The organism is Streptomyces sp. NWU339 (assembly GCF_003143855.1).
Taxonomy (GTDB): domain Bacteria; phylum Actinomycetota; class Actinomycetes; order Streptomycetales; family Streptomycetaceae; genus Streptomyces.
In genome coordinates this window covers 56,473-170,746 of sequence record NZ_QFRK01000009.1, presented here as the reverse complement: position 1 = coordinate 170,746, position 114,274 = coordinate 56,473, and the positions used below count along the sequence as shown (strand labels likewise).

The following is a 114,274-nucleotide window of genomic DNA, read 5'->3' as shown; positions in this document are numbered from 1 at the left end:
AGGTCGACACATGGGCGAAGAGGGCACCGCGGGTTCGGGGCTGGACCGACTGGCATCGGTCAACCTCAACCTGTTGGTGCCCCTCCTCGCGCTCCTCGAGGAGCGTTCGGTGACCAGGGCCGCGGAGCGGGTCGGTCTGTCACAGCCGGCGATGAGCCACGCCCTCACGAGAATGCGACGGCTGCTGGGTGACGACCTCGTCGTCCGGCAAGGCGCAAGCCTCACGCTGACCCCGCGCGCGCTGGAGCTGATCGCGCCACTGCGCAGTGCCCTGGAGCAGACGGCGCACATCGTGAACTTCCCCTGCTTCGATCCCGCCACGGACCGGCGCGTCATCACGATCGCCATGACGACCAGCACGGCGTTCGTCGTCGGTCCCCGACTGGCGCGGCTCATCGCCGAGCGTGCGCCCCACGCCACGTTGCGTCTGCGGACGATCACGGTGCCGACGGAGGCCACCTTCACCGACAAGGGCGTCGACGTCGTGCTGCTCTCCGAGGGGCACTTCTCGCCGTACCCGCGCGAGCGGCTGTACGACGACCGCTGTGTGGTGGTGGCCTCACCGGACACGCCACCGGAAGCGAGCGCGCTCGACCTCCTGACCACTCAGCCGCACGTCGTCGTCGACACCGACCGGCGCGTCTTCCCGTATTCGGTGCTCGACGAGAAGGGCATCACCTACCACGTCGGCCAGTTGAGCTCCGACTTCCTGTTGGTGCCCTTCCTGGTGGCGCGCGCAGGCGGCGTCGCTCTCCTCCGGTACCGGGTCGCCGCCGCCATGCAGGCGCTCGCCGATCTGCGGATCGAGGAGTTCCCGTTCCCGCTCCCCGGGCTCGGGATGGACATGGTCTGGAACCCCCGACTGGCCGATCAGTACTTCATGGAATGGCTCCGGGCGCTGCTGTTCGACGTCGCGACCAACCTCTGACGCCGCCAACGCTCTCCTTCACATCCTCTGCATCCGTCATATCTGCCATATCCGCGATGTCCGCGACGGCGTCGACGGCGAGGCCGGCGCCCCCCGAACGGCCTTGACGTGCGGCGCCGGGCGGGGAGTCCCGGTTTGTCCGTCCTGTTCCCCGCACATCGTTTTACGTGTCGTTCATTTCATTGACGCTATGTAAACCGAATCGATACTGTGCCAGCAGCCACAGGGTGCTGTGCACCCCACCTGAACACGTGAGGGCAGGCATGAGCGTCAAGAGCAACACCGTCAACACCGTTCTGGGCCCGGTGCCGACCGAGCAGCTGGGCGTCGTCGCGGTCCACGAGGCCCTGCTCTCCGTGGTCCCGGGTGCCGAGCACGCGTACGACATCACCATCGACCGCGCCGAGATCTTCGAGACCCTCGCCGCGAAGCTGAAGGACTTCCGCGCCCACGGCGGCGGCACGATCGTCGACAGCACCGGCATGTTCCACGGCCGGGACGTCCGGCTGTACGAGGCCCTCTCCCGCACGACCGGCGTGCACATCGTCGCCTCTACGGGGCAGGGCCCGGAGGAACTGCTCGGCGGCTACTTCCTCACGCCGCAGACCAACCCGCCGACACCGTGGTCGGCCGAGAAGTTCGCCGACCTCTTCGCCAAGGAGGTCACCGAGGGCATGGTGGTCCCCCGCGTGGAGCGCCGCGGCGCCGCCGGCCTGGTGGCCACCACCGCGACCCTCGAGGGCATGACCGCGACCGACGAGAGCCTGTTCCGCGGCGCGGCGCGGGCCGCCCTGAGCACCGGCGTCGCGGTCTCCGTCCGCTACGGGAGCGACGCCGTCCACGACCTCGACGTCGTCCTGGACGAGAAGCTTCCGGCCGACCGCGTCGTCGTCGGCGGACTCGACCGCAAGGACGCCGTCGCCACCGACGCCCCCCTCGAGATCGCCCGCCGCGGCGCCCACGTCGCGCTCGACCACGTCGGTGTGGAGGACGAGGCCCACATCACCGACGCCGAGCGCGCCGACCTGGTCGCCGACCTGGTGCGGGCCGGCTTCGGCAACCGGGTCCTGCTCTCGAGCAACGCGACCGGCGTGGCGAAGGGCCACCCCGGCAACGACCTCCCGTACAGCTACGTCCTGACCACCTTCGTCCCGCTCCTGAAGGCACGGGGTCTCAGCGACGAGGACACGCAGCGGATCCTCGTGGAGAACCCGCGCGACCTGCTGTCGACGCGCTGAGCGCGCCGGCACGAACGACCATCGAGTTTCTTCAGCAAAGGTGAGTGTTGTGTCGAGAGTGAACACTGTCCTGGGGCCGATCCCGGCAGAGGAACTGGGTCTCGTGGCCATCCACGAGCACATTGGCTACGGCATGCCCGGCTCCGAGCTGGACACGAAGTGGTGGAAGACCCCCGAGCAGCGGTACGAGGAGACCGTCCCGAAGCTGCGCAGGTTCCACGAGCTGGGCGGCGGCACCTTCGTCGACGCGACCGGGATCTGCAACGGCCGCGACGTCGACTACTACAAGTCGCTGTCCGCGAAGACCGGCGTCCACATCGTCGCCTGCACCGGCTTCGTCGGCGGTGACACCGCCCTGCCGCACTTCGCCCGGGCCGACGTGGACTACCTGACCCGCCAGTTCGTCCACGAGATCACCGTCGGTATCGGCGACACCGGCAGCCTCGCCGGTGTCATCAAGGTCGGGGTGAGCCGTGGCGGCCGCATGACGGACCTGGACAAGCGCATCTACCGGGCCGCGGCCCGCGCCTCGCTCACCACGGGCGTGCCGATCCTGACCCACCTCGCGATCGACGCCGAGAACGCGGTCGCGATCTTCAACGAAGAGGGCCTTCCCCTGGACCGCGTCCTGTTCGGGCACGTCGACGACGGCGTGAACGCCGACAAGACGCGCGACGTCTGGATCGCGGAGCAGGGCGGGCGCATCGGCTTCGACACCTTCGGCTACGAGACCGAGCTGCCGGACCCGCCGTTCTGGGCCCGCCCCCGCCAGGAGCGGCTGGACCACTTCCTCCGGTTCATCGGCGACGGCCGGCTGCACCAGGTCCTCGCCTCCGCCGACGCCAACTGCAGCCCCCTGGGCTGGCCGGGCGTGAAGGGCCACACCGTCAACTACATCTTCGAGGACCTCATCCCGGACCTCCGCACCGCCGGTCTCGACGAGGCCGCGATCAAGACGATCTTCGTCGACAACCCGGCCGACTTCCTCACCCTCCGGAAGTCCTCCTGATCCTTCAGCGCTTTTCTGCCCCTCCAGAATCAGAGAGAACCACCATGCAGACCTCAGAACTGAAGAACCTGAAGATCGCCATCGTCGGAGCGGGCTACGGCGGCGCGGCGGCGGCCAAGGCCCTCAGCCTGCTCGGTGCCGACGTCGACGTCTACGAGCAGGCGACCCAGATCCGGGAGGTCGGCGCCGGCATCGGTCTGCGGCCCTCCACCATGAACCGTTTCCGCGAGTGGGGGATCTTCGACGCGATCGCGAAGGTGAGCTCGCCGAGCGAGTACTTCGAGATCCTCACGGCCACCGGTGACCCGATCATGAAAGAGGCGTGGCCGGCCTCCGGCGAGCAGACCCACACCCATCTGATCCACCGCGGTGACTTCATCGAAGCCCTCCTGGGCGTGCTGCCCGAGGGCATGGTGCACCTCGGGCACAAGCTGGAGAGCATCCAGGACGACGGCGACCGCTCCGTCCTCACCTTCGCGAACGGCAAGACCATCGAGGCCGACCTGGTCGTCGGTGCCGACGGCATCAAGTCGGTGGTGCGCCACCAGCTGTTCAGCGACAAGGGCCCGGTGTTCTCGGGCGAGCACGCCTACCGCGCCGTCATCTCCGTCGACGACGCCCACGGGATGGTCACCGACGACAACCTGCGGATGTACATCGGCAGGGGCACGAAGATCTACCTGCTGCCGCTGCGCCACCGCGGCCAGGTGTCGTTCGACATCACCGCCCTGTGCCCGGACAGCACCTGGAACCCGCAGAACACGAAGGAGGACATGCTGGCGACGGTGGAGGGCTTCGACGAGCGCCTCGTCAGCATCACGCGTGACCTCGACATGAAGACCGTGAACATCCGAGCGGTCTACGACATCGACCCGGTCGACACGTGGCACTCGGACTCCGTCGTCCTGGTGGGCGACGCCGCCCACTCGATGCTGCACCACCAGGGCCAGGGCGCGAACTCCGCCATCGAGGACGCCGGCGCGCTCGCCGACGCCCTGCGGGACGCGGACTCCCTGAAGGAAGCGCTGGCCCAGTACCAGGCCACCCGCAAGCCGGAGACCGACAAGCTGCAGGCCATCTCGCGTCAGGGGTGGAGCGCCGAAGAGATCGACGACGTCTTCCCCGGCCAGAAGCCTGCGGCCGCCGCCCCGAAGGAGTAACACCATGCCCCTGCATCCTGAGATCGCCAAGTTCCTCGCCGGTCTGCCGACCCCGCCCGAGGGCCCGCTCGACCCGGTCGCCATGCGCGCCGGGGACGAGGCGCACGTCGCTCCGCCCGAGGAGCGCCTGCCGCTCCACGCGGTCGAGGACGTGACCGCGCGGACGGCGTCGGGCGAGGTACCGGTGCGGATCTACACGCCGGCCGAGGCCGACCGCCACGGCGTGCTGGTCTACTTCCACGGTGGCGCGTTCTTCCTCGGCAGCCTGGAGACGCACGACCACGTCGCGCGCTCGCTGGCGAAGGAGACCGGGCTCAAGGTCGTCTCCGTCGGCTTCCGCCTGGCGCCCGAGGCCGCCTTCCCCGCCGGTCTCGACGACTGCTACGCGGTCGTGCGGTGGGTCGCCGAGGAGGGTGAGAGCCTGGCTTGGGACGGCACGACGCTCGCCGTCGCCGGCGACAGCTCCGGCGGCAACTTCGTCGCCGCGGTCGCGGCCAGGGCACACGACGACGGCTTCGACCGGATCACGCACCAGATCCTCTACTACCCCTCGCTGGACCTGGACTTCGACGTCGACCGCTATGCCTCGCTGCGGGAGAACGCCGTGGGCTACGGCCTGGAGACGGCGGGGCTGAAGCCCTTCAACGCCTTCTACATCGACAGCGGCGCCGATCCCGCGGATCCGCTCGTCTCGCCGATCAAGCGGGCGGACCTCACCGGGCTGCCGCCGGCCCTCGTGGTCACCGCGGAGTACGACCCGATGCGCGACGAGGGCGAACTCTACGGCCGGCGGCTGCGGGAGGCCGGCGTGGAGGCGACGGTGAGCCGGTACGAGGGAGCGGGCCACGGATTCGTCCAGCACTTCTCCTGGATCCCGGAATACCACAGGGTCTTCGCCGAGACGCGCGACTTCCTCGGCCGGAGCTGACCCGGCGACCGCGTACGAGCACAGAAAGAGGGCCATGACGCACGCAGCCACCGTCCATCCCCTGGTTTCCCCGTGGGGCCGGTTCGGTCTCTACAGCTTCTTCATCGACGCACCCGAGCCGGCCGTCGTCGACACCGGGATCGCCTCCTCGCCCGCCGAAGGGATGGTTCCCGCGCTCGAGGCGATCGGGCGCCGCATCGAGGACGTGCGCTGGATCCTGCTGACCCACGGTCACATCGACCACGTCGGCGGGGCGCACGCCCTGTGGGAGCTCACCGGCCGGCGCGCACAGGTGGTGATCCACGAGGCCGACGCCCCGATGCTCCGCTCGCGGCGGGCCCACGTGGAGGAGTACCTCGCGGGACGGGGCCGGTACCTGGGCGACCCGGAGGGAGAGGCGAAGGTGACGGCCGCCGCGCAGGCCGTCATCTCCGGCGAGATGGAGCCCACCCTGCTCCTCAAGGGCGGCGAGACCATCTCGCTGGGCGGCGGCGTCACCGTCTCGGCGCACTCGATCCCGGGCCACACGCCCGGATCGGTCGCCTACGTCGTCGACGGACAGCGCTCGGTGTTCGTCGGCGACTCCGTGCAGGTCCACGGGGCCGCCAACGGCTTCCCGGGCTACACGGACCCGGTCGCCTACCGCACCAGTCTCGAGTACCTGCGGGACGAGATCCGTCCGCAGCGGCTGTACCTCGGGCACCCCTACCGCCGCGCGGACGGCACGCCGTACGGCGTCGAGCTCGACGCCGTACAGGCCCGGGAGGCCATCGACCAGAGCCTCGCTGTCGAGGGCCGGGTCGCCGACGCCGCCTGCGGCTGCCTGCGGGCCGGCCTGGAGGAGACGGATTCGCCGTACTCCCCGTTCGCCCGCGCCGCCGAGGAGCTCGGCTACACCGGCGACCCCACGCTCGAGCCGTCGCCGTTCTTCACGTCGATGCACGGCTACCGCACGCACCTCGACCAGAACTTGTACCGCACTGTCCTGGGGGACGCCCCCCAGGCCCCCGGAGGAGCTTCACACTCATGACTGACTTCCAGACGATCCAGGCGGGCGGGCAGAAGATCGCCGTCCGCAAGGATCTCCGGATCCCGATGCGCGACGGTGCCATGCTGGCGGCCGACACCTACAGCGGCGTCGAGGACAAGCCGCGTCCGGCGCTCGTGGCGCTCAGCCCGTACGGCAAGGAGCTGCAGGCCCTCGCCCTCACCACGCCACCGCAGCGGCGCCCCAGCCCGATGTGGGACGGCTGCATCGAGGCCGGTGACATCGCGCGCGTCGTCCAGGAGGACTACGTCCACGTCATCGGCGACCTGCGCGGCTCCGGCGCCTCCGAGGGCGAGCACATCGGCAACTACAACGCCGGTGGCGTCCCGCTCGGCCAGGACGCGTACGACTTCATCGAGTGGGTCGCCCGGCAGCCGTGGTGCGACGGAAACGTCGGCATGATCGGCATCTCCTACTTCGGCTCGATGCAGGTGCTGGCGGCGGCCGAGCGGCCGCCGAGCCTCAAGGCGATCTTCGTCAGCGGCGGCCACTACGACTTCTACGAGACCACCTACCACGGTGGCGTCATGTGGTTCATGCCGCGCGCCGCCCGTGAGGGGCGCGGTGGCGACTCCGGCTGGGCCTTCACCGACGGCGTCAAGTCCCGCATGCTGGAGACCTTCTCCCCCGAGGAGATCAAGGAGCGCGTCGCCGAGCGACTGAAGGACCCGGACGTGGCCGCCTGGCCGAACCTGGTCCACGTGCTGAACTACCCGAAGAACCACGAGGCCTGGTTCGACATCGTGATGAACGAGGTCGACGGCGAGTGGTACGAGGAGCGCAACCCGGTCACCCTCGCACCGAACATCGACATCCCCGTCTGGCTCCAGATCGACCAGGGCCGCGGCTGGACGGTGGACGGCACCATCGAGGTCTTCAACCGCCTCAAGGGTCCCAAGAAGCTGGACATCGGCCCCTACCCGCCCATGCAGTCGCGCCCCTTCATCGAAGAGCACGACAAGATGTTCCGCTGGTACGACTACTGGATCAAGGGCATCGACAACGGCGTCATGGACGAGCCCGCCGTCACCGTCCACGTCGAGGGCTCGCGCGAGTACGTCACCGGGGCGCAGTGGCCGCCGAAGGAGGTGGAGCACAAGGCGCTCTACCTCCGCCCGCGCCGCAAGCTCTCCTTCGAGCCCGAGCCGATGGGCGCCGAGTACGCCGCCCCCGACGGCTTCTACCAGGCGCCGCTGACGGTGACCGACAAGGTGGAGATGCTCAGCTGGAGCACCGAGCCGTTCACCGAGCCCACCGAGATGATCGGTCAGGGCGCGGCGCACCTCTTCGCGGAGATCGACCAGCCCGACACGAACTTCATCCTGCGCATGTGGGACGAGGCCCCGAACGGCAAGCGCCAGCTCATCACGACCGCCTACCTCAAGGCATCGCACCGCGAACTCGACGAGGAGCGCACCACGGAGGGCGACCCCTACCACCCGCACACGCGTGCGGTGCCGGTCGAGCCGGGGAAGATCGAGGAGTACGTGCTGCGCGTCTACCCGTTCGCGGCGACGTTCCTGCCCGGCCACAAGCTGGTCGTGGAGCTCTCCAACGCCGAGCCGCTGGCCGACGAGCACAACGCCCTGCTGCCGCCGGACGCCTTCCACCTGCCGGTGGGCCGCCCCGTCACCCACAAGATCTACCGTGACGCCGCGCACCCCTCCCGGCTCGTGCTGCCGTTCACGACGGTCACGGCGGCAGACGCGCGCTGACCCCGCCCGCGCGGACGGGCGCGTACCACCGATCCGCTCCCGGCGCGGCCCGCGCCGTCGGCCGCGCCGGGAGCAGAGGTCCCTCACGGGAACGGCGGGCGGTTTCAGTGGGCTTCCACGACCTCCTGGAACGACTGCATGCAGGGAAAGCAGTGGCGGTCCGTCGCGTGGCGCCGACGGGACTCCTCCTCCTTCTCCACCCCGCACAACGTGGCCCTCTTGTCCGTGGTCAGGACATGCCACACAGGCTCCCCCGAAGTGTCTGCACCGCACCACATCTCGTGCATTCCCAGCTCCCTCCGGGTAGGCAGGCCGCTTCCATCCGAGCACGGCGCGGGCCGAACCGACTCCCGGAGAGAGCCATGCGGGTGAAGCGCGGGCAAGTGCGCTCGGGTTCCCGCACGGCGGTCCCCGCCGCCCGGTGGGCCGCCGACGGAGGGGGCTGACGGGCCTGGGGAGCGGCGCGACGAGGCGGCGGAACGAGACCGGTGAGATTGCCGGTCCGCGCCGGCCCCCTCCGCACCGACAGTGGCAACCGCCAGCCCCAGAGGCGGCGCCCACGGTCGGAGCACGGTCACTCCCACGTCGTACCCCGTGCACCGGCCGCCGGGCGGCTCGCCGCGACAGAGAGGACCACTCGTCGTGCAGCAGCACCCCCACACCAGCACCTTGGCCGTGACCACGCACCCGGGCCGCACCCGGCGTGGCAGAACCGGACGGCTCGCCGGACTGGCCGCAGCCGTCGCCGCCGTCGTCGGCCTCACCACCCTCACCGGTCCCGGCGCCCACGCCGCGGACAACCCCTACGAGCGCGGTCCGGCGCCGACCGAATCCAGCATCGAGGCGCTGCGCGGCCCGTACTCCGTCTCCGACGTATCCGTCTCCTCGCTCTCCGTGAGGGGATTCGGCGGAGGCACCATCTACTATCCGAACAGCACCGCTGACGGAACGTTCGGCGCGATCGCCATCTCGCCCGGCTACACCGCCTACCAGTCCTCCATCGCCTGGCTGGGCCCGCGCCTGGCCTCGCAGGGCTTCGTGGTGTTCACCATCGACACGAACACCACGCTCGACCAGCCCGCCTCCCGCGGTGACCAGCTGCTGGCCGCGCTGGACTACCTGACCCGGAGCAGTGCGGTCCGCAGCCGTATCGACAGCAGCCGCCTCGGCGTCATGGGCCACTCGATGGGCGGCGGCGGCACCCTCGAAGCCGCGAAGGACCGCCCCTCACTGCAGGCGGCGATCCCGTTGACGCCCTGGAACCTCGACAAGACCTGGCCCGAGGTCCGCACCCCGACCCTGATCTTCGGGGCCGACGGCGACACGATCGCCCCGGTCTCCACCCACGCCGAGCCCCTCTACACCGGTCTGCCGTCCTCCCTCGACCGGGCCTACCTGGAACTGAACAACGCCACCCACTTCACGCCCAACTCGAACAACACCACGATCGCGAAGTACAGCATCTCGTGGCTGAAGCGGTTCATCGACAACGACACCCGCTACGAGCGGTTCCTGTGCCCGCTGCCGCAGCGGAGCCTGACGATCGAGGAGGCACGGGGCAACTGCCCGCACACGTCCTGAGGTTCCGCTGAGCCTCGACCCGGTGGCGGCCCGCACGCGGTGCGCGGGCCGCCACCGGCGTTGTGCGTGTGCACCACCGGGGGCCGCTCAACTTGGTCCGCAGCACACTCCGTTCCCCGCTTCCGTGACGAAAAGCCGCTGGTAGAAAGGCGGTTGGGCCGGTTGGTGCGTGCGGACGGACGTCTTCCGCCGTTTCTTACGCGTGAGTAACGTCACGGAGATGACCGGACAGACGACCCCCGGACCCGCTCCGCTCCGGTACCGCCCGGGACCCCGGCGGCAGGCGCTCGCCGCGCTGCTGGACGGGCTGCGCACCGACGGCGGTGCCCATGTGGTGACCGGTGAACCCGGTGGCGGACGTACGGCCTTCCTGGAGTTCGCCGCACGCTCCTTCCATGCCGGACCGGTGTGGCACGTCCGAGCCGATCCGGCCCGGACCCCGCGGCCGCACAGCGGTCTGCGCACCCTGCTGCGTGCCGCCGGCCGCTCCGTGCGCCTGTCCGACGACGGTACGGCGGACAAGGTGTTCCTGGACGTCCTGCGCGAGGCGTCGGCCCGTTCGGCCCTGCTGGTGTGCGTGGACGACGCACACCTGTGGGACCCCGCCTCGCGCGCCGTGCTGGGCCGGGCGGCGGCACGCGTGCACACGGCGGACGGCGCCCACCGGGTCGGGCTGCTCTTCACCGTACCGGGACACCGGCCCGTGGCCCCGGAGTTGGCCGGGCTGCCGGTGCTGGACCTCGCCCCGCTCACGCCCGGGGACGCGGCGGGACTCCTGCACGACCTGACGGACGGTGCCGTCGACCCCGCCGTCCGCGACGAACTGGTGATTGAGGCGCAGGGCAATCCCGCACTGCTGGTGGCCCTGATCCACCGTCTCTCGCCCGCCCAACTCCGCGGCCGGCGCGCGCTGCCCCGCCCACCGGCCGACGCCGGGACACTGGCCGCCGTCGCCGGCGGGTGCCTGACCGGTGTGCGGCCCGACCACGCCGGCCTGCTGCTGTCGGTCGCGGCGGCGACACGTGTCACGGGCGAGCCGGACGCCGAGGCGTCGCTCGTACGGCGGGCGGCGGCCGTACTCGAAGGGCGGGGGGAGGTACCGGGCGTGGGAGTGACCGCCGCCTGCTCCGTACCGGTACCGCATGCCGAACCACCGTTTGACGGAGAGGAGTTGCCCGACCTGCTCGTGCTCTTCGAGGGCCGGATCCGGTTCCGCAGCGCGCTGCTCGGCAGGGCGGTGTACGCCGGTGCGCCGCCCGAACGCCGCCACGCCGCGCACCGCGCGCTGGCCGGGGCGCTCCCGGCACCGCACGGCGTGCTCGCTCTGCTGCACCGCTCGTGGACCGTCCCGGGCCCCGACGCCGGCCTCGCCGCGGAACTGGCCGCTGCCGCAGCCGACGTGACGTCCGGGCTGCCGCCCGGTCCGCGCCGTACGGCCCAGGTGCGTGCCGCCGAACTGACACCGGACGGCGCGGAGCGCGCACACCGGTACACGGCCGCCGCGGAACAGGCCCTGCTCGCCGGGCATCCGCCCGAGGCCCTGCGACTGCTCGACGCCGCCGTGACCTGTCCGGCACCCGCCCCGGTGCGGGGCCGTGCCGAACTGCTCCGTGCCAGGGTGCTCCTGGCCGACGGCCCGGTGGACGACGCCCGCGAGTCCTTCCTGCTCGCCGCCTCCCTCCTCGCGGACCCGAGCCCCGCGGAGTCCGGCGCGGCCGTCCTCGGCGCGGCGGACGCGGCGTGGGCCGCGGGCGACCCGGCGGCCTGCCTCCGCGCCCTCGCCCACGAGGCCCCGCCCGGAACCGGAGACGCGACCGCCCTGCCCCGGACCGAGAACCACGGCCCGGTCGCCCTGCTCCGCGACCACCGGGACGGTATGCGGGCGGTCCTCCAGGGGCGGTTCGACCTTGCCGCCGCCCCGTTGACCCGGGTGGTGGAGCGGGGCCGTCCCGCCGCCGAGCCCGAGCGGCTGCTGCGTTCGGCCGCCGCGGCACTCATGCTCGGCGACGTGACCGCCGCCCGCCGGGCCGGGGCCCGGGCACTGGCCGCGGCACGCACCCTGAGGGCCGCAGCCCTCGAACCGAGGGCCCTGGAATACCTGGCCTACGCCGAACTGCGCGCCGGCCGCCACCAACTCGCCCGGACCCACGCGGAGGAGGGGCTGCGCGCCGCACGCCGGACCGGGCAGCGGAACACGGCCGCCCACCACCACGCGGTGCTGGCCCTCGCCGCATCGATCGAGGGGGCGCAGGAACGCGTCGCCGAGCACACGGCGACCGCGCTCGCCACGGCCCGGCGGCACGGGCTGGCGCAGGCCGCCATGCTCGCCCAGTGGGCGGCGGCCCGTGCCGACCTGGGTGCGGGCCGCCCCCGCGAGGCCGCCGACCGGCTCGGCCCCCTGGTGCGCCCCGGTGCGCGGCGCGGGCACTTCGCGGTGTGGATGCTCGCCGTCCCCTGCTTCGTGGAGGCCACCGCACTGGCCGGGCAGCCCGAGCGCGCCCGCGCGGTGGTCGAGGACTTCGCGCTGTGGGCCGGGTGCGGCGCCGACCCACAGGCTCCCGCCCAACTCCTGCGCTGCCGCGCCCTGCTGGCCGCACCGGAGGCGGCCGACGAGCTGTACCTGCGGGCCCTGGACCGGCACGACGAGACGTCCGGCGACTTCGAACGGGCCCGCACCGAACTGCTGCACGGCAAGTGGCTGCGCCGTCGGCGCCGGCTGCGTGAGGCACGGGCGCGGCTCGGGGAGGCGCTGGTGGACTTCGAGCGCTGCGGCGCGTACCTGTGGGCGCGCCAGGCGGGCGCGGAACTGCGCGCGGGCGGCGCGGCGCCGGGCGGGGCCGGCAGCGGCGAGCCGCCCCGGCACGACGGGCGGGGCCTGTCCCAACTGACCCCGCAGCAACTGCGGATCGCACGGTGTGTCGCCGAAGGCGCCACCAACCGGGAAGTGGCCCTGAGCCTGTCCGTCAGCACCCGCACCGTCGACTACCACCTGCGCAACGTCTTCGCGACGCTCGGTGTCCGCTCCCGGGTCGAGCTCGTCCGGCTGGTCGAACAGGCGGAAAAGGCCAGTGCACACCTCTAGGGACCGACCGGACGGTATGCGATCCTTCGGGGCAGGACGAGTCAGGTGGCGGCCGCCCACGGGCTCCGCGGCCGGCCGGTGGCCGGTACGCGGACCGCCACGCGGGCGCCGCCGGGAAGCCGACCCTGGGGGAGATGCGCGATGCGACACGCTGTACGGCCACGTGGCCTGCCCCGCCCCGGACCCGTGCCCGCACCCGCACCGCGGCCACGGACCCCGCGTGTGCGGTCACTGATCGACGCCGACGCGCTCCGCGTGCTGCACCGCGCCGCCCGGGTCCTGCTGGACGACCTGCCCCGGCTCACCGACCAACTGATAGCCGTGCTCCAGGACCAGGAGCCCGCCTACCGAGCGGCGATCGAGCACGATGCCACCGAGATCTGGCAGGAGGTGCACCGCTCACTGCGGCACAGCGTCTCCTCGCTGCTGGACCCGCGCGGCGCCCGCGACGCCGCGCGCCGCTGTTCCTGGAAGATCGGCGTCACGCGCGCCGAGCAGGGGCTGCCGCTGGACGCGGTGCTGCACGCCTTCCGCCTCGGCGGCTCCCTGGTGTGGCAGGGCCTGGTCGACGAGACCTCCCGGGCGGCCCCCGAAGACGTACGGCTGCTGGTGCACGTGGCGTCGGACGTGTGGCACTTCGTCGACGAGCACTGCACCGTCGTGGCGGACGCCTACCGGCAGACCGAGCGGCAGCTGGCCTGGCGGCGGGAGAACAGGGTGCGGCTGCTGACCGCGGCGCTGCTGGACGGAACCAGCAGGATCGCCGACCTGCCCGAGGCCGCGCTCGCGTTGGAGCTGCCGGAGCAGGGCCGGTACGTGGTCGTCGCGGTCGGCGGTGGCGGACTCACCGCCTGTCCCGGTGCCCAAGCGGTCCTCGCTCCGGGTGTGCGTGTGCACTGGCACACGGGTGTGGACGCGGACCACGGCATCGTACGGGTCGACGACGACACGGAGCCGGTGGTGGCGGACGAGCAGCCGCCGGGCGTACGGGTGGGGGTCAGCAGCGCCGTCGAAGGGCTCGCGGCGGTGGGAGAGGCACGCAGGCTGGCGGACACCGCGCTGAGCCTGTGCCCGGAGACCGGCGGCACGGTCCGGCTGACGGAACACCTGCCGGCGGCGCTGGTGGTGTCGTCCCCCGACCTCGGCACCGCGCTGGCCGACCGGCTGTTCGGTCCGCTGGCGCACCTCGAGCCCGCCGACGCGGAGATCCTGCTGGACACCCTGGCCACCTGGCTGGCCTGCGACGGCTCGGCCCAGCGGGCGAGCAGACGGCTGTACTGCCACCGCAACACCGTCCTCAACCGCCTGCGCCGCTACGAACAACTGACGGGGCGCTCCCTGTCCCGCCCCTTCGACCTGGTCGAGGTCACCCTCGCCCTGACCGCCCGCAGACTCCTCCCGCGCTGACCGCTCACCGGACCTGCGGGACGTCCTTGACGAACACCACCCCGTCGATCCCGGTCAGGTGGGCCGGGTCGAGCGGCATGTAGCCGAACCAGGGGGACTTCCGGGGGACGGGCGGTCGGTCGCCGAGGAGGCCGGCCAGCAGGGTGCCGTCGACGACGCAGCGGTCCTCCGGAAGCGCGTACAGGAATCCTTCGAGGCTGTCCGCCGGCGGGGTGTCCACTCCCCGGTGGCGGATCGTGCCCAGGGCCGTGGCCAGGAAGGCGTACTCCTCGCCCAGCCGGGCGCTCACCAGCGCACCGGCGCTCCACCACTCCAGCAGCGGCTGGTCCCACATGCGCATCGTGCTCTTGTCCCGCTGGAGATGGGCGTTGTGCGCGAAGACCAGGGTCGGGCCCCGTTCGGCGAGGGCGAGGAGGTTGTCGGCCATCATCCGGTCCCGCTGGCCCAGCAGCCGTGTCATGCGGCCCGGTGAGGTGTCGGCCAGCCAGTAGTGGTAGCGCAGCAGGCCGGTGGCGGTGCGCCCGTACAGGCGCGCCCTCTCCCAGTCGTCCCGCGAGGTCGCCGCGATCAGGTGCGGCGTCTCGGCCTCGAGCAGCGCCACCAGGTCGTCGGCGAGCAGCAGCAGTTCCCCGGCCTCAGCCGACCGCCCCACGGACCGGGCCGGGTCCGTCATGACGGCGGGGTGGGTCCACCGGTCGTCGGCGCCGAGCAGACGGTCCAGCGTTTCCGCGGTGCAGGGAAGCAGGTCCGAGGCGAGTCGGGCGGCGAGGAAGCCGTGGAGTGCGGTGAGGGCCTGCCGGGGGCTCGCGGCGCCGGTGATCTCCAGCGGGCCGTCGAAACCGGCGAAGCGGAGCCGCTCGGACGCGGGCCGGCCCTCGTTGTACTCCCGCATCCAGCGCACGAGTTCGCGGTTGGCCGCGGACGCGCCGAACCCGTGGCTGAACCCGCGCTCCATGACCTCGTCGAGGGTGCCCGTGCCCGAGGTGACGTACTCGTCCACGACCAGGCCCATCAGACAGTCGCTCTCGATCGCCACGGTCCGGTAGTCCTCCTGCTCGACGAGCTGCCGGAAGACGTCGTTGCGCAGGTCGAGCAGCGTGTCCTCGCCGTGGGTGGGCTCGCCGAGGGCGAGGAGTCGCGGCCGGGCCCCGAGCAGCTCCATGGCGGCGGCGGCCGTCACGGCACGGGTGATGTCCTTGATGCCAGTAGTCATGCCCTCAACGCTATCGTTGAACTCACGGTGGAGACTTTCCCGCGATACCATCGGACCCGTGGGACGAAACCTTCAAAACGGGGAACGGCTCAGGCCGATCGACCTGGCACGCGGGCACGGTCTGTCCACGCAGGCCGTCCGGAACTACGAGGAGGCCGGCATCCTCCCGCCCGCCGACCGCACCCCCCACGGCTACCGCACTTACACCCCGCTGCACGCGCGTGCCCTGCGCGCCTTCCTCGCCCTGGTGCCCGGCCACGGCCACGCGGTGGCGACGTCGATCATGCGGGCCGTGAACCGGGGCGCGGTCGACGAGGCCCTGCGGACCGTCGACGAGAGCCACGCCCAACTGCTCGACGACCGGCGGACCCTGCAGACGGTGGAGCGAGCCCTCGGCGACCTGGCCTCCACCGCGGCGCCCGGACCCGGCACGGCGGTGTCCGGGACCGGCGGACGGTTCATCGGGCCGCTGGCGGGGGAACTCGACATCCGGCCCGCGACACTGCGCAAGTGGGAGCGCGCCGGGCTGGTGAACCCGCGCCGCGACCCGGTGACCGGCTACCGCGTCTACGAGGAGGCCGACGTACGGGACGCCCGGCTGACCCACCAACTCAGGCGGGGCGGCTACCTGCTGGAGCAGATCGCCCCGCTCATCGCGCAGGTGCGGTCGGCAGGCGGGCCGGAGCCGCTGGAGGCGACACTGCACGACTGGCACGGCCGGCTGTCCGCCCGCGGGCGGGCCATGCTGACCGGGGCGGCCGAACTGGAGGCCTACCTCCGCGCCCGCGGCTGAACCCGGTCCTGGGCAGCCGCACAACCCGTGGCAGCCCCGGTTGGGACGGCGCAGCGAGCGGGGCCCGGAGCCTGTACCGGCCGTTCGCGCCCGTGGTGTCGTGAGCTCCCTTGCCGTCCAAGCCGTTGCCGCCGTGCGGCACGGCCCCGAGGAGCCGTGATGCCCCAAGCACCACCGGACGACCGGCCCGCGCTGTGCGTCGAGAACGTCGACGTGACGTACGGGCGAGCCCTGTCCGCCCTCCGCTCCGTCTCCCTGACCGTGCCGCACGGCGGCGTCGTCACCCTGCTCGGCGCCAACGGCGCGGGCAAGACGACCCTGCTGCGCGCCGTCTCCGGCACGCTGCGTCTGCACCGTGGCGCGATCACGGCCGGCCGCATCCGCTACGGCGAAACCGTGCTCGACGGCAGGGACCCGGTGACGGCGGTACGCGCCGGCGTCGTCCAAGTCCCCGAGGGACGGCGGGTGTTCGCCGGACTCACGGTCGACGAGAACCTCCGCAGCGGCGGTCTGGGACTCGGCCGGCGCGGCCGGGACCAGGTCCACGAGGCGCGGGAGCGCGTGTTCGCGCTCTTCCCCCGGCTCGCCGAACGCACCCACCAGGCCGCGGGCCTGCTGTCCGGGGGCGAGCAGCAGATGCTCGCCATCGGCCGCGCCCTGATGGCCGCCCCCCGGCTGCTGCTCCTCGACGAGCCCTCCCTCGGCCTCGCGCCGCAGATGGTGCAGCGGATCACCGAAGTGATCCGCGAGATCAACACCCAGGGCACCGCCGTGCTCCTGGTCGAGCAGAACGCGGGCATGGCACTCTCCCTCGCCGAGCACGCCCATGTCCTCGAGGTCGGCGAGACCCGCCTGTCCGGCCCCGCCGACGAACTCGCCTGCACCGACGCCGTACGCCGCCTCTACCTGGGCGAGGCGGTCGAGGACCAGGGGGCCGCGTGAACGACCGCACCACCACGGCACCGCCCGCGCCCCCCGTGCTCGACGTACGGGGCGTCACCGTGCGCTTCGCCGGACTCACCGCGCTCGACGACGTCTCCTTCACCGTCGCCCCGGGATCGGTGCACGCGCTCATCGGCCCCAACGGCGCCGGCAAGTCGACCTGCTTCAACGTACTGTCCGGGCTGTGCCGTCCGGCCGCCGGCACGGTGACACTCGGCGACACCGAGCTGACCCGGCTCGCCCCGCACCGCATCGCCGCGCTCGGGGTGGCCCGCACCTTCCAGAACATCGTCACCACCCACGGCACGGTCGCCGACAACCTGATGCTCGGCCGCCACGCCCTGTCCCGATCCGGCTTCGCCGCCAGTGCGCTGCGTCTGCCGCGAGCCGTACGGGAACAGCGCGAGCACCTCGCCCGGGCCCGCGAGATCGCCGAACTGACCGGCCTCGGCGCCCACTTCGACAACCCCGTGGCGCTGCTGTCGTACGGCGACCGCAAGCGCGTGGAACTCGCCCGCGCCCTCTGCCTGGAACCACGTGTGCTGCTGCTCGACGAACCGGTGGCGGGCATGAACTCCGCCGAACGCACCCGCATGGCCGAGGTCGTGGGCGAACTGCGGTCCGAACTCGGCCTGTCCGTCCTCCTGGTGGAGCACGACATGGGACTGGTCATGCGCCTCGCCGACGACGTCACCGTGCTCGACTTCGGCCGCCCCATCGCCCACGGCACCCCCGACGAGGTCCGTCAGGACCCCGAGGTGCTGCGCGCCTACCTCGGCACCGACACCCAGGGGGAGGACGCGGCATGACCGGCTTCCTGGACAACGTCCTCGGCGGCGTCGCGCTCGGCGCGGTCTACGCGCTGGTCGCCCTCGGCTTCGTCGTCATCTTCAAGGCGTCCGGCGTCCTCAACTTCGCCCACGGCTCCCTGCTCCTGTTCGGCGGGTACCTCACCGCCGTCCTGCACGACGACCTCGGCTTCGCCGGCGCGCTGGCGCTGGCGGTCCTCACCACCGCGGCCCTCGCGGGCGCACTCGACCGGTTCCTGCTGCAACGCGGCGGACAGGACGCGCACTCCGCCCATGTGCAGACCATCGTCACCATCGGCGTCGACATCGTCCTGCTGACCGACCTGGCCCGGCGCATCGGCGGTGACCTGCTGTCCCTGGGTGACCCGTGGGGCGACGCGGTGACCGAACTGGGGCCGGTGACCGTCGCCGACAGCCGGCTCGCGGCGATCATGGTGTCCGCGGTGGTCATCGGCGCCGTGTTCGCGCTCTTCCGGTTCACCTCGTGGGGGCTGTCCCTGCGGGCGGCGACGGAGGACCTGGAGGCCGCCGCCCTGATGGGCGTACGGCTCAGCCGGGTGCGGGCAGGCGCCTGGTGCCTGGCGGGCGCGCTCGCCGCGCTGGCCGCGGTGTTCCTCGCCGCGTTCCCGGCACCGGGCCTGGAGCGCACCACCGGCCAGATCGCCCTCAACGCGTTCCCGGCCGCGATCCTCGGCGGGCTGGCCTCCCCGACCGGCGCCCTCGCGGGCAGCCTGCTCATCGGCCTGACCGAGGCGCTGGTCGTCGGCTACCAGTCCGACCTGCACGTCCTCGGTGAGGGCTTCGGCGACGTCGCCCCGTACGCCGTGATGCTGCTGGTGCTCCTGGTACGGCCCGCCGGGCTGTTCGGCGCGAAGGGAGCGGCCCGTGTCTGACCGTCTCCTCGGTGTCCTGACCCACCGCCCGGCCCGCATCCTGCTCCTCGCCGCCGTCCTGTGCCTCCCGCCGTTCTACCTGGACGCCTTCTGGCTCCGCATCGGCCTGTTCTCCATGGCGGCGGCCATCGGCGCCGTCGGCCTCGCCCTGCTCACCGGAACGGCGGGACAACTCTCCCTCGGCCACGCCTTCTTCCTCGCCGTCGGCGCCTACGGCTACGCCTATCTGGCGGGCGAGCCCGGACCGGGACTGCCCCCGGCCCTCGCCGCGCTCCTCGCCGTGGTGCTCACCGGAGCGGCGGGCGGGCTGTTCAGCCCCGTCGCCGCCCGGGTGAAGGGCATCTACCTGGGCATCGCCACCCTCGCCCTGGTCTTCCTCGGCCATCACGTCCTGCTGACCGCCGACTCCGTCACCGGCGGATTCAACGGCCGCTCCGTGCCCCCGCTCACCCTCGGCGGCTTCACCTTCGCGGAGAGCGACCCCGAACTGACCGTGCTCGGGGTGCCGTTCGGCGCGGAGGAGCGGTTGTGGTTCCTGGGCCTGGCGCTGTTCGGGTTCACCTGGTTCACCGCCCGCGGCCTGCTGCGCGGCCGTTCCGGGCGGGCACTGGCCGCCCTGCGCGACAGCGAGACCGCGGCGGCGGTGATGGGCGTCGACATCGCCCGCCACCGCTCGGCGGCCTTCGTGGTGTCGTCCATGTACGCGGGCCTGGCGGGCGTGCTCCTCGCACTCTCCTTCCGCCGGGTCGTCCCGGACTACTTCTCCCTGGTCCTCTCCGTCGACTACCTCGCCATGATCGTCATCGGCGGGCTCGGCTCCGTCGCCGGAGCCACCGCCGGCGCCGTGTTCGTCACCGCGCTCCCGCTGCTGATGACCCGCTACGCCGACCAGCTCCCGCTGGTGGCCGCCCCGGGATCGGGGGAGGGCTCCGTGGGCCCCACCGAGGCCGCCCGCTATCTCTACGGCGCCGCGATCGTCCTCGTCCTGCTGTACGCGCCCGACGGGCTGCACGGCCTGGCCCGTCGGGCCCGCGACCGCGTAGGACGCAGCCGCCCCCGCGCCCCCGCCACGGGCTCAGCCGACTCAGCTTTCTCACCCCCGCAACCGGCCGCAGCCGCACGATCCAAGGAGCACACCCCGTGAACACCACGCGTCACCGGCCCCGCGACCGGCGCCGCACCGCCCCCGCCGCGCTCGCCGGCGCCCTCGCCCTGCTGCTCGCGGCCACCGGATGCAGCTCCAAGGCGGACGACGGCAACGGGGGCGGCGCCTCCGCCGACGGCGTCCGCACCGGCCCCGGCGTCAGCGCCGAGACCATCAGGCTGGGCGCCCTCACCGACCTGACCGGCCCCTACGCCACGCTCGGCAAGAGCATCGTGCAGGCCCAGCAGATGTGGGCCGAGGAGACCAACGCCGACGGCGGCATCTGCGACCGCGAGGTGGAGATCGTCGTCAAGGACCACGGCTACGACGTGCAGAAGGCGGTCACCGCCTACGCCGACATCGCCCCGGACGTCGTCGCCCTGCCGCAGGTCATCGGCTCGCCGGTGGTCGCCGCCCTGCTCGACGACATCGAGCGCGACAGGATGCTCACCTTCCCGCAGGCCTGGGCGGCCTCCCTGCTCGGCAAGGAGGCCATCCAGGTCCTCGGTACCACCTACGACGTCGACATGATCGCCGCGGTCGACTTCCTCACCCGCACCAAGGGGCTGAAGAAGGGCGACACCATCGGCCACGTCTACTTCGAGGGCGACTACGGCGCCAACGCGCTGGAAGGTTCCACCTGGGCGGCGGAGCAGGCCGGACTGAAGGTGGCCGGCCAGAAGATCCAGGCCACGGACACCGACCTGTCCGCGCAGGTCTCGGCCCTGCGCAAGGAGGGCGTGAAGGCCGTCCTGATCAGCGCGGGACCCGCCCAGACGGCCTCCCTCGTCGGCGTCGCCGCCTCCCGCGGCCTGCGCGTCCCCGTCGTCAGCAGCGCGCCGGGCTACGCGCCCCAGCTGATGGAGACCCCCGCCGCACCGGCGCTGGCGGCCATGCTGCACATCGTGAGCGCCGCGCCCGCCGTCAGCTCCGAACTGCCGGGCGTGCAGCGCATGGTGGCGTCGTACAAGAAGAAGTACCCGGACTCGCCGGTCGACTCCGGAGTGCTCTCCGGCTACAACGCCGCGCAGCTCATGGGCGCCGACCTGAAGGCGGCCTGCGAGGCGGGCGGCCTCAGCCGCGAGGACGTGGTCAAGGCGCACCGCTCCCAGAAGAACGCCGACACCGGCCTCGGCACCGCGCAGGACTTCTCCGAGGTCGACCGTCCGGCGAGCATCGAGACGTATGTGCTCAAGCCCGACGCGAAGGCGGTCGGCAGCGTGGTGAACGCCGAGGAGGCGCACACGGCCCCGGGCGTCGAGAAGTACCTCTCCTCGCGTTAGGCGCGCCGAACACCCGGAGGGCCCCGGCGGTCCCGGAGAGGGAGGCGCCGGGGCCGCCGAGAACGACCCCGGCCGGGGTCGTCCCGCGCGAGGACGAGCCGGTGCTCCGGCTCAGCCCATGGTGCCGAGACGGGCCTCGCGCCACAGGTCGACGCCGCCGTCGGTGGCGTACTTGTCGATCTCGGCCAGCTCCTCGTCGCCGAAGTCCAGGTTCTCCAGCGCGGCGACGTTCTGCTCCAGCTGCTCGGTGCGGGACGCGCCGATGACCAGCGAGGTGACACGCCGGTCCCGCAGGGCCCAGGCCAGCGCCATCTGGGCGAGCGTCTGCCCGCGGCGGGCCGCGATGTCGTTGAGGGCGCGCAGTCGGTGCAGCATGTCGTCCGTGAGCCATGAGGCGTCGAACGACTTGCCCTGCGTCGCCCGCGACCCCTCCGGCACACCGTCCAGATACCGTCCGGTCAGCAGGCCCTGCGCCAGCGCGGTGAACCCGATGATTCCGAAGCCCTCCTCCTGGGCCACGTCCAGCAGTCCCTCCGTCTCGATCCAGCGGTTCAGCATGCTGTACGACGGCTGGTGGATCAGCAGCGGAGTTCCCAGGTCCCGGAGGATGGCGACCGCCTGCCGGGTGCGCTCGGCGTCGTAGGAGGAGATACCGACGTACAGGGCCTTGCCCTGGCGGACCGCGGTGTCGAGCGCGCCCATGGTCTCCTCGAGGGGAGTGGTGGCGTCGAGCCGGTGGGAGTAGAAGATGTCCACGTAGTCCAGGCCCATGCGCTTCAGCGACTGGTCCAGGGAGGCGAGCAGGTACTTGCGCGAGCCGCCGCCCTGGCCGTAGGGGCCCGGCCACATGTCCCAGCCGGCCTTGGTGGAGATCACCAGCTCGTCCCGGTACGGGGCCAGGTCCTGCTTCATCAGCCGGCCGAAGTTGATCTCCGCGGCCCCGTAGGGCGGACCGTAGTTGTTCGCCAGGTCGTGGTGGGTGATGCCGAGGTCGAAGGCGCGCAGGGCGATCTCACGCTGGGTCTCGAAGGCCCGGTCGTCGCCGAAGTTGTGCCAGTAGCCCAGGGACAGCAGGGGGAGGTCGAGTCCCGAACGCCCGGTGCGCCGGTAGCGCATGGTGCCGTCGTAGCGCTCGGGATTGATGACGTGGTTCATCTGGTGTTCTCCGGGTGCGATGCAGGGATGTCCCGTGGGACGTGGGAGCCCTGTCCACACTGCCCCCGCGTGATCCGGAAGTCCAACCGATCCTTCGCACAGGACTCAGCGACACGGCTTCTGAATCCCGGGGGGCGTTGCCGGACGGGCGGGGCCGATTGACGGATTGCCGCCCTCGCCCGACGGGCAGGGAGGCCCTGAGTGTCATGAGCACGACTGTCCTTCCCCCACAAGGAGGTCGACCATGCGCATCCGTACGCTGACCGGAGGCCTGGCCACGGTTCTGGTGATGTCCTTCCCCCTGCTGTCGAGTGGCCAGGCCGTGGCCGCCCCGCCCGGTGTGCCCGAGCAGCCCCTGGCCGCCCGCGTGCTCACCTACGACGCGAGCGGCTCCGCGGAGTTCAGGTCCGCCGTCGACCGCGGCGCGGCGGTCTGGAACGAGAGCGTCGACGCCGTGGAACTCCGCCCGGCCGCGCCCGGGCAGCGCGCCGACGTCCGGGTCCTGGCGGACAACGGCTGGCCCCGCGCCCTGCCCACCGGTCTGGGCAGCGGCACCGTCTACATCGGCCGTCAGGCCGTGAACCAGGGGTACGACACGATCCGCATCTCGGCGCACGAGCTCGGGCACATCCTGGGCCTGCCGGACCGCAAGCCGGGCCCCTGCTCCAGCCTGATGTCCGGCTCCAGCGCGGGAACCGCGTGCACCAACCGTTACCCGAACGCGGCGGAGAAGGCGGAGGTCGAGAAGAACTTCGCGGGCGCCCGCTCCGGCACGGGCGAGGCGGAACGGACGGGCTCGGCAGGGCAGCCGGGTTCGATGCCGCGGGCCGTGCTGATCAGGGACTGACCGGCGGCGCCACCGCACCCACCGGACCACCTCCCGCGCTGCTCACCCGCCCGATGTGACTGTCCGAGGCGAGTGTGGTTATGATTGACGCACGTCAAGGCGCCGGAACTCCCGGATCCAGGCCGTGCGTTGGTGGTCCAAGGAAAGACGCCCCGCTTCCTGCGGGGAGATGCAGGTGCAAGGCCTGCCCAGCGCTCCACCGCAAGCCCGGTTCCCGAACGATGTGTTCGGGAACCGGGCTTGCTTCGTCGGTGCCACGTGCCGTTGGGGGACGGTCAGGCCGTGTGCAGGGTCAGGCCGTAGCGGTTCAGGATCTCGTTGATCGGCTGGAACCAGGTCTCGCCCCCGCCGGAACAGTTGCCCCAGCCGCCGGAGGTGACGCCCTGCGCCTGGTCACCGCTGATGAACGAGCCGCCCGAGTCGCCGGGTTCGGCGCAGACGCTCGTCTTCGTCATCTGATGCACCGAGCCCTGGCTGTAGTTGACGGTCTCGTTCTTGGCCAGGACCCTGCCGCAGTGCCAGCGGGTCGTCGAGCCGGAGCGGCAGATCGAGGCGCCGACGGGAGCCTCGTTCGAGCCGCGCACCAGCTGGTCGGAGACCGTGCCCCAGCCGAGCACCACCGGAACCGTCCACCAGCCGCTGCCCACGTTGACCCACGCGTAGTCGTCGCCCGGGAACGAGGAACCCTGGAAGTTGCCGATGTACGAGCCGTCCCAGCCCCGCACCTGGCCGCCCACGCCACCGCAGTGCCCGGCGGTCACGAAGCCGCCGTGCACCGAGAAGCCGATGGAACAACGGACGTTGCCCGTGTAGTAGGGGTCGCCGCCCACCGTCCCCGCGGCGAAGGTTTCCGCGGCGGCCTCCACGGTGCGCACGGTGACCGGTCCGGCCTCGCGGGCCTCGGAGAGGAACCGACGGACATCGTTGTCGTCCCGTTCGCCCTCGACGACGTTCACCACCACCGTGTTGGCGGTCGGGTCGACGGACCAACTGCTCACACCCGAAGGCGCGTCGAGGCGATCCAGCCGGGACATGGCCGCGTCGAGTTGCCGTGCGCTGTGCTCGACGACGCGGACGGCCGCGCCGGAGGAGCGGAGGTCACGGACCGTAGACGCGTCCGCGTCCGACGTGACCGCGACGGTCAGTTTCTCGCTCTTCGCGTCGAACCAGGCGCCGCCGTAGGCGGATCCGGCGGTCTTGACGGCCTCGGGTTCGAGATCGGTGGCCCGTCGTTCGGCGGCCAGCCGCGCCTCGGCCTGGGCGGGGGACAGGCCGAAGTCCCGCTGCATCGCCTGCAACAGGGCCTCGGATGCCGACGCGGAATCGGCCCGGGCGGCGGATTCGGCGGAGTCGGGAGTGTCACTCGCCGAGGCGGGCAGGGTGCCGGCCGCGGTCCAGCTGCCGAGCATGAGCAGGGCGGCCACGCAGGCATGCGTGAATCGGGTGCGTCTCATGGGAAGTTGCCCTTCGTCGTTCCAGCAAGGTGGGGGTGGAACAACCGCATCTGAGAGCGCTCTCATCGGATTTGGGCAGAGCTTAGCGGGCCCGGAGTATCAGGTCCATGCCAATGCGGGAAATCCGGTCGGCTCCGAGCGGGCGACGAAGCCGGACGGCGCCGACGCGGCCCGTGCCGTCGCCCGGCACCTGGTGGTCTTCCTCGCCCGGCCGGGCGGGCAGTCCCAGTTCAGTGTCCGCGCCCGGATCGGCCGGCCCGGCACCCCGGCGCTGCGCACGGTGCTGGACCTCCTCCCCGAGAATCCGGCGGCCGAGCACACCCTCGGCTCCCTGGCCCGCCAGGTCGGGCTCAGCCCCAGGCACCTCACCCGGCTCTTCCGGGCGGAGACCGACACCTCGCCCGCGCGGTTCGTGGAACAGGTGCGCCTGGAAGCGGCCTGCACCTTGCTGGTGACCGGGACCGACCCACTGGACGCCGTCGCCCGGCCCGCCGGATTCGGCAGTCCGGAAACCATGCGCCGGGTCTTCCAACGCGAACTCGGCGTCACCCCCGGCGCCTACCGCACCCGCTTCAGCACCACCGCGGGCTCGGCCCACCGGCACATACCGAACGCCTGAGCCGTAGATCCCCCGGGGACACCTGGCGGTGTCCGACGGCGTTCGACGACGTGACCGGTGATGCGGCAGTGGAGCGCTGCGGCCGGGGCGCGCAGAGTGCGCCCCGTTGCGGTGCCGGGGGCTTGACGAGGCAGGACGCGCTCGGCGCTACTGGAAGGCGTCCCGGGCGGACGTTCCGGGGGGGACGCCCGGTACCGGCCCGGTATGCCAGCCCCCGCCGGGATGCACGTCGGGAGGTGACCGGGTGCGGCCTCGATGGGCGGCGGCGATCGTTCTGCTGACGTCGGTACTCCTCGCGCACCTGTGCTCGCCGGTGGTCGCCGACGTGGCGGACCGGCGCACGGCGCCGGACCGGCACACGGTGACCCACCCCACGGCCGCCCAGGACCCCGCGCCCCAACGCGTCCGCGAGCCCTCGCCCGGCACGCAGGACGCCTGCCTGCACCGCCCCCTGGCACGCTCGCCGAGGACCGCGGGCGCGACCGGAGCGGCGCACCAGGCGGCGACGGACGGCCGGATGAACGCGGTTCCCTCCGAGCGAGGCGTCCTCGCCCCGTACCCGCCGGGTGCTCCACGCGGCGCGGAACCGGCGGGCCCGGCCCGCGACGCAGCCGCATCACAGACTCTTCGCTGCTGAGCGACCGCAGTACCGCCCGAGGCCTGCACCGCGCGGCCCGCGTACTTTCCGGTGGCCGCTCGCGCGCCGCACGCCGATGCAACGCGGCAGGCCTTCGCGTGTCCCCGAAACCGTGACGACACAGGAGACCCCATGTCCCGAAAGCGCGTTCTCGTTCTGCGACCGGACGAACTGGGCCCCACCGAGTACAAGACGTGGAGACATCTGCGCAGCGAATCCGGCGCACCGGAGAACCCGTTCCTCGACCCGGCGTTCACCGCGGCCGTCGGGCAGGGCAGGCCGGGAGCCAGGGTCGCCGTACTCGAGGAGGACGGCACACCCGTCGGCTTCTTTCCGTACGAGAGGGGGGCATGGGGACAGGGAAGGGCCATCGGCCTCGGCGTGTCGGACAGCCAGGGCGCCGTCCTGCGCCCCGGCCTCCGGCTCGACCCCCGCCGCCTCCTGGCCGCCTGCGCCCTCTCCTCATGGGAGTTCGACAATCTGGAGGCCGGTCAGCACCTCTTCGTACCGCATGCCACCGAGGAACTCGCCAGCCCCGTCGTCGACATCGGCGAGGGATTCGAGTCCTACACCCGACGGCTGCGCGCGACCGCCCCCGGATTCCTCCGGCAGACCCTGGCCAAGGAGCGCAGGCTCGCCCGGCAGGTCGGCGAGGTGCGGTTCGTGTACGACACGCATGACCCGGACGCGTTACGGGCGCTGATGCGCTGGAAGTCCGCCCAGTACCGGCGCACCGGCCGCCGGGACCGGTTCGCACAGCAGTGGATCACCGCTCTGGTGGAACGGCTCGCGGGCGGCGACGAGCCCGAGTGCCGTGGACTGCTCTCCGTGCTGTACGCCGCCGGCCGCCCCGTGGCCGCCCACTTCGGGCTGCGCTCGCCCACGGTGCTCTCCTGGTGGTTCCCCGCCTACGACCGCGACTACGGCAAGTACTCCCCGGGGCTGGTGCTGCACCTGCGGATGCTGGAGGCGGCGGCGGCCGACGGGGTCCACCTGGTCGACCTGGGCAGCGGGCCGGCCCGTTACAAGGACTCGTTCAAGACCCGTGAACTGCCGGTCTACGAGGGCGCCGTGGTGCGCCCGGTGCCGGGCGGGGCCGTGTACCGGCTGAGCCGCGAACCGGCACGGGCCGCCCGCCGCTTCGTACGCGACCGCCCCCGGCTGGCCGGCGCGGTCAGGCGCACGCTGGAGGAGTCGGGACGGCTGCGCGACCGGTGAGGGCCCTCGCGTACGCCGAGGCCAGTAGCCGGGGCACTCCCGCTGTGGGACGCCCGCGGCGACCGGGCCCGGCACCGTGGGGCAGGTGGAACTCAGCCGTCCCGCACGCCGGGCCTTCCTCGTCGTCCACGTCGTCTCCTCCGCGAGTCGGCTCGGGTTCGCCCCCGGGCTGCTCGCACCCGGTGTCACCGCGAACACCACCGGGTCCGCGGCCGCCGTGGAGGCATCCGTCCGGGCCATGCAACTCTTCGCCGACCGGTTCCTGATTCCGCTCGCCCTGCTGACCCCGGCCACGACCACCGCGACGGTCCTCGCGCTGCGACCAAGGGTGACGCGGCGGTGACCGCCGTGGCCGCAGGGCAGCCCCTGCCCGATGGAGGCGATGTCCTCTTCGGACCGATCGTGTCCCTGTCCGCCTGGTCCGTCCTTGTCCTCATGACGGTGATCTCGCTCCTCAAGCCCCGGGGCCCGGCCCCGAAACCGGCCGAACCGGTGGGCGCCCTGGCACCGGGCGGCCGGAACCCCCTATGACGCGCCCGACACAATTCACCGAACGAGCGGTGAGCGACCGTCCGGCCCGGCATGGTGGGCCGAAGAGTGCGGCCGGGCATTTCGGGTAGTCGCGCGGTGTGATCGGTGAGTGAAGGCGGACCGAATGGAACCAGTTCCGGTGGACGAAGGAGGCACGCTGCCGGGAGCACCGCGACGGGTGACGTACGCCCTGGACGGTGACGGCGCGTGGATAGCGAAGGCCCGGCAGCTGGCCGCCGCGTTCCTGACGCGGGCCCGGACGGAGGACGGGCTGCCCGTCTCGGCGCGCGCGGTGGAGATCACCCAGCTCGTGGTCAGCGAGCTGGTCACCAACGCCCGCAAGTACGCCCCCGGCCCCGTCCGGCTGGACCTGTGCATCACCGGTGACGCCCTCGAGGTGATGGTCCGGGACGGCAGCGGCGTGCTGCCCGTGGCCAGGGTCGCGAACCCGGACCGGGTGGGACAGCACGGCCTGGAGATCGTGATGGCCGTCGCCCACGGACTGGAGGTGCAGCCGGAGCCGACCGGCAAACGCATCACGGCCCGCATCTCCCTCGTGGAGACGACCGGCCGCTGACGACCGGCCGCCTCCACGAGGGTGTCGCTCCTCTCAGGCGCCGACGTACGACGCGAGGTGCTCGCCGGTCAGGGTGGAGCGGGCGGCGACGAGGTCGGCGGGGGTGCCCTCGAAGACGATCCGGCCGCCGTCGTGCCCGGCGCCCGGCCCGAGGTCGATGATCCAGTCGGCGTGCGCCATGACCGCCTGGTGATGCTCGACGACCACGACCGACTTGCCGGAGTCGACGAGCCGGTCCAGCAGGCCGAGCAGTTGCTCGACGTCGGCGAGGTGCAGGCCGGTGGTCGGCTCGTCGAGGAGGTAGACGCCGCCCTTCTCCGCCATGTGGGTGGCCAGCTTGAGCCGCTGCCGCTCGCCACCGGAGAGCGTGGTCAGCGGCTGGCCGAGGGTGAGGTAGCCGAGCCCCACGTCGGCGAGCCGGCCGAGGATCCGGTGCGCCGCCGGCGTGCGCGCCTCACCGGCACCGAAGAACTCCTCGGCCCGCGCCACCGACATCGCGAGCACCTCGCTGATGTCGCGGCCACCGAGGTGGTACTCCAGCACCGACGCCTGGAACCGCTTGCCCTCGCAGTCCTCGCAGGTGCTGGCGACCCCGGCCATCATCGCCAGGTCGGTGAAGACGACACCGGCGCCGTTGCAGGTGGGGCAGGCACCCTCCGAGTTGGCGCTGAACAGCGCCGGCTTGACGCCGTTGGCCTTCGCGAACGCCTTGCGGATCGGGTCGAGCAGCCCCGTGTACGTCGCCGGGTTGCTCCGCCGCGAGCCGCGGATCGGGCTCTGGTCGACCGAGACCACGCCCTCGCCGTCCTCCCCCTTCAGCCTGCACAGCGACCCCTGCACGAGCGAACTCTTGCCGGAGCCGGCGACGCCGGTCACGACGGTGAGCACCCCGAGCGGGACGTCGACGTCGACGCCGCGCAGGTTGTGCGTCGTCGCGCCGCGGATCTCCAGTGCCCCGGTGGGTTTGCGCACCGACTCCTTGAGGGCGGCCCGGTCGTCCAGATGACGGCCGGTGACGGTGTCACTGCCCCGCAGCCCCTCGACGGTGCCCTCGAAACAGACGGTGCCGCCCGCCGTGCCGGCGCCGGGACCGAGGTCGACGACATGGTCGGCGATCGCGATCGTCTCCGGCTTGTGCTCCACGACCAGCACCGTGTTGCCCTTGTCCCGCAGCCGCAGCAGCAGGTCGTTCATCCGCTGGATGTCATGGGGGTGCAGGCCGATGGTGGGCTCGTCGAAGACATAGGTGATGTCGGTGAGCGGGGAGCCGAGATGGCGGACCATCTTCACGCGCTGCGCCTCGCCGCCCGACAGTGTGCCCGACGGCCGCTCCAGCGAGAGGTAGCCCAGCCCGATCTCCACGAACGAGTCGAGGCTGTCGCTCAGGGCGGTGAGCAGCGGGGCCACCGAGGGCTCGGACAGGCCGCGGACCCACTCGGCCAGGTCCCGGATCTCCATCGCGCAGGCGTCCGCGATGGAGATGCCCTTGATCTTCGACGACCTGGCCCCCTCGCTGAGCCGGGTGCCGTCGCACTCGGGGCAGGTGGTGAAGGCGACGGCCCGCTCCACGAACGCCCGGATGTGCGGCTGCATCGACTCCTTGTCCTTCGACAGGAACGACTTCTGGATCTTGGGGATCAGTCCCTCGTAGGTGAGGTTGACTCCCTTGACCTTCACCTTGACCGGCTCCCGGTACAGGAAGTCCTGCCTCTCCTGCTCGGTGAACTCCCGGATCGGCTTGTCCGGGTCGACGAAGCCCGACGCGGCGTAGACCCCGACGGTCCAGAAGCTGTCCGACTTCCAGCCCGGGATGGTGAACGCGCCCTCGGCCAGCGACTTGGAGTCGTCGTAGAGCTGGGTGAGGTCGATGTCGGAGACGGTGCCCCGGCCCTCGCAGCGCGTACACATGCCGCCGGTGCGCTGGTAGGTCGCCTTCACCGCCTTCTTGTCGCCGCGCTCGACGGTGATCGCCCCGCTCGCCCGGACCGAGGCGGTGTTGAAGGAGTACGCGCTGGGCGGGCCGATGTGCGGCGTGCCGAGCCGGCTGAAGAGGATGCGCAGCATCGCGTTGACGTCGGTGGCGGTGCCGACCGTGGAACGGGGGTCCGACCCCATCCGCTGCTGGTCGACGATGATCGCGGTGGTCAGACCCTCGAGGACGTCGACCTCGGGCCGGGCCAGGGTCGGCATGAACCCCTGAACGAAGGCGCTGTAGGTCTCGTTGATCAGCCGCTGCGACTCCGCGGCGACCGTGTCGAACACCAGCGAGCTCTTGCCCGAGCCGGAGACGCCGGTGAACACGGTCAGCCGGCGCTTGGGGATCTCGACGCTGACATCCTTGAGGTTGTTCACGCGCGCGCCGTGCACGCGGATCAGTTCGTGGCTGTCGGCACCGTGCGGCGCGGCCGGCCGCGCCTTCGTCCTCATGGCCATGCTGGTGGTGTCTTCCTCTCGTGGGTGATTCCCGGGTCGGGTGCGACCGCCGAGCCGGGGCCGGGCGGTGACTGCGGTGACCGGGCGGCTCAACGCAGCTGCTGGATGCGGATCAGGTTGCCCGAAGGGTCGCGGAAGGCACAGTCACGAACGCCGTACGGCTGCTCGGTCGGCTCCTGGACCACCTCGGCGCTGTCGGCCGACTGCAGCCGCGCGAAGGTGGCGTCCAGGTCGTCGGTGGCCAGCAGGAGACCGGCGTACGTGCCCTTGGCCATCATTTCGGCGATGGTGCGGCGCTCGTCGTCGGTGACACCGGGGTCGGCGGCCGGCGGGGTCAGGACGATGGAGGTGCCGGGCCGGCCGACGGGACCGACCGTGATCCACCGCATCCTGCCGTGTCCGACGTCGCCCCGGACTTCGAAGCCGAGGGTGTCGCGGTAGAAGGCCAGGGAGGCGTCAGGGTCGTCGTGCGGGAGGAAACTCGCGTGAATGGTGATGTCCATGGCCGTCACGCTAGAGGGGGGCCGGGCGCGGGCGCTTCTCGATTTCTGACCGGTCTGGTCACCTGCTTCGCCACGCACGGCGGCAGCCCCGCCGTCATGCTCGCCGCGCGGCGCCGATAGGCACTGGGCGGCATGCCGACGAGCTCGGTGAAGCGCGTGCTGAACGTGCCCAGCGACGAGCAGCCGACCGCGAAACAGACCTCGGTGACACTGAGGTCCCCGCGGCGCAGCAACGTCATCGCACGCTCGATGCGCCGCGTCATCAGATAGCTGTACGGCGACTCGCCGTACGCCGCCCGGAACTCCCGGCTCAGATGCCCGGCCGACATGTGCGCGCCACGGGCGAGTGCCTCGACGTCCAGCGGCTGCGCGTACTCCCGGTCGATCCGGTCGCGGACCCGGCGCAGCCGCGCGAGGTCGCGCAGGCGCTGCGTCGAGGCCGGTGTGTCGGTCATATGTGAAATCGTACCCACGGTCGCCGCCCGACCTGGGCGGAATCCTCCGGGCCGGACGGTCATGGGCGGAACAACAGGGCTCCCGGCATGGTTGAGACTGCTGTACGTACGGCTGCGACGGTGCGGGACCATGAAGACGAGACGGGACCGGCCGTCCAGGACGCGGGAGAAGGGCGAGAGCAGATGACGAGGACCGAGGCAACCGTGGAAACAGCGCTGCTGGCGGGCGGCTGTTTCTGGGGCATGGAGGAACTGATCCGCACGTTCCCGGGCGTCCTCAGCACGCGGGTGGGCTACAGCGGCGGTGACGTCCCCAACGCCACGTACCGCAACCACGGCACCCACGCCGAGTCGATCGAGATCACCTACGACCCCGCCGTCACGGACTACCGCACGATCCTGGAGTACTTCTTCCAGATCCACGACCCGAGCACGAAGAACCGGCAGGGCAACGACATCGGGCTGAGCTACCGCTCCGCCATCTTCTACCTCGACGACGAGCAGAAGCGCGTCGCCGAGGAGACGATCGCCGACGTCGACGCGTCGGGTCTGTGGCCGGGTCCGGTGGTGACCGAGGTCGCGCCGGCCGGCCCGTTCTGGGAGGCCGAGCCCGAGCACCAGGACTATCTGCAGCGGTACCCGGACGGCTACACCTGTCACTTCGTCCGCCCCGGCTGGCGTCTGCCGAAGCGCGCGGAGTCCTGAGCTTCTGAGTACCTGAACTCCATGGGCACCTGAGCTCCATGGCACCTGAGGCCGCACCACAGGGGGCGCGCACGCGAGGCGGCGTGCCCCCTGTGCCGTCCGTCAGCCGAACTGACCGGGCTGGTAGTCGCCGGCGGGCTGCTGGTTGATGACGTTGATGCGGTTGTAGGTGTTGATGACGGCGATGAGGGAGATGAGGGCGACCAGCTGGTCCTCGTCGTAGTACTTGGTGGCGTTGGTCCAGGCCTCGTCGGTGACCCCGCCGGCGGCGTCGGCGATGCGGGTGCCCTGTTCGGCCAGTTCGAGGGCGGCGCGCTCGGCGTCGGTGAAGACGGTGGCCTCGCGCCAGGCGGCGACGAGGTGGAGGCGCTGGGCGGTCTCTCCGGCGTGGGCGGCGTCCTTGGTGTGCATGTCGGTGCAGAAGCCGCAGCCGTTGATCTGGCTGGCGCGGATCTTCACCAGTTCCTGCGTGGCGTGCGGCAGACCCGAGTCGGACACCGCCTTGCCCGCCGAGTTGATGTGCTTCAGCACCTTGGTCGCGAGCGCGTTGCCGAAGAGGTTGATACGGGCATCCATGGTGATCTCCTGGTTCGCGTGTGCGGTTACGTACTTCTGACGAGGCAGCCCGCCGAGATGTGACAGGTTCCCGGGGTGTGACGTACGTCTCCCGACTGGAGACGGCCCGCGGGGTGCGGCGGGTCGGACCACGGCGGGCTCGCGGAGGCGTCGTCCACGGAGCGGCGAACGGGCGATAGCCTGACGGCATGCAGGACCACCCCTCCGCACCCGCCGAGAGCGGCACCGCCCTGCCGCGCGTTCAGGGCCGCGGCCAGGACTGACACCCCGGCCCGGTACGGGAACAGTGAGGGGACGGGAAGGCCGGACGGGGAGCGGAGCGTCGGTGAGCGAGCGTCAGGAACGCGACTGGACGGACATGACGCCGGGAGATTTCGACCGGGACGCCCCGCTGCGGCTGAACGTGGGCACCGGACCCGTCGTGGTGCCGGCCGAGCCGGACGAGTATGGCACGGTGCCTCTGTTCGGCGAGGAGCCCCCGGCCCGACGCCCCGTCCCGCGCCGTCTTCCGCGCGGCGGCGCACCCGCCGAGCAGGAGCACCTGTTCTGACTTCGGTTCAGGCGCACGCGTCCGGGGCGGGAATGCCGTACGGGGGACGAAAAGGGTGACCGGCCCGCGTCGAATGCCGCCGGGCCGCATCCTCCGTGCCTCGGTTTCCGGGAGCGGGGTACGCGGACGGGGCGGCCGGTCCGACGCGGTGGGAAAGCGCGATGGGAAAGAAGGAGCAAGCACGGGCGCTTCGGGGTGGAGGGTTCACCCCATCGGAGCGTGCTCGCTGCGTGGGGCTCCTCGTCGTGAGAGGTTGACGACCTGAGCCCCTTTTCCGGCGCTTTGTCAGCGATCGGATCGCCCGCAGCCGGCAATTGAGCATCCGGTCACCCCATCCGTGGCCGCTAAGAAGCGGAGGAGTGTCACCCCATGAGCGAGGCCAACCCCGTCAAACGGGCTGCCCAGAAGATCACCGAAAGTCTGCAGGGCGACGGCGCGGGCCCGGAGGAGGGAATTCCCGGCAAGCCGGGCTCCGAGTCGCCGACCGTGGCCGAGCCGACCGAGCCCCGTGAGCCGCTGCCGCCCAAGCCGGACCAGAGCGGGCCGGCCACCGTGTCGCCCACCGGCCAGGCGACCGGAGACGACCAGGCCCGGGTGGCGCAGTCCGGGAGCCGGCTGACGAACGCGCAGGGCACCCGACTGTACGACACCGACCACTCGCTGAAGGCGGGCCCGCGCGGTCCCGTCCTGCTGCAGGACCACCATCTGCGCGAGAAGGTCATGCACTTCGACCACGAGCGCATCCCGGAGCGTGTGGTGCACGCCCGGGGCGCGGGCGCGCACGGGGTCTTCCGGAGCTACGGCACGGCGGCCTCGGTGACCAAGGCCGGGTTCCTCGCGGCGGACGTGGAGACGCCGGTGTTCACGCGGTTCTCCACGGTGGTCGGCTCGCGGGGGTCCTCGGACACCGTGCGGGACACCCGCGGTTTCGCGACGAAGTTCTACACCAGCGAGGGCGTCTTCGACCTGGTCGGCAACAACATCCCGGTCTTCTTCATCCAGGACGCCATCAAGTTCCCGGACGTCATCCACGCCGCGAAACCGCACCCCGATCGGGAGATTCCGCAGGCGCAGAGCGCGCACGACACCTTCTGGGACTTCGTCTCGCTGCACACCGAGGCGACCCACCACACCATCTTCTTCATGGGCGACCGCGGCATCCCACGCTCCTTCCGGATGATGGAGGGCTTCGGCGTCCACACCTTCCGGCTGGTGAACGCCGAGGGTGCCACGACGCTGGTGAAGTTCCACTGGAAGCCCAAGCTGGGCGTGCACTCCCTGGTGTGGGACGAGGCGCAGATGATCAACGGCATCGACCCGGACTTCCACCGCCGGGATCTCGCCGACGCCATCGAGGCCGGTGCCCACCCGCAGTGGGAGCTGGGCATCCAGACGTTCCCCGACACCCCGGACCAGACCTTCGAGGGCATCGACCTTCTGGACTCCACGAACCTCGTCCCCGAGGAACTCGCCCCCGTGCAGCCGATCGGGCTCCTCACGCTCAACCGCAACCCCTCGAACTTCTTCGCCGAGACGGAGCAGGTCGCCTTCCACGTCGGTCACCTGGTCCCCGGCATCGACATCACCGACGACCCGCTGCTCGCCGGGCGTCTTTTCTCCTACCTCGACACCCAGATCACCCGGCTCGGCGGCCCCAACTTCCCGCAGCTGCCCGTCAACCGCCCCCACGCCCCGGTCAACGACATGCTCCGGGACGGCATGCATCAGACCGTCGTGCACCGGGGCGTGGCCCCCTACCGGCCCAACTCCCTCGACGGCGGCTGCCCGTTCACCGCGGGAGCGGACACCGGGGCGTTCGTCGAAACTCCCGTACGGGTACCCGAGGCGACGAAGGTGCGAGACGCCCCGAAATCGTTCGCCGACCACTTCAGCCAGCCCCGGCGCTTCTGGCTGAGCATGAGCCCGGTGGAGCGGGAGCACATCATCGGCGCCTACACCTTCGAACTCGGCAAGTGCTATGAGCAGGCCGTCAAGGAACGCACCCTGCAGGTCCTGGCCAACATCGACCCGGAGCTGTGCTCCCAGGTCGCCGAGGGCCTCGGCCTGCCCGCGCCGGAGCCCACCATTCCGCTCGCCGACGTCGCACCGAGCCCGGCGCTGTCCCAGGTCGGGCGGACCTGGCCCACGGACGGACGCGTCATCGGGATCCTCACGAGCCCGGACGGCGACCTCGAGGGGGTCCGTTCCGTGCGCGAGGCGGTGCTCGAGGCCGGCATGGTTCCCCTCGTCGTCGCGCCGACCGGCGGCACACTCGGCACGGGCGGGAACACACTGACGGTACAGCGCAGCTACGTCACCGCCCGTTCCGTCGAGTTCGACGCCGTACTGCTGGCCGGCGCGCCCGCCGTGGGCGACGACGCGAACCGCGCCCGCGACGCCAAGGGCCTCTCCGCCGCCGCGCAGCGGACGGCGGCCGATCCGCGGGTCGGCCTGCTCCTGTCCGAGGCCTTCCGGCACGGCAAGGCGATCGGCGCGTGGGCGGGCGGCGAGACGGCCCTCGAGGCGGCAGGCGTACCCGCCGACGCACCCGGGATCGTCGTCGCCGACTCCGGTTCCGCCGCACTCGAGCAGGTCAGGGAACTCCTGGGCTCGCACCGGGTCTGGGAGCGTTTCGTCACCCAGGTCTGACACCTCCCCTCCCCGGGATTCCGGCGGCCGGGGCCTGCCCGCGGGGCAGGACGCGGCCGCCGTCGCCGGCCGCGTCCTGCTGCTCGAGCGGGGACGGATCGTCGCCGGTCGAGCTGCCGGAGTTGTCAGCCGAAGGCCCTGACCGCCTGGTAGTAGGTCCACGCAGTGCTGTTGCAAGCGGTCTTCGTGCCGCCGCTGTAGCCGGCGCAGACCCGCTTGAGGTCTTCGTAGAAGGCGCTGTCGAGGCGTGCCTTGTTGGCGTCGAAGGAACCGGCCGCCTTGTAGTTGCGGTAACCGAAGTCGTGGCGCGCGCAGGAGGTGGCGAAGGGGAAGCCGAACGGGTTGTCGGGGGAGGTGGAGCAGTAATCGGTGCTCCAGTCGAACTGGTAGGCGGACCAGGCGGCTTGGTTGGAGCGCGCCGTGACCCACTGGTTGTAGCTCGAGGCACTGGTCTGGGTCCAGTTCGAGAGGACCTGGGCCTTGTCGGCGGGAACGGCGTCGGCGGCTGTGGCGGTGCCCAGCACGCTGACGGCGGCAAGGGCCGAGGTGGCCAGTGCGGTGGCGAGTCTACGGTGCATCCCGAACCTCCATGAGGCTGCGACCCGGCCATCGGGTCGCAGGTTCATGACAAGAGATGCCCATGCTGCCGACGTTCTTACACCACGTCCGACTTGACGGCCCGTCGACATCAGGATTCGCCAGGCGTCATCAGCGCACATCACGGATGAACGGCGCATCCGGAACCGACTCTGCCGTGCGGACCGGCTCAAGTGGTGGCCGTCGCCGAGGCTCCCGGCAGTCGGTGAACCGATTCCCGACATCAACCGAGGGGCCTGCGGCCGTCCTCACCGCCGGCCGGGCCGTACTCGTCCCGTGGCCGCGTCCCCGCGCCCCGAACCCACCGACCGGTGGTCCGGGGTACGGGGCGGGGAGCGGGGCGGCCCTCCGTCCCTTGATTCAACTGTCCCTGTATGAAGGTGCGTTGATGTGCGAGACTCGGTGATCGTCAGCAGCCGTGATCCATCGTGGGACGGAGTCCTCCATGTCGGCCGGCAGGTCAGATCCTCCGCAGATCGACACCAGCAAGGCGCACCCCGCGCGGGTCTACGACTGGTTGCTCGGCGGCAAGGACAACTATCCCGTGGACGAGGCCGTCGGCGAGAAGCTGCCGCCCGAGGCGCGGGACGGCGCCCGGCAGAACCGTCAGTTCATGCACCGGGCGGCGGCCTGGCTCGCCGGGCAGGGCGTCGACCAGTTCCTCGACATCGGCACGGGCATTCCCACCGAGCCGAACCTGCACCAGATCGTGCAGTCCGTCGTCCCGGCCGCGAGGGTCGTCTACATCGACAACGACCCCATCGTCCTGCGTCACGCGGAGACCCTGCTGATCAGCGATCCCGAGGGCGTCACCGACTACATCCAGGCCGATGTGCGCAGTCCGGGGGAGATCATCGAACACGCCCGGACCGTCCTCGACTTCGGGCGTCCGGTCGCACTGTCCCTGATCGCCCTCCTGCACTTCATCCCCGACGACCAGGAACCCCTCGCCATCGTCGGCGAGTTGCTCTCCGGGCTCCCGCCGGGCAGCCACCTCGTGCTGTCGCACGCCGCGTCCGACCGGCACGCGGAACTGGCCGCGCAGGTCACCGCCGAGTACGCCAGAGCCGGCATCCGCCTCGGCCTCCGCACCCGCGACGAGGTCGCCCGCTTCTTCGACGGCCTGGACATGGTGGAACCGGGCCTGGTGACCGCACCGGAATGGTTCCGGACGATCCCGGCCCCCGCACCCGAGGACAGCGGCATCTACGCGGGCGTCGCACGGCTCCGCTGACGCGGCACCGCTCCCGCCCCGGCCGCCGTCGCGCCCGTCATCCCAGCGGCACCGTCACCGCACCCGCTCCCCGGGCCTCCGCCCCGCCCGCGACACGCACCGTGAACGGCCGGTCGGTCCCCGACGCGGTGACCCGCAGGACGCCGCCGTCGCGCAGGATCCGGAAGGCCGCGGCCCGCGCGCCCGTGGTGTCGGGCACGGTGATCTCGGCCGTGTAGCCGGGCGAGGCCGTCGGGTGGACGAGGAGGACCGGCGCGTCCAGCCAGTCGCCGTCCGGCCGCGAGTCGTCGCCGGCCAGGGGCAGGACGGCGCCCTCACGGACGTACAGCGGGAGGCTGGAGTAGCCGTGCCGTTCGGTGCGCCAGCCCGGGCCGGTGACCTTCTGGCCGCTCAGCAGGTGGGTCCAGGTGCCCTCCGGCAGGTAGACCTCGACCTCGCCGTCCGGGCTGAACACGGGCGCCACCAGGAGGTCGGGGCCCAGCATGTACTGGCGGTCGAGCGGACGGCACGTCGGGTCGCCGGGGAACTCCAGCACCATCGGCCGCATCATCGGCACGCCGGTGGCGTGCGTCTCGACGGCCGCGCCGTACAAGTACGGCATCAGGCGGTGCTTGAGCAGGGTGAACCGCCGGGCGACGCCGACCGCCTCGTCGCCGAACTCCCACGGCACCCGGTACGACGAGGAGCCGTGCAGTCGGCTGTGCGAGGAGAGCAGGCCGAAGGCGAGCCAGCGCTTGAACACTTCGGGGTCGGGCGTGCCCTCGAAACCGCCGATGTCGTGGCTCCAGAAGCCGAACCCGCTCAGCGACAGCGACAGACCGCCCCGCAGCGACTCGGCCATGGCCTCGAAGGACGACCAGCAGTCGCCGCCCCAGTGCACGGGGTACTGCTGCCCGCCGGCCGTCGCGGACCGGGCGAACAGCACGGCCTCACCCTGCCCGCGCTCCTTCTCGAGGAGCTCGAACACCGTGCGGTTGTACAGCTGCGTGTAGTAGTTGTGCATCCGCTCGGGGTCCGAGCCGTCGTGCCAGACCACGTCGGTGGGGATGCGCTCGCCGAAGTCCGTCTTGAAGCAGTCCACGCCCTGGTCGAGCAGGGCCTTGAGCTTCGACTGGAACCAGGCGCGCGCCTCGGGGCCGGTGAAGTCGACCAGGCCCATGCCGGCCTGCCACAGGTCCCACTGCCACACGTCGCCGCCGGGCCTGCACACCAGGTGCCCGAGGGCGGCGGCCTCGTCGAAGAGTGGGGACTTCTGGGCGATGTACGGGTTGATCCAGGCGCTGATGCGCAGGCCCTTCTCCTTGAGCCGGGCCAGCATGCCGTCCGGGTCGGGGAAGACGTCGGGGTCCCACCGGAAGTCGCACCACTGGTACTCGCGCATCCAGAAGCAGTCGAAGTGGAAGACGGACAGCGGGATGCCGCGTTCGGTCATGCCGTCCACGAACGACGTGACGGTCCGTTCGTCGTAGGACGTGGTGAACGAGGTGCTGAGCCACAGGCCGAACGACCAGGCCGGGGGCAGGGCGGGGCGGCCGGTGAGGGCCGTGTAGCGGCTGAGTACGTCCTTCGGGGTGGGACCGGCGACGACGTAGTACTCCAGCGACTGGTCCTCGACGCTGAACTGCACCTGGCCCACGGACTCCGAGCCGATCTCGTAGGAGACCGCTCCGGGGTGGTTGACGAAGACGCCGTAGCCGCGGGAGGAGACGTAGAACGGGATGTTCTTGTAGGACTGCTCGCTGCTCGTGCCGCCGTCGGCCTGCCAGACGTCGACGGTCTGACCGTTCTTGACGAACGGGGTGAAGCGCTCACCGAGGCCGTAGATCTGTTCCCCGACGCCGAGCGCCAGCCGGGTCAGCATGTGGTGGGCTCCGTCGCCGGTGGTGGCGAAGGCGGTGCCCTTGGCGTCCGCGCGGGTCAGCTCGCGTCCGTCCGCGTCGTGGAAGCCGAGCGAGAAGGGACCGGACCCGTCGAGGCGGAGGGTCAGCGGGCCGCTGGTCAGCTCGGTGACCCGGCCGTCCGTGCGCACCGTCCCGGCGCCGTCCGGATCACCGGTGAGGGAGAAGTCGGGGCCGGGGCGCCGCTTGCCCGCGTGGTGGGTGACGCGGATGCCGATGACGCCCTCGGCGGGGGAGAAGCACTCGACCGTGACGAGAGGAGCGTTGAGGGTGTCGCCTCGATGCCTCACTCTCTTGACGGCGGCATAGCTGGTGAAGCGCTTCGACTCCGTGCGCACATCGCGCAACTCGGTGGCGTACGAGATCTGGACGCCCTCGCGGATGCGCCAGAAGCCGTCGGTGAACTTCATGATCTTCCTCGGAGGGGGAGGGGCGATGGCGAGAAGAAAGTCGTACCTGGCCAGGAACTATGACAGGTCCGGGAGTTCCTGTCACGCCCTGGAACGAGGAGATCCCGCCGTCGGGGGCCGATGCGGCCGGCCCCCGCCGACGTGTTGGTGATCAGGCCGGACACATGCACCTGATCGCAGTGCCGGGTGAAGCGAGAGCGGCACGCGTCAGAAGGATCGACTGTCAGTCGAAGCGCTTCACCACCTCGGATGAGCCGTCGGCCCGGTGAAGCACCGGACGGATGGCGGGCGACACGCACCGGGGCCGTCCCGCCCGGCGACGGCCCCGGTCCGGGACCCGCGGCGCGCGGTCAGCCCGTCGGCGCCGGGCCGTCGGTCCCGGAGTCGGGCACCGCACGGAACTCCACGTCGACGACGCCGTCGACGTTGCGGCACAGTTCCTCGAGCTCCTGAGCCGTCGCCGGTGAGGACAACTGCCCGCTGAGCCTGACATGGCCGTGTGTCACCGTCACCTCCACCGCGGAGGGCGCCTCGCCGAGCGCCCTGACCAGCACGTCCTCGACGATCTCCGTGCGGATCGCCCGGTCCGCGCGCACGAAGACGCGGAGCAGGTCGCTCCTGCTCACCACGCCCCTCAGCCGCCCGGTCCCGTCGATCACCAGCAGCCGCTTGATGCCGTGCCGGGCCATCACCCGGGCGGCGTCCACCACGCTCCAGTCCTCGGCGGCACAGAGCGGGGGCGACGTCATCAGCCCGGCGGCGTCGGTGGCCCAGGCCTTCTCCGGCCGGGGCGCCACTCCCGGCCCACCGGCCTCGCCCTCCTGACGCCCCCACATCTTGTGCAGCAGATCCGCCTCGGACACCACGCCCACCGGACGGTCCTCGGCGTCGACCACGGGGACGGCGGTGATGTCGTACTCGAGCAGCAGGTGCGCGATCTCCTTGAACGGTGTCCCGCCCTGGATCCGGACGACGGCGTCGCTCATCACGTCGCGCACCTTCTGGTGGCTCATCGTGGTGCTTCCTCTCTGCTCCTGGCACACGTCCGACGGACGGACGACCACAGTGCGCACGCGGCCGCCACTGCCATCATCGCCGGTCGGAGGGGTCGAACGAGAACCGGAGGAGTGCGTTCCGACCCCGTTCGCGCGGGCTGGGCCGGAAGGGCGGGTGGCCCGCCTTGTAGAGTTCGGTGATCCGGGTCCACGCAGTGCCCGACACCGTCAGGAGAGCGCCATGGCCGAGGTCACCGTCACACTCGACGCCGAACTGGTCGTGGAAGTCATGGTCCTGGCCGGAGTCGGGTCGCCGCAGGACGCCGTCGAGCTCGTGGTGCGGGACTACATCGCCCGCGGCCACCGTACGGAGACACGCACCGAACTCACCGACCGGAACCTGCGCGAGGTGGACCCCAAGCCGCAGGAGCCGCAGGGCTGAGCCCGGGGCGTCAAGGGGTGCGGATGCCCGCAGGGCGGGCGGGTCGGCCGAAGCGGGCGGGGACGCCCGGCGAGTAGAGGACGCTCACAGGGTCTTTCGCGGGCTTCGGCAGTCCCGCCGCCGCCAGCAGGTCCTCCGCGCAGTCGAGTACCTCGGCGCGGTGCAGGGACCAGCGCGGATGGGTGTTGGGCAGGTACATCGACCGGCCGAAGAAGGAGCCGTGCATGCCCCAGCGGGCGGTCAGGAAGTGTTCCAGCCCGGTGGGCTCCTCGACCCGCTCGCCCACCCGCACGGTGATGCGGCTGTGGGCGCCGCAGGGTCCGGGCCACCGCCGGGAGCTGGTGTACGTGACGGTGTCGCCGCTGTGCCGGACGGCCATCCGGGACCAGAGATAGGGCATCCGGAAACCGATCCGGCCGATCGCCACGGGCAGCAGCCGGGAGGCGTCCAGGGAGAGGAACACCACGCCGCGGCGTCCGTGCGTGTCCACCGAGTAGAGGCGGACGTTGGTCTCGGGGAAGGAGCCGAGGTAGGGGAGCCCCGGGAGGCGCAGCCAGCCGACCCGGTGCATCCGGAAGGCGACGAGTCCGACGTAGGTGACCCCGTCCAGTGTGTCGGGCACCGTTCCGGTCGGCAGCAGAGGGGCCACGTCGGCCGGGTCCGCGGCCCAGTGCAGAAAGGTCAGGTCGAGCCAGGACTGGGTGAGCAGCGGGCGCGCGATGGTCGCCGGCGCCTCGGCCGTGAGGGGTTCCGGGGGCCTCGGAGGTGTCGGGCGCGGATGTGACCGCGGAGTCGGCGGCATCGCACCAGTGTCTCAGAGGAGCGGCGTGGGAGCGGCGGCCGCGGCTGGGACCGCCGCTCCCGGAACTCACCCGGAGTGGGCCGAGGTCACCGCTCGACGCCGAGACCCGCGTCGTCCACCTCGTCCTTGCCCTCGGCTTTGAGCACCTTGTTCAGCGGTGCGAGGTCGTAGATGCCGTCCAGGGCGGGCTGCTCCAGCAGGCCGGCCTTCACCGCGTGCTTCGCCTGCGAGTCGAGGGTGGCGGCCAGCGGGTCGTCCAGGAAGGTGATGGACTCCCAGGCCGGGTCGAGGACGTCCTCGGGCAGGGCCTTGCCGGACAGTTCCTCGAGGGCCTTGTTCGCGGACTCCTTGGCCTGTCGGGGTTGGCCCTGATCCAGTCGTTGGTCTTCACCGAGCCGCGCAGCACGGCCTCGACGACGTCCGGGTGCTCCTCGAGGAACTTCTGCGACACGATGATGTTCGTGATCACGAACTTCTTGTCGGGCCACAGGTCGGCCTCGTCCAGCAGCACCTCGGCGCCCTCCGCGACCAGCTTGGACGCGGTCGGCTCCGGCACCCAGGCACCGTCGATCGAGCCGGACGTGAAGGCGTCGGGTGCCACCTTGTTGTCGGTGCGGACGACGGAGACGTCGCCCTTGCCGCTCTGCGCGTCGACCTTCCAGCCCTTCTCCGCGATCCAGTTGAGGAACGCGACGTCCTGGGTGTTGCCGAGCTGCGGGGTCGCGATCCTCTTGCCCTTGAGGTCGTCCTCGGACTTGATCTTCTTCGGGTTGACGACCAGCTTCACGCCGCCGGAGGCGGAGCCGCCGATGATGCGCAGGTTCTTGCCCCGGGACTTGGTGTATCCGTTGATGGAGGGGGAGGGGCCGATCCAGCCGATGTCGATGGAACCGGCGTTCAGCGCCTCGATCTCGGACGGCCCGGCGTTGAAGGTCGCGGACTTGATCCGGGTGCCGCCGAGCTCCTTCTGCAGCAGGCCCTCCTGGACGCCCACCAGGGCGTTGGCATGGGTGAGGTTCGGGAAGTAGCCGAGCTTCACCTCGTCGACGGACAGCTTCTCGGCGTCCGCCGCGACCTCGGACTGCTTGCCGTCGTCGGTGGACTCGGAGCCGTAGCCGCACGCGGTGAGCAGGAGGGGCAGCGTCGCGGTGACGGCGATGGCGCGCAGGAGAGCGAGAGGCCTTGCGGCAGACACGGAGGTGTCCTTTCGGGGTGGGCGGCGCGGAGAAGGTCGATACGCCGACATAGCCATGCAGAGATGCAGCGATGCGGAGATAAAGAGACACAGAGATACGGCCGGGAGGCCGGGGGAGGGGCGCCGCGTCGTCCTGGGCGTGCCGGAAAGCGGACTACCTGGAGACGGGCGGCCGGGGCGCGGAACGGCGACAGATGGCACTCGACGCGCGGCCGAAGTCGATGTGACGGCGCGAGGTCAGGTGGGGCAGCAAGCGGGCCGTGCGGTCCAGTGCACGCATGACCGGCCCCCGATCCCTGGTTTTCCTACCCGGTTGCTAGGGATCGTGGCAGACCGGGGCCCTCCCTCCAAGAGGGTTTCCATATCCTGGCCGAGCTCATCTCATGATCTGAGATATGAAATCCGGGCGCCGTTCCGCTTGCTCAGGGGTTGACCCAGGCGTCCGGAGCATCGGTCAACGCGGCGACCTCGGCGGGGAGTTCGGCCGCGGCGACATCGGCCAGCGACACACCTTCCAGGATCTCGCGCACATGGGACCGCAGCGCGATCCACAGCGGGAGCAGCGACTGCGCGGGGCCGGAGTAGGACAGGTCCGGCGGGCGGACCCCACGCACCGAGACCAGCGGCCCGTCCACGACGCGGATGACGTCGGCGATGCTGATGGTGTCGGCGGGCCGGGCCAGTCGGTACCCGCCGTTGCCGCCGCGCCGGCTGAGGGCGAGACCGCCCCGACGCATGTCGTTCAGGATGCCTTCGAGGAACTTGTGCGGAATGTCCTGGGCGTCGGCGATGGCCTCGGCCTTGAGGGGGGGCGTCGTCCCGTGCCGCGGCGAGCTGCAGCGCGGCCCGTACCGCATAGTCCGCCCTGGCTGAGATCCGCATGCCCGTAGTATCCCGCACGCTCCGGCCGGTGTCCGGTGCGGGTCCGCGGCCGACCTGCCGGGCACCCGGCATCGGTCAGGCGGCGTTCCTCCGGTCGACGGACCCGGTACCGAGGGCCGACGCCGGGCCCGCTGTCGCTGCCGGTCCGGCTGCCGGCGCCGGGGCGGCGGACTCGGGGGCGGCGGGTTCGCGGAGCAGGAGGAGTGCGGCGTCGTCGTGCAACCGGCCGCCCGCGTGCGACAGCAGTTCCTCGTGCAGCGCGGCGGCCGTGCGGGCCGGATCGTCGTACAGGTGCCGGGCCAGGCCTTCGGCGAGAGGACCGGACGCACGGTCGGCGCGCTGCACGGAGGAGATGGGTGTGGGGCCCGTGCCCATGGCACCGGCGTGCGCCCCACACGTGTCCCGGGCAAGGCGGAACAGGGCACCGCGGGGAGCTATGGGGGCCTACGACGTGACACACCTCCGGTACCGGGCGGTCCGGTCGGTGGCCTCAGTCGAGGGTGATGCGCGCGGCCACCGGCAGATGGTCGCTGCCGGTGGCGGGCAGGGTGCGGATGTGACGGACGGTGGCCGAGCGGGCCATGACCTGATCTATCCGGGCCAGGGGCAGCGCGGCGGGGAAGCTCAGGGCGAAGCCGCGTTCCGCCACGTTCATCCGTGAGGTCAGCGGGGTCAGGCCCCGGTCGTCGACGGTGCTGTTGAGGTCGCCGAGAAGGATCACGGTCTCCAGTTCCTCGGCGGCGACCGCCCTGCCCAGCAGACGGGCGCTCTCGTCCCGGTGGGCGGAGGCGAGGCCGCTCGCCCCGACCCGGATCGAGGGCAGGTGCGCGACGTACGCCGCGACGTCCCCGTGCGGTGTGCGGACCACGGCCCTCAGCCCGCGGCTCCAGGGCTCGGTGATCCCCGGGGGTTTGATGTCCAGCAGCCGGGCATCGGTGAGCGGGTGCCTCGACCAGAGGCCGACGGTGCCCCGCACCGCGTGGTACGGGTAGCGTCGGGCGAGCGTCCTCTCGTAGAGCGGCAGCGCCGTCGGCACCAGCTCCTCCAGCGCGATGAGGTCGGGCCCGGCGTCGGCCAGGGCGCGGGCCGTGGCCGACGGGTCGGGGTTCTCGTCGCTGACGTTGTGCTGCACCACCACCAGTTCCCGCGGACCGGCGGGCGGTTCGGGCAGGAACAGTCCGCCGAAGAGATACGTCCAGGCCGCCACCGGCAGCAGCAGGGCCACCAGCGCGACGGCCGAACGCCGCAGCAGCGCCAGGGCGAACAGCACCAGGACCACCAGGCCCAGCCAGGGGAGGAACGACTCCAGCAGACTGCCCACCCGGCCGACGGCGTTCGGCACGGCACGGTGGAACACCAGCAGCCCCGCCGACAGCACCGCGGCCACCGCGGCCACCCGCCCGCGCGTCGCCGCCCCCGCCACCGGCATCGCACCGCTGCCCACCCGTTCCCCCACGGCTCCCCGGCTCCCCGTCCGCATGATCGACCTTGTTCTTCCCAGGACGCGCGACCGCGTGACGCGGTTGCCGGCCGGCCGGCAACCCTCGACCACCCGGTGGAGACCGAGGTCGTCGTGGTGCTCGACCGAAACGGCCCGGCCCCGGCAGAACGCACAACAAGGCCCCCGGAAGTCGGCGTGTTCCAGGGGCCGGTGACGCTGTGAGGGCGCGATCAGCGGGACGTACGCATATGGTGCACTTCGCTGGCGACCGCCGCCATCAGTTCGGGATCCAGGACCGACGCGTCGGCGAGACGGGTCGAGGCGGTCAGGGAGTTCAGCAGCGTCTTGGTGACCCGCACAGCGGGCAACGAGCGCCGCAGGAGTGGTCTGGCCCACTCGTCGACCGCGGCGTCGAGCGCCTCCTCGGGCACGACCCGTTGCAGGATCGACAGGCCGAGGGCCTCCTGGGCGGGGAGGGGGCGTCCGGTGAGGATGAGTTCACGCACGGACGCGGCTCCGACCTCGCTGACCAGCCGCGGCAGCAGGCCGCCCCACGCCGTGGGCAGACCGAGGGCGAGTTCGGGCAGCCGGAAGCTCGCGGTGTCGGCACCCACCCGCAGATCGCAGGCGAGAGCGAGGGCGAAGCCGGCCCCGATGGCCCTGCCCTGGACGCGGGCGATGGTGACGGCGGAGTGGGACGTCAGCGCGTCGCACACCCGCCGGGCCTTGACGCCGGAGACACGGATGCCGTTGCCGGTGGCGTCGTGGGCGAGGTGACCGGCGAACTCCTCGCGGTCCCCGCCGAGGCAGAAGTCCTGCCCGGCGCCGGTCATCACCAGGACGCGCACCGAGGGGTCCTGGTCGTCCAGCACGGTGAGCAGGTCGTCCAGCATGGCCTCGCTGACGACGTTGCCCTGCTCGGGAACGTTCAACTCGATGGTGAGGACAGGACCCTGCCGATGGGTGCGCAGGGTCTTCAGTATCCGGTCGTCGGGGTCATCGGGGTCGCCGGACAGGAGCGGGGAGTTCATATCGTCACTTTCAGGGAGGTGATGCGGCGGAACACGATACGGGTGGTGTCGTACGTGGGAGGTGCGGTGGGCCGCAGAGTGGGGAAACGTTCCAGTAGCTGGACGAGGAGTTCACGCGCCTCGAGTCGTCCGAGGCCCGCTCCGAGGCAGTAGTGCGCGCCGCCGCCGAAGGTGAGGTGCCCGCCGTTGCGCAGGATGTCGAAGGAACCGGGGTCCGGATTGCGGCGCGGGTCGTGGGCGGCGGATCCGTACAGGACGTGGACGGTGGTGTCCTTCGCGATCGGCACGCCTGCGAGGACGGTGTCGTCGGCGGCGATACGGGAGTTGAGGACCACGGGCGGGTCGTAGCGCAGCGTCTCCTCGATCGCGTCGTCGATGTGGTCGGGGTTCCGCCGCAGCCAGTCGGCGCGCGACGGGTCCTGGGTCAGGAACCAGACGGCGTTGGCCAGCAGGACGGAGCTGGTCTCCAGGGAGGCGATGGTGATGAACATCGTCAGGTCGTAGAGCACCTGGTCCGCCGCGGCCCGGTCGTCCGGGTACTGGGCGTCCCAGTAGTGGATCCAGCCGGTGAGGGCGTCGTCGCCCGGGTGTGCGCGCCGGTGCCGGATGAGCTCGGTGAAGTAGGCCCGCATCTCCAGGGTGGCCTGGGCCGATATCGCGAGTTCGCTCTTGCTGGGCAGCAACTCCTGTGCGTAGACCTGCCGGTGGGTGAAGTCCAGGATGTGAGCGTGGTCGGCCGGGTCGATGCCGAGCCACTGGCCGACGGTGCGGACGGGCAACTGCTCCCCGACGACGGTGTTGAAGTCCGCCTCGCCGTCGGAGCTGAGCCGGTCCGCGAGTTCGTCGAGGAGACCGGAGACGAGAGCGGCGATCCGGGGGCGCGCGCGCTCGATCGAGGAGCGGTCGAAGGGGTTGCCCAGAGCCCGCCGCTGGCGTGTGTGGGTAGGGGCGTTGAGGCGGATCAGGGTTCTGGTCATCTCACGGGTGGCGGGGTCTTCCCAGCGTTCCTGGTCCGACTGGCGCTCCTGCCAGGCGAAGTCCGGGGCGAGCCAGTTCCTGCCGCGCAGGACCTGGCTGCACGCCTCGAATCCGGTGACGAAGTAGCCGCCCCAGGGGGCGCGTACGACGTCTCCCATGGAACGCAGTTCCTCCCAGACGGGAAGCGGGTTGGTCTGTCCTTCGCTCGAACGCAGTCGACGGAGGAGGGAGATGACGGTTCGGCGGTCCGTGTTACTGGTGCCGGGGATGGTGCTGGTGTCACGTATTTCACCAACGGCGGTCACGCGAAGCTCCTTTGGCTGGGCGCTGCCGGTACCGCCGGAATCTACCCTTCCACCCTCCTCCGTCATGCGCCACAGGGTGTTGCTCCTGTCACATGCCGTGCATCAGACGCGGAAGACGTCGAGGAAACTGCTCCAGAAGCCCTTCCTCCGGCCCGACTCCCGCCGCGCCGGGGCGGCCTGGGCCACGGGCAGCGGCTGCTCCGCACCGGCCGACGCGGCCCGGTGCTGCAGAGCCGCCGCCATCCGCGTGGCCGGCGTCGGACTGAACGTCGCCGGCAGCGTCACCAGCGCGCGGTGGAACGGCCCCGGCCGCCACTGCAGTTCCTCCTGCGGTACGGCCAGCGTCAGGTCGGGCAGCGCGTTGAGTAGCCGCTCGATCGCGGTGATCGCGATGACCTGCGCCGGGTCCTTGGCGGGGCAGGCGTGCGGGCCGGCCCCCCACGCCAGGTGGGCGCCCCTGCTGCGGATGCGGCGGGCCTCAGCGAGCGCGGGGTCGCTGTTGGCGCCCGCGAAGGAGATGACGACCGGGGTGTTGGCCTCCACCACATGGCCGCCGAGGTCGACGTCCTGGACCGGGTAGTGGGTCGCGTAGTTGGCGATGGGGGTCTGGTTCCACAGCACGTGGTCGAGGGCCTCCTCGATCAGCATGCCGCTCTGCCGGCCGCCCGCGCCGGACAGCAGCAGCACCAGGGCGTTGCCGATGAGGTTGCGCTCGGGTTCCACCCCGGCGCCCATCAGCATCACCAGCTGGTCCTTGAGCTCCTCGTCGGTCAGCCCGGCCGGGTGCTGGATCAGCCAGGAGGTGATGTCCTCGCCGGGCTGGCGCCGCTTGAGGGCGATCAGCTCCATGAGGCAGGCGGTGAGGTCCTCGTTGGCACGCAGGGCGTCCTTGCCGTCGAAGATCGCCGACATCGCGGTGGTGAGGGTGTCACCGATGTTCGCGGGGCAGCCGAAGAGCTTGTTGAACAGCAGCAGCGGCAGCAGCTTGGCGTAGTCGTTGAGCAGGTCGGCGCGGCCCCGCTCGCTGAACTGGTCGAGGAGGTAGTCGGCGATCGGCTCGACGTCACGGCGGACCCGGGTGATGTTGAGCTGGGCCAGGCTGTCGGTGACCGCCTTGCGCAGCCGCAGGTGCACCGCACCGTCGGTGAACAGGCAGTTGGGCCGGTACGCCATCATCGGCAGCACCGGGTTGTCCATCCCGATGTGCCCCTCGTTCAGGGCCTTCCACCGGCGGGCGTCGCGGGCGAAGAGCTCGGTGTTCTGCAAGACGCGCAGCGCCATCTCGTGCCCGACGACCAGCGTGGCGTCCACGCCCGGCGCGAGCTCGACCGGACCGGCCGGGGCGTGGGCGCGCAGCTGGTCGTAGAGCGCCTGGGGGTCGGCGGCGAACGAGGCGTCGTGCATGGGGCATCTGCTGCCCGTGGGCGCGGCTGTCGGCTGAGGATCCATGAAGTCTTCCTTGGTGATCCGGGAACCGCTGTTCCCGGGTGGAGTGGGCGCGTGACGGTCAGGCGGCGCGCTCGAGCAGATGCCGGACCAGCGCGATCAGTGCCTTCGCGGAGGATCGCTGGTCACGGGCGTCGCAGTAGACGACGGGAGTGTCCGGCAGCAGGTCGAGCGCCTCACGCACCTCTGCTTCGCTGTACGTGGCGGACGGGTCGAAGGTGTTGACGGCGATGGCGTACTCCAGGCCGTACCCCTCGACGAGGTCGATGACGGGGAAGGTCTCCTCCAGCCGTGCGGGGTCGACCAGGAGCAGGGCTCCCAGCGCACCGCGCGCCATGTCCTCCCACAGCTGCATGAAGCGCTGCTGTCCCGGCGTGCCGAACAGGTACAGCACGAGGTCTTCGCTCAGTGTGAGACGACCGAAGTCCAGGGCGACCGTGGTGGTGGTCTTGTCCGTCACGCCCCGCAGGTCGTCGACGTGGACGGAGGCCTGGGTCATCTTCTCCTCGGTGCGCAGCGGAGTGATCTCCGACAGCGAACCGATGAGAGTCGTCTTGCCCACGGCGAAATGCCCGACGACCAGGATCTTCGCGGCGTTGGTCACCGCGTTGGAGACGTAGATGGAGCCCTGGGCCGTCTCAGCTGATGAGGGATTGGAGTCCATGCAGAACCTTCTCGAGGGTCGCTCTGTCAACGTTCTGGGCCCGCGGCGGTTCGGCGCGGTGCAGCAGGTGCCCCTGCTCGAACAGGTCGGTCAGCAGCAGGCGGGCCACTCCGACCGGCAGGCCGAGGTGGCCGGCCACCTCGGCCACCGACAGGTAGCCACCCGCGCACAGGTCCCAGATCGCCGTCACTTCGGGCCCGGCCCCGAGCGGGAGGGTCCGCTCGGGAGCCAGCGTGACGAGGGTGTGCAATGCAAGGTCGTCCGAAGACGGCAGGCTCCGGCCACCGGTGATGACGTAGGAGCGGACGAAGTCGCTGGATACGGACCCTTCTTCGCCGGGAGCCGTCATGAGCCGACACCGTGGTTCGCGCGTGGCGCCACGCTCATCGCCTTGTTCAGTGCCGTCACCGTCTTCTGCATGCGGAACGACACGGCTTCCATGTCGACGTCCGGAGCCGCCGAGACGGCCAGGTAGGCGCCCTGACCGGCGGCGCTCAGGAAGATCCAGCCGCCGTCGTACTCCAGCAGCGTCTGCTTCCAGATGCCGTTCCCGGCCCCGACGAAACCGGCGACCGCCCGGCTGAGGGACTGCATGGAACTCATGGCGGCGGCGTTCGTCTCCGCGTCGTCGCGCGAGATGTCGTCCGAACGCTGAAGCAGCAGGCCGTCACCCGAGACGAGCACGGCGTGACGGGCACCACGCACCTCGAGCACGTCGTTCAGCACCCACGACAGGTCGGTGTTCACCGCTGATCAGGTCCTTCCATGGTGTTCGTGATCCGACCGAGCTGTGTGCCACGGGCGAACGCCCCGAGGCGTGACGCGGTCACCTCGCTGGCCGGTTCGGATGTCTGCTCGTCGACACCGGCCGTGTCGTCCGGCGCGGGCACCACCGAGATGGGGCCCTGCCGCCGGCGTCGCTTGGGAAGCCCGCCGTTCGTCCGGCCCACCACATGGGAGGGGCCCACCGGGACGGGAGCCAGCCGCTGCGGGGCGGCCTCCTGGCTCACGGCCTCCTGGACGGGCTCGGCGGGTGCGGGCGCGTCGGCGGCCAGGAGACTTTCCGGTACACGGATCACTGCACGCACTCCGCCGTAGGGGGACACCGAGCCGACGGAGACGGAGAAGCCGTACCGCGTGGCGAGCATGCCGCACACCGCGAACCCGAACCGGGGCGGGTCGCCCAGACCGGTGATGTCGACCTCACTGTCGGCCGACAGCAGAGCCGCCGCCCGGTCCTTGGTCTCCTGGTCCATGCCCAGGCCGGCATCATCGACGATGAAGCACACACCCGTCGGGACGGCCTGGATGTTGACCTCGACCGGCGTGCCCGGGGCGCTGTAGGTGGTCGCGTTGTCCAGCAGCTCGGCCAGCACGACGGCCACCGGCTCCACGGCCTTGGCGGAGACGGAGACGCTGACCTGCGCATGGATGCCGACCCGGTTGAAGTCCTTGATCCGCCCCTGGGCGCTGCGCGCCACGTCGTACACGGTCGCCGCGCCGTCACGCCGGCCCAGCCAGCCACCGCACAGGACGGAGATGCCTTTGGCCCGGCGGCTGAACTGGCTGCCGGTGTGGTCCACCGACATCAGGTCGGCGAGGACCTCGGTGTCGTTGCCGTACTTCTTCAGCAGGCCGTCCAGCAGCAGCTGCTGCTCCTCGGCGAGGGACTGCAGTGTTCCCATCGCCGACTTCAGTACGGCTTTGGTCGACGACTCGGCATCCGCGCGGACGTCGGCGAGGTCGCCCTGGTGCCGTGCGTTGAGGGTGGCGATGTACCCCTGCTGCTGGGCGAGCTGGCCCTGGGCCTGACCCAGGTCCGATTCCAGGTCCTTCCTCGTTCTGCGGAGCGCCAGGTTGGTTCTCCGTGCCCTCATCACTGCGAACGCCGCAGCGATGAGTACTACCAGCAAGATCCACAACAGTGGATCCCTGATCAATGACGTCATGAGACTCTCTTCAAGTCGCATCGTGCCGGGAGCGCGGAGGGTCCACCGATCCGACTCGAGGATTCCGGCCGTCGATCGGCTCGAGCCCACGGGCGGACCACACCTCACACCTTGGCGATGGGGCCTTAGAGACTGTCCCCCGTACGCGTTCATGACGCGCCGTCAGTCTACTGAAAGTTCGATGATCTTATCAGGTGCATATGCACAAAACGCTTGCCCCGTTCCTCGCCTGACGACCCTCACCAGACCCTCACACGCCAGCCTTTTACAGGCCATTGAAGCGGCCGGCGGCGGCGCGGGACGGACCGGGCCCAGGGGTGGAACCGGCCTCCGGGAATCGGGTGGACAGCGCACGGGTTGTCGGCGCAAGTTGGCGGAATGCAGCAGGAGGAGATCTGGGACGCCGACACCGCGCAGCGCTACGACACGCCGGGCACCGGCATGTTCGCGCCCGAGACCCTGGGGCCGGCCGTCGACCGGCTCGCCGGCCTCGCCGGGGAGGGGGCCGCGCTCGAGTTCGCCATCGGGACCGGCAGGGTGGCGGTCCCCCTCGCCGAGCGGGGAGTGCCGGTCACCGGCATCGAGCTGTCCGTCCCGATGGTGGAGAGGCTGCGGACCAAGGCGGACGAGGCGACGATCCCGGTGGTCATCGGTGACATGACGACCACCGTCGCGCCGAGCGGGTACAGCCTCGTCTACCTCGTCTACAACACCATCTCCAACCTGCTCACCCAGACCGAGCAGGTCGAGTGCTTCCGCAACGCCGCCCGCCACCTCGTCCCCGGGGGCCGGTTCGTGATCGAGCTCTGGGTGCCGGAGCTGCGCAAGCTCCCGCCGGGCCAGGAGGCCACGGTCTGGCAGTCCGAGCCCGGATACATCGGCCTGGACACGTACGACGTCCTGCGCCAGCAGGTGGTGTCGCACCACTTCCGGTTCGACGGGACCCGGCAGGCGCTGCTGTTCCGCAGCCCCCACCGCTACATCTGGCCGGCCGAACTCGACCTCATGGCCCAGCTGGCCGGCTTCGAACTGGAGGCCAGGCACGCGGACTGGGTCGGAGCCCCCTTCACCGCCGAGTCGCGTTCCCACGTCTCGGTCTACCGCATCCCGCCCGTCCGGTAGAGAACGAGCACGCCGGGTCGGCCCGTACGGGCCGACCCGGCGTGTGGTCCGGCTCGGTGTCAGACGTTGACGCCGAAGTCGGCGGCGATTCCGGCGAGCCCGGAGGCGTACCCCTGGCCGACGGCGCGGAACTTCCACTCGGCACCGTGGCGGTAGAGCTCGCCGAAGACCATGGCCGTCTCGGTGGAGGCGTCCTCCGAGAGGTCGTAGCGGGCGATCTCCTGGTTGTTGGCCTGGTTGACGACGCGGATGAAGGCGTTGCGGACCTGGCCGAAGCTCTGTCCGCGGTTCTCGGCGTCGTGGATCGAGACCGGGAACACGATCTTGTCGACCTCGGCGGGTACGCCGACGAGGTTCACCTTGACGCTCTCGTCGTCGCCCTCGCCCTCGCCGGTGAGGTTGTCACCGGTGTGCTCCACCGAGCCGTCCGGGCTCTTCAGGTTGTTGTAGAAGACGAAGTGCTGGTCGGACAGGACCTTGCCGGAGCCGTCGACCAGCAGCGCGGAGGCGTCGAGGTCGTAGTCGGTGCCGGTGGTCGTGCGGACGTCCCAGCCGAGGCCGACCACGACCGCGGTCAGCCCCGGGGCCTCCTTGCTGAGAGAGACGTTGCCGCCCTTGGACAGGGAAACACCCACTGCCTACTCCTTCTTGGTTGTCCTTGCTCGTTCTCGGTGGTTCAGTCGCGCGAGTTGCCGAAGAGGAGGCGGTAGCCGATGAGGAGGACGAGCGCGCCGACGATGGCCGAGCCCCAGGTGGCGGCGTCGAAGAACTCCCGCTGCACCGGACGGCCCAGGAACTGCGCCGACAGCCAGCCGCCGAGGAAGGCCCCCGCGATGCCGATGACCGTCGTACCGATGAGCCCGCCCGGATCGCGTCCGGGCAGGACGGCCTTGGCCACCGCTCCTGCGAGCAGCCCCAGTACCAGCCATGCGATGACGCCCATGTCCACCCACTCCTCGTCTCTTCGCGTCCGTGCGTCCGCAGCCTATCTTCTACAATTATGTAGAAGACGAGGGGTGGGGGCACCGCGCGCTGATCAGTCCTCGTCCCCTCCTTCGTCTTCGTCGCCCTCGAAGAAGTCCCCGACCTCGTCGACGACCTCGGCCGCGACCATGCCGCCGACGACACCGACGGCGAGCCCGGCCGCGCCCGCCGCGACGACGGTTCCCATGCCGGGGCCGGAGCGGTGGCCGTCGTGGTGGTGCTCGTCGTGGATGTGGTGGCCGCCGTACCCGTGGCCGGCATGCGCGCCGTACGAGGCCCGGTGCTCCACGAGCCGGCGCATCCAGTCGTCGACGACGGCGTTCCAGTCCTGGTGTTCGACGCCGTCGTGGGAGACGGTGAACCGGTTGACCGCGTCGTGGCCGGAGGAGAAGAGCCCGCCGCGCTTGTCCGCCTCCAGTACGACCTCCATGCCGCCGGGACCGGCGAGGAACGTCACCTCGACCTCGTTGACCTGGTGGGCGTACTGCGGCGCCGGGGTCAGCTCGATCTCCTGATAGAAGGGGAGCTGCTGGCCGGTGCCGCCGATGCGGCCGTACTCGAGGTCGGCGGACCTGAAGCCGAAGCCCAGCCCGCCGAACGCCTCGAGGATCGCCTCCTGTACGGGCAGGGGGCCGACGTTCAGCTGGTCCAGGTCACCCTTGTCCCTGGCGCCCGCCACGGCGAGCTCGGTGCGCACGCCCAGGACGATGCCGAGGCCCTGGCCGTGCAGCTCGGTGACGGGCGTCTCCCAGGGCAGCATCACGGAGAACGGCACGCTGTGCGCCGCGCCCGCGGCGAGCCGGAAGCCGCCGCCCACGGTGAATCGCTCGAAGGCGACGACGCCTTCGCTCTCGCCCTCCCCGTGCTCGGCCTCGACCCGGGCCACCAGCTCCAGCGTGATGTGCTCGATGTCGAAGTCGGCGTCTCCGCCCTTGAGGTGAACCTGCCCGGTCAGCGCGGCTCCGGGCCGGGGCGCGCCGGGGTCGAGGACCGTGTCGACCGTGGGGCCACCCACTCCGAGCGAACCGAGCAGTCGTTTGAACACCATCGCGGCGTTCACTCCTTCACGTGCGATTGTTCCGTAGGCGCGACGCCGCACACCCTCGCGGGCATCCGGCAAGGGCCTTCTACAAGCACGTAGAAGCATAGAGGCGGTGGAGATCGAGGAGGGGTTCGCTGCGTGCCCCCACGGCGTGAATGGCCGAAAGTGGACAGCCGTGGCATGGGCGGATTCCGCAGGTCCGGGAGCGGATGGACGTACGCGCGCGCAACGGTGACACGACCACGGGCCCGGGTTTACCCCGGCGTCCGCCCCGGTTACGGTTTCCCGAGTCGTTACTCTCGTGTCGCATACGCAACTCTCGTAAGAGGTGTTCTGCTCTGTCTGGGTTCCCGAAGGAAGGAATCGTGAAAGAAACGCTGCCCGCGCGCAGCCCCGGGGAGACGGACGGGCCACCGACGACGCCCGGCGGGACGGCACCGGCCACGGGGGAGACCCGCGCCGCCACCGCACCGGCCGTCGCGCGCACCCGGTCGGCGAAACCGCGGGACGCGCTCTTCGACAACGCCAAGTACCTGGCCATCGTGCTGGTGGCGGTCGGCCACGCATGGGAACCGCTGCGCAGTGAGAGCCGCACCGTCACCGCCCTCTACACACTTGTCTACGCCTTCCACATGCCGGCGTTCATCGTCATCTCCGGCTACTTCTCGCGTGGCTTCGACTGGAGCGCTGGACGGATCAAGCGTCTGGTCACCGGGGTCGCCGTGCCCTACGTCGTCTTCGAGGTGGCGTACACCTTCTTCACCCGGTGGAGTGACAACAAGCCGGACCGTTCGATCAGCCTGCTGGACCCCCTGTACCTGACCTGGTTCCTGGCCGCGCTGTTCATCTGGCGGCTGACCACCCCGATCTGGCGGTCCGTGCGGTGGCCGCTGCCCCTCGCCCTCACCATCGCGGCACTGGCCCCCCTGGCCCCGTCCATCGGCAAGGACCTCGACCTCCACCGCACCCTGCAGTTCCTGCCCTACTTCGTACTCGGCCTGTCCCTCAAGCCGGAACACTTCGAAAGGGTGCGGCGCCGTCAGGTACGCATCCTGGCCGTACCGGTCTTCCTCAGCGCGCTGGTCATGGCGTACTGGGCCGTGACGCGGATGAACTACGCCTGGTTCTTCCACAACTCCAGTGCCGAGGATCTCGCGGCGCCCGCCTGGTACGGGCCCGTCATGACGCTGGCGATCTTCGGCTGCTCGACGGTCCTGGTCGCCTGCTTCCTCGCCCTCGTTCCGCGACGCCGGACGTGGTACACCGCGCTCGGTGCCGGCACACTGTACGGCTACCTGCTGCACGGCTTCGTCATCCAGGCCGCCAACCACTGGCACTGGTCCCACAACGACTGGTTCCACCGCCCGCTCGGCGCGATCACCGTCACCGTCGTCGCCGCCGTGGGCGTGACCGTCTTGTGCACGGCACCGGTGCGGCGGGCCTTCCGGGCCGTGTTCGAGCCGAGAATGGACTGGGCCTTCCGGCAGCGGGAACCGGCACCACCGAAATCCGGATGAAGCCCGAGGGGCGCACGAACTCGACAGCTCGTGCGCCCCTCGTATTCGTGCGTCCCGCGGGCCCCGCACCACCCGGTCCGCCGGCCGGCGCCGGGCCGGGCGTCAGTCCAACGGGGCCAGCGGTGTGATCCGGATGTCACGGAACCGGACCTTGTTCCCATGGTCCTGGAGCCGGACGGCTCCCGCGGCGGGCGTCTCGGCCCTGCCCGACGCCGTGGGCCCGTCCAGGACGACGTCGTCGTGGACCTTCTGCCCGTTCCACACCACCGTGGCCCGGGCATCAGCGATCTTGCGGCCGTCCTCGTCGAAGCGGGCCGCGCGGAAGACGATGTCGTAGGTCTGCCACGTCTCGGGCGCCGTGGCCGCGTTCGTGTCGGGCGCCCGTTTCATATAGAACGCCCCGGCCTCATCGGTGCCGAGCGTGGTGTCGCCGTAGGAGTCCAGGATCTGGAGCTCGTAGCGGTCCTGGAGGAAGATGCCGCTGTTGCCGCGGTCCTGCCCGGTGACATCGGGTGGAAGCAGCGGGACGCGGAACTCCACGTGCAGCGCGAAGTCCTGGTAGGCGTCCTTGGTGCGGAGGTCACCGCAGCACACCTCCATCGACTTCTCGTCGGAGAGCGGCCACCGCGGGGTTCTCCCGTCGGTGTGCTGCCACTGGGCCTGCGAACCGGCCGTGCCGTCGAAGAGGGTGACCGGGGCTCCGTGCGGATGGACGCTGATCATGTCGAGGTTGACATGGCCGGTGTCGCCCGGGTCGTACCGGTAGGCGACCGTGTTGTGTCCGGCGCGCAGGCCCAGCTTCTCGGTCCGGGTCGACCACGAGTCCCAGTCACCGGTGGAGGCGAGCTTCGTCTGCCGCACCTTCTTCCCGTTGACGTACAGGGAGAGGGACTTGGTGCCCTCGAACGGGTTGGGCCCGTTGGAGTAACGCAGGCCCACGTCGTAGGCGCCCGCCTTCGGGACCGTCACGTCGAAGGTGGTGCCGGCCTTGCCCTCCGTGGCGTAACGGTCGACGAAGCCGCTGCCGGAATGGCCGACGTGGTCGGTGTTGACGCCGGCCGTGCCCGTCAGGCGCGCCTCCTCGGCCTCGTACCGGGTGGCGGGCGGTGGCTGCTTGCCCGGCACCCGGTTGAGGGTGTACCAGGCCTCGGTGTTCCACAACTGCTCACCGGAGGCGGAGGCGAAGGGGCGCGGGGAGCGGACGTGCACCACGCGGCCCGGCTTCAGACCGTCCAGTCGGAGCTTGACGGTGCGGCCGTCCTTCGAGAGCGTCGCCGAGCGCACCGCGAGCCGCTCCTCGGCGATCTTCGGACCGCCGTAGTCCGCGGTCGGCGTGTAACGCCACTGCTCGGCGCGGTAGTGCGCGGCGAGTTCCCCGGCGGTGGCGGCGGACACCGGCTGGGTGTACGTCAGGTCGAAGCCTCCGGGCACGGCCCGCATGGTCCGGATGTCGAAGGTGTTCCCGCCGTTCGGGGTCAGCTTCTGCAGGCCGAACTTGAGTTTGCCCTCCTGGCCCCAGTTGCCGCCGGCGCCCAGGCCACCGGCGTAGATCGCGCCGTCGGGGCCCAGGGTGATGCGGTTGACGCCCGCTTCGAGCCCTTGGGTGTAGCGGAAGACGGCACCCTGGTACTGACCCTTCACCTTCTCCAGGAAGGCGCGCTGCAGGCCGCCGTAGGTGACGTCACCCAGCAGCAGCTGCCCGGCGAACGTGCCCTTCTTCAGATACAGCGGAGTGGAGGGTGAGTTGGCGATCTCGTTCTGCGGCAGCCAGAGCACCGGCTCGGTGACGGGGGAGTCGTCGAAGGGGCCGGAGGGCTCGGTGTAGTGGTTGAAGAAGCGGTCCTTCTTGATCTGGACGAGCTTCGACGAGGGAAGCCACCCGCCCTGGTTGTCGGTGGCGAAGATGCTGCCGTCGGGTCCCCAGCCGATGCCGTTGGGCGTCCGCAGCCCTCCCGCGATCGGACTGATCTTCCCCGTCCTCTTGCTGATCCTGTAGGTGGCACCCCGTCCCGGTGCCGGCTGCGGCACGGTGGTCGCGCCGCCGAGGTCGATGGCGACGGAGAGGTTCACGTAGAAGTAGCCGTCGCGGTAGAGCAGGCCGAAGGCGAACTCGTGGAAGTTGCCTCCGTACGGCCAGGTGGCGACCGTGCGGTACTCGTCGGTGACCTCGTCGCCGTCCCGGTCGACGAGCCGCGTCAGCTCGTGCTTCTGCGAGACGTACAGCGCTCCGTCGACGTACTTGATCCCCATGGGCTCGCGCAGCCCGCTCGCCACCTTGGTGACGGTGACCTCGTCGCGGCTGGTGGCGCCGGTGACGTTGTCGAGCAGGTAGACCTCTCCGGCAACGTTGTCCGAGCCGCCCCAGGTGCTGATCGCCAGCCGTCCGTCGGGCAGCCAGTCCATGCCGCTGACCTGCGGTTCGAAGCCGTCCGGACGCAGATCGGTGAGGGTCAGGTCGGGCCGTACGTCGGTGAGCGGCAGACCGTCGCCGGGGGAGTCGCCGCTCGCCTCGCATTCCTTGCGGCCCGGCGCGGTGACGCGGACGACGTCGGCGTCGGTGCTCAGCGCCTCGCGGGGCACGACCGTGAAGTCGCTCTCGCCCGGCGGCTTCCAGGCCAGTTGGAGCCGCTGCCCGCCGTCGCGTTCGAAGTGGTCGATGCGCAACGGGTGCGCACCGGCGGTGAGATGGACCGCGCCGTCCTTCGGCTCGGCGCCGTGGAGCCCGTCGTGGTCGATGACGAGGTCGCCGTCGATGACCAGCCGTGAGCCGTCGTCACTGGTCAGGCGGAACACGTACGAGCCGTCGCGCGGAACGTCGAGGTAGCCCGAGGCCTCCGCGACGAAGTGGTCGGACAGTCCGCCGAAGTCGGCCTCCGTGGACCAGTCGACCGTCGGCATCAGCTTGTCGTGGTTGGGGGTCTGACCCGGTTTCAGCGTGCACAGCTTGCTCAGGGGCGTCTGCACGTCGAACACGCGCAGAGTGACCCCGGGTTCCTGGGGCGGGATGTCCACGGGAGCGGCGGCGGCCGGCGGGGCGGAACACAGACCGGCGGTCAGGGTCCCCGCGAACAGTAAGGGGACGAAGTGTTTTCGAGCGCGGGAGAACAGACGTTGGGGCATTGGTCCTCCAGGAGGTGGGGACCGGACCGTGCCGGATCTCGCTCCGGTCTGCTGCGGTGGCGCTGCACTCGCGCGGCCAAGCTAGAGGACTTCTGCTTGACATGTCCATACTTTGTCATCGGAGAGTCCAAAGTCCGGGGCCTATGAGGACCCGGCGGTCATGTCAAGGTCCACACGGTTCCCGATGGGGGCCCGGTGCCGGAGGTTCCGCACCGCGCGCCGGATTCCGTAGACCCTTGTATTGACGGGGACATGCCTTAAGAGTTCAATCATGATTTGAGATAAGTCGTTCGGTGTATCGGCTCGCCATAACCCCCAGTTCTCGCCACGTGTCTCACGCCGTTCCCGCGGGCGGCCCCGACGCTGTCACCCCCGGCAGTGCTGCCCCGCCACGCCTTCAAGACCTGAAAGCCCTGAAGGTGCGGACACCCCCCACCGAGAGGTCGCACCCATGACTCCCCTGCACAGACGCGTCCTGTTCCGCGGCACACCGCACGCCCGTCGGCTCCCCGCGTTACTGGCCGCCGCCCTCACCCTCGCCCTCGCCCTGACCCTCGCTCCCGGCGCGGCGCCCCAGGCGGTCGCCGCGGGGGAACGGGTCGACGTATGGCTCACCACGACGTCCGACGCGGGCGGCCGCAACGTCACCCGCGGCCTGGCCGAACAGACACCAGTGAAATTCGGCCCCGCCCAGGGCGGCGCCGACCAGACGATCACCGTCGACGAGGCGACGACCTACCAGCGGTTCGAGGGCGGCGGGGCCTCGATCACCGACACCACCGCCCATCTGCTGCGCGGCGGCGCCGTCAGCGCCTCGACCCGTGACGCCGTGATGCGCAGACTGTTCTCACCGACGGACGGCATCGGACTGTCCTTCGTCCGCAACCCGATCGGCGCCTCCGACCTCTCCCGGCCGGGCCACGTCTCCCTCGACGACACCTGCTGCGACCTGTCCGACTTCGGCACCAACGGCTACGACACCAATGTCCGGCTGCTCACCGCACAGGCCCAGCAGCTCAACCCGGAACTGCGGGTCAAGGGCGTCCCCTGGAGCGCTCCCGGCTGGATGAAGGACAACGGCCGCATGGACCAGATGGGCTGGCTCAAGTGGGAGTACTACCCCCTGTACGCCCAGTACCTGGTCAAGTACATCCAGAGCTACCGGGCCGCCGGCGTGGACGTCGACTACCTGTCCGTCCAGAACGAACCGAACTGCTGCCAGGCCGGCAACCCCACGGCCATGAACTACCCCGGAATGAGCTGGAACCCGTCCGGGCTGGTCGAGTTCACCAAGAACCACGTCTACCCGGCCTTCCGTGCCGCCGGAATCAACACCAAGGTCCTCGTCCACGACTGGAACTACGGCGACTACGCGAACTTCGGCGCTCCCGTCCTCGCGGACGCCGGGGTGCGCAACGATCCGCTCTTCGGCGGCATCGCCTGGCACGGCTACGCCGGTGACCCCGCGGTGGGCAGCCAGGTGCACAACCAGTACCCGAACGTACGGCAGTTCAGCACCGAGCACTCCGGCGGCACCTGGATCGGCAACCAGCACAACGAGGACCTGGCCGACATCGTGGGCTATGCGCGCAACTGGAGCAGCAGCCTGGTCAAATGGAGCCTGGCGCTCAATCAGGACAGGGGACCGCACAACGGCGGCTGCAGCACCTGCACCGGGCTGATCACCGTGCAGGAAGGCGGCCCGCGGGCAGGACAGGTCGACTACACGATCGAGTACTACACCACCGGTCACCTGACCAAGTTCGTCAGGCACGGCGCCCACCGGATCGCCTCCACCGCCAGTGGCACGGTGCCCAACGTGGCCTGGCGCAACCCCGACGGCTCCAAGGCCCTCATCGCCCACAACGGCGGCACCTCGGCCCGCTCGGTCCGCGTCGACTGGGGCGGCCAGTCCTTCACCTACACCCTGCCCGCCCGTACCACGGCCACCTTCACCTGGTCCGGCACCCCGTCGGGCACCCCGGGCGGCAGCACCGGCACCCTCACCGGACTCGCGGGCAAGTGCCTCGACGTAGCGGGCGGGGCCACGGCCGACGGCACCGCGGTGCAGCTGTACACCTGCAACGGCACGGCGGCCCAGCGCTGGACCGTGGGCGCCGACGGCAGTGTGCGGGCGCTCGGCAAGTGCCTGGACGTGAGCGCCGCCTCCACGGCCGACGGCGCACGAGTACAGCTCTACACGTGCAACGGCAGCACGGCGCAACAGTGGTCGTACAGCGCCACGACCCACGACGTGGTCAACACCGGTGCGGACAAGTGCCTCGACGTCACCGGCAACAACTCCGCGAACGGCACCCCCGCCCAGATCTGGACCTGCACCGGCGGCGCCAACCAGAAATGGACCCTGAACACCGTCTGACACCAACCGCCGCACCCCGGGCCACCACTGAGACGCGTACTGCCCGGCGCCGAACACCGGTGCCGGGCAGTACGCGTGACGGGGCCGTGCGTCTACGACGACTCGCGCACCACCAGTTCCGTCGGCAGCGTCACCTGCTGCCGGGGTGCGCCGTGCCGGGTGATGTCGGTGAGGATCCGGGCCATGGTGCGGCCCAGTTCCTCCACCGGCTGACGCACCGTCGTCAGGGGCGGGTCGGTGTGGCGGGCGAGGACGGAGTCCTCGAAGCCGACGACGGCGACATCACCGGGTACGTGCCGTTCCTGCCGGCGCAGTTCCGCCAGGGCGCCGACCGCCATGAGGTCGGAGGCGGCGAAGACGGCGTCCAGGTCCGGGGCGCGTTCAAGAAGCGAACGCATGGCACGGCGGCCGCCCTCCTCGGTGAAGTCGCCCGCCTCCACCAGGGTTTCCCGCACGGGCACCCCCGCCTCCTCGTGGGCCGCGCGCCAGCCGCCGAGCCGGCTGCGGCCGACGTCCATGTCCAGCGGCCCGGTGATCGTGGCGATCCTGGTCCTGCCGCTGCGCAGCAGGTGCCGGACAGCCTCGGTGGCGCCTCCGGCGTTGTCGGCGTTGACGTAGCTCAGCCGCTCACCCGCGTCGCGGCGGCCGGCCAGCACGGTGGGCAGCCCCATCTCCTCCAGCATGCCCGGCAGCCGGTCCTGGGAATGGACGGAGACCAGCAGGACGCCGTCCACGCGGCGCGCCGCCACCGACTCGGTCAGCTGGTCCCGTTCGGCCTGGTCGCGGACGAGCATGAGCTGCAGCTGGGTCCGGCTCTCGGCGAGGGCGCCGCTGACGCCCCGGATCAGCGCGGCGAAGAAGGGTTCCGAACCGAGCCGGCTCTCCGATTCGGGGATCACCAGGGCCACGGCGTCGGTGCGGTTGGTCACCAGGCCGCGGGCGACCGAGTTCGGAACGTAGTTGAGCTCCTTGATCGCGGCCAGGACCCTGGACCGGGCATCGGCACTGACCAGATCCGAGCCGTTGACGACGCGGGACACCGTGGTGCGGCCCACGCCGGCCCGGGCGGCGACGGTTTTGATCGTGGGACGGCGGTTCCCGGCCATGTACTACCCCCTCGGCGGTCGCGGCCGTGCCGGCCGCGGAGGTGACCAGCGGCAATTCTTGCAGACGGCGACTCCGGCGGGGCGCGCCAGGGCCCCGGGATCGACGCTGAAAGCCGGACCACGGTGGCGAGTTGCCTTCAAGTCATTGACAGATCGGTGCGCTGCCGTGAGTCTTCGATGCGTCGGTGGGAACGTACCCACCATGAATTGGGTACGTTCCCAACCCCATTGTCGAAGCAGCTGTGGTCATCGCAGAACTCGTCACTCGGGTGCGTCAGCGCCGTGGCTAGGAGGAGATCCATGGGCAGGACCGGTTCGTTGCGTACGAGAGCGGTGGCGGCGGTCGCGGTCGCCGGCGCGCTGACGCTCGTCGTCGGCTGCAGCGGCGGTGACGACTCCGCCACGGGCGGTGGCAAACAGGACGGCAAGGTCGTCATCACCATGGGCCTGTACGGCGTGATGGGCATCAAGGAGACGGGCCTTCTCGAGCAGTACGAGAAGGAGAACCCCGATGTCGACATCAAGGCCGAGATCGCCGGCGACGAACAGACGTACTACACCGCGCTGCAGACCCGGCTCGCGGCCGGCAAGGGCCTGAAGGACATCCAGGGCATCGAGATCGGGCGGGCCAAGGAGATCACCGAGACCCAGGCGGACAGGTTCGCGGACTTCTCCGACGTACCGGGCGGCGACCACTTCCTGCCGTGGAAGGAGTCCCAGATCAGCACCGAGGACGGCAAGGTGCTGGGGCTGGGCACCGACATCGGCCCGATGGCCGTCTGCTACCGCAAGGACTACTTCGAGAAGGCCGGTCTGCCCACCGACCGCGAGGAGGTCGCCGAGCTGTGGGAGGGCGACTGGAAGAAGTACGTCGAGGTCGGCCGCACCTTCAAGAAGGACTTCAAGGGCGACGACGTGGCCTACATGGACGCGGCCAGCGGCCTGTTCAACGCCATGGTCTACGGCTATTCCGAGCAGTACTACGACGACAAGGGCGAGTTGATCTACGACAAGAACCCGGCCGTCAAGGAGGCGTGGAACCTGGCCGCCGACGCCGCGGAGGACGGCCTGACGGCCAAGCTCCGCCAGTTCCAGCCGGGTTGGGACCCGGGTCTGGCCAACGGCACGTTCGCCACCGCCGTGTGCCCGGCGTGGATGCTCAGCCACATCAGCGAGAAGGCCGGCGAGGCGAACAAGGGAAAGTGGGACGTCGCCAAGGCCCCCAAAGGCGCCAACTGGGGCGGGTCCTTCCTCGGCGTGGTCGAGCAGAGCCCGGTGAAGGAGGAGGCCAAGAAGCTCGTCGCCTGGCTGACCGCGCCGGAGCAGCAGGCCCACATCTTCGAGAAGATCGGCAACATTCCGTCCTCGCGGGAGGCGCTGGAGAGCGACGAGGTGAAGAACGCCGAGTCGGAGTACTTCAGCGACGCGCCGATCGGCCGGATCTTCGGTGCCGCCGCCCAGGAGATCCCGGACAAGCAGGTCCTGGGCCGCAAGGACGGCACGATCAAGGACACCTTCTCCCAGGGCCTGACTCTGATCGAGCAGCAGGGCACCCCGCGGGACGAGGCGTGGAAGACCACCGCGGAGCGCATCGAGAAGGCGGTCGGCTGACCGCTCGCCCCCGCGGTCGTCCGGGCCCGCCCGCACCCCGCAGGCGGGCCCGGGGCCGGCTCACACATTCTGTTCCCAGGAAGGAAAAGTCGGGTGGCCATCTCCACCACCAAGGCCCTGGAAGGCGGGGAGCCCTCGGGCCCGCCGCCGACGCCGGACGGCGAGAGCGGCGCCGCCCGGCGGCGCGGCGCGCTGCTGCACCGACTGGACGTCAAGGGCGCGCCGTTCGCGTTCGTCGCACCGTTCTTCGTCGTCTTCGCCGCGTTCAGTTTCTATCCCCTCGTCTACACCTCGTGGATCTCCCTGCACGACGTGGAACTGGCCACCCTTGATGTCATGGAGTGGGTGGCGTTCGACAACTACGTCGAGCTCTGGGGCGATTCACGGTTCTGGAACGCGCTGCGGAACACCATCACCATCGGCGTCATCTCCACGGTGCCGCAGCTGCTGATGGCCCTCGGCCTGGCGCACCTCCTCAACTACCGCATGCGCGCCTCGCTGTTCTTCCGCGTGGCCTCGCTGGTCCCGTACGCCACCTCGGTCGCCGCCGCCGCCCTCGTGTTCACCATGATCTTCGAACGCGACTTCGGCATGATCAACTGGGCGCTCGGCGCGGTCGGCATCGACCCGGTGGACTGGGAGGCCGACAAGTGGCCCGCCCAGGTCGCGATCTCCACCATCGTCATCTGGCGCTGGACCGGCTACAACGCGCTGCTCTACCTGGCCGCCATGCAGGCCGTCCCCGCCGAGCGCTACGAGGCGGCCGCGATCGACGGCGCCTCGCGGTGGAAGCAGTTCACCCACGTCACCGTTCCGGGCATCCGCTCCACCATCGTCTTCACGATCGTGCTCTCCACGATCGGCGCCACCCAGCTGTTCGGTGAGCCGCTGATCTTCGGTCAGGGACCCAACGGCGTCACCGGCGGGGCGGACAACCAGTACCAGACGCTGGGCCTGCTGCTGTACGAGGAGGGCTGGAAGAACTACCAGATGGGCCGCTCGGCGACCGTCGCCTGGGCGATGTTCCTGCTGCTCGTCCTCGTCTTCGTGGCGCAGCGCCTGATCAAGCGCCTGCGTTCCCGTACGCCCTGACCTGGAGTCGTCATGACCATCCACAGCCTCCCGGCCCGGACGGACACCCCGGACCGGACTCCCGCCGGGAAACCGGTCCGCCGCGGCGGCCGACGGCTGCTGCGCGAGCGCGCCGGGCGCCAGCACCATGCGGGCCCGCTCGCCTACGTCCTGCTCGCCGTCATGGCGGTGCTGTCGATCTTCCCGCTGTACTGGACGATGGTGGCGGCCTCCACCGACAACACCCGGGTCAGCCAGACACCACCGCCCTTCCTGCCGGGCCCGAACCTGTTCAGCAACCTCGCCCGGGCCTGGGACGAGGCGGCGATGGGCAAGGCCATGGTCAACAGCCTGATCGTGGCCGGGGTGATCGCCCTGTCCACGGTGATGTTCGCGACCCTGGCCGGCTTCGCCTTCGCCAAGCTGCGGTTCAAGGGGCGCAACGCCCTGCTCATGCTGGTGATCGGCACCATGCTGGTGCCGCCGCAGCTCGGCGTCGTACCGCTGTTCATGCTGATGTCCGAGCTGGGCTGGTCGCAGCAGCTGCCCGCCGTCATCTTCCCCACGCTGGTGAGCGCGGTCGGCGTCTTCTTCATGAGGCAGTACCTCTCGGAGGCGCTGCCCGACGAACTCGTCGAGGCCGGACGCGTGGACGGGGCGCACTCGCTGCGGATCTTCTGGAGCATCGTGCTGCCCGTCGCCCGGCCCGCGATGGCCGTCCTGTTCATGATCACGTTCGTGCACGCGTGGAACGACTTCTTCTGGCCGTTCGTGGTGCTCGACATGACCAACCCGACGGTTCCCGTCGCCCTCACCCAGCTCAGCGCGGGCTATGTCCGCGACCAGTCGCTGATCATGGCGGGCGCGTTGCTCGGCACGCTGCCGCTGCTGGCGATGTTCGTCGTCTTCGGCCGCCAGATCGTCAGCGGCATCATGGCGGGCGCCGTCAAGGGCTGACCCGCCACGCCCGGACCGGCCGAGGGCCGCCGGCCCGCACACCACCCCCGGACCTTCGCGCGCCCACCCCACCACTCGAAAGGACTCACGTGGTCACCGCAGCACAGCAGACCGCGTCCGCCCCGGACGCCGCCCGCACATTCCCCAAGGGGTTCATCTGGGGTTCCGCGACCGCCTCCTACCAGATCGAGGGCGCCGCCGCCGAGGACGGCCGTACCCCGTCCATCTGGGACACCTACGCCCGCACCCCCGGCCGGGTCCGCAACGGCGACACCGGCGACATCGCCACCGACCACTACCACCGCCGGCGCGAGGACGTCGCCCTCATGGCCGAACTCGGCCTGGGTGCCTACCGCTTCTCCCTGGCCTGGCCCCGGATCCAGCCCACCGGACGCGGTCCCGCCGTCCAGAAGGGCCTGGACTTCTACCGGCGCCTCGTCGACGACCTGCTGGACCGGGGCATCCAGCCCGTCGCCACCCTCTACCACTGGGACCTGCCGCAGGAGTTGGAGGACGCCGGAGGCTGGCCCGAGCGCGCCACGGCCGAGCGGTTCGCCGAGTACGCCGCCCTCGCCGCGGACGCCCTCGGCGACCGGGTGAAGACCTGGACCACCCTCAACGAGCCCTGGTGCAGCGCCTTCCTCGGCTACGGCTCCGGAGTGCACGCCCCCGGCCGCACCGACCCGGTCGACGCCCTGCGCGCCGCCCACCACCTCAACCTGGCCCACGGCCTGGCCGTCCAGGCGCTGCGCGAACGCGTCGCCGCCGACGCCCGGTGCTCGGTCACGCTCAACATCCACCACGTCCGCCCGCTCACCGGCAGCGAGGCCGACGCCGACGCGGTCCGCCGGATCGACGCGCTCGCCAACCGGGCCTTCACCGGCCCGATGCTGCGGGGCGCCTACCCGGAGGACCTGCTCAAGGACACCACGGCACTGACCGACTGGTCCTTCGTGAAGGACGGCGACCTCCGGCAGATCCACCAGCCGCTGGACCTCCTCGGCGTCAACTACTACACGCCCACCCTGGTCTCCGAGGCCGACGGCAGCGGCACCCACACCTCCGACGGACACGGCAACAGCGCCCACAGTCCCTGGCCGGGCGCCGACCGGGTCGCCTTCCACCAGCCGCCCGGCGACACCACCGCCATGGGCTGGGCCGTCGACCCCACCGGCCTGTACGACCTGCTGCGCCGGCTGGCGTCCGACTTCCCGAAGCTGCCGCTGGTCATCACCGAGAACGGCGCGGCGTTCGACGACTACGCCGACCCCGCGGGACAGGTCAACGACCCCGACCGGATCGCCTACCTGCGCGGCCACCTGGCCGCCGTCCACCGGGCCATCACCGACGGCGCGGACGTGCGCGGCTACTTCCTGTGGTCGCTGCTGGACAACTTCGAGTGGGCCCACGGCTACGGCAGGCGTTTCGGCGCGGTCTACGTGGACTACCCGACCGGCACCCGCATCCCCAAGGCCAGCGCCCGCTGGTACTCCGAGGTGGCCCGCAGCGGGGTCCTGCCCGGCGCCTGACCGGACCCGGAGGCGCCGCCGGAACCGGGGGGCCGGTCCACACACCGGTCCCCCCTCGCTCCGGCCATCAGGGTTGAGGGCGTGGAAAGCGGCCGATACGTCGCCGCAACACTTCTTCGGGAAACCCGAAACATTCGAATTTTCCTTGCGAGCCCCTTCACGTCTCCCTGGGCGGAGCCGTGCTCTGCCGTACCACCAGGTGCGTCGCCAGCTCTATGCGCTGGGTGGCCGTGCCGGGGTCGTCCGGGCGGAGCAGCATCCGGGCGGCCTCCTCGGCCATGCGCTGCAGCGGCTGGTGGACCGTGGTGAGCGGCGGACTCGACCACTGCGCCGGCGGTACGTCGTCGTAGCCGACCACCGACAGGTCCTCGGGTACGCGCAGGCCCTTGACCCGCGCCGCCTCCAGCACGCCCAGCGCCTGGAGGTCGCTGCCCGCGAAGATCGCCGTCGGCCGGTCGGGCCCCTCCAGCAGGTCCATGGCGTGCTCGAAGCCGCCCTGTACGTGGAAGTCGCCGAATCGCATCAGACTCGGGTCGGTCTCCAGACCCGCCATCGCCATGGCCGAGCGGTAGCCGTCGAGCCGGGCCAGCGAGCACAGCATGTCCTCGGGGCCGGTGATGATCGCGACCCGCTCGTGACCGAGGTCGGTCAGATGGCGGGTGGCGGCGAGGCCGCCGGCCCAGTTGGCGGAGCCGACCGAGGGCACGTCCGGGTCGGGGTCGCCCGCCGGGTCGATGACGACGAAGGGGATGGCCGCCGCCCTGAGCCGGCGCTTGACGTCCTCGGGGAGTGCGGAGAAGACCAGGACGACGCCCAGCGGCCTGCGTCGCAGCACACCCGGGAGCCATTCCGGCGCGGGCGTGTGCCGGGTGCCGCTCTCGGTGAGCGCCACCGTCGCGCGGTTCTCCCTGGCGACGTTCTCCACGCCCCTGATCAGCTCCATCGACCAGATGCTGTCCAGTTCGTGGAAGACGAGCTCGATGAGCGGGGAGCGGGACGTCGGCTGCCCGCGCCGGCGGTAGCCGTGGTCCTCCAGGAGCTGCTCCACCTTGGCTCGCGTCGCGCGGGAGACATCCGAACGGCCGTTGAGGACCTTCGAAACTGTCGGCATCGAAACGCCGGCCTCTTTCGCGACCGTGGCCAGGGTGACTCTGCCGCTCGCCTCGTCTTCATGGTGCATACATGCAGGATAGGTCACCGCGCCTCGATAACGGTTTGGGTGAGTACCGGCTCGACCGTTGACCGAACCCCCAGCCTGACCTACTGTCCCACGGCATGGACTTTCGGTGAGGAAGCCGAAACTTTCGAAAGGCGAACGATGAAGACACGTGCGCGCTTGCCCAGACTGGTCGCCTGCGGTGCGACGCTCGCCCTGGCACTGAGCCTCTCGGCCTGCGGTGACGGGAACGGCGGGGCGTCGCAGGACGACGGCAAGATCCATGTCCTGGTCTACGGGGACGCCACCAACAAGGTCGAGAAACGGATCGTCGACACGTTCAACAAGACGTCCGACGTCAAGGTCGTCCTCGACACCATCCCCGGTGCGGACTACCAGAAGAAGCTTCAGACGATCATCAGCACCCCGCAGGCCCCGGACGTCTTCTTCAACTGGGGCGGCGGCAGCATCAAGCCGTTCGTCAAGGCCGACCTGCTGTTGCCGCTGGACGACTTCATCAAGAAGAACCCGGACCTGGAGAACAAGTTCCTGCCGTCCGTCTTCAACAACGCCGTCGTCGACGGTCAGCCGTACGGCATACCGATGCGTGGCACCCAGCCGGTCCTGCTCTTCCACAACAAGAAGGTCCTCGACAAGGCGGGCGTCAAGCCGCCGAAGAACTGGGACGAACTGCTCGACGCGGTCGGGAAGCTCAAGGACCAGGGCGTCACGCCGATCGCGCTCGGCGGCGGCGACGTCTGGCCGACGCAGATGTGGTTCCAGTACCTCTTCGACCGCGTGGCCGGCCCCGGGCTGTTCGAGAAGGCCGTCGGGGGCGACAAGAGTGCCTGGGAGAGCGCGGACGGCAAGAAGGCCCTGGGCATGATCAGGGAGCTCGTCGACGCGGGCGCCTTCGGCAAGAACTACGACTCCGTCAAGTACACCAACGGGGGCTCGGTCCAGTTGGTGGCCTCCGGCAAGGCCGGCTTCGAGCTGATGGGCTCCTGGTACTACTCCCAGCAGCTGACGGACCACAAGGCGTTCGCCGAGAAGGACCTCGGCTACACCGCCTTCCCGACCGTCGAGGGCGGCAAGGGCGATCCGGCCAACGTCGCCGGAAACACCAACAACTACTACTCGGTGATGAAGAAGACCAAGCACCCCGAGGCCGTCGCCGAGTTCCTGAAGCTCATGTACTCCGACGAGTTCGTCAAGGCGCAGCTGGACATCGGCAACCTGCCGACCACGACCAACACCGACCAGTTCATCGATTCCTCGGCCACCCCCGAGTACTCGCGCTTCCAGTACGACCTGGTCGCCGACGCCCCGTCGTTCCAGCTGTCCTGGGACCAGGCGTACCCGCAGAAGTCGGCCTCGGACATGCACAAGGCCGTCCAGCAGTTCTTCAACGGACAGCTCGACGCGGACGGCTTCATCAAGGCCATGCAGGCCCTCCCCACCGAATGAACGGCTCATGACCACTCAGATCACGAGCGCTCAGCCCGCCGCCGGACCCCGCAAGGGGTCCCGGCGGCGGCCGTCCGCCTCGTCCGCAACGACGGTGGGCCGCCCCGGCTTCTCCTGGGCGCTGCCCGCCGCAGTGTTCTTCACCCTCTTCGCGATCGTCCCGCTGATCATGGTGGCCGTGCTGTCCTTCATGAGCTGGGACGGGATCGGCTCGCCCGAGTTCGTCGGCACGGACAACTGGTCGCGCCTGATGGACGACCCGGTGATGTTCAAGAGCATCTGGCTGACCCTGCTGCTGACCGTGCTCGGCGTGGTCCTCCAGACCCCGCTGAGCATCATGCTCGGCGTCTGGGCCGCCGGACACCAGCGCAACCGGGCCGTGCTGTCCGTCATCTACTTCATCCCGCTGCTGCTGTCCGCCACGGCCGTCTCCGTGCTCTGGCGGGCGCTGCTCGACCCCAACTTCGGCATCCCCGCCGACGCCACCTGGCTGTTCGGCGACGGCAACCTCTTCGGTGAACAGGCCACCGCCATCGGGGTGCTCGCGTTCGTCAGCACCTGGCAGTTCACCCCCTTCCACACGCTGATCTACCAGGGCGCCGCCCGCGCGATCCCCCAGGTGCTCTACCAGGCCGCGGAGATCGACGGGGCGGGCCGCTACCGGCAGTTCTTCCACATCACCCTGCCGCAGCTGCGCAACGCGATGATCACCTCGATGATCCTGATGATCGTCGGCGGCCTGACCACCTTCGAGACGGTCCTCATCCTGACCCAGGGCGGACCCGGCACCGACACCACCATCAGCGCCTACTACATGTACGACAAGGCGTTCAAGAGCTTCGACTACGGAACCGGCTCCGCGATCGCCCTGGTCCTGGTCGTCGCGGCCACGATCATCTCGCTGATCGTCGTCCGGGTCTCCGGCTACGACAAGATGCGCAGCACCATGGAGGGTTCGTCATGAGGCGCCGCCCCAACTACCTGGCCGGCGCCGGCTCGCTCCTCTGGCTCTTCCTGGTCGGCCTGCCGCTGTACGTGCTGCTCGCCGCGACGCTGCGCACCCGCCAGGACTACGCCGAGAACGGCCCGGTCTCCCTCCCGGACAGCTTCACCCTGGACAACTACACCGGCGCCTTCACATCGGGCTTCGACCAGTACTTCTTCAACACGCTCGTCGTCACCGCTTGTGTGATCGGCATCGTGCTGCTGCTGGTCCCGCCGCTCGCCTACGCGATCGTCCGCAGCCGCGGGCGGACCACGTCGGCGATCTTCCGGCTGTTCCTGCTCGGCCTCGCCGTCCCCGCCCAGGCCGTCATCGTGCCGATGTTCTACCTGATCAGCGAGGCCGGGCTGTACGACAACCTGCTGGGCGTCATCCTGCCCACGGCCGCGTTCTGCCTGCCCATGTCGGCGCTGATCCTCAGCGGCGCCATGCGCGACATCTCCCCGGAGTTGTACGAGGCCATGGCCATGGACGGCGCCACCCCGCGGCGCATGTTCTTCCAGCTCGTCCTGCCACTGTCCCGCGGCGGACTGTCCACCATCGTGGTCTTCTCCGCACTCCAGGCCTGGAACGGCTTCCTGTTCCCGCTCGTCCTGACCCAGTCCGACTCCTCCAAGGTCGTCACCCTGGGTCTGTACAACTTCCAGACCGAACACGGCATCGACATCCCCGGTCTGCTGGGAGCCGTGGTGCTGTCCATGGTGCCCATCCTGCTCGTCTACCTGTTCGCCCGTCGCGCCCTGGTCCAGGGCCTGATGGGTGTCGGAGGAAAGTGACTGCCGACGTGGCCGTAGAGACCACCCCCGAAATCCCCCTCTGGAACGACCCCGACCTCCCCGTCGCCGCCAGAGTCGACGCACTCGTCGGCGCGATGACCCTGGACGAGAAGATCGCCCAGCTGTACGGCGTATGGGTCGGCGCGTCCGCCAACGGCGGCGAAGTGGCCCCCCACCAGCACGACATGGAGGAGGCCGTCGACCTCGACGCCCTGCTGCCCGCCGGACTGGGCCAGTTGACCCGCCCCTTCGGCACCGCCCCCGTCGACCCGGCGCTCGGCGCGCTCTCCCTGCTGCGCACCCAGTGCCGGATCACCTCGGCGAACCGCTTCGGCATCCCCGCCGTCGCGCACGAGGAGTGCCTGGCCGGCTTCGCCGCCTGGGGCGCCACCGCCTACCCCGTCCCGCTGTCCTGGGGCGCCACCTTCGACCCCGATGCCGTACGCCGGATGGCCGGCGCCATCGGCCGCGACATGCGCTCCGTCGGCATCCACCAGGGCCTCGCCCCCGTACTCGACGTGGTCCGCGACGCCCGCTGGGGCCGGGTCGAGGAGACCATCGGCGAGGACCCCTACCTCGTCGGCACCATCGGCACCGCGTACGTCCAGGGTCTGGAGTCCGCCGGGATCGTCGCCACCCTCAAGCACTTCGTCGGCTACTCGGCCTCCCGCGCCGGACGCAACCTCGCCCCCTCGCCCATGGGCGCCCGCGAACGGGCCGACGTCCTGCTCCCGCCCTTCGAGATGGCGATCCGCGAGGGCGGCGCCCGCTCGGTCATGCACTCCTACACGGACACCGACGGCATCCCCGCCGCCGCCGACGAGAGCCTGCTGACCGGACTGCTCCGCGACACCTGGGGCTTCGACGGCACCGTCGTCGCCGACTACTTCGGCATCGCCTTCCTCAAGACCCTGCACGGCATCGCCGGCGACTGGGCGGAGGCCGCGGGCGCCGCGCTGAAGGCCGGCGTCGACATCGAACTGCCCACCGTCAAGACGTTCGGCGCGCCGCTCGCCGAAGCCGTCGCCGACGGCCGCGTCCCGGAGGAGGTCATCGACCGCGCCCTGCGCCGCGTCCTCTCCCAGAAGGCGGTGCTCGGCCTGCTCGACCCGGACTGGAACCCGGTGCCACCCGCCCTCGACGGCGCCGACCCGGACGACCCCGACGCCCTGCGCGGCACGATCGACCTGGACGGTCCCGAGAACCGCGAACTGGCCCGCGAGATCGCCGAGAAGGCGGTCGTCCTCCTCACCAACGACGGCACCCTGCCCCTCATCCGGCCCCGCCGCATCGCCCTGGTCGGCCCCAACGCCGCCGAGGGCACCGCCGTACTGGGCTGCTACTCCTTCCCCCAGCACGTGGGCGTGCAGCACCCGGACGTCCCGGTCGGGATCGACCTGCCCACCCTGCACGACACCCTGACCGCCGAGTTCCCCGACGCCGACATCACGGTCGCCTGCGGCACCGGCGTCGACGACGGCGATCTCTCCGGCATCGGTGAGGCGGTGGACGCGGCCCGCGAGGCGGACCTCGTCATCGCCGTCCTCGGCGACCGCGCGGGCCTGTTCGGCCGCGGCACCAGCGGCGAGGGCTGCGACGCCGAGTCCCTCGCCCTGCCCGGCGCCCAGCAGCACTTGCTCGACGCGCTGCTCGACTCCGGCACGCCGGTGGTGACCGTCCTGCTCGCCGGGCGGCCCTACGCGCTCGGCCGCGCCGCCGCCGAGTCCGCGGCGATCGTGCAGTCCTTCTTCCCCGGGGTCGCCGGCACCCAGGCGATCGCCGGGGTGCTGAGCGGCCGCACCAACCCCTCCGGACGGCTCCCGGTCAGCGTGCCGCGCGGTCCGGGCGCCCAGCCGACCACCTACCTCGGCGCCCGCCTCGCCCAGCTCAGCGAGGTGTCCAACATCGACCCGACCCCGGCGTTCGGCTTCGGCCACGGCCTGACGTACACGAGTTTCGCCTGGAGCGACCTCACCGTGGACGCGCGTGAGGCCCCCACGGACGGCGAGTTCTCCCTCGCCCTCACCGTCCGCAACACCGGCGAACGGTCCGGCACCGAGGTCGTCCAGCTCTACCTGCACGACCCGGTCGCCTCCGTCGTCCAGCCGGTGCAGCGCCTCGTCGGCTACACCCGGGTCCCGCTGGAGCCCGGTGAGGCCCGCCGGGTCCGCGTCACGGTCCCCTCCGACGTGGCCTCCTTCACCGGCCGCGACGGCCGCCGAGTCGTCGAACCCGGCGACCTGGAACTCCGCCTGGCCGCCTCCAGTACCGACTCCCGCCTGACGGCGACGGTCACCCTGACCGGCCCGGAACGCCGGGTCGACCACACCCGCCGCTTCCACGCGGCCTTCACCCAGGACCCGGCCCCGGAAGGGTGAGCCGGACCTGACACGACCCGGCCGGCCCGGACCGCACCCGCGGCCCGGGCCGAGGGCACTGTCACCTTCGACTACGGCGCCGCGTACAAGCGCAGCCGCAAGGTCGCCGACGGGCGCTTGTCCGGCGTCCACCACCTGATGCGCAAGAACGACATCACCGAGTACGACGGGCGGGGCACCTTCCCGACGCGAACACTCTGCGAGTCGTCCTCGGCGACAGCCGCACCGAGACGCTCACCTTCGACCACTGCGTGATCGCCGCCGGCGCCACCACTTGTCTGCTCCCCGGTACGGAGCTGAGCGACCGGATCGTCACCCTGGAGGACACCGACGCTCGGTGCGGCGGGGCTGTCAACGAGATGAGCATGCGGGATGTGCCCCGTACACCGAGGGCCAAGGGGATCACCGGGGACACCGCTGCCACTCCTTGCGTCGGAGCGAGCCGAGGTGTCTCCCTCGCGCCGGTCAAGTGAGGGCTACTGCGTTCGTGGGTGCACCGACGCCACTCGCGCGGTGAGGCACCTACCCGACGTCTCCTCGGGCTGCCATGTCGATCAGGCCCATGAAACCGGTCGGCGAAGTGGCTTACACCACCACCTTTCCGTCGCGTTCCTTCCCGCTGTGTGATCTATGTGCAACGAATCGGGGGACCCCCTTCCTTTTTCGGTTTCCCACCCGCGAAGATCTCCGCCCGAGTCACGGATCAACCGTCAGACGACTCTGTTCGCACGCATGGTGAACAGTCGTCCGAAGAGGAAGCGAGACGAACCATGGTCGGGGACGTCCACACCGAGCGGGACGCCGAGGTGCTTGAGGGTGACACCTGGCTGGCGCGGGTTGCGTTGCGGTTCACCGCCTTCACCGAGAGATGGCTTCCGGACGCCTTCGGGTTCGTCCTCGTCGGCACGTTCCTCATCTTCGCTCTGGGGCTCGCGACGGGGGAGAGCCCCACCACCCTCGTGGACGCGTGGGGCGAGGGCTTCTGGTCGCTGATCCAGTTCACCCTGCAGATGGCGATGATCATCATCGGCGGATACGCGGTCGCCGTGTCCGCTCCGGTCGCCCGGCTGATCGCCCGCATGGCGCAGATCCCCAAGTCGCCGCGTGCGGCGATCGCGTTCACCGCCGCGGTGGCGATGATCAGCTCCTATCTCAACTGGGCGTTCAGCCTGATCTTCACCGCCATCCTGGCGAAGGAGATCGCCCGCGTCGTCCGCGGCGTCGACTACCGGGCGCTCGGCGCCATGGCGTTCCTCGGGCTCGGCACGGTGTGGGCCCAGGGGCTGTCGGGTTCCGCGGCACTGCAGGTGGCCAGCCCGGCCTCCAGCCCGGAAGCCGTGCAGGAAATCATCGCCGAGGGGCGGAGCGGCGAGGGAATCATCCCGCTCACCGAAACGATCTTCACCTGGCAGAGCGTGCTGGCGACCTTCGTCGTCTTCGTGGTGGCGGTCGTCATGGCCTGGTTCCTCGCCCCCTCGCCTGCCCGCGCCAAGACCGCCCAGGAGATGGGGATCGAGCTGCGTCCGCTTCTGGCGGAGAAGGACGGGAAGAAGGACGCGGCCTCCGGCTCCACCGGGTCGCGTCCCGGCGACTGGCTGGAGCGCAGCCCGCTGCTCACCGTCCTGGTCGGGGTCCTGGGTCTGTGGTACCTGGTGCGCCACTTCACGAGCGTCGAGGGGAACCCGGTCGCGGCGATCGACCTCAACACGGTCAACCTCGTCCTGATCCTGCTGGCGCTCTGCCTCCACTGGCGCCCGATCCGCATGGTCGAGGCGGTTCGGCGGGGGACTCCCGCGGCGTCCGGGGTCCTGCTGCAATTCCCCTTCTACGGCGGCATCTTCGGCATGATCGCATTCACCGGCCTGTCCAAGCAGATCGCCGGCTGGATGGTGAGCGTTTCCAACGAGCTGCTCTTCCCGCCGCTCATCGCGGTCTACTCGGCGGTACTGGGTGTCTTCGTCCCCAGCGGCGGCAGCAAGTGGGTCATCGAGGCTCCCTACGTGATGGAGGCGGCGAACCAGCTGCACATCAACCAGGGGTGGATGGTGGTCGTCTACGACCTCGGTGAGGCGTCGGCGAACCTGCTGCAGCCGTTCTGGATGCTTCCGACGCTGGCGGTGCTGGGCCTCAAGGCCCGGGACATCATGGGATACACGTTCGCGATGTTCCTCGCCTGCTTCCCCGTGGTGCTGATCGTGGTCACCGTCCTCGCGCAGACCCTGCCGTTCCCGTGACCACATCGCACGCGCGGCACGCCGGACCAGCCGGCCGAGCCGGCTTGACGTCCCCGGCGACTTGACGATCTATAGGAGCTTCAGAGTCAAAGTGAAGGTGGGGGACCCACCCCGCCCATTGACGTGCGAAAAGGCCCTCGACCTGGAAAGAGGGGAGGCGAGGTGACCGGTGGCGGGCCGGAGGGCGCCGGGCCGCCACCGGAGGGGAGGTCGTGACAAGAGCCGGAACGTCACGGCCTCGGGCGCGGTGGGTCAGGTCCGGTCCCGCCCCAGGCCCGCGACGAACCCGGACCATGCGCTCCGCGCGAAGGCGAGGTGAGGGCCGCCGTGCCTTTTGGAGTCCCGTACGTGTATGGCGGTGGCGTCGGCGGCGATCTCGACGCACGCCCCTCCTTCGCCGCTGCTGTGGCTGCTCTTGAACCAGTCCAGCCGTGCGGGCTGTTCAGTGTTCATCGGTCTCCCAGCATCTTCTCGATCAAGGTCAGTGACTCTTCTGGTGTGAGTGCCTGTGCCCTGATGCTGCCGTAGCGTGCGGCAAGGATACGTACCTCGTCAGGGTCCGTGATCAGACGGCTGACGTGCTGTACTTCCAGGTACGCCACCTGCGGTTTGCCTTTCGGGGTGAGCCGGATGAAGGGCCCGCCCAAGCTGGGATGCTCCTTGCGTTCTGTCGGCAGCACCTGGAGCTCCACACTGCGTAGCTTGCCGAACTTCAGCAGCGCTTCCAGTTGTTCGCGATGAACTTCCCACCCGCCGAGCGGACGACGCAATACGGATTCCTCGATGGTGAAGGTGGTGAACGGCGGAGGCCAGCGGTCGAAGATCTGCTGACGATCCAGCCGTGCGGCCACGCGCTGTTCGACGGTCGTCTCGTCCAGCAGGGGCTGGCGAGTGCCGAACACCACGTGCGCGTGAGCCTCCGTCTGCAGGAGCCCGGGAATCGCGAGTGAGCTGTAGTCGTGCAGCTCGACCGCTTCCGCCTCAAGCCGCGCATAATCCCGGAACCACTCCGGATGCCGCACCCTGCGCCGGGTCTTCGCTCGCTCCACATCCTCCGCCGCCGAGGCCAGCAGACCCTCGCACTCCAGCAACCGGTCCACCGCGACGAGCAGTTCGGGTTGAGGTGTGCGTCGTGCCCGCTCGACCGACGAGATCGTCTCCTCGCCGTACCCGATCCGGTCGCCCAGCTCCTTCTGGCTCAGTCCGGCCCGTTCCCGGGCGACCTTGATCTGGCGGCCGAGGGCCCGGAACAGGTCCACGACCTCGTCCGTACCGTCCGCCTCGCCACCCGTGGGAGCCCCCGTACCCGGCTGTGTTGTCATGCCGTACCACCGCTCTGTTCCTCGCGCGGAAAGCGAACCGGCGAAAGCCCGGCCGGGTCACGGCCGTACGCCCGTACATCACACCGTCCGCGCCGGGACAGTCACCCTGCGTACCGCCCGGAGTGCTCCCCACGCTAGGACGACTCGGTCACCCTCGGTGATGTGAATCAGGAAACCGTCACCGCACCCGGTGAACCGACCGTCGTCACGAGCCACTTCCGCACCATGTTTCCCACCACGGCGCACGGCGCGCACACCGCCCGCCATGCGGCTGAACGCTGGCTCGCCGCGCAACAGGGACGGCCGGAGCCCGCCGACGACGACAGCACGGCCACGGCCTTTCTCCTCATCGCCGAACTGACCGCGAACGCGGCCCTGCACGGCCGGGTGCGGGGTAGGAATGCACGTCTCGCCCTCACTCTGGCCCCCGCCACCCTGTGGATCGAGGTGACCGACGCGCGGGGCGAACGTCTGCCCGCGCCGACCCCGGCCGCCGATGCCGACGGCGACGGTGAGTCCGGACGGGGCCTGCTCCTCGTCGCCTCGCTCGCCGATGCCTGGGGCTCCGAGCCGTACCAGCCGGGCGGCAAGACGGTGTGGGCGGAGTGTGCCCGGTAGGCAATCCTCAGGTGATGTGGACCCGGTCGGCCACGGCCTCGGGCCTTGCGCCGCCCGCCGTGTCCTGCCGCGGAGCAAGCCGTGTGGCGGGCTGTCGAGTGGGCACTGAGACTGGAGGGAACGGCGTCTGGAGATGGGTGGGTCATGCACACCGTCGAGGAAACGATCGAGGTCGCGGTCCCGGTGCGGACCGCGTACGACGCATGGACGCAGTTCAAGAGCTTTCCCCGGTTCATGGCCGGGGTGCGGCGGGTCGACCAGATCAGGCCGACCGTCACCCGGTGGGTCGTCGGCGTCGGACCCGTGCGCCGTGAGGTCGGGATCGAGATCGTGGAGCAGGTGCCCGACTCGCATCTGGTCTGGCGGAGTCTCGAGCGGCGGCCCTCCCACCGCGGCGAGGTGTCGTTCCGGAGCACCATGACGGGCACGACGGAGATCACCGTGCGGGTGCGGACCGAGGCGCACGGCGCCACCGGTGTGCTCGCCGCCGTCCCCGGGGTGACCCGCCGTGTGGTGCGGTCCGGGCTTCAACACTTCAAGACGTACATCGAGGGTATGGGGGACGCAAGCGGGGCCTGGCGCGGGACCATCCGCAACGGACATGTGCAGCCCATGGAACCGAAACCGTCCAGAAGCCAGGTGCCCTGCTGGCCCGTCGGCTGAATCCACGGACGGGAAAAGTTCACGCGAGAGGCAAGCCGATGAAGAAGCCCCCCGGCGAAGAGCCGAAGGAGGCGCTCACCACGACCCCGCCCCAGAAGTGGGCCGCGGGAGTCCCCGCGGTGGTGCACGCCCTGGAGTACTCCCTGGAGCAGACGTCCCCCGGGCGCGTCGGCGAGACGCTGCTGACCATGAACCAGGTGGACGGCATCGACTGCCCCGGCTGCGCCTGGGCCGACCCCGCCCCGGGGAAACGGCACCGCAACGAATACTGCGAGAACGGTGCCAAGCACATCACCGACGAGGCGACGGGACGGCGGATCACCGCCGAATTCTTCCGCACCCACCCGGTCTCCGAGCTGGGCCGGCGCTCCGACATGTGGCTCAACCAGCAGGGCCGGCTCACCGAACCGATGGTCAAACGGCCGGGATCCGACACCTACGAGCCGATCAGCTGGCACGACGCCTTCGGCCTGCTCGCCGACGAGCTGACCGCGCTCGACTCCCCCGACGAGGCCGTCTTCTACACCTCGGGCCGGGCCAGTAACGAGGCCGCCTTCCTCTACCAGCTCTTCGCCAGGGCGTTCGGCACCAACAACCTGCCCGACTGCAGCAACCTGTGCCACGAGTCCAGCGGCTTCGCCCTGCACGAGACGCTGGGCACGGGCAAGGGAACGGTCAGCCTCCAGGACCTCCACCACACCGACCTGATCTTCCTGGTGGGTCAGAATCCCGGCAGCAACCACCCGCGCATGCTGTCCGCACTGGAGGAGGCCAAACGCAACGGTGCCCGCATCATCGCAGTGAACCCGCTGCCGGAAACCGGACTGAGGCGGTTCAAGAACCCGCAGAAGGCGCGCGGCGTCATCGGCCCCGGAACCCAGATCGCCGACCGTTTCCTGCACATCCGCCTCGGCGGCGACATGGCCCTGTTCCAAGGCCTGAACCGGCTGCTGCTGGAGGCCGAGGACGCCCGGCCGGGGCAGGTGCTGGACCACGACTTCATCCGCGCCCACACCACCGGCTTCGACGAGTTCGCCGCACACGTGCGCGCCGTCGACTGGCAGGACGTCACCGCCGCGACCGGCCTGATGCGTGAGGAGATCGAGCAGGTCCGGGACGAGGTGCTGCGCAGCCGGCGCGTCATCGTCTGCTGGGCCATGGGCATCACCCAGCACAAGCACGCCGTCCCCACCATCCGCGAGTTCGTGAACTTCCTGATGCTGCGCGGAAACCTGGGCAGGGCGGGCACCGGCGCCTGCCCGGTCCGGGGGCACAGCAATGTGCAGGGCGACCGCACCATGGGCATCTGGGAGCGGATGCCGGACTCGTTCCTCGACGCGCTCCAGCAGGAGTTCGGCTTCGACCCGCCGCGCGCCCACGGACTGGACTCCGTGAACTCGATCAGGGCGATGCGCGAGGGCCGCATCAAGGTCTTCCTCGGCCTGGCCGGCAACTTCGTCCGGGCCGTCCCGGACAGCGCGGTCACCGAGGACGCCATGCGCAGGTGCCGGCTGACCGCCCACATCTCGACCAAGCTCAACAGGTCGCACACCGTGTGCGGCGAGACCGCGCTGATCCTGCCGACCCTCGGCCGTACCGAACGGGACATCCAGGCTCACGGGGAACAGTTCGTCACCGTCGAGAACTCGATGAGCGAGGTGCACACCTCCCGTGGTCGCCTGAGGCCGGCCTCCCCACTGCTGCTCAGCGAGGTCGCCATCCTGTGCCGGCTCGCCCGCCGCACCCTCGACGGCCGCGTCGACATCCCCTGGGAGCAGTTCGAGGCGGACTACGGGACCATCCGCGACCGGATCTCCCGCATCGTGCAGGGGCTGCACGACTTCAACCGGCGCGTGATCCGCCCCGGCGGCATCCAACTGCCGAACCCGGTCAACGAGGGCGTGTTCCGCACCGCTGCCGACAAGGCCCTGTTCACCCGCAACACCGGGGAGACGCCGGGCGTCCCCGAAGGACACCTGCTGCTGCAGACCCTGCGCTCGCACGACCAGTGGAACACCGTTCCCTACACCACCGACGACCGCTACCGGGGCATCCACGGAAGCCGCCGGGTGGTCCTCGTCAACCCGGGCGACCTGGCGGAACTCGGCCTGACCGAGGGACAGTGGGTGGACCTGGTCGGCGTGTGGACGGACGACACCGAACGCCGTGCCGAGGACTTCAAGGTGGTCCCGTACCCGACCGCACGGGGCTGTGCCGCCGCGTACTACCCGGAGACCCAGGTCCTGGTACCGCTCGACAGCGTCGCCGAGATCAGCAACCAGCCGGCGTCGAAGGCCGTCGTCGTCCGCCTGGAGCCCACCACCCTCCGGCCGGGCACCGCCGTGCGCTGATCCACGACGGATCCGCGGATCCGTGGCCGAGCGCGCGCGGTCGGGCCTTCACACGGCGGCGAACCGGTCGAGTGCCGCGATCGTCAGCGCGGCGATCGCCGGGCGCAGGGCGCTGCCGATGTGCGGGGCGAAGTGCGGGGAGTGGTTCGGGGCCGGCGGTGGTGCGGAGTCCGGGCCGTCGGACGTGGTCCCGTCGGACGTGGTCCGGAGCCAGGTGTCCGGGTCCGCCACGCCCAGCATCCAGTAGACCAGCGGGATCCCGCGCTCCCCGTGGATCGCGGCTCCGGCGTCCCCGAACAGGGGGAAGTCCTCCGTGGCCATCGACCCCGGCCAGGGCAGCACCCGCGCGGGCCCCAGGAGCCCCGTGTGGGCCCGCCGTACCGAACCGGTGGTGCGCGGGTCGCACAGCAGGGCCGCCGAGCGGGAGGCGACGGTCACCTCGGGTTCCCGGGGAGCGCCCGCCGCGGCGCTCTCGGCGCGCACGATGCGGCGCACCGCGGCCAGCGCCCGGTCCAGGGACGCCTCGCCGGCCGCGCGGACCGCGATGCCGAGCAGGGCGTGGTCCGGTATGACGTTGGCGGCCGTTCCTGCCCGCACGGTCCCCACGGTCAGCGTCACCTGGTCGGCGGGTGCGGTCTCGCGGGCGACGACGTTCTGGAGCCGGGTGACGACGGCTGCCGCGGTGACGACCGGATCCACCGCCAGGTGCGGGGTGGCGACGTGACCGCCGCGTCCGTGCAGCACCACCTCGAGCACCGCGCCGGCCGCCGCCATCGGCGCCTGGCCCGTCGCGTGCGCGACGGTGCCGGAGGGCATCGGCGCGGCATGCTGGGCGAGGACGACGTCAGGTCTGCCGAACCGTTCGTACAGGCCGTCGCGCAGCATGGCCTCGGCCCCGGCCAGCGTCTCCTCGGCCGGCTGCCCCACCACCAGCAGGGTGCCCCGCCACCGGTCGGACAGACGGGCGAGCAGGTCCGCCGCACCGGCCGCCGCGGCCAGGTGCAGGTCGTGGCCGCACGCGTGCATGGCGTCGTTGCGGCTGGCGTACGGCAGCCCGGACCGCTCGCGCATCGGGAGCGCGTCCAGCTCCGCCCGCAGCCAGACCCGGGGGCCGTCCCCGTTGCGGAGCACCCCGACGACGCCGTGGCCGCCCACCTGGTGGGTGAGCTCGCAGCCGGCCGCCGCGAGGCGCCGGCCGAAGCGGTCCGCGGTGCGGGCCTCCTCTCCGGACACCTCCGGGTGCGCGTGCAGGTCCAGGTAGTGCGTGAGGGCGGGCCGCAGCACCTCCCCGACGCGGGTGAGGAGGCGCTCGGCGCCCGGCGGCAGCGCGCCGGGTCCGGGCGGGGCCCCGGGGCCGGCCGGTGCCGGGCCCGGGGCGTGCTGGGACGGTGAAGTCATGGACGTGCTCCGGAAGACGGCCGGGCCTCCGCCGCGGTGCGGGGAGGCCCGGGGACGGGTTCAGGGGAAGGGGTGCGGGGCCCGGCGGATCTCCGCGTCGGTGAGGTCGCGGTCCCGGTGCCCGCCGCGGCGCAGCGCGGTGCGCAGCCTGGGCATCAACAGGGCCCGCTGCCGGTTCCAGCCGAAGTCGATCGGCAGCAGCCCCGGCACCACCGTGCTCACCGTCCGCAGCCCCATCCGTTCCTGCTCCGGCGAGGTCTGGTCGACGACGATGACGTCGTGGCCCGCCCGCACCAGTTCGTCCCGGACCACGGCGACGTCGTCGCGCAGGTCGCCGGTGCGGGGGCGGCCGTGGCTCTCCCAGTCCCGGTACACCTCGTCGAAGGGGCGGGCCTCGGACGGCTCCAGATAGCTCCGCGCGTACGCGGCCATGCGGGGCAGCCCGTAGAGCTGGGGGTGGTCCTTCAGATGGCGCACCAGGAAGAAGTCGTCGGCCATGGCCTCCAGTTCGTCGCGGCGTTCGGCGGTCTGCCGGGCCAGGTGCGGGATGTAGCTCAGCACTTCGGACAGCGCCCCCTCGACCGCGGACCTCGGGTCCAGTGAGGACGCGGCCGCGAAGGACAGGGTGCCCGGGCCCCCGTCCCGGCGGACGCCGACCACGGTGACGGCCGGGACCGCCAGGTCGATCCGGTTGTCGAAGGCGTGGACGTCGTAGCCCTGCAGGGCGGCCCGCTCGGCCATGGCGACCGCCGTGGGACTGCCGACCGTCTCCAGGTCGATGCGGGGCAGCCGGGCCGCGCCGTACCAGCCGTTCAGGAAGGAGTCCCGCTCGACGAGTTCGAGCAGGCCGCCCAGGACGGCCTCTTCCAGGCAGCCGCCGATGGCACAGCCGTTGGAGCACTCGAAGACGAAGTTGTCGTCGGCCAGCGGGATGCTGTAGTAGACCAGCCGCGACGGCACCAGGACGGCGCGCTCGTCCCGCAGCGACCAGCCCCACTCCCAGGGGATGGGCCGGCCCGGGTCGAAGGGCTCGACCGAGGGGTCGTCCCGGTAGGTCTCCGGGCTGTACAGGCCGCACACCGCCGGGTCGATCGCGTCGGATTTCAGCTCGTCGTACGAGCCGACCACCGGCGCCGCGCCGCCGCGCCGGTGAGTTCCCGCGTACCGTTCCAGACCTTCGAGGAACGCGAGCCGGCGGCTGGTGGCGAAGGAGTTCTCCTGCCCGCTCCAGGTGACGTCGTGGAGCCCCGCGTACCCCCGTACGAACGCGCTGCCGGCCACCGGGGCGGTGGTGGACGAGGTGACGTCCGTCCAGGTCCCGGCGCCCAGGGCGCCGCACACCGGGTTGGCCAGGGCGTCCGTGGGCAGCGGGTACGCGAAGGCCGAGCGCAGCCGGTAGGTGCCGGGATCCGGTTTGGGACGCGGAGCGAGGGCGAGCGGCCGGACCTCGTCCGCAGCCTGGGGCCGGACGCGGGGGCCGCAGTCCGGGCACAGCGGGTCGGCGAGCAGCGGATACGTCCTGACCGTCAGGTTCGTCAGGTCCAGCCGGGTCACCTGGGGCAGGGCGCGGTCCGCCGGGTGCTCGGCGGGGGGCACCGGGCGCGGCCCGTGCAGCAGGGCCTCGCACAGCGCGGCCACGGTGTCGTGGACGTGACCGGTGAGCAGCGGCCAGGCCCCGGCCGGGCGGGGCCCGTCGGCGCCGCCGGTCTCCAGGGCGTTGCGCTCACTGCGGCTGCGCAGCCGCTGCCACCGCAGGGCGAGGCAGCGGCCGCAGGCGGGAGCCTCGCCGTCGCCTCCCCAGGGGCCGAGCAGGACCGCCGAGGCGCTGACGTGGACCAGCGCCGTCGGACGCTCCGCGGCCCACGGGTCCCGGGCCCCGGCGTCCCTGCCGCCCGCGCCGACGGCACCGACCGGCACGACCCGTGGGGCGTCGGCGCCGAAGCGGCCGTCCAGGAACGCCTGGAGGGTGCCGCGGGCCTGCTCCATCGGATGCGGGAGCGGGCGGGTCGCGGTGCTCATGAGGTCTTCGTCCAGCGGAAGGTGCGCGCCGCGATCGCCCCGAAGACGACGGCGAACGCGACGAGCCCGAGAGACCCCACGCCGATGTCGGAGAGGTCGCCGCGGCCGATCAGGGCGGCCGACACCGCGTCGTTGAGATAGCGCAGCGGCATGACCAGCGAGATCTTCTGCAGCCAGTCCGGCATGGCGTCCAGCGGGAAGAACGACCCCGACAGGAAGGCCATCGGCAGCATCAGGAAGTTGGCGATGCCGGCGACCGACTCCGGGGTGTCGGCGATGCTGCCGACGATGACCCCGAGCAGCAGGAAGGTGGTGATGCCGAGGATCATGACGGGGATCAGCAGGGGCCACCGGGACGCGGGCACCAGGTCGAACCCGGGGAGCATCGCCACCCCGACGAACAGGACCGACTGGACGAGTCCCACGCCCAGGGCCAGGACGTAGCGGGACCCGATGACGGAGGACAGCGGGGCCGGCGACATGCGGATCATCCGCAGGATGTCGTCCGCGCGCCACTGCATCAGCGTGAATCCGATGCCGAAGACGGCGGCGTTGGCGACGCCCCAGGAGAGCACTCCGGCGGCGGTGTAGGAGAGGTAGGAGAAGCCGCTCTCCTCGACGGCCTGCCCCCGGAAGATGAGACCGAAGACGACGAGGAAGATCAGCGGGAAGGCGAAGGTGAAGAAGACGGTCGTCTTGTCCCGGACCTGGGCGCGGTAGCCCGCCGCGGTCAGCGCGGTGTAGGCGCTCATACCTGGTGCTCCTGGTTGTTCGAGGCGAGCGGGGTCTGCGGGTTCTGCCGGGCGGTGATGTCGAGGTAGACGTCCTCGAGGCTGGGGGTGCGGGTCTGCACACCGTCCAGACCGGTGACGGCGTCGAGGGCGGCGAGGACCTTGCCGGTGGCGCGGGTCTCCAGGACGAGGTGTCCGCCCTGCACGGTGACGGCGTCCACGCCGGGGAGGGACGCGGCCTTCCGCTCGTCGATCCGGCCGAGCGGCACCAGCATCCGGCTGGTGGCGCCGAAGGTTCCGATCAGGTGCTGCGGTTCGTCGGTGACGACGAGCCGGCCGGCCACCAGGATGCCGACGCGGTCGCAGAGCGCTTCCGCCTCGTCCAAGTGGTGGGTGGTGTACACGATGGTCCGGCCCTCCGCCTTGAGGCCCCGCAGGACCTCCCACAGAGCGCGCCGGCCCTCCGGGTCGAGCGCGGCGGTCGGCTCGTCCAGGAAGATCAGCTCGGGGCCGTGGACCAGCGCGGAGGCGATGGCGAGCCGCTGCCGCTGGCCGCCGGAGAGGTCGTCGACCCGGACGTCGTGCCGCCCGCCCAGGCCCACGGCGTCCAAAGTGGCGTCGACGGCGGCGCGCTCCGCGCCGAACAGGGCCGCCACCGTACGCAGGTGCTCGTGGACGGTCTGCCGCACGAAGAACGCCGACGACTGGGTCTGCACGCCCATGCGCGGCAGCAGACCGGTGTTGCGCGGCCAGGGCGACTCGCCGAACACCGTGACCGAGCCGGAGTCGGCCTTGCGCAGCCCTTCCATGATCTCCACCAGGGTGGACTTCCCGGCGCCGTTGGGCCCGAGCAACCCGAAGAACTCGCCGCGCCGGACGTCCAGGGAGACCCCGTCGACGGCCCGCCGGTCGCCGTAACTCTTGGTCACGTCACCGACCGAGACGGCCGGCCCGGCTCCGCGGTCTGCGGTGGGGGAGGGGGAGGTCATAGGGGTACCTCATTCATGAGTTGCGTGATCTTTCGGGGTGGGGACGTCATCGGAGCAGCAGGAGGACGACGGCGGTGCCGGTTCCGGCCACCGCGAGCAGGACGAGGGCGGCGGCCGTGACGGCGTAGGAGGTGTAGAGGCGGCGGGCGCGCCGCGGGTAGGCGGCGACGGCGTCCCGTCCCTGCCTGCGCAGGGTCAGGTAGGTCCCCGTCTCCGGGGCGAGGTTGGCGGCGCCCACGGTGTGGCCGAGCATGCGGTACCCGTCCAGCGGCGGCAGCGGGACCAGGTTGCTCAGGGCCTGCACGACGCCGACGAAGAGCATCCCGGTGAGCACCGGGCGGCCCGGGTCGGCCGGGTCCAGCAGTGCCCACCACAGCGCGAAGGGCAGCAGGAGCACCAGGTTGGCGTACGCGCCCGCGGCGGCGACCACCAGCTTCGCCCGCAGGCCGGGCAGGAACAGGTAGTTGTCGACCGTGCAGTACATCATCATGGCCGGGAACCGCCAGCGCAGCCCGATCTCGGTGACCACACCGCCGTAGTGCCGGGCGGCGATCCCGTGGGCGAGTTCGTGCAGGCAGATGCTGAACCAGAGGAAGACCGCGAACGGGATCAGCACGAGCGGACGGGTCAGCAGCTCCCACGTCCCGTCGAGGGCGGCCACCGGATCCGCGAGCACGGCGACGATCAGCACCAGTACGGCGGCCACCAGCGGCAGTTGAGCCCAGGGGCGGAGCAGCGGGCGCAGCAGCCGGTGGAGGCGTCCGGTGGTGCCGTGCGCGTCGGCGACGGTCCGCCGGCTGCCCTTCCAGAAGGTGCCGGTGCGGGCCGGGGGAGGCTCGGGCGGCGCGGGGTCCGGGGACCCGGCGAGCAGTCCGCGGGTGCCGAGCAGGCCGAGCAGCCGGGTCCACTGCTCCTCGGGGAGCCGGAGGCGGAACCGGTCCGCGTACTCGGCCACGACGTCGTCGACGTTCCGGGTTCCGTCGAGCCGGCCGATGACGAAGTGCTCCTTGGGGCCCACCTCGAACGCGGCACCGCTGACCGGGTGCTTGATGAGGTGGACGGTGCGCGGACCGCGCAGCAGGGGCGGACCGATCAGCACGCCCGGGCGCAGCGCGGGGCGGTACGCGCGGGCGGCGGAGGCGCGGTCGTCGACGGCGGAGTGGCCGGTGGGTGACTGGCCGGCGGGCGACTGGTCGGTGGCGCTCATGAGGCCGCCTGCCGTCCGTCGGCCGGCTCGCGCAGCACCCGGCCCAGGATGAAGGCCAGGTACGCCTCGTCCCGGATCGTCACATGCAGCCGGTTGTTGGTCATGTGCATGTACGGGGACAGCAGGCGGGGCAGCACCGCGGGCGCGTGGGTGACGGTCACCAGAGGCGCCGCGTCAGGGTCCTCGGAGCGCTCCTGGCCGGTGTCCTCGCGGGCCGGGCCGTCCCAGGCCGGGAAGGCGAGTTCGCCGCGCTCGGTGAGGTCCACCACCCGCCGGCGCAGCTCCAGGCAGTGTTCGGCCCAGCGCCGCAGGAACGCCGGCAGCCGGGACAGGTCGCCGCTCGCCACGGCCTGCCTGATCTGCGCGAACCGGGCGCCGAGGGACGGCGCCATGCGCTCGTAGGTGCGCTCGTACTCGGTGGACCCGATGAAGTTGGTGCCGGGGAACAGCCGGTGCCAGAAGGCGTAGTAGGAGTCGAGGTAGTCCGCGAGCCGTTCCTCCTCGGGCAGGAAGCAGCTCGCCATCACCATCATCAGCTGGGCGGAGGTACCGAGCAGCACCGTCCGCAGGTGCAGGTTCATGCTCCGGTACGCCTCCAGGACCAGGTCGCTGGAGTGGCGGAAGTGCCATTCGGCGAGGTCCACCCCGGCCGGTCCGCCGTACTTGGCGTACTCGGGGGCGTAGACCTCGTAGGAGAAGGAGTTGTTCGGTCTGAGGTTCATCAGGCCGTCCGGGCCCATGTACTTGGCCCGGTCCTCGCCGGGGAACTCGATGTCGAAGAGGGAGTTGTAGAAGTCCTTGAGGAAGCCGGAGTCGACCTCGTAGAGGGCGGGGCGGGCCTTCAGGAAGTCGTTGATCGCCTCCTCGGTGCGGCGGCGCACCTCGGCCTCGGCGTCGGGGCCGCTCGGGCGCAGGCGCAGCCTGATGTGCGGCCCCTCCAGCCAGTAGTTGATGAAGAAGTAGCCGGACAGCAGCCCGTCCTCGGTGAGCCGGTCGACCAGCGGGCGGACGCAGTTCACCAGCAGGGGCTGGGGGTTGGCGGCGTAGAAGACGTGCAGGGCCAGCCAGGGCGAGGGGCCGGTGCCCTCGGGGTCCGGCCGGAAGGCCGCGGGTTCGGTCAGTTCGGGCATGACGGGGCGGCCTCCGGTTCGGACTGCGGCAGTCGGCGGGTGGTGAAGGTCTCCACGGCGAGCTCGGCCACGTGCCGGCCGCGGTGGGAGGTGAGGTGGAGCCCGTCCTCGGCGGGGAGCATCTCCCGGAAGGTCACCCGGGTGCCCGGCTTGCGCTCCACCAGGGCGTCGAACGCGGACAGGGAGAGCGGGCTGTCGAAGTCGACGTAGACGGGCTTGGCCCCGATCGGTCCCTGGTCGGCGTGGGAGACCGTGGCGAAGCAGCGGTCGGGCAGGCCGTGGACGCGCTGCCAGCGCCGGTACTCCAGGTAGTGCTCCTCCTCCCCGGCTCCGGGGCGGCGGGCCGGCAGGCCCTGGGCGTCCGCGGTCCAGCTGCGCCGGCCGACCACCACGTTCCCGTGCCGGACCCGGGGCCTGCGGGTGACCCCGTTCTCGGCCTCGCCCTCGGGCACCCCCGCCCACACGTCGAAGGGGGCCATGGTGCTGGGGGAGAGGAGCAGCAGGGTGCGCGGGATCTCGGGGAGCGCGATCGGCACGAGGTAGCCGAGATAGACCGGCACGACCTCACGGCCGAGGCGGCGGGAGCGCAGGACCAGGCGGCCGGCCTGCTCGTCGTGCTCGATGTAGAGGTCGTCGAGATGGATCCGGGCGTCCTCGGGCACCGTGCTGGTCTCGCCCGGGCAGACGATCTGGTGGTCGGTCAGCCGGCCGTGCAGGTTCAGGTTGCTGCTGACCGGTCCTCCGGTGACCTCCGCGAACACGGCGCCCTCAGGCCGGCGGGCCGCCATCTCCTCGCGCAGGGTGTCGGAGAAGCCGGGTGCCGCCGGGGCGGTGTCCGCTCCGGCGCCGTCGTAGAGGTGGGTGAACCGGCTGAAGGGGAAGGCCAGTCCGCCGTAGGACTTGTTGAGGACGACCAGCGGCCGGCCGCCGGGCGGACAGGACAGCTGGATGTGATGGCTCTGAGGTGTGAAGTCGCCGGTGAGCGGTGCGAGTTCAGCGGCGGTCTCGGAGAGCAGCCGGTCCGGCAGTTCGATCTCCTCGGCCTCGCCCGCCGTGCCGTGCCGCCGCCACAGGTCTTTCATGCCCTCGTGGAAGTGGCGGCGGGCCCGGTCCAGGGCCTTCATCTCGCTCTGCCCGAGCCAGTTCTCCTCGGGCAGGTAGGTGCCGTTCTCGTCGTAGGAGGCGCGTTTGGAGGTGAAGGAAATGTACTGGTCGAAGAAGTCCTCGTGGAAGTCGTGGACCAGGCCGAGCAGGTCGTCGCAGCGGCCGCCGCGGCCGTAGCGGGCGGTGAAGAAGCCCAGCAGTGTGATGCGTTGGGGCAGGGTCAGGTCGAAGAGCGGCAGGATGCCCTCGACGGCCCCCAGGGCCCGGCCGGTCTCCCCGCCCAGTACGGCGGGCCCGCAGGTCAGGTCGTCGCCGGTGTCGACGTCCTCGTACACCAGGGTCTGCGGAAGGGCCGGTTCGGCCGCCCCCAGTTCCCGCTGCGCGTCCAGCAGTTGACCACGCAGGGTGCTCAGCAGCGTGCGGCGTTCACCGACGTCGGCCCCGGGGTAGCGGGCGAGGCAGTCGGCCGGGCCGTCCAGCAGGCGGGCCAGCCGGTCGGCCCAGGGCGCCCCGAGGGAACGCAGGGCGTCCTGGTAGGAGCGGAGCGGGTCCTGACTGTGCACGTCCGCGCGGAGCACCGGCACCTGCACCATGCCGAGGTCCAGGAGGGCCGACGCGTACCGTTCGCACTCCTCGCGTCCGGCGTCGTGCCCGGTCTCCAGCCAGGCCACCAGGTCCCGGTGGCGCACCGGCGCGTCCTGGGCGCCGAGCCATTCCAGGAGCCGTTCCAGGGTGCCGCTGCTGCGCAGGTAGAACAGCCGGTCACGGACCGCGTCGAAGGTGACGGCGGCGCTGTCGTCGCCCGCGGTCATCACGTGGCGTACGTAGCGGATGCGGTCGGCGTCGCGTCCCCAGCCCGGGGAGAGGACCACCGGCAGGTCCTGACGGCGGCCGGGGTCGGCCGTGATCAGTTCGGTCAGCCGGGCCAGCGCCACCACGTTGAGCCGTACGTGGCTCACCCAGTCCTCCCCGGTGCGCAGTGCGGTCCCGCTGTCCGACGGGTCGCCCGCGAAGGTGCCGGGGCCGATACCGGTGAAGGTGCTGAAGGGGCTGGTCTTGCAGGCCGTGCGGTACAGGTAGGTCAGCGCGGAACGCTCGATCTTGCGCAGCCGGTTGCCGGGCCGCGGGCCGGTGTCGCGCAGGTAGGCGTCCAGCCGGCCGTCGAGGGCGGGCGAGGCGAGCAGCAGGCCGAGGCGCAGCCGGTCGTCGGTCAGCACGTCGCGCAGCACGCGCCGGTTCTCCCGGAGTTCACCGGCGAGCAGGTCCGCTCCGGTGGCCCGCAGCTCCTCGAGGCGGGCCCGGTCGTGCAGCCACTGGGCGGTGCGCCGGCCGGTCTCGGGATCCTGCTCCGTCACCAGCTGTACGGCGGCCTCGGTGTCGGCGGGCAGCCGGTTGTTGAAGACCTGCCGGCGCAGGTTGATCAGCCCGCGGCGCACGGCGGCGTCGCCAGGGTCCTCGTCGGGACCGGTGGTCGACTTGACCAGGGTGTGCAGCCGGTCGCTGAGGGCCGCCCCGGCGGCGGTCAGGCGTTCCTCCTCGGCCAGCACGGCGTCGGCCCAGCCGCGGGTGCCGGGGCACCGCAGGCCGTGCACCGTCTCGATGGGCAGGCCGGCCACGCGGAGCATGAAGCGCCGGCCGAGCTCCCAGCGGGTGCCGGGCTCCGTGGCGGCGGCCGGCCCGGTGTCCGTGGCGGCGGCCGCGTCGGTGTCCGTGGGGGCGCCTGCCGCTGTGGCCGTGGCGCCGGACTCTGTGGGTGTCATGGGGATTCCTCTGCGGCCGTCAGGCGATCTCGTGGCGGAAGTCGGCGGGCCCGGGCCGTTCGTGACCGAGGGCCATGATGAGCAGCGGGGCCTCGTCGCCGTCCGCCAGCCCGAGCCGCTCGACGAACGAGACGTTGTCGAAGCCCAGCGCCACGCCGGCGCCCAGGCCCAGGGCGGAGGCCGCGACGTAGAAGCTCTGCGCGACGGCTCCGGCGGTGCCGACGGCGAGCCGGTAGCCGCGGTCGCCGAGGGCGTCCAGGACCGCGGTGGTGCGCACGGTGGGCACCAGGACCGCACCGGCCTGCTCCAGGTTGTAGTTGGCCAGGAAGTAGTTCTCCTGGAGGAAGGAGCCCTGGGGGCCCGGGGCGACCGGGCGCAGCTCGTCACGGTCGGGGTCGTACGCGTACGCCCCCTGTTCCACGCCTTCCACGTGGTTGACGAAGGCGTACAGCTTGGCGAGCCGGATCTCGCCGGACGGATCGGTGTCGCCGGCCAGCCGGGTCCCGGCGCAGGCGGCGAGCACCGCCGACAGGTCCCCGGTGCCGACCGGACGGCGGGCGTCGAACCTGCCGAAGCTGGAGCGGCGGTCGCGCAGGGCGCGGCGGACGCCGGTGTCCGGGAAGGCAGGCTCGGGCAGAGCCACGGGGACGCCCACGGCGTCGGCGTCCGTGCCGGCGGCGGGGAGGGCCGCGGCGGCGGTCAGCGCCCCGGGGGCGGGCCGGTCGGCGGCGCCCTCCAGGGTGGCCGTGTGCATGTCGCGCAGCGCGGTGAAGTCCAGCAGGGTGCGCGAGCGTTCGACGTCCCGGTGCCGGACGGCCGGCCGGTGGCGCGGGTCCGTGCGGGGGGCGTCCGGGCGGGGTGCCGGCCCGTCCCAGTGGAGCGGCACGACGGCGAACACCGTCTCCTCCTCGCCCGCCGTCCCGAGGAGTTCGTTCAGCCGGGGCTCGTCGAACCACAGCACGGGGGCGATCCGCAGGCCCCGGGCGGCGGCCCAGATCCGCCAGGTCTGCACGAGGGTGCCGATGTCGGTGCTGACCACGTGGAACGAGAAGCTGTTGTACTTGAAGGAGTTCTGCCAGTACTTGACGCCGAGCAGCAGGTACTGGTCGGTCTCGAGGGCCTCGGCGGGCGCGTCCGCGCCGAGCGCGCCCCGGACCCTGTCCGTGACGTCGCCGGCCAGCAGCCGCTGCAGGGCGTGCCGGTGGATGTCGTAGTAGTGCAGGCCGGGGGTGAGGGGGCCGGAGGGGCCGGACGCCCAGTGGATGCTCACCGGGTAGAGCCCGCCGCCGCCCGCGGTGCCGCGCGACCAGTTCGCGTGGGTGTAGTACGGCAGTCCGGGCAGGTCGGTGTTGGCCTGGATGCCGAGGCGGCGCCCGGTCAGCCCGTAGGAGTCCCGGAGCATCGCCGACAACAGCGGGAGGCCGAACCCGGGCGAGCCGTCGGCGTCCTGGACCCGGGCGGTGCCGGGCAGCAGACCCGGCGCGACCGGGACGTCGGCGAGGTCCTCGGTGCCGGGCAGGGCGAACGCCTCGGCGTTCGGGTAGTACTTGCCCTTGCGCGGGCCGTCGTCCCAGTTCACGACATGGTCGGTGGGCTCCATCGGGACGCGGCCGCGGTGCAGGATGGCGTGCGCGTACTCATGGGCGTACCCCATGGGATCCCCCTTTCCTCGGTTCCGTGGTGCTCTCGGTGCTCTCGGTGTGCTCTGTGTGCTTGCTTCTCCGGCGCACGCGCGCCGGGGGGGCGGCCGGTCATGGGAAGGGGTGCGGGCCGGGATTGAGGTCGGCCTCGGTCAGGTCGTCGGGCCGCAGGCCCGCCTCGCGCAGTGCCGTGCGCATCCGGGGCATGTGCCGGGCGCGCTGCCGGGTCCAGCCGAAGTCGAGCGGGAGCAGGCCGGGCACCAGCACCTTCACGGTGTACAGACCGAGAGCGCGCTGCTCGGGCGCGGTCTGGTCGACGACGACCACGTCGAATCCGGCGGACGTCACGGCGTCCACCGCGGCGAGCAGATCGTCGCGTACGTCCGGACCCGAGCCGTCCGCGCGGCCCCAGCGCAGGTCGGCCACGCTCGACGGCTCGGGGGGCGAGGAGCGGCGGAGCAGGAAGTCGGCGTGGCGGCCCATCTCCGGTACCGCGTAGACCAGCGGATGGTCGTGCAGGCTGGTGATCTTCTCGTGGTCCTCGGCCATGGCGCGGTACCCGGCCTCGTCACGCCGGAACCGCTGGAGGAGCTGCACCGAGTCGGTGGCGATCTCGCACAGGGCCGCGGCGAGTGCGGCCTCGGGGTCGAGGGCGGCTCCGGCCCCGAAGCACATCCGGGCGGGGCCGCCGTCGAACCGCTCGGCGACCCCGGTGACCACGGGGACCGGGAAGGTGATCCGGGTGTCGAAGAACCTGGCCCGGTACCCGTACATGGCCATGCGGTCCACCATGACCCGGGTGTGCGGGTCGGTGCTGGTCGCCGGGTCGATCTCGGGGAGCGGCTGCATGCCGTGCCAGGCGAGCAGGAAGGCGTCCCGTTCCAGGACCTCCATCAGTCCGCTGAGCACGGCCTCCTCCAGACTGCCCCCGGAGGCGCAGCCGTTGGAGCTCTCCTGGACGAACCGGTGCTCGATCCCGGGCTTGTGGTAGTAGGCGAGGATCTCCGGGACGGGGCGGGGGCGCGCGTCCCGCAGCGACCAGCCCCACACCCAGGGGATCGGGCGGTCCGGGGTGAAGGGCGGCACCCAGGGGTTCGCCCGGTGGAAGCCGTCCGTGTACAGGCCGGTCTCGCGCGGGTCGACCGCGGCCGGCCCGAGATCGTCCAGGGCGGCGGTCAGGGTGAGGGCGCGGCCCCGGGCGCGCATCCCGGCGTAGCGCTCCAGACCCTCCAGCACGCCGATGCGGGTGCTGGCGTGGTAGGTGTCGGCGTGACCGCCCCAGAACGTCTCCCGCAGGTAGTCGCCGGAGCGGCTGGAGAAGCAGCCCACGGTGGCGGAGGTGGTCGGCGAGGTGACGTCGCACACCACCGACGGTCCGACGGCGCCCCAGTGGGGGTTGGCGAACGCGTCCACTTGGAGGCCGTACGCGTCCACCGGCCGGACCCGGCTGACGCCCGGCCGGTACTTGGGCGCGGACCGCAGGGTGAGGGCGGCGGACTCGGCGGTCACCGGCTCCGGTGTGCCGCAGCCGGGGCAGTCCGGCTCGGGTACCAGCGGGTGGTGACGAACCGTCAGGTGTTCCAGGTCCACCAGCCATACGTCGGGGAACGGCCGCCCGTCGTCGAGGGGAGCGGCGCCGAGCCGGGCGATCAGCGTGGCGACGGTCTGCGCGGCGAACGGCACCGAGTAGGGCCATGGCCCCACCTCCCGGGTGCCGCCGCGCAGTTCGAGGCCCTCCCGCAGACCGACCGAGCGCACTCCCTGCCAACGGCGCCGCAGACACGCGCCGCAGCCGGCCCTTCCCTCCACGGGCCAGGGGCCGACCAGCACATGCCGGCCGTACAGGTGCACGGGGAGCGCGGAGCGCGGCGCCCCGTCGGTGGGGTCGGGGGCGGCGAAGGCGTCCCGTACCCCGAGGGCGAGGACCGCGACATCGGGCACCGGGCGGCCCGGCTCGAACGGCAACCCCGCCAGGGCGCGGCGGAGTTCCTCCGCGAAGAGACGGCATGCCCGGTGCCGCGGCTCCTCGGTCCCGCCGACGGTGGCCCGGGCGAGGTCAGCGGTCATCGTCGGCCGCCTCGGTGAGCAGGACCCGGACGGTGTGGATCCCGGCGGCGGGCAGGTCGGCCGCGTGCGTGGGCACGACGAGGGCGTCACGCCCGGCGGCGTCCAGCCGCTCCAGGACCTCCGCCCAGGTCACCGGGGCCGGGCCGGCGTCCGGCCCGGCCGCGCCGTCCTCGACCGTGACCGGTATCAGGGCCGCGTCGAGGTCGGCCAGCAGCGGATCGCCGGTGTCGGGCGTGCCCAGCACTCCCTCCGCGGCGAGCTGGACGGTGCCGAGCAGGTCGCGCAGCGCGTCGGTGGCCGCGGCCGTCCGGTCCAGGGCGGCGCCGGTGGCCCAGTGGCCCGGCTCGCCCTCCTCCGTCGGTCGGCTCCTGGCCAGCACGACGGACACCCCGGTGCGGTCCGCCTCCCCGAGGTCGAGGAGTTCGACGTCCAGCCCCAGATGCCCGGCGGAACGCAGCAGGAAGGTCGCCTCCACGTCGTCGGCGAACGCGGCCCGGGGGATCACCGCGGTCCGCCCGGCCCCGCGCACGGAGCGCCGCAGCGCGTCGTGGGCGAGCGCGGACAGCAGGCCGGTCGCCGCGGCCTCCGGCAGGCCGTCGCCCGCGCCGGCCCCGGCGCGGGACGGCTCGAACCGGCGATCCTGGTTGTCCGGCCCGAAGGGCCGCACCGCGCCGGCCGGCACCAGCGTCTGTTCCTTGGTCAGCAGCGACGTGGCCGGGGCCCAGGAGGCGACCGGATCACCCCCGGCTCCGGTGGCCGTGGTCAGCGCGTCCGGGTCGACCTTCGGCAGCGCGTCGGCGCCGGAGGTGTCGTCCGGGGCGGGGGAGCCGGGCACCACGTGCTCGGCGTAGACCTCGGCGGCGGTGTTGAGGGCCCGCAGGCGGGCGCCCGCGGTGTGCTGGACGTCGAACGCGACGACGGTCCGGGTCCCGGCGGCGCCCAGACCGACCTCCACGGCGCCGACCTTCAGCGGGGTCTGGGTGACCGGCTCGTCCGCGTACCGGGTGAAGACCCCGACGGACGGCCGGAGCGCGAGCGAGCGGCGGTCGAGCTCGGCGAGCGGCCCCTCGGTCGCGTCGTCGTCCGGAGCGGCGGCGACGACCGGCTCGAAGGCGGGCCGCTCGGGGGCCGCGGTCAGGTCGACGGGCTCGGGAGCGCCGGGCCGGGTCCGGCAGAACGGGCACCGCGGATGGGGCAGCAGCCGCTCCGCCAGGACATCGAACGAGGCCATGTCCTGGAGCAGCACCTGGCCCCGGGTCTCGGCCGGCAGTGCCTTGGTGACCAGCCGGAACACCTCGTAGCCGAGCAGATTGCCGAGCATCGCGGCGAGCGGGCCGCGCGGCCCGGGGCCGGGGGCACCACCCAGGGCCAGACCGCTCCAGAGGTCGGCCGCGACCGCCGCGTCCCCCGTCGCGCCGAGGCGCAGCGCCGCGCAGGCCAGGCAGCCGTCGGAGTCCGGGCCGCTGACCGGTCCGACCACCGCCCGGTCGCCGAAGGTCCAGGCGGGGAGCAGGAAGCGGCCGTCCGGAACGCCGCGGCCCAGCAGGGTGATCGCGGTCCGGAACGCGTCGCGGCCGCAGGCGGCGACGACCACGTCGTACCCCTCGTACGCCGTCCAGTCGCCCGCCGAGCCGGTCCCGGCGTCGGGCAGTACCGTCACCTCGGCCGGGCTGCCCTGCGTGGTGAACTTCGCCGCCTCGGTCCGCAGCTCGCCGAACTCGGCGGCGGTGGCGGGGCCTTCGGCCAGTGCGGCCTCCACGGCGACGGAGGCGCAGCCGTTGCGGATCAGGGAGAGCGCGCACCAGCGGGCGACCGGACCGTCGCCGAGCACGGCGACGCGGGTGCCGCGGAACGCGGCGAACCTGTTCTCGGCGTCGTCGGCGTAGTGGTCGATGTAGGCGATCTGCGGCGCGAAGCGCGCGGCGACCGCCGGCTGCACGGGTGCGCCCGGTCCCGGTTCACCGGGGGCCGGCACGGGCCGGGCGAACCCGCGGGCGTAGAGCGCCTTGACCAGTCCGCCCACCATCGCCTTCTGCTGGTCCTTGAAGCCCGCGCAGATCTCCGCCACGGTCCGGCTCCCGTCCAGGTGCGGGACGAGGAGGGTGGCGAACCGGTAGGCGGACGGGGAGCTGAGCTGGAAACCACCGTCGGCGTTGTGGAAGATCACGCCGGTGGGCGTCTCGGTGAACAGCACGTCGCGGCGCACCCTGGGGCGGGTGTCCGAGGTCTCCTCGTACGGGGTCGTGGGCATACGGGGGTCGCACCTCCGGGTCGGGCCTGACGGCCACTCGGGTCTGAAAGGTGGGGAAAGGCAGGGAAGGGCAGGATGTTCAGGTGCCCGGCCCGCCGGGCCGGGCCGCGTTCCGGGCCGCAGCCCCGGTCGGTCAGGTGGCCCCGGACGGAAGGGCGCGCCGGGCCGTGGCGATGACGGCCTGCGGGATGTCGCCGGTCCGGGCGGCCCTGTGCAGTGCGTGGGCGCGGAACAGGGTGTTCATGCGGAGCGTCCCGGGTTGTTCCTCGTCGAGGAGCCCGGTGTCGAGGAGCCGCTCGAGCAGCTCCTCGGCGTGTGTCTCGGGGACGGAGAGGGCACGGGCCGCGGCCGGTGCGGTGATCTGCCCGTCCAGCCGTGCCAGGCGCAGGTGCGCGTCGGACACCGGGGCGGGCAGCCGGTCCAGGGCACCGTCGAGGGTCAGGGGCACGGACATCCGGGCGTCGTCGGGCAGCGCCAGCCGGGCGGGCAGGTCCCGCCGCAGCCAGGCGGCGTGGTCCGCCAGGCGCAGCTTCGGCCGGGTCAGCAGCCGGGCCGCGACGATCCGCAGGGCCAGCGGGACATGCCCGCACGTCTCCGTGAGGGCGTGTGCGGCCGTGGCCTCGGCCGCCACCCGCTCATGACCGAGGACGGCGACGAGGAGCGCGTGGGACTCCTGCGGCGGCAGGGCGCCCAGTTGCAGCACCGCCGGGCCGTGCGTGGCGACCAGGGCGGCCAGTCGCATCCGGCTGGTGACGACGAAGGCGCCGCAGCCCGCCGTACCGAGCAGCCCGCGGACCTGGTCGGGGTGCACGACATCGTCGAGTATCACCAGGCATGATCCGGGGGAAGCGCCGGAGGGGAGTGCGGAGCGCAGTTCGGCGGCCGCCTCGTCGGCGGACCGTGGCGTGCCGTCGGGCCTGGTCAGCGGCAGCAGTATGCCGCCCGTGGGGTACCGGTCCGCCACCAGCTGCGCGGTGTGCAGGGCCAGTGCGGTCTTGCCCATTCCCGGCCCTCCGGAGATCACCGCGATCACCGGGCCGGCGTTCGTCCGCCCGTCCCTTCGGTCCTCGCCGCTCAGGTGGCTCACCAGCTCGGCGGTCTCACAGGTGCGGCCGGTGAAGCCGGGGACATGGGGCAGCCTGGGCCCCGGCGGATGTGCCGGCCCTGAGGGCGGGCGGCCGTCGCCGGGGACGACGGACCCGCCGGAGGGGACGCTCTCCCCCCGGGTCGCAAGGGCGTCGGGCAGGGCGTCGGCCACCGCGGGCGCCACGTGCGGGGTGAGGGTGAGTGGTGCGGCCTCCAGGGCCGGGCCACGGGGTTCGTCGCCCCGCAGGATGGCCAGTTCCAGACCCTGCAGTTCCGCGCCGGGATCGACGCCGAGTTCCTCCCGGAGGTGCGTCCTGATCCTCCGGTACTCGGCCAGCGCCTCGATCTGCCGTCCCGCCCGGTACAGCGCCCGCATCAACTGGGCGGCGAGACCTTCGTGCTGGGGGTGGGTGCGGGTGGCCTCCCAGAGGTCCACCAGGACCTCGCGGTACTGACCCCGGGTCAGTTGGATCTCGCAGACGCGTTCCAGGACGCGCAGGCGCTCCTCGACCAGCCGGGGCACCTCGTCGCGGTGCAGCAGTTCGGAGGGGACATTGGCGAGAAGCGGTCCTTGCCACAGGCCGAGTGCCGTTCGCAACAAGGGAAGTTCGGACTCGCCCGCCCCGGCCGCGTCGGCCACCAGGCCACGGAAGTGCAGCAGGTCCAGGGTGTCGCCGTCGGCCGGGAGACGGTAGCCCCCGGCGACCGCGACCACCGACTGTTCCTCTATGTCGTACTTCGCGAAGAGGCGGCGCAACCGCAGGACGCAACTCTGCAGGGCCGCCTTCGCCGTCGCCGGCTGCTCGTCGCCCCAGACGGCCTGCCGGAGACGCTGCGTCGGGACCACCTCGCCGGGGCGGATCAGCAGCGCCGCCAGCAGTGACGTCGGTTTGGCCGGCGGGAGGACGGCCACATCGCAACCGTCGGTGATGCTGAGTGGGCCGAGCAGCTGAAAACGCACGAGATTCCCCCGTTGACCTTCGAAGATCCGCCGAACCGGCTTGCCATGGCCCGCTTCGAGGAGCGGTGTCCTGACACTGTGACCGCCCCTGGTCAGGAGGGCGGCTGGTACAGGACCTCTGCCCGCACTCTCACGAGGGCAGGCAGAGCACATGTGAAGTCGGTGTGCACGACATCAATCGGCCTTGTGGCAGTGGTGAGTGTCTACTGGCGTAGACCGATGGTCAAGGGGAGGTCGTGAAGGGCTTCAGAGGCGGACTGCTGTCACTGATGGGCAGCCAAATACCGTTAAAAATAGTCTTGTTGCTGGTGAATGACCCTGTCGGTGCCGCCCCGGGACGGACACGCCCGGCAAAGCAAGCATGTGGTTGTAGGGGTTTACCTACACGAGGTTTGCGACGGCCCCCACCGTCCCGGCCGCGCGGCCGGGACGGGCATGACGAAAGCCCGGTCGGAGCCCGCCCCTTGAGGGGAGGGACGCCGACCGGGCGTCTGCTTCACCGGACGTGCGTCAGGCGGAGCAGGAGGTGGTGCTGCAGGTGGAGCTGGAGGTCGAGGTGGAGCTGGTGCTGGTGCAGCCGGCCAGCACGACCTCGCTGGCGTCCGAGTAGTCGGAGATCTCGAAGGTCTCGGCCTCGAGCTCGAGGATCTCGTCCGCGAGGGTGCTCAGGTCCTTGTTCATGGTGACTCCCGATGGGTCAGGGGGACCGCCGTGGCCGGCTGCCTCCGCCGTGTGGGTACGGAACCATTCCAGCGGCCCCCGCTCACCGTTCGGCATGTCTTCCGCTGGCATCCCGCTGGCATCCCGCTGTCACGCACCGCCGGAGGGCGACATGGGTGGCCCCCTCCCTCAGTACAGGCCCTATTCCTGGGGTGTGACGCCAAGGGTCGAGGCGCGGGCCACGATGGTGGGGCGCAGGCGCCGGGAGCGGCCGGGCTTGCCCTCGAGCATGTTCACCAGCGTCTTCGCCGCCAGTTCGCCCATCCGGTACATCGGGGAGCGCACGGAGGTCAGGGGTACCGGGAGGGCCGCCGCCAGCGCGACGTCGTTGTAGCCCACGACCGCGACGTCCCCGCCGACCGTCAGGCCGGCGTCCCGGACCGCCGCCATCACGCCGATCGCCGCGAAGTCGTTGACCGCGAAGACCGCGGTGGGCATCGGCCGCAGGCTCAGCAGGTGCTCGGCGGCGGCCCGGCCACCGGGCACGTCGAAGCGGGAGTGCACGACGTGGCTCTCCGGTATCGGCAGGCCCGCCTCGGCGAAGGCGTCGAGGAAGCCCCGGGTGCGTTCGACCCCGGTGCTGGCGTAGGGCTCTCCGGCCACCACCGCGGCCCGCCGGTGACCGAGGTCGAGCAGGTGCTCGCCGGCCAGCCGTCCGCCGCGGACGTCGTCGGTGGTCACCGACACCCTGCCCGGCAGCCGGCGGGACACCAGCACCAGGGGAATGCGCCGGCCGGCCAGCTCGGCCACGAGGTCGGAGTCGGAGCGGGCGTCCCCGAGCACCAGGCCGTCGACGCGCCGGGCGAGCAGCGCGTCGACCCGGCGCCGTTGCATCTCGCAGTCGTCGCCGGTGTTGGCGACCACGGTGTGGTAGCCGGCGGTCGCCGCGGCCGCGTCGATCCCCTCGTAGACGGTGGCCAGCACGATGTCGGTCAACCGGGGCACGAGCACTCCCAGCATCCGGGAGCGGCCGGTGCGCAGCGCGGTACCGGCGGGGTCCCGCTGGTAGCCGAGTTCCTCGGCGAGCGCCCGGATCTGCGTGGCGGTCCCGCTGGCCACCCCGCCCCGCACGCTGTCGTCCTGGCTCAGCGCCCGTGACACCGTGGAGACGTGGACACCCGCCTGCCGGGCTATCTGGGCGAGGGTGACCGGGGCACGACCGGTCTGTGGACCGGCCCCCGCCCGTGCTCCGTTTCGCTCCACTCCCGCTGCCCTTCTTCTCGAATCCTGCTCGAACTCCGCGCGGACGCCCTCGGATCCTGTCGGATCCGGTCCGACTCCGCCCGGTGCCGACGGCTGTTCGCCGCCCTGGCGCCCTGAGCCTCGCACATCCTCGAATGCTCTGGCCAGACAAGTGTCCGACAACCATTGACCAAACAGCAATCGTTTGCGTAGCCTCATCGCAATCGTTTGCGACGAGGCAAAGAGAGGGTTCATGCGTCGAATCCAGGTCGTGGCCACCGGCGGCACCATCGCGAGCCGGGGCGGGGCGGAGGGCCGCCGGGCGACCGTACTCGCGAAGGAACTGGTCGCGTCGGCCGGTCCGCTGCCGGCCGGCGTGGAGGTGAGCACGCGGGACGTGGTCACCCGGGGCAGCTACGCCTTCGGCACCGCGGACCTTCTGGCGCTGGCCCGTGAAGTGCGCAAGGCGCTGCAAGACGGGGCCGACGGGGTGGTGATGACGCACGGCACCGACACCATGGAGGAGACCGCCTTCCTGCTGGACCTGGCGTTCGACGACCCGCGGCCGATCGTGCTGACCGGCGCCCAGCGCCCCTTCGACGACCGCGCCGCGGACGGTCCGGCCAACCTGGGTGACGCCCTGGCCGTGGCCGCCGACGACGCGGCCCGGGGGCAGGGCCCGCTGCTGGTCTTCGACGGCTTCGCCTTCCCCGCCCGCGGGGTGCGCAAGAGCGACACCATGTCGGCGCACGCCTTCACCGCGCCCGGACGCGGACCGGCGCTCCGCATCGCGGACGGACGCGTGGTACCGCTGTCGCAGCCGAGGCCCCGCCCGCGGTTCCCCCTCGACCTCGACCTCCCCGACCTGCCCCGGGTGGACGTGGTGCCGGTCTATCCCGGTGCGGACGGACTGTTCGTCCGGGCCAGCCTGGAGGCCGGTGCCGCGGGGGTCGTGGTGGCGGCGGTCGGCGCGGGCAATGCCGGGCCGGAACTGGTCGAGGCGGTCGCCGAGGCGGTGGCCTCGGGTCACCCGGTGCTGATCTGCTCACGGGTGCACTCCGGCCCCGTCGCACCCCTCTACGCGGGCGGCGGCACCGAACTCCAGCGGGTCGGCGCCGTGTTCGCCGACGACCTCAGCCCCTGGCAGGCCCGGCTGCTGCTGGCCGCCGCGAGCGCCGTACCCGGCCGTTCGACAGAAGCCCTGGTCCGCGCCTGGCTCGCCGGAGAAGACCCACCGCCCGGCTCCTGAGCCCGAGCACCTCGCGCCACCCAACCCCCTTACCAAACCGACTTACTGACACACCCTCACCCAACCACCCCATCCCCAGAACGTCATCAAAGGAGATGTCGATGACCAAGGAAATCCTTGTCGGCTTCGGAGTGGACGTCGACGCAGTCGGCGGCTGGCTCGGCTCCTACGGAGGCGAGGACTCGCCCGACGACATCTCCCGCGGTCTGTTCGCGGGCGAGGTCGGCGTACCGCGCCTGCTGGAACTGTTCCGACGCCGCGGTCTGACCCAGACGTTCTTCTGGCCCGGCCACTCCGTCGAGACCTTCCCGGAGGAGTTCGACGCCTGCGTCGCCGCCGGCCACGAGATCGGCGTGCACGGCTACAGCCACGAGAACCCGATCGCCATGAACCGCGAGCAGGAGGCCGCCGTCCTGGACCGCTGCATCGAGCTGATCGAGGCCCGGTCCGGCCGCCGTCCCACCGGCTATGTGGCGCCCTGGTGGGAGTTCAGCCCGGTCACCAACGAGCTGCTGCTCGAGCGGGGCATCAAGTACGACCACTCCCTGATGCACCGCGACTTCGAGCCGTACTACGTGCGGGTCGGCGACTCCTGGACGAAGATCGACTACAGCAAGCCGGCCGAGACCTGGATGAAGCCGCTGGTGCGCGGCCAGGAGACCGACCTCATCGAGATCCCGGCCAACTGGTACCTCGACGACCTGCCTCCGATGATGTTCATCAAGGCCAGCCCGAACAGCCACGGCTTCGTCAACCCCCGTGACATCGAGGAGATGTGGCGCGACCAGTTCGACTGGGTGTATCGGGAGATGGACCACGCGGCCTTCACCATGACCATCCACCCCGACGTGGCCGGCCGCCCCCAGGTGCTGCTGATGCTGGAGCGCCTCATCGACCACATCAACTCCCACGAAGGCGTCCGCTGGGTGACCTTCGACCAGATCGCGGACGACTTCGCCGCCCGCAACCCGCGCCAGAAGGGGGACAGCAGATGACCACCGTGCAGCAGACCGACATACCCCACGAGAACGAGTGGCCGCGCAGCGGAGCACCCTCGGACGAGGTCCTCTTCAAGGGCCCCCCGACGCTCAGCCGGCGCACCATCACGACCACCACCGTGGTCTGTTTCCTGGCCTGGGTCTTCTCCGTCTACGACTTCGTGCTCTTCGGCACCCTGCTGCCGAAGATCTCCGAGACGTTCGGCTGGAGCACCGGGCAGGCCACGGCGATCGCCACCGGCGTGACCATCGGCACCTTCGTCGTCTCCCTGCTGGTCGGGCCGATGCTGGACCGCTGGGGCCGCAAGCCGAGCCTGATCGTCACCACGGCGGGCGCCGCGCTCTCCTCCGGCCTCACGGCACTGGTCGGCGGAGCCGCCTCGCTGATCGGAGCGCGGGCCATCTCCGGCCTCGGCTACTCCGAGGAGGTCGTCAACGGCGTCTACCTCAACGAGATGTACGGCAAGAGCCGGCGCCGCGGCTTCATGTTCAGCCTGGTGCAGAGCGGCTGGCCGGTCGGCGCCCTGCTGGCCGCGGCGTTCGCGGCCGTGCTGCTGCCGGTCATGAGCTGGCGCTGGATCTTCCTCCTCGCCACCTTCCCGGTCGTCGTCATCCTCGTTGCCGGGTCCAAGCTCCGTGAGTCGCCCTCCTTCGTCGCCCTCAAGCGGACGCGGGAACTGCGCAAGGAGGGACGCGACGCCGACGCGACCAAGCTGGCGAAGCTGTACGACCTCGACATCAGCCGGGACAACGAGTCCGGTCTGCGCCAGCTCTTCGCCCCGGACCTGCGCCGGCACACCCTGTGCCTGTCCGGAGCGTGGCTGTTCAACTGGATGGGCATCCAGGTCTTCTCGGTGCTGGGCACCACCATCCTCACCGACGGCAAGGGCGTCTCGTTCTCCAGCGCGCTGGTCGTGCTCATCCTGGCCAACCTGGCCGGCTTCCTCGGCTACCTCACCCACGGGTACCTCGGTGACCGGATCGGGCGGCGGACGACCATCATCGTCGGCTGGACCATCGGCGGCGTCGTCATGACGGCGATGCTCTTCGGACCGGACAGCGCCGCGTACGTCATCCCGATGTACGCCCTGGGGCTGTTCTTCCTCCTCGGCCCGTACTCCGCCATGGTGTTCTACATGGGCGAGTCGTTCCCGGCCCGGGTCCGCGGCATCGGCTCCAACACCGCCCACGTGATGGGCCCCGCGGGCGCGGTCGCCGGCTCGGCACTGCTCAGCGCGATCATCGGCCTCGGGGCGAGCGCCACCACGGCCGCGTTCGTCGCGGGCGCCCTGGGGATGTTCCTCTCCGGCGTGCTGATGCTCGGCGCCAACAAGGTCAGCCAGGACACGGACGACGAGCCCGCGCTCCAGGCCGCAGCGCCCTGAGCCGACCGTTTCCCCCTCCCTTCCCGGTGCGTGGCGGCCCGCACCCGCCACGCACCGGGGACTCCACGAAAGGCAGGACATGTCCTCCACCGAGCTCACCGCACCGGCCCGCGACGACGGGCTGGCCGGCAAGGTCGCCGTCATCACCGGCGGCGCGAGCGGCATCGGCCGCGCCCTGGCCGTGGCGTACGCCCGTGCCGGGGCCCACAGCGTCGTCGGCTTCTACCCCAAGGACCCGCACAGCGCCGACGAGACCGTCCGGCAGGTCGAGGCCGCCGGCGGCCGCTGCACCGCCGTCGCGGTCGACGTCAGGGACAGCGGGCAGGTCGACGCCCTCGCCCGGGCCGCCGTCGAGACGTACGGGCGGCTGGACATCGCGGTGGCCGGGGCCGGCGTACTGCGCCGGGCCGCCCTGGCGGACCTCGACGACGACTCCTGGAACGACATGCTCTCGGTCGACCTGACCGGTGTGCTGCGCACCTTCCGCTCCGCCGCCGCCGTGATGACCGGCCCCGGCTCCATGGTCGCGGTCTCCTCCATCGCCGGCGGGGTGTACGGCTGGGACGACCACGCCCACTACGCCGCCGCCAAGAGCGGGGTGCTGGGACTGTGCCGGTCGCTGGCGACCGAACTCGCCCCCCGGGGCATCCGGGTCAACACCATCATTCCCGGACTGATCGAGACCCCGCAGTCGCTGGACGAGAAGAACTCCCTGGGACCCGCCGGGCTCGAAAAGGCCGGCCGGAGCATCCCCGCGGGCCGGGTGGGCGAGGCCGACGAGGTCGCCCGCGCGATCCGCTTCCTCACCAGCGACGACGCGGCGTACATCACCGGCCAGGAGCTGATCGTGGACGGCGGCCTCACGGTCCGCTGGCCGGAGTGACCGACTGACGGCGGGCCGAGCGGCGGCGGGCCGAGCGGCAGTACATCAGGCAGCAGTGAACGAAAGCGGCAGCGGACAGGGCCGCGGCGAGAAAGGTGAACGGCATGGGAGTCCTCGAACAACAGGTCGCGCTGGTGACGGGCGCGGCGAGCGGCATCGGGTCGGCGATCGCCGAGGCCTACGCGGCCGAGGGCGCTCGGCTCTTCCTGGCCGACCGCGACGCCGACCGGCTCTCCGTGCTCGCCGAGCGCCTCACGGCGCAGGGTACGGAGGTGGCCACCGCGGTCGTCGACGTGACCGACGCGGAGCAGACCCGGCAGATGGTGGAGAACTGCGTGTCCGGCCTGGGCGCGCCCGACGTCCTGGTCAACTCCGCGGGCATCCTCACCGAGGTACCGCTGGTCGAGATGGACGTCGAGACCTGGGACGAGATGATAGCCATCGACCTGCGCAGCGTCTTCCTGTGCTGCCGCTGGACGGTGCCGCACATGGTCGCCCGCGGCAGCGGCCGGGTCATCAACATCGCCAGCCAGCTCGGCATCAAGGGCGGCGAGGGCCTGGTGCACTACTCGGCGGCCAAGGCCGGCGTCATCGGCCTGACCAAGGCGCTGGCCAGGGAGGTCGGCCCGAAGGGGGTGCTGGTCAACGCGATCGCACCCGGCCCGGTGTTCACCCCGCTGGTGGACGGCATCAGCGAGGACTGGAAGAAGGCCAAGCAGGCCGAACTGCCCCTCGGCCGCTTCGGGGTCCCGGCGGAGGTCGCCCCCACCGCCGTGCTGCTGGCCAGTGATCCGGGCGGCAACCTCTACGTGGGGCAGACCCTCGGCCCCAACAGCGGCGACGTCATGCCGTGAGTGCGATGGGTGTCCTGCGTTCCGAGTCCGTGAGAGGCGGGTGAGTTCCGATGTGCGGAGCCTGTGGCGGTGGCCGTTCCGTGCCGCGCTGGGAGGACGTCCTGGCCCCGCCCGCCCGGTCGGTCCTCGCCGACCGGGCGGCACGGACCGGGCAGCTCCTGGACCCCGGGTCCGGACTGCGGGTCAGGTCCTGGCTGTCCGCGGGATACCTGCTCAGCGACCGGGTCGGCCGCACCGTGCACGCGGCCGACCTGGACACGCTGTGGCGGGCGGCGGCGGAGCGCGGTGCGCGGCCCGAGGGCTGGCGGCCACTGAGAGGTGCGGACACCACCGTGTCCGTCGAGCTGCCCGGCGGCTGGGACCTGGCCGCGGCGGCGGTCTGGTGCGCCGCCGCGGCCCGGGCGGCACCGGACGCCTCCCTGCGCGTCACCCTGCCCGACCGTGCGGGGGACCGCGTCCTCGGGATCACCATCGCGTCCGGCGCCGTACGGGCCACGGTGCTGCACGGCCCCGGGAGTTCTCCCGACGGCAGCGCGCCGGACGGCCGGGCGCCCATGTCCGCGGTGCTGATCAGCGGGACCGGCGCGGCCGACGCGGCCCGTCACCTGCGCGGCCACCACGACATGACGCGCGCCCCGGCCGACCGGGGCTGACCGAAGCGGGCATCAGGGCCGGGCCGGACGCCGGAGAGCGGTCAAGAGAGGCCATATGTGCCTGTAGGGGACCCCTGGCAGGGAACCGCCGGGGCACCAGGCACACTCTGTGGTTGTAATCCCTCTTCGTAAAGGATGACCCAGGCATGATCACGCTCACGAAGGAAGACGGCCCTGCGGACCTGGACGGAGTGACCCATCTGTCCATCGGAGTCTCCTGGGACCCCACCGCGGGCAGCAGCGGCGGGTTGCTGGGCAAGCTGCGCCACAAGACCGGCACCGACCTCGACCTGATCGCCATCGCCATGCACGGCGGGGACCCGGTGCGCCTCGCCGGCCTCGACTCGCTCGACCCCATGGGCAACGGCTCCCTGGTGCACAGCGGCGACAACCAGACCGGGCACGGGGACGGCGACGACGAGACCGTCACCGTCGAATTCGCCCGGATCCCGCCCCACATCACGTCGATCGTGTTCATCGCCGCCGCGTACAAGAAGGGCAGCTCCTTCCAGAAGGCACGCAACATCAGCTTCAAGGTCTACGACGCCACCGGGGGCAGCTCCCAGCAGGTCGCCGACATCTGGCCGAGCATGCTCACCCAGGACAACGGCTGCGCCGTCGCCAAGGCGATCCGGGTCGGCGGCACATGGAAGCTCGAAGTGATCAATGAGACGGGCAAGATCAAGCAGGGCGACGAGCACGCCCTGATGCGCTTCGCCGTCAGCAAGTAGCCCGTTCCCGGGGGCGGCCTCGTCGTCACCCACGGCCCGGGAGGTCACCCGCGCCGCGACGCACGTCGGTGCCGGACGTGCTCGGTGAGGGGCGTCGAGGAGCCCCCGGGGGGCTTATTGGTGCGAGGACTTCGCGCATGCGGGTGTGGACGGGCCGGCAGCGGGGACGACGCGGAAGGCCAGACACACGACGGGCGTGTCGTTCTGAACCGGCGTGCCCTCGCGCTCCCAGAAACGGCGGTGCCCGGCGCGCCACTCCTCCAGGGAGGCGTCCCCCTCGCCCTCGGCGGCGGCGTGTTCCCAGCCGACCTCGCTGAAGGAGGTCAGCTCCACCCCGGTTATCTCGATGGTGGCGACGGCGTGGCCGTCGTTGTCCACGAGGGCCAACCGCTCACCGACGAACTCCAGACCCTCGGTCTCCTCGACGTACTCGGCCAGCAGACCGGTCGTGGCGGTCTTCCGTCCTTCCAGGACAAGGGAGTTCAGTTCGGTCCGCAGGTCATCGGGGGTACCGAGTTCCATCGCGCGCATACCGTCGACACGTGGCCACACTGCCGCATCGCCTCACTTGACCATCCGCGCCGGTCGCGGTCCGCTCCGGGGCGATCATTATGGCCTGGAGCCGGGGGCGACCACCTCACGCCCGGTCCGTCAGCTCCTCCGCGTAGACCTGGGAGAGCGGCTGGGGCCCGACGTACTGCTGGCAGTTGCACTCCCCGGCCTCGTAACGCAACGGTTTCTTGTTCTCGTCCCAGGCCGTCGGCACCTCGACGCGTTCGTGGCATCGCCCCTGTTTGTCGTGCTTGGCGAGGTGGTGGGTGCACCCGCACACCGGCTCCGGGGGCTTGTGCGCCGCTTCGACGGCCAGTCGTTCCTGCTTCGCCGCCTCCAGCAGTTCGAGCTTGCGCTCGTGCCGGTTGCGCAGCGCGGTGCGGACGTTGTCGGCGGCCCACGCGAAACCGCCCGTCCAGAAGAGAATGATTACCCACCAGATCCAGTTCATCAGCCGACTTCCCCCTCAATCCGGCGTGCAGCCACCCCGCTGCCTCGGTGCCGGGTCTCCACCCGGCACCGAGGCCAGAATAGGGGGTGACGTCGAACAGCGCGCCCGGCAGGGCGTCTTCCGCCACGCCGGCCGTGGCGATCCGCCCCGCAGCGCCGGACCGGGCGGGTTCCCGGCGCCTCACACGGGAAGCCGCGGCACGCTTTCGAGGAGCCGGCGGGTGTACGGGTGCGCAGGGGAGCCCAGCACCTGCGCCGTGTCTCCCTGTTCGACGACCCGTCCGCGCTCCAGGACGGCGGTGCGTTCGCACAGGGACGCCACGACCGACAGGTCGTGGGAGACCATGACCACGGTCAGACCCTGTTCGCGCTGCAGTTCGGCGAGCAGATCGACCACGGCGACGCGCGTCGTGACGTCCAGCGCGCTGACGGGCTCGTCGGCCAGCAGCACCCGCGGACGGCACACCGTCGCCCGGGCGATCGCGATGCGCTGGCGCTGGCCGCCGGAGAACTCGTGCGGATAGCGTTCGGCCGCGTCCGCCGGGAGCCCCACCCGCTCCAGCGCCTCGGCCACCTTGGGGACCGCCGTGGCCTTCGAGTCGAGGCCCAGGGAGCGCAACGGCTCGGCGACGATGCCGCCGACGCGGCTGCGGGGGTCGAGCGACGAGTACGGGTCCTGGAAGACGCACTGCACGCTGCGCCGGAAGTGCCGCATCTGCCGGCGGTCACGCACGTTCAGCCCGGCGCCGTCGAAGCCGACCGTGCCCCGGGTCGGCCGGGCCAGGCCCAGGAGCAGCCGCAGCAGAGTCGTCTTGCCCGCGCCGGACTCGCCGACGAGCGCGAGGCTGCGGCCGGCCTCGACGGTGAGGGAGACGTCCCGCACGGCGGGAGTGGCGCTTCCCCGGTGGTGCAGCGAGACGTCCTTCAGCTCCAGGACCGGTGACGGCGACGGTGGCGTTGGTGTCGGCGGTGTCATTGGGCGTCCCCCATGTTCAGGGCGGACTCCAGCCGCCGGGCACTGCCCACCAGCGCCTTGGTGTAAGGGTGGTTCGGTGAGCGGACGAGGTCGAGGAGGGTGCCCTCCTCGACGGCGCGGCCCCCGCGCATGACCAGGGCACGGTCGGTGATCCTGGCGACCACGGCGAGGTCGTGGCTGACGAAGACGACGGCCATGCCGCGTTCCCGCACGAGGGTGTCGATCAGGTCGAGCATCTCGGCCTGCACGGACACGTCGAGTGCGGTGGTCGGCTCGTCCGCGATGAGCAGCTTCGGTTCGCAGGCCAGTGCCATGGCGAGCGCGACCCGCTGGCGCTGGCCGCCGGACATCTCGTGCGGGAAGGACCGGGCGATACGGTCGGGTTCGGCCAGCCGCACCTGTTCCAGGGCGTCGACGACGGCCTTCTTCAGTGCGGCGCCCTTGAGCCCCCGCCTGCGCAGAGGTTCGGCGACCTGCCTGCCCGCCCGCATCAGCGGGTCCAGGGCGGTGAGCGGCTCCTGGAAGACGACGGCGGCGTCCCGCCCCCGCACGCGCGTGAGGTGCTCCTCACGCGCGCCGACGATCTGGGTTCCGGCGAGTTCGACGCTGCCGGTGGCGGTGATGCCCTCCGGCAGGAGGCCGAGGACCGCAAGCGCGGTCAGTGACTTGCCGGAGCCCGACTCGCCGATGAGGCCGAGCCGTTCGCCGCGTGCGACGGACAGCGACAGATCGTCGACGAGTGTGGTTCCGTCCGCGGTGCGCAGGGTGAGGCCGCGGATGTCGAGGAGGGTCATGCGCGCCTTCGCCGGGTCGTCGGGTCGAGGGTGTCGCGCAGGCCGTCCGCGACGAGGTTCACGCCCACGACCAGCAGGACGAGCAGAACGCCGGGAGCGAGCGCGCCGGCCGGTGCGGTGGTGAAGGTGGCCTGCGCTTCCTGGAGCATGCGCCCCCACGAGGCGTTGGGCGGCGGTGCGCCCAGGCCCAGGTAGGACAGGCCCGCCTCGGCCAGCACGGCGAGCCCGAACTGGAGGGCCAGGTTGACCGCGAGGGTCGGCCAGATGTTGGGCAGGACGTGCCGGGCCACGGTACGCGGCCAGGACGTGCCGGAGATACGGGCCGCGGTGATGTAGTCCTGGTTCAGGACCCGTTTGACCAGGATGCGGGTCAGCCGGGCCACGACCGCGCTCTGCGCGAGTCCGATCGCCAGCACGGCCGAACCGAGCGTCGCCGAGCGGGCGGCGACGATGAGCATCGCCAGCAGCAGGGTCGGGAAGGCGATCAGGATGTCGAGGAACGCGGAGAGGGTGTCGTCCAGCCAGCCCTGCGCGAAGGCCGCGAGCAGCCCCAGCAGGACTCCGAGGGTCGCCGCGATCAGGACCGAACCCAGCCCGGCCTCGACGGCGATCCGCGATCCGATCATCACCTGGGTGAACAGGTCGCGTCCGAGTTTGTCGGTACCCAGCAGATGGCCGTCTCCGGGAGCGGTGAGCCGGCCGCCGGAGGTGTCGTCGGCGTCGTACGGGGTCCACACCAGAGAGACGAGCGCGAGCAGCGTGATCAGGCCCGCGAGCACGCACCCGGTGAGCAGGGTGTACGAGCGCACCGGACGGCGCCGTTCGACGGCGGCCCCGGTCATCGGGCACCTCCCGCGAGGCTGCCGCGCAGCCTCGGGTCGATGATCCGCTGGACGAGGTCGGCGGCGAAGCCGATGAGCAGGACGGCCAGGGTGGAGACGAACAGCACGCCCTGGACGACCGGATAGTCGTGCTGGGCGATGCCGGTGACGAGCAGGGAGCCGAGGCCCGGCAGTGCGAACACCGACTCCACGACCACCGCGCCGAGCAGTGTGGACGCCAGCTCGATACCGAGGACGGAGACCACCGGCACGGAGGCGTTGCGCAGCCCGTGCCGCCACATGGCCTGTCCGAACGAGGAGCCCAGCGCCCGTGCCGTGCGCAGGTAGTCACTGCCCAGGACGTCCAGGGTGGCCGAGCGGACGTACCGGATCAGCGACGCGCTCATCACCAGCGCGATGGTCACCACGGGCAGCACCAGCGACCGGATCGCCTCGCCGGGCAGCGACCAGCCGTCCGGCGGGAATCCGCCGGCCGGCAGCCAGCCCGCGTTCAGCGCGAACACGGCGATGAGGATCATGCCGAGCCAGAACACCGGTACGGCGATGCCCAGTTGCGAGACACCGCTGAGCAGGCCGCCGTACCAGGTGTGCCGCTTGTAGGCGGCCACGAACCCGGCCGGCAGCGCGATCAGGACCGCGAGGACGAACGCGGCCAGTGTCAGCGGGACCGTCACGTCGAGCCGGGCGGCCACCTCGGGTCCGACCGGCAGCGTGCTGACGAACGAGGTTCCCAGATCCCCGCTCGCCAGCTGCCCGAGCCAGTGCGTGAACTGCTCGGGCAGCGGCTTGTCGGACCCGATGGACTGCCGGGCCGCCGCGATCTGCTCGGGGGTCGCGCCCACCGTGGTGAGCGCGTTGGCGGGGTCTCCGGGCAGCAGACGCAGCAGCGCGAACAGCACCACGC

The 114,274-nt window shown here is 71.3% G+C and carries 96 protein-coding genes and 4 pseudogenes (2 of these 100 running past the window's edge); 51 read left to right on the top strand and 49 right to left on the bottom strand.

Annotated elements, in window-relative coordinates:
- From DIZ27_RS13390 to DIZ27_RS13335, 11 genes are all read left to right on the top strand, one after another.
- Window position 1: a 1-nt sliver of an NAD(P)/FAD-dependent oxidoreductase gene (locus DIZ27_RS13390; RefSeq protein ID WP_109378599.1), read on the top strand. It extends 1,142 nt beyond the left edge of the window; only 1 of the gene's 1,143 nt is visible here; its start codon lies beyond the left edge, outside the window; only part of the stop codon is in view: it crosses the left edge, with 1 base visible at window position 1.
- Window positions 2–10: 9 nt separating this feature from the next.
- Window positions 11–928 (top strand): LysR family transcriptional regulator, encoded by a 918-nt coding sequence (locus DIZ27_RS13385; RefSeq protein ID WP_109378598.1) that lies wholly within the window; start codon window positions 11–13, stop codon window positions 926–928.
- Between the two features lie 263 nt (window positions 929–1,191).
- A complete protein-coding gene (locus DIZ27_RS13380) occupies window positions 1,192–2,166 on the top strand; it encodes an aryldialkylphosphatase (protein ID WP_109378597.1) in 975 nt (324 codons plus the stop codon).
- A gap of 58 nt (window positions 2,167–2,224) precedes the next feature.
- Window positions 2,225–3,175 (top strand): phosphotriesterase, encoded by a 951-nt coding sequence (locus tag DIZ27_RS13375; protein WP_258308351.1) that lies wholly within the window; start codon window positions 2,225–2,227, stop codon window positions 3,173–3,175.
- 44 nt (window positions 3,176–3,219) lie between these two features.
- Window positions 3,220–4,335 (top strand): NAD(P)/FAD-dependent oxidoreductase, encoded by a 1,116-nt coding sequence (locus DIZ27_RS13370; protein ID WP_109378595.1) that lies wholly within the window; start codon window positions 3,220–3,222, stop codon window positions 4,333–4,335.
- A 4-nt stretch (window positions 4,336–4,339) separates the two neighbouring features.
- Entirely contained in the window at window positions 4,340–5,263 is a 924-nt protein-coding gene (locus DIZ27_RS13365; RefSeq protein WP_109378594.1) for an alpha/beta hydrolase, read from the top strand.
- Between the two features lie 34 nt (window positions 5,264–5,297).
- Entirely contained in the window at window positions 5,298–6,293 is a 996-nt protein-coding gene (locus DIZ27_RS13360) for an MBL fold metallo-hydrolase (protein WP_109378593.1), read from the top strand.
- Entirely contained in the window at window positions 6,290–8,026 is a 1,737-nt protein-coding gene (locus DIZ27_RS13355) for a CocE/NonD family hydrolase (protein WP_109378592.1), read from the top strand. Before DIZ27_RS13360 ends, DIZ27_RS13355 begins: the two co-directional genes overlap by 4 nt.
- 642 nt (window positions 8,027–8,668) lie before the next feature.
- On the top strand, window positions 8,669–9,607 hold the full coding sequence (locus DIZ27_RS13345; RefSeq protein ID WP_375231965.1) for an alpha/beta hydrolase family protein: 939 nt from the start codon (window positions 8,669–8,671) through the stop codon (window positions 9,605–9,607).
- 220 nt (window positions 9,608–9,827) lie between these two features.
- Window positions 9,828–12,689, top strand: coding sequence for a helix-turn-helix transcriptional regulator (locus DIZ27_RS13340; protein ID WP_109378590.1), 2,862 nt, complete (start codon window positions 9,828–9,830; stop codon window positions 12,687–12,689).
- 141 nt (window positions 12,690–12,830) lie between these two features.
- Window positions 12,831–14,096 carry a helix-turn-helix domain-containing protein gene (locus tag DIZ27_RS13335; protein WP_109378589.1) on the top strand — a complete coding sequence of 422 codons (1,266 nt, stop codon included), beginning with the start codon at window positions 12,831–12,833 and terminating at the stop codon, window positions 14,094–14,096.
- A gap of 4 nt (window positions 14,097–14,100) precedes the next feature.
- On the opposite strand, the gene DIZ27_RS13330 is transcribed toward DIZ27_RS13335, so the two are convergent.
- Window positions 14,101–15,309 (bottom strand): erythromycin esterase family protein, encoded by a 1,209-nt coding sequence (locus tag DIZ27_RS13330; protein WP_109378588.1) that lies wholly within the window; start codon window positions 15,307–15,309, stop codon window positions 14,101–14,103.
- Window positions 15,310–15,367: 58 nt separating this feature from the next.
- On the opposite strand from DIZ27_RS13330, the gene DIZ27_RS13325 reads away from it, so the two are divergent.
- From DIZ27_RS13325 to DIZ27_RS13300, 6 genes are all read left to right on the top strand, one after another.
- Window positions 15,368–16,102: a TioE family transcriptional regulator gene (locus DIZ27_RS13325; RefSeq protein WP_109378587.1), complete on the top strand. Its 735-nt coding sequence runs from the start codon at window positions 15,368–15,370 to the stop codon at window positions 16,100–16,102.
- 159 nt (window positions 16,103–16,261) lie between these two features.
- Complete coding sequence (locus DIZ27_RS13320) at window positions 16,262–17,044, top strand: ABC transporter ATP-binding protein (protein WP_109378586.1); 783 nt, start codon at window positions 16,262–16,264, stop codon at window positions 17,042–17,044.
- Window positions 17,041–17,853, top strand: coding sequence for an ABC transporter ATP-binding protein (locus DIZ27_RS13315; RefSeq protein ID WP_109378585.1), 813 nt, complete (start codon window positions 17,041–17,043; stop codon window positions 17,851–17,853). Before DIZ27_RS13320 ends, DIZ27_RS13315 begins: the two co-directional genes overlap by 4 nt.
- Window positions 17,850–18,746: a branched-chain amino acid ABC transporter permease gene (locus tag DIZ27_RS13310; protein WP_109378584.1), complete on the top strand. Its 897-nt coding sequence runs from the start codon at window positions 17,850–17,852 to the stop codon at window positions 18,744–18,746. The genes DIZ27_RS13315 and DIZ27_RS13310 overlap by 4 nt, the downstream gene beginning before the upstream one ends.
- The gene (locus DIZ27_RS13305; RefSeq protein WP_109378583.1) at window positions 18,739–19,890 is read left to right on the top strand and encodes a branched-chain amino acid ABC transporter permease; all 1,152 of its coding nucleotides are present in this window, start codon (window positions 18,739–18,741) and stop codon (window positions 19,888–19,890) included. The genes DIZ27_RS13310 and DIZ27_RS13305 overlap by 8 nt, the downstream gene beginning before the upstream one ends.
- Entirely contained in the window at window positions 19,887–21,173 is a 1,287-nt protein-coding gene (locus DIZ27_RS13300) for an ABC transporter substrate-binding protein (RefSeq protein ID WP_109378582.1), read from the top strand. The genes DIZ27_RS13305 and DIZ27_RS13300 overlap by 4 nt, the downstream gene beginning before the upstream one ends.
- Window positions 21,174–21,284: 111 nt before the next feature.
- Here DIZ27_RS13300 and mgrA read toward each other — a convergent pair whose 3' ends face one another.
- A complete protein-coding gene (gene mgrA / locus DIZ27_RS13295) occupies window positions 21,285–22,328 on the bottom strand; it encodes an L-glyceraldehyde 3-phosphate reductase (RefSeq protein WP_109378581.1) in 1,044 nt (347 codons plus the stop codon).
- Window positions 22,329–22,572: 244 nt separating this feature from the next.
- On the opposite strand from mgrA, the gene DIZ27_RS13290 reads away from it, so the two are divergent.
- Window positions 22,573–23,175 (top strand): snapalysin family zinc-dependent metalloprotease, encoded by a 603-nt coding sequence (locus DIZ27_RS13290; protein ID WP_109378580.1) that lies wholly within the window; start codon window positions 22,573–22,575, stop codon window positions 23,173–23,175.
- 275 nt (window positions 23,176–23,450) lie between these two features.
- Here the strand turns inward: DIZ27_RS13290 and DIZ27_RS13285 are convergent, their stop codons facing one another.
- Window positions 23,451–24,629: a S1 family peptidase gene (locus DIZ27_RS13285; RefSeq protein WP_109378579.1), complete on the bottom strand. Its 1,179-nt coding sequence runs from the start codon at window positions 24,627–24,629 to the stop codon at window positions 23,451–23,453.
- A 193-nt stretch (window positions 24,630–24,822) separates the two neighbouring features.
- Here DIZ27_RS13285 and DIZ27_RS13280 point away from each other — a divergent pair, with 193 nt between their 5' ends.
- From DIZ27_RS13280 to DIZ27_RS13260, 5 genes and pseudogenes are all read left to right on the top strand, one after another.
- Complete coding sequence (locus tag DIZ27_RS13280) at window positions 24,823–25,248, top strand: helix-turn-helix domain-containing protein (RefSeq protein ID WP_181383507.1); 426 nt, start codon at window positions 24,823–24,825, stop codon at window positions 25,246–25,248.
- A gap of 244 nt (window positions 25,249–25,492) precedes the next feature.
- Window positions 25,493–25,885 (top strand): hypothetical protein, encoded by a 393-nt coding sequence (locus DIZ27_RS13275; protein WP_109378577.1) that lies wholly within the window; start codon window positions 25,493–25,495, stop codon window positions 25,883–25,885.
- 132 nt (window positions 25,886–26,017) lie between these two features.
- Window positions 26,018–27,103 carry a GNAT family N-acetyltransferase gene (locus tag DIZ27_RS13270; protein ID WP_109378576.1) on the top strand — a complete coding sequence of 362 codons (1,086 nt, stop codon included), beginning with the start codon at window positions 26,018–26,020 and terminating at the stop codon, window positions 27,101–27,103.
- An 85-nt stretch (window positions 27,104–27,188) separates the two neighbouring features.
- Window positions 27,189–27,634: pseudogene (locus DIZ27_RS13265) on the top strand (DUF2269 domain-containing protein).
- Window positions 27,635–27,758: 124 nt separating this feature from the next.
- The gene (locus DIZ27_RS13260) at window positions 27,759–28,211 is read left to right on the top strand and encodes an ATP-binding protein (RefSeq protein WP_109378575.1); all 453 of its coding nucleotides are present in this window, start codon (window positions 27,759–27,761) and stop codon (window positions 28,209–28,211) included.
- A 33-nt stretch (window positions 28,212–28,244) separates the two neighbouring features.
- Here the strand turns inward: DIZ27_RS13260 and DIZ27_RS13255 are convergent, their stop codons facing one another.
- The 3 genes from DIZ27_RS13255 to DIZ27_RS13245 all read right to left on the bottom strand — a co-directional run bounded on the left by DIZ27_RS13255 (window position 28,245) and on the right by DIZ27_RS13245 (window position 31,602).
- Window positions 28,245–30,644: an excinuclease ABC subunit UvrA gene (locus DIZ27_RS13255; protein WP_109378574.1), complete on the bottom strand. Its 2,400-nt coding sequence runs from the start codon at window positions 30,642–30,644 to the stop codon at window positions 28,245–28,247.
- Between the two features lie 89 nt (window positions 30,645–30,733).
- Window positions 30,734–31,147 carry a VOC family protein gene (locus tag DIZ27_RS13250; protein ID WP_109378751.1) on the bottom strand — a complete coding sequence of 138 codons (414 nt, stop codon included), beginning with the start codon at window positions 31,145–31,147 and terminating at the stop codon, window positions 30,734–30,736.
- Window positions 31,148–31,152: 5 nt separating this feature from the next.
- Window positions 31,153–31,602 (bottom strand): helix-turn-helix transcriptional regulator, encoded by a 450-nt coding sequence (locus tag DIZ27_RS13245; RefSeq protein WP_109378573.1) that lies wholly within the window; start codon window positions 31,600–31,602, stop codon window positions 31,153–31,155.
- A 183-nt stretch (window positions 31,603–31,785) separates the two neighbouring features.
- Between DIZ27_RS13245 and msrA the strand changes: the two genes are divergently transcribed.
- Window positions 31,786–32,307: a peptide-methionine (S)-S-oxide reductase MsrA gene (msrA, locus tag DIZ27_RS13240; RefSeq protein ID WP_109378572.1), complete on the top strand. Its 522-nt coding sequence runs from the start codon at window positions 31,786–31,788 to the stop codon at window positions 32,305–32,307.
- A gap of 102 nt (window positions 32,308–32,409) precedes the next feature.
- On the opposite strand, the gene DIZ27_RS13235 is transcribed toward msrA, so the two are convergent.
- Window positions 32,410–32,883: a carboxymuconolactone decarboxylase family protein gene (locus DIZ27_RS13235; RefSeq protein ID WP_109378571.1), complete on the bottom strand. Its 474-nt coding sequence runs from the start codon at window positions 32,881–32,883 to the stop codon at window positions 32,410–32,412.
- 325 nt (window positions 32,884–33,208) lie between these two features.
- Between DIZ27_RS13235 and DIZ27_RS13230 the strand changes: the two genes are divergently transcribed.
- Window positions 33,209–33,433, top strand: a complete 225-nt coding sequence (locus DIZ27_RS13230; RefSeq protein ID WP_109378570.1) for a hypothetical protein — start codon at window positions 33,209–33,211, stop codon at window positions 33,431–33,433.
- Window positions 33,434–33,802: 369 nt separating this feature from the next.
- Window positions 33,803–36,082, top strand: coding sequence for a catalase (locus tag DIZ27_RS13225; protein ID WP_109378569.1), 2,280 nt, complete (start codon window positions 33,803–33,805; stop codon window positions 36,080–36,082).
- A 125-nt stretch (window positions 36,083–36,207) separates the two neighbouring features.
- Here DIZ27_RS13225 and DIZ27_RS13220 read toward each other — a convergent pair whose 3' ends face one another.
- Window positions 36,208–36,660: a phospholipase gene (locus DIZ27_RS13220; RefSeq protein WP_109378568.1), complete on the bottom strand. Its 453-nt coding sequence runs from the start codon at window positions 36,658–36,660 to the stop codon at window positions 36,208–36,210.
- Between the two features lie 464 nt (window positions 36,661–37,124).
- Here DIZ27_RS13220 and DIZ27_RS13215 point away from each other — a divergent pair, with 464 nt between their 5' ends.
- A complete protein-coding gene (locus tag DIZ27_RS13215; RefSeq protein ID WP_109378567.1) occupies window positions 37,125–37,913 on the top strand; it encodes an SAM-dependent methyltransferase in 789 nt (262 codons plus the stop codon).
- Window positions 37,914–37,950: 37 nt separating this feature from the next.
- Here the strand turns inward: DIZ27_RS13215 and yicI are convergent, their stop codons facing one another.
- Together yicI and DIZ27_RS13205 are read right to left on the bottom strand one after the other, a co-directional pair.
- Complete coding sequence (yicI, locus tag DIZ27_RS13210; protein ID WP_109378566.1) at window positions 37,951–40,221, bottom strand: alpha-xylosidase; 2,271 nt, start codon at window positions 40,219–40,221, stop codon at window positions 37,951–37,953.
- 350 nt (window positions 40,222–40,571) lie between these two features.
- Window positions 40,572–41,234 carry a CBS domain-containing protein gene (locus DIZ27_RS13205; protein ID WP_109378565.1) on the bottom strand — a complete coding sequence of 221 codons (663 nt, stop codon included), beginning with the start codon at window positions 41,232–41,234 and terminating at the stop codon, window positions 40,572–40,574.
- A 223-nt stretch (window positions 41,235–41,457) separates the two neighbouring features.
- Here DIZ27_RS13205 and DIZ27_RS13200 point away from each other — a divergent pair, with 223 nt between their 5' ends.
- On the top strand, window positions 41,458–41,658 hold the full coding sequence (locus tag DIZ27_RS13200) for a type II toxin-antitoxin system VapB family antitoxin (protein ID WP_109378564.1): 201 nt from the start codon (window positions 41,458–41,460) through the stop codon (window positions 41,656–41,658).
- A gap of 10 nt (window positions 41,659–41,668) precedes the next feature.
- Here the strand turns inward: DIZ27_RS13200 and DIZ27_RS13195 are convergent, their stop codons facing one another.
- The 12 genes and pseudogenes from DIZ27_RS13195 to DIZ27_RS13140 all read right to left on the bottom strand — a co-directional run bounded on the left by DIZ27_RS13195 (window position 41,669) and on the right by DIZ27_RS13140 (window position 52,351).
- Window positions 41,669–42,460: a YqjF family protein gene (locus DIZ27_RS13195; protein WP_109378563.1), complete on the bottom strand. Its 792-nt coding sequence runs from the start codon at window positions 42,458–42,460 to the stop codon at window positions 41,669–41,671.
- A gap of 86 nt (window positions 42,461–42,546) precedes the next feature.
- Window positions 42,547–43,655, bottom strand: a pseudogene (locus DIZ27_RS13190) (aliphatic sulfonate ABC transporter substrate-binding protein).
- A gap of 422 nt (window positions 43,656–44,077) precedes the next feature.
- Window positions 44,078–44,537, bottom strand: a pseudogene (locus DIZ27_RS13185) (RrF2 family transcriptional regulator).
- Window positions 44,538–44,612: 75 nt separating this feature from the next.
- Window positions 44,613–44,912 carry a hypothetical protein gene (locus tag DIZ27_RS47010; protein WP_109378562.1) on the bottom strand — a complete coding sequence of 100 codons (300 nt, stop codon included), beginning with the start codon at window positions 44,910–44,912 and terminating at the stop codon, window positions 44,613–44,615.
- Between the two features lie 115 nt (window positions 44,913–45,027).
- Window positions 45,028–45,966: an endonuclease/exonuclease/phosphatase family protein gene (locus DIZ27_RS13175; RefSeq protein ID WP_109378750.1), complete on the bottom strand. Its 939-nt coding sequence runs from the start codon at window positions 45,964–45,966 to the stop codon at window positions 45,028–45,030.
- Window positions 45,967–46,208: 242 nt separating this feature from the next.
- Window positions 46,209–47,009 (bottom strand): enoyl-CoA hydratase/isomerase family protein, encoded by an 801-nt coding sequence (locus DIZ27_RS13170; RefSeq protein ID WP_109378561.1) that lies wholly within the window; start codon window positions 47,007–47,009, stop codon window positions 46,209–46,211.
- Window positions 47,006–48,292, bottom strand: coding sequence for a cytochrome P450 (locus DIZ27_RS13165; protein ID WP_258308350.1), 1,287 nt, complete (start codon window positions 48,290–48,292; stop codon window positions 47,006–47,008). The genes DIZ27_RS13170 and DIZ27_RS13165 overlap by 4 nt, the downstream gene beginning before the upstream one ends.
- Window positions 48,293–48,394: 102 nt before the next feature.
- Window positions 48,395–49,696, bottom strand: coding sequence for a cytochrome P450 (locus DIZ27_RS13160; RefSeq protein ID WP_109378559.1), 1,302 nt, complete (start codon window positions 49,694–49,696; stop codon window positions 48,395–48,397).
- A gap of 103 nt (window positions 49,697–49,799) precedes the next feature.
- Window positions 49,800–50,402: an ATP/GTP-binding protein gene (locus DIZ27_RS13155; protein ID WP_109378558.1), complete on the bottom strand. Its 603-nt coding sequence runs from the start codon at window positions 50,400–50,402 to the stop codon at window positions 49,800–49,802.
- Window positions 50,377–50,751: a DUF742 domain-containing protein gene (locus tag DIZ27_RS13150; protein ID WP_109378557.1), complete on the bottom strand. Its 375-nt coding sequence runs from the start codon at window positions 50,749–50,751 to the stop codon at window positions 50,377–50,379. Before DIZ27_RS13150 ends, DIZ27_RS13155 begins: the two co-directional genes overlap by 26 nt.
- Window positions 50,748–51,149 (bottom strand): roadblock/LC7 domain-containing protein, encoded by a 402-nt coding sequence (locus DIZ27_RS13145; RefSeq protein ID WP_109378556.1) that lies wholly within the window; start codon window positions 51,147–51,149, stop codon window positions 50,748–50,750. The genes DIZ27_RS13150 and DIZ27_RS13145 overlap by 4 nt, the downstream gene beginning before the upstream one ends.
- Window positions 51,146–52,351 (bottom strand): sensor histidine kinase, encoded by a 1,206-nt coding sequence (locus DIZ27_RS13140; protein ID WP_181383506.1) that lies wholly within the window; start codon window positions 52,349–52,351, stop codon window positions 51,146–51,148. Before DIZ27_RS13140 ends, DIZ27_RS13145 begins: the two co-directional genes overlap by 4 nt.
- Before the next feature lie 378 nt (window positions 52,352–52,729).
- Here DIZ27_RS13140 and DIZ27_RS13135 point away from each other — a divergent pair, with 378 nt between their 5' ends.
- Window positions 52,730–53,473: a class I SAM-dependent methyltransferase gene (locus DIZ27_RS13135; protein WP_109378555.1), complete on the top strand. Its 744-nt coding sequence runs from the start codon at window positions 52,730–52,732 to the stop codon at window positions 53,471–53,473.
- Between the two features lie 59 nt (window positions 53,474–53,532).
- On the opposite strand, the gene DIZ27_RS13130 is transcribed toward DIZ27_RS13135, so the two are convergent.
- The 3 genes from DIZ27_RS13130 to DIZ27_RS13120 form a co-directional block, all read right to left on the bottom strand.
- Complete coding sequence (locus tag DIZ27_RS13130; RefSeq protein WP_109378554.1) at window positions 53,533–54,108, bottom strand: TerD family protein; 576 nt, start codon at window positions 54,106–54,108, stop codon at window positions 53,533–53,535.
- 41 nt (window positions 54,109–54,149) lie between these two features.
- On the bottom strand, window positions 54,150–54,416 hold the full coding sequence (locus DIZ27_RS13125; RefSeq protein ID WP_109378553.1) for a GlsB/YeaQ/YmgE family stress response membrane protein: 267 nt from the start codon (window positions 54,414–54,416) through the stop codon (window positions 54,150–54,152).
- Between the two features lie 93 nt (window positions 54,417–54,509).
- Window positions 54,510–55,505: a sporulation protein gene (locus DIZ27_RS13120; RefSeq protein ID WP_109378552.1), complete on the bottom strand. Its 996-nt coding sequence runs from the start codon at window positions 55,503–55,505 to the stop codon at window positions 54,510–54,512.
- 359 nt (window positions 55,506–55,864) lie between these two features.
- On the opposite strand from DIZ27_RS13120, the gene DIZ27_RS13115 reads away from it, so the two are divergent.
- Window positions 55,865–57,016 (top strand): acyltransferase family protein, encoded by a 1,152-nt coding sequence (locus tag DIZ27_RS13115; protein ID WP_258308349.1) that lies wholly within the window; start codon window positions 55,865–55,867, stop codon window positions 57,014–57,016.
- Between the two features lie 102 nt (window positions 57,017–57,118).
- Here DIZ27_RS13115 and DIZ27_RS13110 read toward each other — a convergent pair whose 3' ends face one another.
- Window positions 57,119–60,136, bottom strand: coding sequence for a family 16 glycoside hydrolase (locus DIZ27_RS13110; RefSeq protein ID WP_109378550.1), 3,018 nt, complete (start codon window positions 60,134–60,136; stop codon window positions 57,119–57,121).
- Window positions 60,137–60,587: 451 nt separating this feature from the next.
- On the opposite strand from DIZ27_RS13110, the gene DIZ27_RS13105 reads away from it, so the two are divergent.
- Window positions 60,588–62,516 (top strand): lectin, encoded by a 1,929-nt coding sequence (locus tag DIZ27_RS13105; protein ID WP_109378549.1) that lies wholly within the window; start codon window positions 60,588–60,590, stop codon window positions 62,514–62,516.
- A gap of 92 nt (window positions 62,517–62,608) precedes the next feature.
- Here DIZ27_RS13105 and DIZ27_RS13100 read toward each other — a convergent pair whose 3' ends face one another.
- Complete coding sequence (locus tag DIZ27_RS13100; RefSeq protein WP_109378548.1) at window positions 62,609–63,622, bottom strand: LacI family DNA-binding transcriptional regulator; 1,014 nt, start codon at window positions 63,620–63,622, stop codon at window positions 62,609–62,611.
- A gap of 300 nt (window positions 63,623–63,922) precedes the next feature.
- On the opposite strand from DIZ27_RS13100, the gene DIZ27_RS13095 reads away from it, so the two are divergent.
- The 4 genes from DIZ27_RS13095 to DIZ27_RS13080 all read left to right on the top strand — a co-directional run bounded on the left by DIZ27_RS13095 (window position 63,923) and on the right by DIZ27_RS13080 (window position 68,790).
- Window positions 63,923–65,233: an ABC transporter substrate-binding protein gene (locus DIZ27_RS13095; RefSeq protein WP_109378547.1), complete on the top strand. Its 1,311-nt coding sequence runs from the start codon at window positions 63,923–63,925 to the stop codon at window positions 65,231–65,233.
- Window positions 65,234–65,326: 93 nt separating this feature from the next.
- Entirely contained in the window at window positions 65,327–66,325 is a 999-nt protein-coding gene (locus DIZ27_RS13090) for a carbohydrate ABC transporter permease (protein ID WP_109378546.1), read from the top strand.
- Window positions 66,326–66,337: 12 nt separating this feature from the next.
- Complete coding sequence (locus DIZ27_RS13085) at window positions 66,338–67,261, top strand: carbohydrate ABC transporter permease (RefSeq protein WP_109378545.1); 924 nt, start codon at window positions 66,338–66,340, stop codon at window positions 67,259–67,261.
- A gap of 89 nt (window positions 67,262–67,350) precedes the next feature.
- Window positions 67,351–68,790: a GH1 family beta-glucosidase gene (locus tag DIZ27_RS13080; RefSeq protein ID WP_109378544.1), complete on the top strand. Its 1,440-nt coding sequence runs from the start codon at window positions 67,351–67,353 to the stop codon at window positions 68,788–68,790.
- 157 nt (window positions 68,791–68,947) lie between these two features.
- On the opposite strand, the gene DIZ27_RS13075 is transcribed toward DIZ27_RS13080, so the two are convergent.
- Window positions 68,948–69,970: a LacI family DNA-binding transcriptional regulator gene (locus DIZ27_RS13075; RefSeq protein WP_109378543.1), complete on the bottom strand. Its 1,023-nt coding sequence runs from the start codon at window positions 69,968–69,970 to the stop codon at window positions 68,948–68,950.
- A gap of 138 nt (window positions 69,971–70,108) precedes the next feature.
- Here DIZ27_RS13075 and DIZ27_RS13070 point away from each other — a divergent pair, with 138 nt between their 5' ends.
- The 6 genes and pseudogenes from DIZ27_RS13070 to DIZ27_RS13045 all read left to right on the top strand — a co-directional run bounded on the left by DIZ27_RS13070 (window position 70,109) and on the right by DIZ27_RS13045 (window position 77,804).
- Complete coding sequence (locus DIZ27_RS13070; protein WP_109378542.1) at window positions 70,109–71,413, top strand: ABC transporter substrate-binding protein; 1,305 nt, start codon at window positions 70,109–70,111, stop codon at window positions 71,411–71,413.
- A 7-nt stretch (window positions 71,414–71,420) separates the two neighbouring features.
- Window positions 71,421–72,377 carry a carbohydrate ABC transporter permease gene (locus tag DIZ27_RS13065; RefSeq protein WP_109378541.1) on the top strand — a complete coding sequence of 319 codons (957 nt, stop codon included), beginning with the start codon at window positions 71,421–71,423 and terminating at the stop codon, window positions 72,375–72,377.
- The gene (locus DIZ27_RS13060) at window positions 72,374–73,192 is read left to right on the top strand and encodes a carbohydrate ABC transporter permease (RefSeq protein WP_109378540.1); all 819 of its coding nucleotides are present in this window, start codon (window positions 72,374–72,376) and stop codon (window positions 73,190–73,192) included. Before DIZ27_RS13065 ends, DIZ27_RS13060 begins: the two co-directional genes overlap by 4 nt.
- Window positions 73,189–75,570, top strand: a complete 2,382-nt coding sequence (locus tag DIZ27_RS13055; protein ID WP_109378539.1) for a beta-glucosidase — start codon at window positions 73,189–73,191, stop codon at window positions 75,568–75,570. The genes DIZ27_RS13060 and DIZ27_RS13055 overlap by 4 nt, the downstream gene beginning before the upstream one ends.
- A gap of 45 nt (window positions 75,571–75,615) precedes the next feature.
- Window positions 75,616–75,896 (top strand): annotated as a pseudogene (locus tag DIZ27_RS47005) (dihydrolipoyl dehydrogenase); the annotation flags it as partial.
- 444 nt (window positions 75,897–76,340) lie between these two features.
- Window positions 76,341–77,804, top strand: coding sequence for a short-chain fatty acid transporter (locus tag DIZ27_RS13045; RefSeq protein ID WP_109378538.1), 1,464 nt, complete (start codon window positions 76,341–76,343; stop codon window positions 77,802–77,804).
- Window positions 77,805–78,056: 252 nt separating this feature from the next.
- On the opposite strand, the gene DIZ27_RS13040 is transcribed toward DIZ27_RS13045, so the two are convergent.
- Complete coding sequence (locus DIZ27_RS13040; protein ID WP_109378537.1) at window positions 78,057–78,257, bottom strand: DUF397 domain-containing protein; 201 nt, start codon at window positions 78,255–78,257, stop codon at window positions 78,057–78,059.
- On the bottom strand, window positions 78,254–79,126 hold the full coding sequence (locus tag DIZ27_RS13035) for a helix-turn-helix transcriptional regulator (RefSeq protein WP_109378536.1): 873 nt from the start codon (window positions 79,124–79,126) through the stop codon (window positions 78,254–78,256). Before DIZ27_RS13035 ends, DIZ27_RS13040 begins: the two co-directional genes overlap by 4 nt.
- 162 nt (window positions 79,127–79,288) lie before the next feature.
- On the opposite strand from DIZ27_RS13035, the gene DIZ27_RS13030 reads away from it, so the two are divergent.
- From DIZ27_RS13030 to DIZ27_RS13020, 3 genes are all read left to right on the top strand, one after another.
- Window positions 79,289–79,744 (top strand): ATP-binding protein, encoded by a 456-nt coding sequence (locus DIZ27_RS13030; protein WP_109378535.1) that lies wholly within the window; start codon window positions 79,289–79,291, stop codon window positions 79,742–79,744.
- Between the two features lie 144 nt (window positions 79,745–79,888).
- Window positions 79,889–80,407 (top strand): SRPBCC family protein, encoded by a 519-nt coding sequence (locus DIZ27_RS13025; protein WP_109378534.1) that lies wholly within the window; start codon window positions 79,889–79,891, stop codon window positions 80,405–80,407.
- Window positions 80,408–80,445: 38 nt separating this feature from the next.
- Window positions 80,446–82,758: an FdhF/YdeP family oxidoreductase gene (locus tag DIZ27_RS13020; RefSeq protein ID WP_109378533.1), complete on the top strand. Its 2,313-nt coding sequence runs from the start codon at window positions 80,446–80,448 to the stop codon at window positions 82,756–82,758.
- A gap of 48 nt (window positions 82,759–82,806) precedes the next feature.
- Here DIZ27_RS13020 and DIZ27_RS13015 read toward each other — a convergent pair whose 3' ends face one another.
- The 13 genes from DIZ27_RS13015 to DIZ27_RS12955 form a co-directional block, all read right to left on the bottom strand.
- The gene (locus DIZ27_RS13015; protein ID WP_109378532.1) at window positions 82,807–84,156 is read right to left on the bottom strand and encodes an amidohydrolase; all 1,350 of its coding nucleotides are present in this window, start codon (window positions 84,154–84,156) and stop codon (window positions 82,807–82,809) included.
- Between the two features lie 60 nt (window positions 84,157–84,216).
- Window positions 84,217–86,175 (bottom strand): TOMM precursor leader peptide-binding protein, encoded by a 1,959-nt coding sequence (locus DIZ27_RS13010; RefSeq protein ID WP_181383505.1) that lies wholly within the window; start codon window positions 86,173–86,175, stop codon window positions 84,217–84,219.
- Window positions 86,172–86,927, bottom strand: coding sequence for an ABC transporter permease (locus DIZ27_RS13005; protein ID WP_109378531.1), 756 nt, complete (start codon window positions 86,925–86,927; stop codon window positions 86,172–86,174). The genes DIZ27_RS13010 and DIZ27_RS13005 overlap by 4 nt, the downstream gene beginning before the upstream one ends.
- Entirely contained in the window at window positions 86,924–87,895 is a 972-nt protein-coding gene (locus tag DIZ27_RS13000) for an ABC transporter ATP-binding protein (RefSeq protein ID WP_109378530.1), read from the bottom strand. The genes DIZ27_RS13005 and DIZ27_RS13000 overlap by 4 nt, the downstream gene beginning before the upstream one ends.
- 46 nt (window positions 87,896–87,941) lie before the next feature.
- Entirely contained in the window at window positions 87,942–89,102 is a 1,161-nt protein-coding gene (locus DIZ27_RS12995; protein ID WP_258308348.1) for a metalloprotease, read from the bottom strand.
- On the bottom strand, window positions 89,099–90,232 hold the full coding sequence (locus DIZ27_RS12990; RefSeq protein ID WP_109378529.1) for a lantibiotic dehydratase C-terminal domain-containing protein: 1,134 nt from the start codon (window positions 90,230–90,232) through the stop codon (window positions 89,099–89,101). The genes DIZ27_RS12995 and DIZ27_RS12990 overlap by 4 nt, the downstream gene beginning before the upstream one ends.
- On the bottom strand, window positions 90,220–93,096 hold the full coding sequence (locus DIZ27_RS12985) for a lantibiotic dehydratase (protein ID WP_109378528.1): 2,877 nt from the start codon (window positions 93,094–93,096) through the stop codon (window positions 90,220–90,222). Before DIZ27_RS12985 ends, DIZ27_RS12990 begins: the two co-directional genes overlap by 13 nt.
- Window positions 93,097–93,115: 19 nt before the next feature.
- Window positions 93,116–94,750, bottom strand: a complete 1,635-nt coding sequence (locus DIZ27_RS12980) for a nitroreductase family protein (protein WP_109378527.1) — start codon at window positions 94,748–94,750, stop codon at window positions 93,116–93,118.
- A gap of 97 nt (window positions 94,751–94,847) precedes the next feature.
- Entirely contained in the window at window positions 94,848–96,803 is a 1,956-nt protein-coding gene (locus DIZ27_RS12975; RefSeq protein WP_109378526.1) for a TOMM precursor leader peptide-binding protein, read from the bottom strand.
- Window positions 96,793–99,054 carry a TOMM precursor leader peptide-binding protein gene (locus DIZ27_RS12970; RefSeq protein ID WP_109378525.1) on the bottom strand — a complete coding sequence of 754 codons (2,262 nt, stop codon included), beginning with the start codon at window positions 99,052–99,054 and terminating at the stop codon, window positions 96,793–96,795. Before DIZ27_RS12970 ends, DIZ27_RS12975 begins: the two co-directional genes overlap by 11 nt.
- Before the next feature lie 133 nt (window positions 99,055–99,187).
- Window positions 99,188–101,101 (bottom strand): AfsR/SARP family transcriptional regulator, encoded by a 1,914-nt coding sequence (locus tag DIZ27_RS12965; protein ID WP_109378524.1) that lies wholly within the window; start codon window positions 101,099–101,101, stop codon window positions 99,188–99,190.
- Between the two features lie 510 nt (window positions 101,102–101,611).
- Window positions 101,612–101,782, bottom strand: a complete 171-nt coding sequence (locus DIZ27_RS12960) for a thiazolylpeptide-type bacteriocin (protein WP_031128743.1) — start codon at window positions 101,780–101,782, stop codon at window positions 101,612–101,614.
- A 180-nt stretch (window positions 101,783–101,962) separates the two neighbouring features.
- Complete coding sequence (locus tag DIZ27_RS12955; RefSeq protein WP_258308347.1) at window positions 101,963–103,024, bottom strand: LacI family DNA-binding transcriptional regulator; 1,062 nt, start codon at window positions 103,022–103,024, stop codon at window positions 101,963–101,965.
- A 232-nt stretch (window positions 103,025–103,256) separates the two neighbouring features.
- Between DIZ27_RS12955 and DIZ27_RS12950 the strand changes: the two genes are divergently transcribed.
- The 7 genes from DIZ27_RS12950 (at window position 103,257) to DIZ27_RS12920 (ending at window position 109,756) form a co-directional block, all read left to right on the top strand.
- Window positions 103,257–104,252: an asparaginase gene (locus DIZ27_RS12950; protein ID WP_109378522.1), complete on the top strand. Its 996-nt coding sequence runs from the start codon at window positions 103,257–103,259 to the stop codon at window positions 104,250–104,252.
- Window positions 104,253–104,353: 101 nt separating this feature from the next.
- A complete protein-coding gene (locus DIZ27_RS12945; protein ID WP_109378521.1) occupies window positions 104,354–105,247 on the top strand; it encodes a polysaccharide deacetylase in 894 nt (297 codons plus the stop codon).
- Entirely contained in the window at window positions 105,244–106,635 is a 1,392-nt protein-coding gene (locus DIZ27_RS12940; RefSeq protein ID WP_109378520.1) for an MFS transporter, read from the top strand. The genes DIZ27_RS12945 and DIZ27_RS12940 overlap by 4 nt, the downstream gene beginning before the upstream one ends.
- Before the next feature lie 79 nt (window positions 106,636–106,714).
- Entirely contained in the window at window positions 106,715–107,518 is an 804-nt protein-coding gene (locus DIZ27_RS12935; protein ID WP_109378519.1) for an SDR family NAD(P)-dependent oxidoreductase, read from the top strand.
- Window positions 107,519–107,622: 104 nt separating this feature from the next.
- A complete protein-coding gene (locus DIZ27_RS12930) occupies window positions 107,623–108,372 on the top strand; it encodes an SDR family NAD(P)-dependent oxidoreductase (RefSeq protein ID WP_109378746.1) in 750 nt (249 codons plus the stop codon).
- Between the two features lie 80 nt (window positions 108,373–108,452).
- Window positions 108,453–109,025 (top strand): hypothetical protein, encoded by a 573-nt coding sequence (locus DIZ27_RS12925; protein ID WP_109378518.1) that lies wholly within the window; start codon window positions 108,453–108,455, stop codon window positions 109,023–109,025.
- 146 nt (window positions 109,026–109,171) lie between these two features.
- Window positions 109,172–109,756 carry a TerD family protein gene (locus DIZ27_RS12920; protein ID WP_109378517.1) on the top strand — a complete coding sequence of 195 codons (585 nt, stop codon included), beginning with the start codon at window positions 109,172–109,174 and terminating at the stop codon, window positions 109,754–109,756.
- Between the two features lie 114 nt (window positions 109,757–109,870).
- On the opposite strand, the gene DIZ27_RS12915 is transcribed toward DIZ27_RS12920, so the two are convergent.
- From DIZ27_RS12915 to DIZ27_RS12890, 6 genes are all read right to left on the bottom strand, one after another.
- Complete coding sequence (locus DIZ27_RS12915) at window positions 109,871–110,278, bottom strand: ASCH domain-containing protein (RefSeq protein ID WP_258308346.1); 408 nt, start codon at window positions 110,276–110,278, stop codon at window positions 109,871–109,873.
- Between the two features lie 115 nt (window positions 110,279–110,393).
- A complete protein-coding gene (locus DIZ27_RS12910; RefSeq protein WP_109378515.1) occupies window positions 110,394–110,759 on the bottom strand; it encodes a hypothetical protein in 366 nt (121 codons plus the stop codon).
- A gap of 180 nt (window positions 110,760–110,939) precedes the next feature.
- Complete coding sequence (locus DIZ27_RS12905) at window positions 110,940–111,734, bottom strand: ABC transporter ATP-binding protein (RefSeq protein ID WP_109378514.1); 795 nt, start codon at window positions 111,732–111,734, stop codon at window positions 110,940–110,942.
- Complete coding sequence (locus DIZ27_RS12900; protein ID WP_109378513.1) at window positions 111,731–112,528, bottom strand: ABC transporter ATP-binding protein; 798 nt, start codon at window positions 112,526–112,528, stop codon at window positions 111,731–111,733. The genes DIZ27_RS12905 and DIZ27_RS12900 overlap by 4 nt, the downstream gene beginning before the upstream one ends.
- Window positions 112,525–113,370, bottom strand: coding sequence for an ABC transporter permease (locus tag DIZ27_RS12895; RefSeq protein ID WP_109378512.1), 846 nt, complete (start codon window positions 113,368–113,370; stop codon window positions 112,525–112,527). The genes DIZ27_RS12900 and DIZ27_RS12895 overlap by 4 nt, the downstream gene beginning before the upstream one ends.
- Window positions 113,367–114,274 carry the 3' portion of an ABC transporter permease gene (locus DIZ27_RS12890; protein ID WP_109378511.1) on the bottom strand. 58 nt of this gene lie beyond the right edge of the window, so only the last 908 of its 966 coding nucleotides appear in the window; its start codon lies off the right edge, out of view — the gene reads right to left on this strand; its stop codon occupies window positions 113,367–113,369. Before DIZ27_RS12890 ends, DIZ27_RS12895 begins: the two co-directional genes overlap by 4 nt.

Excerpts from the sequence above, each read along its gene's own strand:
- DIZ27_RS13385 (WP_109378598.1), top strand. The coding sequence starts at position 11 with ATGGGCGAAGAGGGCACCGCGGGTTCGGGGCTGGACCGACTGGCATCG.
- DIZ27_RS13380 (WP_109378597.1), top strand. The coding sequence starts at position 1,192 with ATGAGCGTCAAGAGCAACACCGTCAACACCGTTCTGGGCCCGGTGCCG.
- DIZ27_RS13370 (WP_109378595.1), top strand. The coding sequence starts at position 3,220 with ATGCAGACCTCAGAACTGAAGAACCTGAAGATCGCCATCGTCGGAGCG.
- DIZ27_RS13365 (WP_109378594.1), top strand. The coding sequence starts at position 4,340 with ATGCCCCTGCATCCTGAGATCGCCAAGTTCCTCGCCGGTCTGCCGACC.
- DIZ27_RS13360 (WP_109378593.1), top strand. The coding sequence starts at position 5,298 with ATGACGCACGCAGCCACCGTCCATCCCCTGGTTTCCCCGTGGGGCCGG.
- DIZ27_RS13355 (WP_109378592.1), top strand. The coding sequence starts at position 6,290 with ATGACTGACTTCCAGACGATCCAGGCGGGCGGGCAGAAGATCGCCGTC.
- DIZ27_RS13340 (WP_109378590.1), top strand. The coding sequence starts at position 9,828 with ATGACCGGACAGACGACCCCCGGACCCGCTCCGCTCCGGTACCGCCCG.
- DIZ27_RS13335 (WP_109378589.1), top strand. The coding sequence starts at position 12,831 with ATGCGACACGCTGTACGGCCACGTGGCCTGCCCCGCCCCGGACCCGTG.
- DIZ27_RS13330 (WP_109378588.1), bottom strand. The coding sequence starts at position 15,309 with ATGACTACTGGCATCAAGGACATCACCCGTGCCGTGACGGCCGCCGCC.
- DIZ27_RS13320 (WP_109378586.1), top strand. The coding sequence starts at position 16,262 with ATGCCCCAAGCACCACCGGACGACCGGCCCGCGCTGTGCGTCGAGAAC.
- DIZ27_RS13310 (WP_109378584.1), top strand. The coding sequence starts at position 17,850 with ATGACCGGCTTCCTGGACAACGTCCTCGGCGGCGTCGCGCTCGGCGCG.
- mgrA (WP_109378581.1), bottom strand. The coding sequence starts at position 22,328 with ATGAACCACGTCATCAATCCCGAGCGCTACGACGGCACCATGCGCTAC.
- DIZ27_RS13290 (WP_109378580.1), top strand. The coding sequence starts at position 22,573 with ATGCGCATCCGTACGCTGACCGGAGGCCTGGCCACGGTTCTGGTGATG.
- DIZ27_RS13285 (WP_109378579.1), bottom strand. The coding sequence starts at position 24,629 with ATGAGACGCACCCGATTCACGCATGCCTGCGTGGCCGCCCTGCTCATG.
- DIZ27_RS13270 (WP_109378576.1), top strand. The coding sequence starts at position 26,018 with ATGTCCCGAAAGCGCGTTCTCGTTCTGCGACCGGACGAACTGGGCCCC.
- DIZ27_RS13260 (WP_109378575.1), top strand. The coding sequence starts at position 27,759 with ATGGAACCAGTTCCGGTGGACGAAGGAGGCACGCTGCCGGGAGCACCG.
- DIZ27_RS13255 (WP_109378574.1), bottom strand. The coding sequence starts at position 30,644 with ATGGCCATGAGGACGAAGGCGCGGCCGGCCGCGCCGCACGGTGCCGAC.
- DIZ27_RS13250 (WP_109378751.1), bottom strand. The coding sequence starts at position 31,147 with ATGGACATCACCATTCACGCGAGTTTCCTCCCGCACGACGACCCTGAC.
- DIZ27_RS13245 (WP_109378573.1), bottom strand. The coding sequence starts at position 31,602 with ATGACCGACACACCGGCCTCGACGCAGCGCCTGCGCGACCTCGCGCGG.
- msrA (WP_109378572.1), top strand. The coding sequence starts at position 31,786 with ATGACGAGGACCGAGGCAACCGTGGAAACAGCGCTGCTGGCGGGCGGC.
- DIZ27_RS13235 (WP_109378571.1), bottom strand. The coding sequence starts at position 32,883 with ATGGATGCCCGTATCAACCTCTTCGGCAACGCGCTCGCGACCAAGGTG.
- DIZ27_RS13225 (WP_109378569.1), top strand. The coding sequence starts at position 33,803 with ATGAGCGAGGCCAACCCCGTCAAACGGGCTGCCCAGAAGATCACCGAA.
- DIZ27_RS13220 (WP_109378568.1), bottom strand. The coding sequence starts at position 36,660 with ATGCACCGTAGACTCGCCACCGCACTGGCCACCTCGGCCCTTGCCGCC.
- DIZ27_RS13215 (WP_109378567.1), top strand. The coding sequence starts at position 37,125 with ATGTCGGCCGGCAGGTCAGATCCTCCGCAGATCGACACCAGCAAGGCG.
- yicI (WP_109378566.1), bottom strand. The coding sequence starts at position 40,221 with ATGAAGTTCACCGACGGCTTCTGGCGCATCCGCGAGGGCGTCCAGATC.
- DIZ27_RS13205 (WP_109378565.1), bottom strand. The coding sequence starts at position 41,234 with ATGAGCCACCAGAAGGTGCGCGACGTGATGAGCGACGCCGTCGTCCGG.
- DIZ27_RS13200 (WP_109378564.1), top strand. The coding sequence starts at position 41,458 with ATGGCCGAGGTCACCGTCACACTCGACGCCGAACTGGTCGTGGAAGTC.
- DIZ27_RS13195 (WP_109378563.1), bottom strand. The coding sequence starts at position 42,460 with ATGCCGCCGACTCCGCGGTCACATCCGCGCCCGACACCTCCGAGGCCC.
- DIZ27_RS47010 (WP_109378562.1), bottom strand. The coding sequence starts at position 44,912 with ATGGGCACGGGCCCCACACCCATCTCCTCCGTGCAGCGCGCCGACCGT.
- DIZ27_RS13175 (WP_109378750.1), bottom strand. The coding sequence starts at position 45,966 with ATGCCGGTGGCGGGGGCGGCGACGCGCGGGCGGGTGGCCGCGGTGGCC.
- DIZ27_RS13170 (WP_109378561.1), bottom strand. The coding sequence starts at position 47,009 with ATGAACTCCCCGCTCCTGTCCGGCGACCCCGATGACCCCGACGACCGG.
- DIZ27_RS13160 (WP_109378559.1), bottom strand. The coding sequence starts at position 49,696 with ATGCACGACGCCTCGTTCGCCGCCGACCCCCAGGCGCTCTACGACCAG.
- DIZ27_RS13155 (WP_109378558.1), bottom strand. The coding sequence starts at position 50,402 with ATGGACTCCAATCCCTCATCAGCTGAGACGGCCCAGGGCTCCATCTAC.
- DIZ27_RS13150 (WP_109378557.1), bottom strand. The coding sequence starts at position 50,751 with ATGACGGCTCCCGGCGAAGAAGGGTCCGTATCCAGCGACTTCGTCCGC.
- DIZ27_RS13140 (WP_181383506.1), bottom strand. The coding sequence starts at position 52,351 with ATGACGTCATTGATCAGGGATCCACTGTTGTGGATCTTGCTGGTAGTA.
- DIZ27_RS13135 (WP_109378555.1), top strand. The coding sequence starts at position 52,730 with ATGCAGCAGGAGGAGATCTGGGACGCCGACACCGCGCAGCGCTACGAC.
- DIZ27_RS13125 (WP_109378553.1), bottom strand. The coding sequence starts at position 54,416 with ATGGGCGTCATCGCATGGCTGGTACTGGGGCTGCTCGCAGGAGCGGTG.
- DIZ27_RS13120 (WP_109378552.1), bottom strand. The coding sequence starts at position 55,505 with ATGGTGTTCAAACGACTGCTCGGTTCGCTCGGAGTGGGTGGCCCCACG.
- DIZ27_RS13110 (WP_109378550.1), bottom strand. The coding sequence starts at position 60,136 with ATGCCCCAACGTCTGTTCTCCCGCGCTCGAAAACACTTCGTCCCCTTA.
- DIZ27_RS13105 (WP_109378549.1), top strand. The coding sequence starts at position 60,588 with ATGACTCCCCTGCACAGACGCGTCCTGTTCCGCGGCACACCGCACGCC.
- DIZ27_RS13100 (WP_109378548.1), bottom strand. The coding sequence starts at position 63,622 with ATGGCCGGGAACCGCCGTCCCACGATCAAAACCGTCGCCGCCCGGGCC.
- DIZ27_RS13095 (WP_109378547.1), top strand. The coding sequence starts at position 63,923 with ATGGGCAGGACCGGTTCGTTGCGTACGAGAGCGGTGGCGGCGGTCGCG.
- DIZ27_RS13085 (WP_109378545.1), top strand. The coding sequence starts at position 66,338 with ATGACCATCCACAGCCTCCCGGCCCGGACGGACACCCCGGACCGGACT.
- DIZ27_RS13075 (WP_109378543.1), bottom strand. The coding sequence starts at position 69,970 with ATGCACCATGAAGACGAGGCGAGCGGCAGAGTCACCCTGGCCACGGTC.
- DIZ27_RS13070 (WP_109378542.1), top strand. The coding sequence starts at position 70,109 with ATGAAGACACGTGCGCGCTTGCCCAGACTGGTCGCCTGCGGTGCGACG.
- DIZ27_RS13065 (WP_109378541.1), top strand. The coding sequence starts at position 71,421 with ATGACCACTCAGATCACGAGCGCTCAGCCCGCCGCCGGACCCCGCAAG.
- DIZ27_RS13060 (WP_109378540.1), top strand. The coding sequence starts at position 72,374 with ATGAGGCGCCGCCCCAACTACCTGGCCGGCGCCGGCTCGCTCCTCTGG.
- DIZ27_RS13045 (WP_109378538.1), top strand. The coding sequence starts at position 76,341 with ATGGTCGGGGACGTCCACACCGAGCGGGACGCCGAGGTGCTTGAGGGT.
- DIZ27_RS13040 (WP_109378537.1), bottom strand. The coding sequence starts at position 78,257 with ATGAACACTGAACAGCCCGCACGGCTGGACTGGTTCAAGAGCAGCCAC.
- DIZ27_RS13035 (WP_109378536.1), bottom strand. The coding sequence starts at position 79,126 with ATGACAACACAGCCGGGTACGGGGGCTCCCACGGGTGGCGAGGCGGAC.
- DIZ27_RS13025 (WP_109378534.1), top strand. The coding sequence starts at position 79,889 with ATGCACACCGTCGAGGAAACGATCGAGGTCGCGGTCCCGGTGCGGACC.
- DIZ27_RS13020 (WP_109378533.1), top strand. The coding sequence starts at position 80,446 with ATGAAGAAGCCCCCCGGCGAAGAGCCGAAGGAGGCGCTCACCACGACC.
- DIZ27_RS13015 (WP_109378532.1), bottom strand. The coding sequence starts at position 84,156 with ATGACTTCACCGTCCCAGCACGCCCCGGGCCCGGCACCGGCCGGCCCC.
- DIZ27_RS13010 (WP_181383505.1), bottom strand. The coding sequence starts at position 86,175 with ATGAGCACCGCGACCCGCCCGCTCCCGCATCCGATGGAGCAGGCCCGC.
- DIZ27_RS13005 (WP_109378531.1), bottom strand. The coding sequence starts at position 86,927 with ATGAGCGCCTACACCGCGCTGACCGCGGCGGGCTACCGCGCCCAGGTC.
- DIZ27_RS13000 (WP_109378530.1), bottom strand. The coding sequence starts at position 87,895 with ATGACCTCCCCCTCCCCCACCGCAGACCGCGGAGCCGGGCCGGCCGTC.
- DIZ27_RS12995 (WP_258308348.1), bottom strand. The coding sequence starts at position 89,102 with ATGAGCGCCACCGACCAGTCGCCCGCCGGCCAGTCACCCACCGGCCAC.
- DIZ27_RS12990 (WP_109378529.1), bottom strand. The coding sequence starts at position 90,232 with ATGCCCGAACTGACCGAACCCGCGGCCTTCCGGCCGGACCCCGAGGGC.
- DIZ27_RS12985 (WP_109378528.1), bottom strand. The coding sequence starts at position 93,096 with ATGACACCCACAGAGTCCGGCGCCACGGCCACAGCGGCAGGCGCCCCC.
- DIZ27_RS12980 (WP_109378527.1), bottom strand. The coding sequence starts at position 94,750 with ATGGGGTACGCCCATGAGTACGCGCACGCCATCCTGCACCGCGGCCGC.
- DIZ27_RS12975 (WP_109378526.1), bottom strand. The coding sequence starts at position 96,803 with ATGACCGCTGACCTCGCCCGGGCCACCGTCGGCGGGACCGAGGAGCCG.
- DIZ27_RS12970 (WP_109378525.1), bottom strand. The coding sequence starts at position 99,054 with ATGCCCACGACCCCGTACGAGGAGACCTCGGACACCCGCCCCAGGGTG.
- DIZ27_RS12960 (WP_031128743.1), bottom strand. The coding sequence starts at position 101,782 with ATGAACAAGGACCTGAGCACCCTCGCGGACGAGATCCTCGAGCTCGAG.
- DIZ27_RS12950 (WP_109378522.1), top strand. The coding sequence starts at position 103,257 with ATGCGTCGAATCCAGGTCGTGGCCACCGGCGGCACCATCGCGAGCCGG.
- DIZ27_RS12945 (WP_109378521.1), top strand. The coding sequence starts at position 104,354 with ATGACCAAGGAAATCCTTGTCGGCTTCGGAGTGGACGTCGACGCAGTC.
- DIZ27_RS12940 (WP_109378520.1), top strand. The coding sequence starts at position 105,244 with ATGACCACCGTGCAGCAGACCGACATACCCCACGAGAACGAGTGGCCG.
- DIZ27_RS12935 (WP_109378519.1), top strand. The coding sequence starts at position 106,715 with ATGTCCTCCACCGAGCTCACCGCACCGGCCCGCGACGACGGGCTGGCC.
- DIZ27_RS12930 (WP_109378746.1), top strand. The coding sequence starts at position 107,623 with ATGGGAGTCCTCGAACAACAGGTCGCGCTGGTGACGGGCGCGGCGAGC.
- DIZ27_RS12920 (WP_109378517.1), top strand. The coding sequence starts at position 109,172 with ATGATCACGCTCACGAAGGAAGACGGCCCTGCGGACCTGGACGGAGTG.
- DIZ27_RS12915 (WP_258308346.1), bottom strand. The coding sequence starts at position 110,278 with ATGGAACTCGGTACCCCCGATGACCTGCGGACCGAACTGAACTCCCTT.
- DIZ27_RS12910 (WP_109378515.1), bottom strand. The coding sequence starts at position 110,759 with ATGAACTGGATCTGGTGGGTAATCATTCTCTTCTGGACGGGCGGTTTC.
- DIZ27_RS12905 (WP_109378514.1), bottom strand. The coding sequence starts at position 111,734 with ATGACACCGCCGACACCAACGCCACCGTCGCCGTCACCGGTCCTGGAG.
- DIZ27_RS12900 (WP_109378513.1), bottom strand. The coding sequence starts at position 112,528 with ATGACCCTCCTCGACATCCGCGGCCTCACCCTGCGCACCGCGGACGGA.
- DIZ27_RS12895 (WP_109378512.1), bottom strand. The coding sequence starts at position 113,370 with ATGACCGGGGCCGCCGTCGAACGGCGCCGTCCGGTGCGCTCGTACACC.